General features: G+C 73.3%; 103 protein-coding genes and 1 riboswitch (2 of these 104 cut by a window edge). Of the genes, 53 read left to right on the forward strand and 50 right to left on the reverse strand.

What is annotated here, in order from left to right; genetic code table 11:
* Positions 1-1,023, forward strand: partial view of a CBM35 domain-containing protein gene (locus D1J60_RS19135; protein ID WP_125821906.1) — the 3' portion only. It extends 6 nt beyond the left edge of the window; 1,023 of the gene's 1,029 nt are visible here — the last part of the coding sequence; the start codon falls outside the window, past its left edge; the stop codon is at positions 1,021-1,023.
* Positions 1,024-1,092: 69 nt separating this feature from the next.
* On the opposite strand, the gene D1J60_RS19140 is transcribed toward D1J60_RS19135, so the two are convergent.
* The 3 genes from D1J60_RS19140 to D1J60_RS19150 form a co-directional block, all read right to left on the reverse strand.
* Complete coding sequence (locus tag D1J60_RS19140; RefSeq protein ID WP_125821907.1) at positions 1,093-2,019, reverse strand: 1-phosphofructokinase family hexose kinase; 927 nt, start codon at positions 2,017-2,019, stop codon at positions 1,093-1,095.
* Positions 2,020-2,122: 103 nt separating this feature from the next.
* Positions 2,123-3,274 carry an N-acetylglucosamine-6-phosphate deacetylase gene (gene nagA / locus D1J60_RS19145; RefSeq protein WP_125604043.1) on the reverse strand — a complete coding sequence of 384 codons (1,152 nt, stop codon included), beginning with the start codon at positions 3,272-3,274 and terminating at the stop codon, positions 2,123-2,125.
* Positions 3,274-4,206: an ROK family protein gene (locus tag D1J60_RS19150; RefSeq protein ID WP_125604046.1), complete on the reverse strand. Its 933-nt coding sequence runs from the start codon at positions 4,204-4,206 to the stop codon at positions 3,274-3,276. Before D1J60_RS19150 ends, nagA begins: the two co-directional genes overlap by 1 nt.
* A gap of 225 nt (positions 4,207-4,431) precedes the next feature.
* Between D1J60_RS19150 and D1J60_RS19155 the strand changes: the two genes are divergently transcribed.
* The 5 genes from D1J60_RS19155 (at position 4,432) to D1J60_RS19175 (ending at position 8,318) form a co-directional block, all read left to right on the forward strand.
* Positions 4,432-5,721, forward strand: a complete 1,290-nt coding sequence (locus D1J60_RS19155; RefSeq protein ID WP_125824095.1) for an extracellular solute-binding protein — start codon at positions 4,432-4,434, stop codon at positions 5,719-5,721.
* 44 nt (positions 5,722-5,765) lie between these two features.
* Complete coding sequence (locus D1J60_RS19160; RefSeq protein WP_125604044.1) at positions 5,766-6,047, forward strand: DUF3263 domain-containing protein; 282 nt, start codon at positions 5,766-5,768, stop codon at positions 6,045-6,047.
* A 56-nt stretch (positions 6,048-6,103) separates the two neighbouring features.
* Complete coding sequence (gene otsB / locus D1J60_RS19165) at positions 6,104-6,961, forward strand: trehalose-phosphatase (protein ID WP_125821908.1); 858 nt, start codon at positions 6,104-6,106, stop codon at positions 6,959-6,961.
* Between the two features lie 677 nt (positions 6,962-7,638).
* Positions 7,639-7,923, forward strand: coding sequence for a hypothetical protein (locus D1J60_RS19170; RefSeq protein ID WP_007265548.1), 285 nt, complete (start codon positions 7,639-7,641; stop codon positions 7,921-7,923).
* Positions 7,905-8,318, forward strand: coding sequence for a DNA-binding protein (locus tag D1J60_RS19175; protein WP_125821909.1), 414 nt, complete (start codon positions 7,905-7,907; stop codon positions 8,316-8,318). The genes D1J60_RS19170 and D1J60_RS19175 overlap by 19 nt, the downstream gene beginning before the upstream one ends.
* A 625-nt stretch (positions 8,319-8,943) precedes the next feature.
* Here D1J60_RS19175 and D1J60_RS19185 read toward each other — a convergent pair.
* Both D1J60_RS19185 and D1J60_RS19190 read right to left on the reverse strand, forming a co-directional pair.
* Complete coding sequence (locus tag D1J60_RS19185) at positions 8,944-10,413, reverse strand: trehalose-6-phosphate synthase (protein ID WP_125821910.1); 1,470 nt, start codon at positions 10,411-10,413, stop codon at positions 8,944-8,946.
* A gap of 111 nt (positions 10,414-10,524) precedes the next feature.
* Complete coding sequence (locus D1J60_RS19190; protein ID WP_125821911.1) at positions 10,525-11,475, reverse strand: glucosyl-3-phosphoglycerate synthase; 951 nt, start codon at positions 11,473-11,475, stop codon at positions 10,525-10,527.
* Positions 11,476-11,691: 216 nt separating this feature from the next.
* A riboswitch (SAM riboswitch) is annotated at positions 11,692-11,830 on the forward strand.
* A 17-nt stretch (positions 11,831-11,847) separates the two neighbouring features.
* Here D1J60_RS19190 and thrC point away from each other — a divergent pair.
* The 4 genes from thrC (at position 11,848) to groL (ending at position 15,972) form a co-directional block, all read left to right on the forward strand.
* Complete coding sequence (gene thrC / locus D1J60_RS19195) at positions 11,848-13,122, forward strand: threonine synthase (RefSeq protein ID WP_125603484.1); 1,275 nt, start codon at positions 11,848-11,850, stop codon at positions 13,120-13,122.
* Between the two features lie 37 nt (positions 13,123-13,159).
* Entirely contained in the window at positions 13,160-13,438 is a 279-nt protein-coding gene (locus tag D1J60_RS19200; protein ID WP_030387325.1) for a MoaD/ThiS family protein, read from the forward strand.
* 382 nt (positions 13,439-13,820) lie between these two features.
* Positions 13,821-14,027, forward strand: coding sequence for a cold-shock protein (locus tag D1J60_RS19205; protein WP_008743607.1), 207 nt, complete (start codon positions 13,821-13,823; stop codon positions 14,025-14,027).
* 325 nt (positions 14,028-14,352) lie between these two features.
* A complete protein-coding gene (gene groL / locus D1J60_RS19210; protein ID WP_125821912.1) occupies positions 14,353-15,972 on the forward strand; it encodes a chaperonin GroEL in 1,620 nt (539 codons plus the stop codon).
* Positions 15,973-16,064: 92 nt separating this feature from the next.
* On the opposite strand, the gene D1J60_RS19215 is transcribed toward groL, so the two are convergent.
* The gene (locus D1J60_RS19215) at positions 16,065-16,643 is read right to left on the reverse strand and encodes a Uma2 family endonuclease (RefSeq protein WP_125821913.1); all 579 of its coding nucleotides are present in this window, start codon (positions 16,641-16,643) and stop codon (positions 16,065-16,067) included.
* 59 nt (positions 16,644-16,702) lie between these two features.
* Positions 16,703-17,569, reverse strand: coding sequence for a hypothetical protein (locus tag D1J60_RS19220; RefSeq protein WP_125821914.1), 867 nt, complete (start codon positions 17,567-17,569; stop codon positions 16,703-16,705).
* A gap of 304 nt (positions 17,570-17,873) precedes the next feature.
* Between D1J60_RS19220 and D1J60_RS19225 the strand changes: the two genes are divergently transcribed.
* The 3 genes from D1J60_RS19225 (at position 17,874) to D1J60_RS19235 (ending at position 19,779) form a co-directional block, all read left to right on the forward strand.
* On the forward strand, positions 17,874-18,488 hold the full coding sequence (locus D1J60_RS19225; RefSeq protein WP_125821915.1) for a phosphoribosylanthranilate isomerase: 615 nt from the start codon (positions 17,874-17,876) through the stop codon (positions 18,486-18,488).
* A 133-nt stretch (positions 18,489-18,621) separates the two neighbouring features.
* Positions 18,622-19,293: a beta-glucanase gene (locus D1J60_RS19230; protein ID WP_125824096.1), complete on the forward strand. Its 672-nt coding sequence runs from the start codon at positions 18,622-18,624 to the stop codon at positions 19,291-19,293.
* Between the two features lie 264 nt (positions 19,294-19,557).
* Complete coding sequence (locus D1J60_RS19235; protein WP_125604543.1) at positions 19,558-19,779, forward strand: hypothetical protein; 222 nt, start codon at positions 19,558-19,560, stop codon at positions 19,777-19,779.
* Here the strand turns inward: D1J60_RS19235 and D1J60_RS19240 are convergent, their stop codons facing one another.
* Positions 19,780-21,255, reverse strand: coding sequence for a PTS transporter subunit EIIC (locus tag D1J60_RS19240; protein ID WP_125821916.1), 1,476 nt, complete (start codon positions 21,253-21,255; stop codon positions 19,780-19,782). It abuts the gene before it with no gap.
* A gap of 47 nt (positions 21,256-21,302) precedes the next feature.
* The gene (gene murQ / locus D1J60_RS19245) at positions 21,303-22,274 is read right to left on the reverse strand and encodes an N-acetylmuramic acid 6-phosphate etherase (RefSeq protein WP_125821917.1); all 972 of its coding nucleotides are present in this window, start codon (positions 22,272-22,274) and stop codon (positions 21,303-21,305) included.
* Between the two features lie 123 nt (positions 22,275-22,397).
* Between murQ and D1J60_RS19250 the strand changes: the two genes are divergently transcribed.
* From D1J60_RS19250 to D1J60_RS37330, 4 genes are all read left to right on the forward strand, one after another.
* Positions 22,398-22,775: a hypothetical protein gene (locus tag D1J60_RS19250; RefSeq protein WP_125604175.1), complete on the forward strand. Its 378-nt coding sequence runs from the start codon at positions 22,398-22,400 to the stop codon at positions 22,773-22,775.
* A gap of 7 nt (positions 22,776-22,782) precedes the next feature.
* Complete coding sequence (locus D1J60_RS19255) at positions 22,783-23,055, forward strand: DUF4031 domain-containing protein (RefSeq protein ID WP_125821918.1); 273 nt, start codon at positions 22,783-22,785, stop codon at positions 23,053-23,055.
* 86 nt (positions 23,056-23,141) lie between these two features.
* A complete protein-coding gene (locus D1J60_RS37325; RefSeq protein ID WP_164720923.1) occupies positions 23,142-24,302 on the forward strand; it encodes a hypothetical protein in 1,161 nt (386 codons plus the stop codon).
* Positions 24,290-25,813: a caspase family protein gene (locus D1J60_RS37330; protein WP_164720924.1), complete on the forward strand. Its 1,524-nt coding sequence runs from the start codon at positions 24,290-24,292 to the stop codon at positions 25,811-25,813. The genes D1J60_RS37325 and D1J60_RS37330 overlap by 13 nt, the downstream gene beginning before the upstream one ends.
* Here D1J60_RS37330 and D1J60_RS19270 read toward each other — a convergent pair.
* Both D1J60_RS19270 and D1J60_RS19275 read right to left on the reverse strand, forming a co-directional pair.
* Entirely contained in the window at positions 25,803-27,020 is a 1,218-nt protein-coding gene (locus D1J60_RS19270) for a Cmx/CmrA family chloramphenicol efflux MFS transporter (protein WP_125824097.1), read from the reverse strand. The two genes, D1J60_RS37330 and D1J60_RS19270, sit on opposite strands and share 11 nt — an antisense overlap.
* Positions 27,021-27,116: 96 nt before the next feature.
* Positions 27,117-27,839, reverse strand: a complete 723-nt coding sequence (locus D1J60_RS19275; RefSeq protein WP_241253319.1) for a hypothetical protein — start codon at positions 27,837-27,839, stop codon at positions 27,117-27,119.
* Between the two features lie 109 nt (positions 27,840-27,948).
* Here D1J60_RS19275 and D1J60_RS19280 point away from each other — a divergent pair, with 109 nt between their 5' ends.
* Complete coding sequence (locus D1J60_RS19280) at positions 27,949-28,641, forward strand: copper homeostasis protein CutC (RefSeq protein ID WP_125821919.1); 693 nt, start codon at positions 27,949-27,951, stop codon at positions 28,639-28,641.
* 214 nt (positions 28,642-28,855) lie between these two features.
* Here D1J60_RS19280 and D1J60_RS19285 read toward each other — a convergent pair whose 3' ends face one another.
* Positions 28,856-30,841 carry an AAA family ATPase gene (locus tag D1J60_RS19285; RefSeq protein ID WP_241253581.1) on the reverse strand — a complete coding sequence of 662 codons (1,986 nt, stop codon included), beginning with the start codon at positions 30,839-30,841 and terminating at the stop codon, positions 28,856-28,858.
* A 462-nt stretch (positions 30,842-31,303) separates the two neighbouring features.
* Between D1J60_RS19285 and D1J60_RS38100 the strand changes: the two genes are divergently transcribed.
* Positions 31,304-31,489, forward strand: coding sequence for a hypothetical protein (locus D1J60_RS38100; RefSeq protein WP_125603949.1), 186 nt, complete (start codon positions 31,304-31,306; stop codon positions 31,487-31,489).
* Positions 31,490-31,653: 164 nt separating this feature from the next.
* Positions 31,654-32,466, forward strand: coding sequence for a glycosyltransferase family 87 protein (locus tag D1J60_RS19290; RefSeq protein ID WP_241253320.1), 813 nt, complete (start codon positions 31,654-31,656; stop codon positions 32,464-32,466).
* Here D1J60_RS19290 and D1J60_RS19295 read toward each other — a convergent pair.
* Positions 32,432-34,075, reverse strand: coding sequence for a DNA repair helicase XPB (locus D1J60_RS19295; RefSeq protein ID WP_125603950.1), 1,644 nt, complete (start codon positions 34,073-34,075; stop codon positions 32,432-32,434). The two genes, D1J60_RS19290 and D1J60_RS19295, sit on opposite strands and share 35 nt — an antisense overlap.
* Before the next feature lie 240 nt (positions 34,076-34,315).
* On the opposite strand from D1J60_RS19295, the gene D1J60_RS19300 reads away from it, so the two are divergent.
* Positions 34,316-34,783, forward strand: coding sequence for an N-acetyltransferase (locus tag D1J60_RS19300; protein WP_125821922.1), 468 nt, complete (start codon positions 34,316-34,318; stop codon positions 34,781-34,783).
* Here the strand turns inward: D1J60_RS19300 and D1J60_RS19305 are convergent.
* Positions 34,768-35,466, reverse strand: coding sequence for a DUF4291 domain-containing protein (locus D1J60_RS19305; protein ID WP_125821923.1), 699 nt, complete (start codon positions 35,464-35,466; stop codon positions 34,768-34,770). The genes D1J60_RS19300 and D1J60_RS19305 overlap by 16 nt on opposite strands.
* A gap of 176 nt (positions 35,467-35,642) precedes the next feature.
* The gene (locus D1J60_RS19310; RefSeq protein ID WP_241253321.1) at positions 35,643-38,123 is read right to left on the reverse strand and encodes a helicase C-terminal domain-containing protein; all 2,481 of its coding nucleotides are present in this window, start codon (positions 38,121-38,123) and stop codon (positions 35,643-35,645) included.
* A gap of 63 nt (positions 38,124-38,186) precedes the next feature.
* Here D1J60_RS19310 and D1J60_RS19315 point away from each other — a divergent pair, with 63 nt between their 5' ends.
* Positions 38,187-39,158: a hypothetical protein gene (locus tag D1J60_RS19315; RefSeq protein WP_125821925.1), complete on the forward strand. Its 972-nt coding sequence runs from the start codon at positions 38,187-38,189 to the stop codon at positions 39,156-39,158.
* 681 nt (positions 39,159-39,839) lie between these two features.
* On the opposite strand, the gene D1J60_RS19320 is transcribed toward D1J60_RS19315, so the two are convergent.
* Genes D1J60_RS19320 through D1J60_RS19325 form a run of 3 tightly spaced genes read right to left on the reverse strand, consistent with a single transcriptional unit; the run spans position 39,840 to position 41,627 of the window.
* A complete protein-coding gene (locus D1J60_RS19320) occupies positions 39,840-40,424 on the reverse strand; it encodes a GNAT family N-acetyltransferase (protein ID WP_125821926.1) in 585 nt (194 codons plus the stop codon).
* A gap of 11 nt (positions 40,425-40,435) precedes the next feature.
* Positions 40,436-40,735 carry a hypothetical protein gene (locus D1J60_RS38105; protein WP_241253322.1) on the reverse strand — a complete coding sequence of 100 codons (300 nt, stop codon included), beginning with the start codon at positions 40,733-40,735 and terminating at the stop codon, positions 40,436-40,438.
* A 49-nt stretch (positions 40,736-40,784) separates the two neighbouring features.
* A complete protein-coding gene (locus tag D1J60_RS19325) occupies positions 40,785-41,627 on the reverse strand; it encodes a hypothetical protein (protein ID WP_241253323.1) in 843 nt (280 codons plus the stop codon).
* Positions 41,628-41,751: 124 nt separating this feature from the next.
* Here D1J60_RS19325 and D1J60_RS37335 point away from each other — a divergent pair, with 124 nt between their 5' ends.
* The 3 genes from D1J60_RS37335 to D1J60_RS19340 all read left to right on the forward strand — a co-directional run bounded on the left by D1J60_RS37335 (position 41,752) and on the right by D1J60_RS19340 (position 43,303).
* On the forward strand, positions 41,752-41,898 hold the full coding sequence (locus D1J60_RS37335) for a hypothetical protein (RefSeq protein ID WP_164720925.1): 147 nt from the start codon (positions 41,752-41,754) through the stop codon (positions 41,896-41,898).
* A complete protein-coding gene (locus tag D1J60_RS19330) occupies positions 41,891-42,145 on the forward strand; it encodes a hypothetical protein (RefSeq protein ID WP_125821927.1) in 255 nt (84 codons plus the stop codon). The genes D1J60_RS37335 and D1J60_RS19330 overlap by 8 nt, the downstream gene beginning before the upstream one ends.
* Before the next feature lie 498 nt (positions 42,146-42,643).
* Entirely contained in the window at positions 42,644-43,303 is a 660-nt protein-coding gene (locus D1J60_RS19340) for an HAD family hydrolase (RefSeq protein WP_125821928.1), read from the forward strand.
* A 28-nt stretch (positions 43,304-43,331) separates the two neighbouring features.
* On the opposite strand, the gene D1J60_RS19345 is transcribed toward D1J60_RS19340, so the two are convergent.
* Positions 43,332-43,586 (reverse strand): hypothetical protein, encoded by a 255-nt coding sequence (locus D1J60_RS19345; RefSeq protein ID WP_125821929.1) that lies wholly within the window; start codon positions 43,584-43,586, stop codon positions 43,332-43,334.
* Positions 43,587-43,764: 178 nt separating this feature from the next.
* Here D1J60_RS19345 and D1J60_RS38660 point away from each other — a divergent pair, with 178 nt between their 5' ends.
* A complete protein-coding gene (locus D1J60_RS38660) occupies positions 43,765-44,148 on the forward strand; it encodes a cold-shock protein (RefSeq protein WP_007265584.1) in 384 nt (127 codons plus the stop codon).
* Positions 44,149-44,215: 67 nt separating this feature from the next.
* On the opposite strand, the gene D1J60_RS19355 is transcribed toward D1J60_RS38660, so the two are convergent.
* From D1J60_RS19355 to D1J60_RS19370, 4 genes are all read right to left on the reverse strand, one after another.
* Positions 44,216-45,094, reverse strand: coding sequence for a 1,4-dihydroxy-6-naphthoate synthase (locus D1J60_RS19355; protein WP_125604977.1), 879 nt, complete (start codon positions 45,092-45,094; stop codon positions 44,216-44,218).
* Entirely contained in the window at positions 45,054-45,806 is a 753-nt protein-coding gene (locus tag D1J60_RS19360) for a futalosine hydrolase (protein ID WP_125821930.1), read from the reverse strand. Before D1J60_RS19360 ends, D1J60_RS19355 begins: the two co-directional genes overlap by 41 nt.
* Before the next feature lie 16 nt (positions 45,807-45,822).
* On the reverse strand, positions 45,823-46,326 hold the full coding sequence (locus D1J60_RS19365; protein WP_125604973.1) for a DUF2771 domain-containing protein: 504 nt from the start codon (positions 46,324-46,326) through the stop codon (positions 45,823-45,825).
* A gap of 239 nt (positions 46,327-46,565) precedes the next feature.
* Positions 46,566-47,945, reverse strand: coding sequence for an MFS transporter (locus tag D1J60_RS19370; RefSeq protein WP_125821931.1), 1,380 nt, complete (start codon positions 47,943-47,945; stop codon positions 46,566-46,568).
* Between the two features lie 448 nt (positions 47,946-48,393).
* Here D1J60_RS19370 and D1J60_RS19375 point away from each other — a divergent pair, with 448 nt between their 5' ends.
* Positions 48,394-49,326, forward strand: a complete 933-nt coding sequence (locus D1J60_RS19375) for a DUF3027 domain-containing protein (protein ID WP_125603080.1) — start codon at positions 48,394-48,396, stop codon at positions 49,324-49,326.
* Between the two features lie 78 nt (positions 49,327-49,404).
* On the opposite strand, the gene D1J60_RS19380 is transcribed toward D1J60_RS19375, so the two are convergent.
* The 3 genes from D1J60_RS19380 to D1J60_RS19390 form a co-directional block, all read right to left on the reverse strand.
* A complete protein-coding gene (locus D1J60_RS19380) occupies positions 49,405-50,355 on the reverse strand; it encodes an RNA polymerase sigma-70 factor (protein ID WP_125821932.1) in 951 nt (316 codons plus the stop codon).
* 20 nt (positions 50,356-50,375) lie between these two features.
* Entirely contained in the window at positions 50,376-51,563 is a 1,188-nt protein-coding gene (locus tag D1J60_RS19385; RefSeq protein ID WP_125821933.1) for an FAD-dependent oxidoreductase, read from the reverse strand.
* A gap of 239 nt (positions 51,564-51,802) precedes the next feature.
* Positions 51,803-52,825: a WD40 repeat domain-containing protein gene (locus D1J60_RS19390; protein ID WP_125821934.1), complete on the reverse strand. Its 1,023-nt coding sequence runs from the start codon at positions 52,823-52,825 to the stop codon at positions 51,803-51,805.
* Between the two features lie 76 nt (positions 52,826-52,901).
* Between D1J60_RS19390 and D1J60_RS19395 the strand changes: the two genes are divergently transcribed.
* Entirely contained in the window at positions 52,902-53,600 is a 699-nt protein-coding gene (locus D1J60_RS19395) for a GDSL-type esterase/lipase family protein (RefSeq protein WP_125821935.1), read from the forward strand.
* A 59-nt stretch (positions 53,601-53,659) separates the two neighbouring features.
* The gene (locus D1J60_RS19400) at positions 53,660-54,649 is read left to right on the forward strand and encodes an aldo/keto reductase (RefSeq protein WP_125821936.1); all 990 of its coding nucleotides are present in this window, start codon (positions 53,660-53,662) and stop codon (positions 54,647-54,649) included.
* A 270-nt stretch (positions 54,650-54,919) separates the two neighbouring features.
* Here D1J60_RS19400 and D1J60_RS19405 read toward each other — a convergent pair whose 3' ends face one another.
* The 5 genes from D1J60_RS19405 to D1J60_RS19425 form a co-directional block, all read right to left on the reverse strand.
* Positions 54,920-55,444 carry a YbaK/EbsC family protein gene (locus D1J60_RS19405; protein ID WP_125821937.1) on the reverse strand — a complete coding sequence of 175 codons (525 nt, stop codon included), beginning with the start codon at positions 55,442-55,444 and terminating at the stop codon, positions 54,920-54,922.
* Positions 55,445-55,478: 34 nt separating this feature from the next.
* Positions 55,479-56,339, reverse strand: coding sequence for a dimethylargininase (gene ddaH, locus D1J60_RS19410; RefSeq protein WP_125821938.1), 861 nt, complete (start codon positions 56,337-56,339; stop codon positions 55,479-55,481).
* A 244-nt stretch (positions 56,340-56,583) separates the two neighbouring features.
* Positions 56,584-57,138, reverse strand: coding sequence for an RNA 2',3'-cyclic phosphodiesterase (thpR, locus tag D1J60_RS19415; protein WP_125821939.1), 555 nt, complete (start codon positions 57,136-57,138; stop codon positions 56,584-56,586).
* Between the two features lie 597 nt (positions 57,139-57,735).
* A complete protein-coding gene (locus tag D1J60_RS19420) occupies positions 57,736-59,073 on the reverse strand; it encodes an MFS transporter (protein WP_125821940.1) in 1,338 nt (445 codons plus the stop codon).
* Positions 59,074-59,098: 25 nt separating this feature from the next.
* A complete protein-coding gene (locus tag D1J60_RS19425; protein WP_125603236.1) occupies positions 59,099-59,536 on the reverse strand; it encodes a MarR family transcriptional regulator in 438 nt (145 codons plus the stop codon).
* A 118-nt stretch (positions 59,537-59,654) separates the two neighbouring features.
* Between D1J60_RS19425 and D1J60_RS19430 the strand changes: the two genes are divergently transcribed.
* Positions 59,655-59,837 carry a hypothetical protein gene (locus D1J60_RS19430; RefSeq protein ID WP_007265601.1) on the forward strand — a complete coding sequence of 61 codons (183 nt, stop codon included), beginning with the start codon at positions 59,655-59,657 and terminating at the stop codon, positions 59,835-59,837.
* Here D1J60_RS19430 and D1J60_RS19435 read toward each other — a convergent pair.
* The gene (locus D1J60_RS19435; RefSeq protein WP_125821941.1) at positions 59,830-61,257 is read right to left on the reverse strand and encodes an NCS2 family permease; all 1,428 of its coding nucleotides are present in this window, start codon (positions 61,255-61,257) and stop codon (positions 59,830-59,832) included. The two genes, D1J60_RS19430 and D1J60_RS19435, sit on opposite strands and share 8 nt — an antisense overlap.
* Before the next feature lie 138 nt (positions 61,258-61,395).
* Between D1J60_RS19435 and D1J60_RS19440 the strand changes: the two genes are divergently transcribed.
* The gene (locus D1J60_RS19440; protein ID WP_125821942.1) at positions 61,396-61,683 is read left to right on the forward strand and encodes a DUF2530 domain-containing protein; all 288 of its coding nucleotides are present in this window, start codon (positions 61,396-61,398) and stop codon (positions 61,681-61,683) included.
* 100 nt (positions 61,684-61,783) lie between these two features.
* Complete coding sequence (locus D1J60_RS19445) at positions 61,784-64,240, forward strand: cation-translocating P-type ATPase (RefSeq protein ID WP_125821943.1); 2,457 nt, start codon at positions 61,784-61,786, stop codon at positions 64,238-64,240.
* Between the two features lie 3 nt (positions 64,241-64,243).
* Here D1J60_RS19445 and D1J60_RS19450 read toward each other — a convergent pair whose 3' ends face one another.
* From D1J60_RS19450 to serC, 4 genes are all read right to left on the reverse strand, one after another.
* Positions 64,244-67,321 (reverse strand): molecular chaperone Hsp90, encoded by a 3,078-nt coding sequence (locus D1J60_RS19450; protein ID WP_125824099.1) that lies wholly within the window; start codon positions 67,319-67,321, stop codon positions 64,244-64,246.
* 95 nt (positions 67,322-67,416) lie between these two features.
* Positions 67,417-68,055, reverse strand: a complete 639-nt coding sequence (locus D1J60_RS19455) for a class F sortase (protein WP_125821944.1) — start codon at positions 68,053-68,055, stop codon at positions 67,417-67,419.
* Positions 68,048-68,827: a hypothetical protein gene (locus tag D1J60_RS37715; RefSeq protein ID WP_125821945.1), complete on the reverse strand. Its 780-nt coding sequence runs from the start codon at positions 68,825-68,827 to the stop codon at positions 68,048-68,050. The genes D1J60_RS19455 and D1J60_RS37715 overlap by 8 nt, the downstream gene beginning before the upstream one ends.
* A gap of 322 nt (positions 68,828-69,149) precedes the next feature.
* The gene (serC, locus tag D1J60_RS19465; protein ID WP_125821946.1) at positions 69,150-70,268 is read right to left on the reverse strand and encodes a phosphoserine transaminase; all 1,119 of its coding nucleotides are present in this window, start codon (positions 70,266-70,268) and stop codon (positions 69,150-69,152) included.
* Here serC and D1J60_RS19470 point away from each other — a divergent pair.
* The 4 genes from D1J60_RS19470 (at position 70,240) to nadE (ending at position 76,248) form a co-directional block, all read left to right on the forward strand.
* A complete protein-coding gene (locus D1J60_RS19470) occupies positions 70,240-73,146 on the forward strand; it encodes an FAD-binding and (Fe-S)-binding domain-containing protein (RefSeq protein ID WP_125821947.1) in 2,907 nt (968 codons plus the stop codon). The genes serC and D1J60_RS19470 overlap by 29 nt on opposite strands.
* A gap of 47 nt (positions 73,147-73,193) precedes the next feature.
* Positions 73,194-74,183, forward strand: a complete 990-nt coding sequence (locus D1J60_RS19475) for an EamA family transporter (RefSeq protein ID WP_125821948.1) — start codon at positions 73,194-73,196, stop codon at positions 74,181-74,183.
* A gap of 510 nt (positions 74,184-74,693) precedes the next feature.
* Positions 74,694-75,407: a hypothetical protein gene (locus D1J60_RS19485; protein ID WP_125821949.1), complete on the forward strand. Its 714-nt coding sequence runs from the start codon at positions 74,694-74,696 to the stop codon at positions 75,405-75,407.
* 19 nt (positions 75,408-75,426) lie between these two features.
* Entirely contained in the window at positions 75,427-76,248 is an 822-nt protein-coding gene (gene nadE / locus D1J60_RS19490) for an ammonia-dependent NAD(+) synthetase (RefSeq protein WP_125821950.1), read from the forward strand.
* Between the two features lie 513 nt (positions 76,249-76,761).
* On the opposite strand, the gene D1J60_RS19495 is transcribed toward nadE, so the two are convergent.
* The gene (locus D1J60_RS19495) at positions 76,762-77,574 is read right to left on the reverse strand and encodes an alpha/beta hydrolase (protein ID WP_125821951.1); all 813 of its coding nucleotides are present in this window, start codon (positions 77,572-77,574) and stop codon (positions 76,762-76,764) included.
* Positions 77,575-77,710: 136 nt separating this feature from the next.
* Positions 77,711-79,366: an alpha/beta fold hydrolase gene (locus D1J60_RS19500; protein ID WP_125821952.1), complete on the reverse strand. Its 1,656-nt coding sequence runs from the start codon at positions 79,364-79,366 to the stop codon at positions 77,711-77,713.
* Positions 79,367-79,773: 407 nt separating this feature from the next.
* Here D1J60_RS19500 and D1J60_RS19505 point away from each other — a divergent pair, with 407 nt between their 5' ends.
* The 7 genes from D1J60_RS19505 (at position 79,774) to D1J60_RS19535 (ending at position 88,692) form a co-directional block, all read left to right on the forward strand.
* On the forward strand, positions 79,774-80,715 hold the full coding sequence (locus D1J60_RS19505; protein WP_277607501.1) for a TIGR03084 family metal-binding protein: 942 nt from the start codon (positions 79,774-79,776) through the stop codon (positions 80,713-80,715).
* Positions 80,712-82,568, forward strand: coding sequence for an acyclic terpene utilization AtuA family protein (locus tag D1J60_RS19510; RefSeq protein WP_277607502.1), 1,857 nt, complete (start codon positions 80,712-80,714; stop codon positions 82,566-82,568). Before D1J60_RS19505 ends, D1J60_RS19510 begins: the two co-directional genes overlap by 4 nt.
* Positions 82,565-84,163, forward strand: coding sequence for a carboxyl transferase domain-containing protein (locus D1J60_RS19515; RefSeq protein ID WP_125821953.1), 1,599 nt, complete (start codon positions 82,565-82,567; stop codon positions 84,161-84,163). Before D1J60_RS19510 ends, D1J60_RS19515 begins: the two co-directional genes overlap by 4 nt.
* A gap of 7 nt (positions 84,164-84,170) precedes the next feature.
* On the forward strand, positions 84,171-86,075 hold the full coding sequence (locus D1J60_RS19520) for a biotin carboxylase N-terminal domain-containing protein (protein WP_125821954.1): 1,905 nt from the start codon (positions 84,171-84,173) through the stop codon (positions 86,073-86,075).
* Positions 86,072-87,223 carry an acyl-CoA dehydrogenase gene (locus tag D1J60_RS19525; protein ID WP_125821955.1) on the forward strand — a complete coding sequence of 384 codons (1,152 nt, stop codon included), beginning with the start codon at positions 86,072-86,074 and terminating at the stop codon, positions 87,221-87,223. The genes D1J60_RS19520 and D1J60_RS19525 overlap by 4 nt, the downstream gene beginning before the upstream one ends.
* A 138-nt stretch (positions 87,224-87,361) precedes the next feature.
* Positions 87,362-88,105: an enoyl-CoA hydratase family protein gene (locus tag D1J60_RS19530; RefSeq protein WP_125821956.1), complete on the forward strand. Its 744-nt coding sequence runs from the start codon at positions 87,362-87,364 to the stop codon at positions 88,103-88,105.
* Positions 88,093-88,692, forward strand: a complete 600-nt coding sequence (locus tag D1J60_RS19535) for a TetR/AcrR family transcriptional regulator (protein ID WP_125821957.1) — start codon at positions 88,093-88,095, stop codon at positions 88,690-88,692. The genes D1J60_RS19530 and D1J60_RS19535 overlap by 13 nt, the downstream gene beginning before the upstream one ends.
* A 64-nt stretch (positions 88,693-88,756) precedes the next feature.
* Here D1J60_RS19535 and D1J60_RS19540 read toward each other — a convergent pair whose 3' ends face one another.
* Positions 88,757-89,863 (reverse strand): citrate synthase 2, encoded by a 1,107-nt coding sequence (locus tag D1J60_RS19540; protein WP_125603705.1) that lies wholly within the window; start codon positions 89,861-89,863, stop codon positions 88,757-88,759.
* A 238-nt stretch (positions 89,864-90,101) separates the two neighbouring features.
* Here D1J60_RS19540 and pdxH point away from each other — a divergent pair, with 238 nt between their 5' ends.
* A complete protein-coding gene (pdxH, locus tag D1J60_RS19545) occupies positions 90,102-90,725 on the forward strand; it encodes a pyridoxamine 5'-phosphate oxidase (protein WP_241253584.1) in 624 nt (207 codons plus the stop codon).
* 410 nt (positions 90,726-91,135) lie between these two features.
* Positions 91,136-92,446, forward strand: coding sequence for a PAS domain-containing protein (locus D1J60_RS19550; protein WP_125821958.1), 1,311 nt, complete (start codon positions 91,136-91,138; stop codon positions 92,444-92,446).
* A gap of 168 nt (positions 92,447-92,614) precedes the next feature.
* Here the strand turns inward: D1J60_RS19550 and D1J60_RS19555 are convergent, their stop codons facing one another.
* Positions 92,615-93,370, reverse strand: a complete 756-nt coding sequence (locus D1J60_RS19555; protein ID WP_125603123.1) for an SIS domain-containing protein — start codon at positions 93,368-93,370, stop codon at positions 92,615-92,617.
* A 256-nt stretch (positions 93,371-93,626) separates the two neighbouring features.
* Here D1J60_RS19555 and D1J60_RS19560 point away from each other — a divergent pair, with 256 nt between their 5' ends.
* From D1J60_RS19560 to D1J60_RS19570, 3 genes are all read left to right on the forward strand, one after another.
* Positions 93,627-94,319: a metal-dependent transcriptional regulator gene (locus D1J60_RS19560; protein WP_125603124.1), complete on the forward strand. Its 693-nt coding sequence runs from the start codon at positions 93,627-93,629 to the stop codon at positions 94,317-94,319.
* Between the two features lie 364 nt (positions 94,320-94,683).
* Positions 94,684-95,550, forward strand: a complete 867-nt coding sequence (locus tag D1J60_RS19565) for an alpha/beta hydrolase (protein ID WP_125821959.1) — start codon at positions 94,684-94,686, stop codon at positions 95,548-95,550.
* Positions 95,551-95,644: 94 nt separating this feature from the next.
* Entirely contained in the window at positions 95,645-95,893 is a 249-nt protein-coding gene (locus D1J60_RS19570; RefSeq protein WP_241253324.1) for a helix-turn-helix domain-containing protein, read from the forward strand.
* Positions 95,894-96,307: 414 nt separating this feature from the next.
* Here the strand turns inward: D1J60_RS19570 and D1J60_RS19580 are convergent, their stop codons facing one another.
* The 7 genes from D1J60_RS19580 to D1J60_RS19610 form a co-directional block, all read right to left on the reverse strand.
* Positions 96,308-96,616, reverse strand: coding sequence for a hypothetical protein (locus D1J60_RS19580; RefSeq protein WP_125821961.1), 309 nt, complete (start codon positions 96,614-96,616; stop codon positions 96,308-96,310).
* A gap of 7 nt (positions 96,617-96,623) precedes the next feature.
* Positions 96,624-101,201, reverse strand: a complete 4,578-nt coding sequence (locus D1J60_RS19585) for a putative T7SS-secreted protein (RefSeq protein ID WP_241253325.1) — start codon at positions 101,199-101,201, stop codon at positions 96,624-96,626.
* Positions 101,198-101,782, reverse strand: coding sequence for a hypothetical protein (locus tag D1J60_RS19590; protein WP_125821962.1), 585 nt, complete (start codon positions 101,780-101,782; stop codon positions 101,198-101,200). The genes D1J60_RS19585 and D1J60_RS19590 overlap by 4 nt, the downstream gene beginning before the upstream one ends.
* Entirely contained in the window at positions 101,779-102,210 is a 432-nt protein-coding gene (locus D1J60_RS19595) for an SseB family protein (RefSeq protein ID WP_241253326.1), read from the reverse strand. Before D1J60_RS19595 ends, D1J60_RS19590 begins: the two co-directional genes overlap by 4 nt.
* 217 nt (positions 102,211-102,427) lie before the next feature.
* Positions 102,428-104,044 (reverse strand): transporter, encoded by a 1,617-nt coding sequence (locus D1J60_RS19600; protein ID WP_125821963.1) that lies wholly within the window; start codon positions 104,042-104,044, stop codon positions 102,428-102,430.
* Positions 104,041-104,889 (reverse strand): ABC transporter ATP-binding protein, encoded by an 849-nt coding sequence (locus D1J60_RS19605; protein WP_125821964.1) that lies wholly within the window; start codon positions 104,887-104,889, stop codon positions 104,041-104,043. Before D1J60_RS19605 ends, D1J60_RS19600 begins: the two co-directional genes overlap by 4 nt.
* 158 nt (positions 104,890-105,047) lie before the next feature.
* The gene (locus D1J60_RS19610) at positions 105,048-105,728 is read right to left on the reverse strand and encodes a bifunctional DNA primase/polymerase (RefSeq protein WP_125603129.1); all 681 of its coding nucleotides are present in this window, start codon (positions 105,726-105,728) and stop codon (positions 105,048-105,050) included.
* A 220-nt stretch (positions 105,729-105,948) separates the two neighbouring features.
* Here D1J60_RS19610 and D1J60_RS19615 point away from each other — a divergent pair, with 220 nt between their 5' ends.
* Both D1J60_RS19615 and D1J60_RS19620 read left to right on the forward strand, forming a co-directional pair.
* Entirely contained in the window at positions 105,949-107,331 is a 1,383-nt protein-coding gene (locus D1J60_RS19615; protein ID WP_125603130.1) for a transcriptional regulator, read from the forward strand.
* A gap of 80 nt (positions 107,332-107,411) precedes the next feature.
* On the forward strand, positions 107,412-109,010 hold the full coding sequence (locus D1J60_RS19620; protein ID WP_241253327.1) for a hypothetical protein: 1,599 nt from the start codon (positions 107,412-107,414) through the stop codon (positions 109,008-109,010).
* A 21-nt stretch (positions 109,011-109,031) separates the two neighbouring features.
* On the opposite strand, the gene D1J60_RS19625 is transcribed toward D1J60_RS19620, so the two are convergent.
* Positions 109,032-110,447 (reverse strand): ABC transporter substrate-binding protein, encoded by a 1,416-nt coding sequence (locus D1J60_RS19625; protein ID WP_125821965.1) that lies wholly within the window; start codon positions 110,445-110,447, stop codon positions 109,032-109,034.
* 196 nt (positions 110,448-110,643) lie between these two features.
* Here D1J60_RS19625 and D1J60_RS19630 point away from each other — a divergent pair, with 196 nt between their 5' ends.
* Both D1J60_RS19630 and purU read left to right on the forward strand, forming a co-directional pair.
* On the forward strand, positions 110,644-111,090 hold the full coding sequence (locus D1J60_RS19630; RefSeq protein ID WP_125603043.1) for a hypothetical protein: 447 nt from the start codon (positions 110,644-110,646) through the stop codon (positions 111,088-111,090).
* 14 nt (positions 111,091-111,104) lie between these two features.
* On the forward strand, positions 111,105-111,992 hold the full coding sequence (gene purU, locus D1J60_RS19635; RefSeq protein WP_125603037.1) for a formyltetrahydrofolate deformylase: 888 nt from the start codon (positions 111,105-111,107) through the stop codon (positions 111,990-111,992).
* A gap of 24 nt (positions 111,993-112,016) precedes the next feature.
* On the opposite strand, the gene D1J60_RS19640 is transcribed toward purU, so the two are convergent.
* A complete protein-coding gene (locus tag D1J60_RS19640) occupies positions 112,017-112,985 on the reverse strand; it encodes an immunity 49 family protein (protein ID WP_125821966.1) in 969 nt (322 codons plus the stop codon).
* A gap of 107 nt (positions 112,986-113,092) precedes the next feature.
* Entirely contained in the window at positions 113,093-113,608 is a 516-nt protein-coding gene (locus D1J60_RS19645; RefSeq protein WP_125603039.1) for an EF-hand domain-containing protein, read from the reverse strand.
* A 291-nt stretch (positions 113,609-113,899) separates the two neighbouring features.
* Here D1J60_RS19645 and D1J60_RS19650 point away from each other — a divergent pair, with 291 nt between their 5' ends.
* Positions 113,900-114,214, forward strand: partial view of a sigma-70 family RNA polymerase sigma factor gene (locus D1J60_RS19650; protein WP_007265652.1) — the 5' portion only. It continues 264 nt past the right edge of the window; 315 of the gene's 579 nt are visible here — the first part of the coding sequence; it begins with the start codon at positions 113,900-113,902; the stop codon falls past the right edge of the window.

The raw sequence follows: 114,214 nt of genomic DNA on the forward strand, positions 1-114,214 counted from the left end.
ACGCCCGCGAACAACGGCCCGCACGGTGGGGCCAACCAGCCCGGGGACGATGACCCGTTCGGCTACCTCTACGCGGACGGCCAGGCCGCCGGAGCCACCCCGCCCGGTCAGGGCGGCGGATACGGCTACCCCGGCCCGACGGCCGGCGGACCGCCCGGAGCGCAGCCCGGCGTCCCCCGGACCTCGTACAACCAGGTGCGCACGGTCGGCGAGCGGACGTACGGCGGCCAGCGCGGCGCCGTTCCCCAGCAGCAGGCCCCGCAGTCCTACCAGGCCCAGTACCAGGCCCCCGAAGCCCTCCAGGCGAGCGGCTACGGCGTCCCGCAGCAGCCGTCCGCGCAGACGGCGCAGAGCCAGAGCGTGCCGCCCCGCCGCGGCGGCCGCGGCGGCGGCTCCAGCCGCCGGGGCCTGCTGATCGCGGCGGTCGCCGTGGTGGCGGCCGTCGGCATCGGCATCGGCGCGGCCGTGGTCTTCGGCAAGGACAAGGACAAGGACGGCAAGAACCAGGCGACCGGCCCGACCCAGGCGGCGCAGCCCTCGAAGAAGCCCGACAACGACACGAGCGCCTCCCCCGAGCCCTCCAAGGCCCCGCTGCCCAAGGGCGAGGCCGCCGGTGCCGGCATGGCGCTCACCGGCGGTGCGACGCTCCAGAGCAGCGTCGCCGGCTCCAAGAGCACGGGCGGCCAGTACGTCGGCAACTTCAACCAGACGGGCGCCGCCCTGACCTGGACGGCCGAGCTGCCCGAGGCCGGCGACTACACGCTGAACGTCAACTACGCGGTGCCGGGCAAGGACGCGAAGGTCACGCTGACGGTCAACGGGCAGTCGCCCACGCAGTCCCTGAACCTGGCCAACTTCTCCAAGGCCGAGGCGGGCGCCTGGGACAAGGGCTGGACCCGGACCTACGCCTTCGTCACCCTCAAGAAGGGCACGAACACGATGAAGATCTCGTGCGAGGCCGGCAACCAGTGCGACGCCATATTCGACCAGCTGCGCCTCACCTCCGGCTGGGCCAGGGGCTGACGGCCGGCGACGGACATCACGAGGGGGAGGCGCACCGGGTGCGTCTCCCCCTCCGTCGTTCCCGCGCGCCTACGGGGCCGGCACCGGCACGGCCCTGATCTGCGGGGCGATCTCCTCGTACGTGCGCGGATCGAAGTCCCCGGCCGTGGGGGCGTGCACGGTGGCCGCGGACAGGGCCACCGCACGGACCAGGCGCTCGGGCCAGTCCAGGCCCCCGGTCAGGGCGGAGAGCAGGCCCGCGACGGCGGAGTCGCCCGCACCGGTCGGGTTGCCGCGCAGCGGGCGGGGCGGGGCCGCCTCCCAGGTGCCGTCGGGGGTGGCGGCGAGCAGCCCGGCGGGGCCGAGGGAGGTCACCACCGCCTGGGCGCCCCGGCGGCGGGCGTCACGGGTCGCGGGGAACGGGTCGCGGGCGCCGGTCAGCTCCGCCAGTTCGGCCGCGTTCGGCTTGATGATGTCCGGCCGGGCGGCGACCCCGCGGCGCAGGGCCTCGCCGCTGGTGTCGAGCAGCACGGGGAGCCCGGCCGCGCGGGCCGCCCGCACGAGGACCGCGTACGCGCCGACCGGCACGCCCGGGGGCAGGCTGCCGCACAGGGCCACCGCGCGGGCGCCGGTGAGGAGTTCGGCGTACCGCTCCAGGAAGGCGGCCCATTCGGCCGCGGAGATCAGCGGGCCGGGCTCGTTGAACTGGGTGGTGTCGCCGGTGCTCTCGTCGACGACGGCCAGGGTGCGCCGGGTGGTGCCCGCGCAGGGGACGAGGGCGTCGGTCACCCCGGGTGCGCCGGCGAGGAGTTCGCGCACGGTCTGCCCGGCGGGGCCGCCCGCGAAGCCGGTCGCCGTGACCTCCTCGCCGAGCGCACCGAGCACCCGGGCCACGTTCAGGCCCTTGCCGCCGGCGCGTTCGGTGACACCGGTGACCCGGTGGGAGGTGTGCGGCAGCATGCGCGGCACCCGGTGGGTGACGTCGAGCGCGGTGTTGAGCGTCACGGTGAGGATCATGGCCAGCCCCGGTCTTGGTGTGTGCCGGGATCATGCCAAATCGAGGGCGGCCATCCCAGTCCCGTGGGCGGGCCGCCCCCTTTGCGCCGTATGAAAGGCCGGTTCAGTCCAGCGGGCTGACGATCCATTCGCCGCGCCGCATGACGCCCTTGACGTCGAACGCGGCGTCGAGGACCACCAGGTCGGCGTACTTGCCGGGCTCCAGCGAGCCGACCTCGTCGTAGAGGCCGAGCAGTTTGGCCGGGTTCGCCGAGATCGCCTGGACCACGGACTCGACGGGCAGCCGGTCCACCGTCACCGACCGCTTGAACGCGGTGTCCAGGGTCAGCGTCGAGCCGGCGATGGAACCGCCCTCGACGAGCCGGGCGACGCCGTCCTTGACCTCCACCTCCAGCGGGCCGAGGTGGTAGGTGCCGTCGCCGAAGCCGGCCGCGTCCATCGCGTCGGTGATCAGCGCGACGCGGTGCGCGCCCGCGTGGTGGAAGGCCAGCTCCAGCATCGCCGGGTGCAGGTGGGTGCCGTCGTTGATCAGCTCGACGGTGACCCGCTCGTCCTCCAGCAGCGCCGCGATCGGGCCGGGGGCGCGGTGCTCCAGGCCGGGCATGGCGTTGTAGAGGTGGGTGGCGACGGTCGCGCCGGCGTCGATGGCCTGGCGGGTCTGGTCGTACGTGGAGTCCGTGTGGCCGATCGCCGCGATGACCCCGTGCTCGGCCAGCAGCCGTACGGAGTCCAGGCCGCCGGGGAGTTCGGTGGCGAGGGTGACCATGCGGGCGGCGCCGTGCGCGGCGTCGACGAGCTTGCGGACCTCGGCCGGGTCGGGGTCGCGCAGCAGGTCGGCCTTGTGGGCGCCCTTGCGGCAGGGGTTGATGAAGGGGCCCTCGAAGTGGATGCCGGCGATCTCGCCCTGCTGGGTGAGCTCGGCGAGCAGCCCGGCGCGGCGGGCCAGTTCGTCCAGGTCGCCGGTGACGGTGGAGGCGACGAGGGTGGTGGTGCCGTGCTCGCGGTGGGTGCGTACGCCGGTGAGGACCTCCTCGGCGGTGCCGGAGGTGAAGGAGGCGCCGCCGCCGCCGTGGTTGTGCATGTCCACGAAGCCGGGGACGACCCAGTGCCCGGACAGGTCGAGGACCGCGGCGTCCTCGGGGGCGCTGCCCGCGATCCGGGCGCCCTCCACGATGACGCGGCCGCCCGCCACGATCCCGGTGGGCAGCACCACCCTCGCGCCGGAGAGAACGGTGCTCTGTGCGCTTCCGGACATCAGGCCGGTACCTCCGTGGCGAGTAGGTCCCAGGCGAGCAGCCCTGCGCCCAGGCATCCGGCGGTGTCCCCGAGGGCAGCCGGAACGATCTCGGGCAGCCGCTGGAACGTCACGCGCTCCTCGACGGCCGTCCTCAGTGGTGTGAACAAGGTTTCCCCCGCCTCGGCGAGCCCGCCACCGATGATCAGCGTGCTCGGGTCCAGCAGGGTGATCGCGGTGACCAGGCCGTCGGCGAGGGCGCCGATGGCGGCGAGCCAGACCTCGCGGGCGGCCGCGTCGCCGGACTCGACGGCTTTGGCGCAGTCGGCGGCGTCGGCGTCGGGGTCGCCGGAGGCGGTGGCCCAGGCGCGGCTGACGGCGGAGGCGGAGGCGAGGGTCTCCAGACAGCCGTGCTGGCCGCAGCCGCAGGCGGGGCCGCCGGGGCGGACCACGATGTGCCCGATCTCACCCGCGTAGCCGTGGGCGCCGGCCTCGATGCGGCCGGCGATGCCGATGGCGCCGGCGATGCCGGTGCCGAGCGGGACGAACAGGAAGCGTTCGGCGCCCACGCCCGCGCCGATGCGGCCCTCGGCGAGCCCGCCCGTGCGGACGTCGTGGCCGAGGGCGACCGGGATCCCGTCGAGGCGGGCGGTGAGCAGGTCGCGCATCGGGACGTCCCGCCAGCCGAGGTTCGCCGCGTACACGGCGGTGCCGCGCTCGGCGTCGACGATGCCGGGGACGGCGACGCCGGCGGCCGAGGCGGAGGTGCCGAAGCGTTCCCGGCCGAGGTCGAGGAGCTCGGCGGCGAAGTCCAGGATCGTCTCGACGACGGCGTCGGGGCCCCGCTCGCGGCCGGTGGCGCGGCGTGCCTCGTGCAGCAGGGTGTCGTCCGCCCCGATGAGGGCGGCCTTGATCCCGGTGCCGCCCACATCGAGGGCGATGACGTGTTTCACGGGTTTCACAGCAGACAGTCTCGCGTGCTCGGCGGGGAAAGGTCTAGTCCATTGGAGGGGATTGTTGACCGGCCATACAAATCAGGACCGCCTTACGGACACAGTCCGGAAACAGTCCGCGGCGCACCCCGTTCCGGATGTGGAGGAGCCGCCAAAGTGGTGTAGACCTTACGTCGGATCGTACGTACAACCTGGGGTGGATCAAGAACTGTGAAGGGCCGTTACCTGAGGCCGGCGACGACCGGCGCCGCACTCTGCCTGACCCTGGCCACACTGGCGGGCTGCGGAACCGTGTCCGGCCTCACCGGGGACAACGAGGTGACCCTGCGGGTCGTGGCGGCCGACTACGGGGACAATCCGCAGAACTCCTCCTCCGGCTACTGGAAGAACCTCGCCACCTCCTTCGAGAAGGACAACCCCGGCGTCCACGTCGAGGTCAGCGTCTACTCCTGGTCGGAGGTCGACGCCAAGGTCGCCGCGATGGTCAAGGCCGGCAAGGCCCCCGACATCGCCCAGATCGGCGCCTACGCCGACTACGCCGAGGCCGGCAAGCTCTACACCGCCGACGAACTGCTCTCCGTCACCACCGAGGCCGACTTCCTCGCCCCCCTCGCCGACGCGGGCAAGGTCAAGCGGGTCCAGTACGGGATGCCCTTCGTCGCCAGCACCCGGCTGCTCTTCTACAACACCAAGCTCCTCGGCGACGCCGGCATCATCCCCAAGGACGGCAGCACCCCCTGGCAGCCCAAGAGCTGGGCCGACATCGAGGCCGCCGCCAAGAAGCTCAAGGCCGCCAACGTCCCCACCCCCTTCGCACTGCCGCTCGGCCGCGAAGAGGCCCAGGCCGAGACGATGATGTGGATGCTCGCGGGCGGCGGCGGCTACACCGACAACGAGGAGGCGTACTCGATCGACTCCGCGGAGAACGTCAAGTCGCTGGAGTTCCTCCGCGACAAGATGGTCGGCCAGCAGCTCACCGGCCCCGTCGAACCGGCCAAGCTCGACCGCCAGGCCGCCTTCGACGCCTTCACGCGCGGCGAGGTCGGCATGCTCAACGGCCACCCCACCCTGCTGAAGCAGGCCGCCGGCAAGGGCGTGAAGTTCGGCATGGTCGCCATGCCCACCGTCGACGGCACCGACCACTCCACCATGGGCGTCGCCGACTGGGTCATGGCCTTCAAGAACGGCCACAAGAAGGAGTCCGGGAAGTTCCTGGACCACCTCTTCTCCGCGAAGAACGTGACCACCTTCACCAGCCAGTACGACCTCCTGCCCGTCACCACCAGCGGCTACCGGGCCATGGCCGGCAGCACCGGCGGCTCGGCCGCCCAGCTCAGGACCTTCCTCACCGCCCTGCCCAGCGCCAGGCTCTACCCCGTCGGCAAGAAGTCCTGGGCCCAGGTCAGCGAGGACGTCAAGCAGAACATCGGCAAGACCGTCGCCCCGGGCGGACAGCCCGCCAAGGTCCTGGAGGAGATCGCCGTCGCCGCGCGCAAGGCGGACGGGGAACGCTGACCCTTCCCCCGAGCGCTGTCGGTGGGCGCCGTTAATCTGGCCGTATGACGGACGGCGGGCAGGCGGGTGACACGGGCGGCGCGGCGGCGGAGGCGGCCCCCGGGCCGCTGACCGCCGCCGAGGCCGCCGTACTCGCCTACGAAGGCCGCAGCTGGCCCGGCCCCGGCGCCAAGGAACGCGCGATACGCGAGGCCCTCGGCCTCACCCCCGTCAGCTACTACCAGCTCCTCAACGCCCTCATGGACGACCCCCGCGCCCTCGCCCACGCCCCCGGCACCGTCAACCGCCTCCGCCGCATCCGCGCGGCCCAGCGGGCCAGGCGGTAGCGCGGCCCCGGGGGAACCCTGGGCGGCGGCCGCGCCACGCCGGTAGGGTCGTCCGTATGGGGAGCCAGCCGCATGATCCGCAGCCGATGCCCGTGCCTGCCACCGCAGCCGGACGCGAGGGACTCCAAGCCCTCCTCCGCACACCCCGCAGAGCCGTCATCGCCCTCGACTTCGACGGCACCCTCGCCGAGATCGTCCCCGACCCCGACCAGGCCCGCGCCCACCCGGACGCCGTACCGGCCCTCGCCGAGCTCGCCCCCCGCGTCGACGCCGTCGCCGTCGTCACGGGCCGCCCGGCCGGCGTCGCCGTACGCTACGGCGGCTTCGCCGGGATACCGGGACTGGAGCACCTCGTCGTCCTCGGCCACTACGGAGCCGAGCGCTGGGACGCCGTCACCGGCATCGTCCGCGCCCCCGCCGAACACCCCGGCGTCGCCGCGGTACGGGCCGAGCTGCCGGGCTTCCTCGACGCCATCGGCGCCTGGCGCGGGACCTGGATCGAGGAGAAGGGCCAGGCACTCGCCGTCCACACCCGCCGCGCCGAAGACCCGGCGGCGGCCTTCGACGCCCTGCGCGAACCCCTCGCGGAGCTCGCCGCTCGCCACGGCCTGATGGTCGAGCCGGGCCGCGCCGTCCTGGAACTGCGCCCGCCGGGCATGGACAAGGGCGTCGCACTGACCGAGTTCCTCACGGAACGCGGAGCCGAGGCCGTCCTCTACGCGGGCGACGACCTGGGCGACCTCGCGGCGTACTCGGCGGTCGAGAAGCGCCGCGCCGACGGCCTCCCGGGCCTCCTGGTCTGCAGCGGCTCGGCGGAAGTCCCCGAACTCGCGGCCCGAGCCGACCTGGTCCTCCCGGGCCCGGCAGCCGTATCGGCATTCCTGGCGCAACTGGCGGGAAAGCTGCGGGGCTGACGGCCCGGGCGGGCTCTTTGCCGGCTCGTGCTGGGGGCCCGCTATCTCCCCTCGAGGGGTGGGGCGGGGCGGGGGTTGCCCACCCGCCTCCCTGTCTGCGGGCCGGTGGGCCGGACGGGCGGTAGCCCCTGGGGCCGGATCAGAGCGGGTTGGGGGCTTCCCGTCAGTCCCATCGTCCTTCCGTGTCGTGCCGGCCTGTCAAGGGCGCTCCCTTCGGTCGCGTCGCTACGCGATGGCCTTCGGCCACCCTTGACCGACCGCCCCGAACCGGAAAGCCGAAAGACTGCCGGGAAACCCCCAAAGAAACGGCACGGTCCATCGTTGGAGGAGCGGCCGCCTCAGAGATGGGACGAGCGGGCCGGGCGCCGGCCCGCCGGGCATCCGGCCCCCAGATCCATGATTCCGGGCCAGGGGCGCGGCAACCCGCACGAGAGGTTGACCAGAGCCCCTGGGGAAGCCGACAGGCGCATCAGATCGCTACGCGCTCCTCACATCTCAGCGTCCGACGACCGCCTTGGGCTGATGCCCGCACGCAAGGACGAACGGAGCAGCCCGGGAATCCGACAGGCGTGACAGATCGCTACGCGCTCCTCTGACCCGGAAGAAGAACCCACCAGAGCCGGACGGGCCCCGGCGGCTACCGGAACCGATTCCTACATCTTTGATACTTTGGAAGGGTGTCTGAGACGACGTACGGAATCGGCGAGGGGCCAGCCGCCCGAGTGAGCCTCTCACTGCCCGAGGGAACGGCAGAGGCGATTCGTGCGCGCGTGGGCAAGCGCGAGTTCTCGGCTTTCGTGACGGCGGCCGTGGAGCGTGAGCTGCGCGGGCAGATCCTTGACGAGTACCTGGCCGACTACGAGCAGCGGCGCGGCCCTCTCTCGGCCGAATCCCAGCACGCGGCCCGTCAGGTCTTCGATGAGATCTTCGCGGAGGGCAAGGAATGGCCCGCCGCAAGCTGAGCCGCGAGGGCACTCTCGTTCTGGACAGCGAGGGGCTGTCCAAGTTGCTGAACGACGATGAGCCCGTGGTGTCTCTCATCGCCGAAGCACGCAGTCGTGGCATGGAAGTCGTGATCAGCGCGTTGACGATCATCGAGGCAGTACACGCAGGCACCAACAAGACTCGACTGAACTGGATCCTCTCCGGTGTCCGCGTGATCCCGGTCGGAGAAGAGGAAGCCAGGGCTGCTTCCGTCCTGCTGATGGAGGCGGGCCTTCATGGCCACAAGTACGCGCTCGATGCGGCTGTGGCGGAGGCCGCCTTGCGACAACCGCGTCCTGTCGCCCTGCTCACCTCTGATGTCGACGACATGACGAAGCTCTGCGGAGATCGCGTGCACATCATCGGTGTCTGACAGCCCGCCAGCACGGTCCTCAGCCCCAGACGGCCGATGGCCGCCGAGATCCGAGAAGCGCGTAGCGATCTGTCGCGCCTGTCGGATTCCCGGGCTGCTCTGTTCGTCCTCTCGTGCGGGTACCAGCTCATGACGGCCGCCGGACGCCGAGACATGAGGAGCGCGTAGCGATCTGACGCGCCTCCCGGCTTCCCCGGGGGCGCTGATCAACCTCTCGTGCGGGTAGCCGCGCCCCCGGCCCGGAATCGCAACTCTTGAGGGCCCGGATGCCCGGCGGGCCGGCGCCCGGCCCCTCGCCCCTCGCTGAGGGACCCGTCCCTTGCCCTTGGACCGTGCCGTTTCTTTGGGGGTTTCCCGGCAGTCTTTCGGCTTTCCGGTTCGGGGCGGTCGGTCAAGGGTGGCCGAAGGCCATCGCGTAGCGACGCGACCGAAGGGAGCGCCCTTGAGGGACCGGCCCGAACCGGAAGGACGATGGGACTGACGGGAAGCCCCCAACCCTCCCTGAGGCGGGGCGAGGGGATCCCGCTCCCCGCCTCCCCAGCCCGCACCCGGGGAGGCGGGTGGGCAGCCACCGCCCGCCCCCACCCCTCGAGGGGAGATAGCCGGCCCGCACCGCGAGCCGCCCCTACCCCCGCAGCGCCTCCAGCTGGGCCTCGAACCACGCCGCCGGGGGGAGGGCCGTGGCTGCTGCTGCCAGGCGCTTCGTGCGTTCCGCGCGTTCCGCTTCCGGCATGGTCAGGGCCTCGTGGAGGGCTTCGGCCGTCGCCGTGACGTCGTACGGGTTGACCGTCAGGGCGTCGGCGCGGAGTTCCTCGTACGCTCCCGCACCCGTGGAGAGGACCAGCGCGCAGCCCGCCTCCGAGACGACCGGGATCTCCTTCGCGACGAGGTTCATGCCGTCCCGCACCGGGTTGATCAGGGCCACGTCCGCCAGCCGGTACGCCGCCAGGGAGCGGGCGAAGTCGTCCTGGACGGAGACCAGGACCGGCTGCCAGTCCGCCGTGCCGAACTCCGCGTTGATCTCCTCGGCCAGTTCGCGCACCGACTCGGTGTAGTCCCGGTACACCTTGAGGTCCTGCCGGGACGGGTAGGCGGACGCCAGGTGGACGACGCGGCCGCGCCACTCGGGGTGCGTGGTCAGCAGCTCGCGGTAGGCGAGCAGGCCGCGCAGGATGTTCTTCGACAGTTCGGTGCGGTCGACGCGGACGATCGTCTTGCGGTCGCCGACCTCGGCCCGCAGCGCGGCGAGCTTGTCGTCGACCTCCGGCCGGTGGGCCAGCGCCCGCAGGTCGTCCCCGTCGACGCCCAGGGGGTGGGCGGCCACCGTGGTGAACCGCTTCTCCCCGTACCGGCCGTCCGCCGACATCCTGCGGTGGTGGACGCCCTCGTAGCCGTCCCTGGGCATGTACGGGGAAGCGATGCCGCGCCGGTCGTCCAGGTTGGCGCCAGTGACGAAGTTGACCGCCCACAGCCCGGTGTGGAATCCCAGCCGGTCCGCCCCCAGCATCCCCCACACCAGCTCGCTCCTGATGTCGTCGGGGAGCATGTCCAGGAACTCCCGCGACGCCCAGGGCGTGTGCGTGAAGTGCGCGATCCGCAGGTCCGGACGCAGTTCCCGCAGCTGACCCGGGACCAGGGCGAGGTGGTAGTCCTGGACGAGGACGCAGGCGCCCTCGGCGGCCTCCTCGGCCAGGGCTTCGGCGAAGGCCCGGTTGTAGGCGGTGTACGAGTCCCAGCACCGCCGGAACTCCGCGTCGAAGACGGGCTCGCGGGGGACGTCGTACAGGTGGTGGTGGGTGAACCAGAGCACGGAGTTCGCGATGCCGTTGTACGCGTCGTCGTACACCGCCGGGTCGATGTCCAGCATCCGCACGCCCGGCTCCGCGACGCCCCGGCGGACCGCCTCCCGGTCGGCGTCGGACAGGGCCGCGCAGATCCACAGGGCCTCCGGCTGGGCCGCGAGCGCGGCGGAGAGGCCGGAGACGAGGCCGCCTCCGCCGCGCCGGGCGCTGAGGGTGCCGTCGGCGTCGAGGGCGTACGAGAGCGGGCCGCGGTTGGCGGCGACGAGTACCTGGGAAGCCACGGGGGAAGCCATGTGGCGAACCTAGCCCGGGGCCCGCTCGCTCAAACGTCCGGGAAATGTCCGGTTCGTCACGTAGTGGTCAGGGGTAGGGGCCCGCGGGCCGCCCCGTCCCGCATCCCACCCTCACGCCACGCGCCGTCCCGCGTACTCCTCGACCTCCGCCATCGGCGGCCGCTCCTCCGTGTCCACGGCGTACGTGCGCGGCACGAACCCGTCCGGCCCCCGCTCGAACTGCGTCAGCTCCGGCCGTACCAGGTGCCCGCGCGAGAGCCGCAGCTGCGCGGTGCGGTAGATCGCGGCGGCCATCCGGCCCAGGGCCTGCCCGTCCTGGTGCCGGTGCAGCCGGACCCCCACGTCCACCTGGGCCAGCGCGTCCAGCCCGACCGTGTGCAGCGCGTCCACCAGCAGGCCCAGCTCCACCCCGTAGCCGACGGGGAAGGGGAGGCGTTCCAGCAGGGAGCGGCGCACGGCGTACTCGCCGCCCAGCGGCTGGACGAAGCCGGCCAGCTGGGGCCAGTGGAGGTTGAGGAGCGGGCGGGCCACCAGCTCCGTGACGCGGCCGCCCTGGCCGGGGGTGTCGCCCAGGGGCCGTTCGTACATGGCCTTGACGAACTGCACCTGCGGGTCGGTGAGCAGCGGCCCGACGATCCCGGAGACGAAGGCGGAGTCGAAGTCCCGCAGGTCGGCGTCGACGAAGCAGACGACGTCGCCGGTGGTGGCGAGCAGGGAGCGCCACAGCACCTCGCCCTTGCCGGGCAGGGCCGGGACGCGGGGCAGGATCGAGTCGCGGTGCACGACGCGGGCGCCGGCCTTGGCGGCGACCTCGGCCGTGCGGTCGGTGGAGCCGGAGTCGACGACCACCAGTTCGTCCACCAGGGGGACGGGCGGGGACTCGATCAGGTCGCGCCGGATGATCTCGACGATCTCCCCGACGGTGGCCTCCTCGTCGAGCGCGGGCAGCACCACGCTCACCGTCGTCCCGGCCGCCCGTTTCCGGTCGAGCAGCTGGTCGAGCGGTCGGTCGGCGGCGGACCAGGAGCGGTCTGCCAGCCAGCGCTCCACCTCATCCAGCACTCTCAGCACCCCTTGGGCATGTCTCGGGCTTCATTCGGTCTCTGCGTCACTCGGCCATTTGGGCCGAATTGTGATCCATCTCGCGGTTCGGACGGCTGTCTCAACCGCCCGTCCCTTCGGTTACAGTCTTGAACAACGCGAGAGACCGCCGCATGCCGGGGGTCCCGCGCACAAACGCACCGGCGCGCCGCAGAGCGCGTGTGTCCGGTGCCATACCGCTCATCCAGAGGGGCAGAGGGACACGGCCCGTTGAAGCCCCGGCAACCCTCCAGTCGGTTCTCGCCAGCGCGAGGCCCCGGCTAGGGAAGGTGCCAAATCCGTCTCATGGCGAAGTGCGCCATGGGGAAGATGAGGAGAAAGGGCCTCGCCATCATGGCTGCACAGACTGTCGCCACCTCTGTCGATCTCGGACCCGCCACCGGACTTTCCTGTCGCGAGTGCGGTACCCGCTTCGAGCTCGGCCCCATCTTCGCCTGCGTCGAGTGCTTCGGTCCCCTGGAAGTCGCCTACGAGCTGCCGCTCGGCGACCCGGAGGCCCTGCGCGCCGCGATCGAGGCCGGTCCGAACAACATCTGGCGCTACGCGCCGCTGCTGCCCGTCCCGGCGGACGTGGCCTCCAAGCCGAGCCTGAACCCCGGCTTCACCAAGCTGGTGGACGCCGAGAACCTGGCCAAGGAGCTGGGCGTCACCGGCAAGCTCTACGTCAAGGACGACTCCGGCAACCCGACGCACTCCTTCAAGGACCGTGTCGTGGCCATCGCCGTCGAGGCCGCCCGCGCCTTCGGCTTCACCACCCTGTCCTGCTCCTCCACCGGCAACCTGGCCGGCGCCGTCGGCGCCGCGGCCGCCCGGGCCGGCTTCCGGTCCTGCGTGTTCATCCCGCACGACCTGGAGCAGGGCAAGGTCGTCATGGCCGGTGTCTACGGCGGTGACCTGGTCGGCATCGAGGGCAACTACGACGACGTCAACCGCTTCTGCTCCGAGCTCATCGGCGACCCGCTGGGCGAGGGCTGGGGCTTCGTCAACGTCAACCTGCGCCCCTACTACGGCGAGGGCTCCAAGACGCTGGCGTACGAGATCTGCGAGCAGCTCGGCTGGCAGCTGCCCGACCAGCTCGTCATCCCGATCGCCTCCGGCTCCCAGCTGACGAAGATCGACAAGGGTCTCCAGGAGCTGATCAAGCTCGGCCTCGTCGAGGACAAGCCCTACAAGATCTTCGGCGCCCAGGCCGAGGGCTGCTCCCCGGTGTCCACCGCCTTCAAGGCCGGTCACGACGTGGTGCGCCCGCAGAAGCCGAACACCATCGCCAAGTCCCTCGCCATCGGCAACCCGGCGGACGGCCCGTACGTCCTGGACATCGCGCGGCGCACCGGCGGCTACGTCGAGGACGTCAACGACGAGCAGGTCGTCGAGGCCATCAAGATCCTGGCGCGTGCCGAGGGCATCTTCGCCGAGACCGCGGGCGGCGTGACCGTCGGCGTGACGAAGAAGCTGATCGAGAACGGGCAGCTCGACCCGGCGCTGACCACCGTGGTCCTGAACACCGGTGACGGCCTGAAGACCCTGGAGGCGGTGGCCGCGGACAGTGGCCAGACGGCCACCATCCGCCCGAGCCTGGACGCGTTCCGCGCCGCCGGCCTGGCCTGACCCTTCCCCCTGACACATCCGGAAAGGCGGTAGCGCCATGAGCGTCAACGTCCGCATCCCCACCATCCTGCGCACCTACACCGGCGGCGCCGCCGAGGTCCCGGCCGAGGGCGCGACCCTGGCCGAGGTCATCGAGTCCCTGGAGAAGAGCCACCCGGGCATCGCCGCGCGCGTCCTGGACGACCAGGGCAAGCTGCGCCGCTTCGTGAACGTCTACGTCAACGACGACGACGTGCGTTTCGAGGGCGGCCTGCAGGCGGCGACGCCGGACGGCGCCGGCGTCTCGATCATCCCGGCCGTCGCGGGCGGCTGCTGACGCGTTCAGATCAGAATTGCCCCCTCCGGTAAAAGCGGAGGGGGCAATTCTGCTTGATTGGGCGCGGTAGAGTTGGGGCAGTCCCCTCCGCTGTTCATGCCCGCCGCATATGAGCGGGCCGACGGATGGTTGACATTGAGTCAACATGAGCGTGCCTTTTGGGCCTTTGGTGCCGCTTGTCTGGCCCGAGTTGCCCTGGAATATGCCAGCTTTTCACCTTATTTTCAGGTTTCCGTGTGTCCAGATTTCTCGTCGGATTGACCTGTTGCTGACAGCACCGGTGCGGATACATTCAGCCGCGGTCGAGGCGTTCCGGCGCAAGTTCTGACCCGGGACCGCGAAGTGCGGTCCCGCGCAAGGGCCAGTAATAGGGGAGTTAGGCATGGCTCAGGGCACCGTCAAGTGGTTCAACGCGGAGAAGGGCTACGGCTTCATCGCGGTCGACGGTGGTGCGGATGTGTTCGTCCACTACAGCGCCATCCAGATGGACGGGTACCGCACCCTTGAAGAGGGTCAGCGGGTCGAGTTCGAGATCTCGCAGGGCCAGAAGGGTCCGCAGGCGGACATGGTCAAGCTAGCGGCCGGCTGAGCCGGAGCGAACGCGATCGGCCACCGACGCACGCACGGATGCTCGAGGGGCCCACATCCCGGACGGGGATGTGGGCCCCTCCTGCGTGTCGCCCCGTGTCACCGGCGCGCCGCCCGCGTGTTGCCTGAAGCCGCTTGCACTCGCGGGGGTCGAGTGCTAATCATTGGCGTTAGCACTCTCCAGGTGAGAGTGCTACTAAGACGAGGACCGGGCCGGTGAGGCCCGCAGGGTCCGGCGGGACGGAACCGCCGGATCCGCAGGCCGTCCGTCGCGGGCGCGGGCGCGGTCCGGAGCAATCCACCCCTGTCCGGGAGGACCACTTCACATGGCCAAGATCATTTCGTTCAACGAGGAGGCCCGGCGCGGTCTCGAGCGTGGCATGAACCAGCTCGCCGACGCCGTCAAGGTCACCCTTGGCCCCAAGGGTCGCAACGTCGTCCTTGAGAAGAAGTGGGGCGCGCCCACGATCACCAACGACGGTGTCTCCATCGCCAAGGAGATCGAGCTCGAGGACCCGTTCGAGAAGATCGGCGCCGAGCTGGTCAAGGAAGTCGCCAAGAAGACGGACGACGTCGCCGGTGACGGTACGACCACCGCGACCGTCCTCGCCCAGGCGCTCGTCCGCGAGGGCCTGCGCAACGTCGCCGCCGGCGCCAACCCGATGGCCCTCAAGCGTGGTATCGAGAAGGCCGTCGAGGCCGTCTCCGCCGCCCTGCTGGCCCAGGCCAAGGATGTCGAGACCAAGGAGCAGATCGCTTCCACGGCCTCCATCTCCGCCGCCGACACCCAGATCGGCGAGCTCATCGCCGAGGCCATGGACAAGGTCGGCAAGGAAGGCGTCATCACCGTCGAGGAGTCCCAGACCTTCGGTCTGGAGCTGGAGCTCACCGAGGGCATGCGCTTCGACAAGGGCTACATCTCGGCGTACTTCGCCACCGACATGGAGCGTATGGAGGCGTCCCTCGACGACCCGTACATCCTGATCGTCAACTCCAAGATCGGCTCGGTCAAGGACCTGCTGCCGCTCCTGGAGAAGGTCATGCAGTCCGGCAAGCCGCTGCTGATCATCGCCGAGGACGTCGAGGGCGAGGCCCTGTCGACCCTGGTCGTCAACAAGATCCGCGGCACCTTCAAGTCCGTCGCCGTCAAGGCCCCGGGCTTCGGCGACCGCCGCAAGGCCATGCTCGGCGACATCGCCATCCTCACGGGCGGCACGGTCATCTCCGAGGAGGTCGGCCTCAAGCTGGAGAACGCCGGTCTCGACCTGCTCGGCCGCGCCCGCAAGGTCGTCATCACCAAGGACGAGACCACCATCGTCGACGGTGCCGGTGACAGCGACCAGGTCCAGGGCCGCGTCAACCAGATCCGCGCCGAGATCGAGAACTCCGACTCGGACTACGACCGCGAGAAGCTCCAGGAGCGCCTCGCGAAGCTGGCCGGCGGCGTGGCCGTCATCAAGGCCGGTGCCGCGACCGAGGTCGAGCTCAAGGAGCGCAAGCACCGCATCGAGGACGCCGTCCGCAACGCGAAGGCGGCCGTCGAGGAGGGCATCGTCGCCGGCGGTGGCGTGGCCCTGCTGCAGGCCTCCTCGGTCTTCGAGAAGCTGGAGCTCACCGGTGACGAGGCGACCGGCGCCAACGCCGTGAAGCTCGCGCTGGAGGCCCCGCTGAAGCAGATCGCCGTCAACGGTGGTCTCGAGGGTGGCGTCGTCGTCGAGAAGGTGCGCAACCTGACCGTCGGCCACGGCCTGAACGCCGCGACCGGCGAGTACGTCGACATGATCGCCGAGGGCATCATCGACCCGGCGAAGGTCACGCGCTCCGCGCTGCAGAACGCCGCGTCCATCGCCGCGCTGTTCCTGACCACCGAGGCCGTCATCGCCGACAAGCCGGAGAAGGCCGCCGCCGCTCCGGGCGGCATGCCGGGCGGTGACATGGACTTCTGATCGGCCCCTGGCTGATCGGCTGTTCTCGAACGAGGGCGGCACCCCTTCCGACGGAGGGGGTGCCGCCCTCGGGCGTTTCCGGGGGCGGGGGCTCAGTGGGCGTAGTCCTTGAGCTTCCCGGTGTCGAGGGAGAACCCGACCGGCTCGGGGAAGGCGATGGTTTCGCCGTAGGAGCAGGACTCCCGTCGGCGGTAGCGTCCGTTTTCCGGCTGGCTGTAGACCGTGATGGTGTCGCTGTCGCGGTCGATCAGCAGGAACACGGGGATGTCCGCCTGCGCGTAGCCGTCACGCTTCTCCTGCCTGTCGCGCGCCTCGGTGTCGTGGTCGTGCGACGTGACCTCGACGGTCATCAGCACCCCTGCGGGATCGGACCACTCGCCGTGCCCGGCGAAGTGCCCTTGCGGTGCGAGTGCACCATCGGGCCGGGCGCGGCCGTTGCGGTACTGCTCGGTGCGGAGCCCGCGCTCGCGGTACAGGCGCAGGTCGGGGCGGTGCGCCATGCACTGGTCCGCGACCCACATGATGATCTCGTCGTGGTCGCCGTCGGGCACCGACTTGACCTCCAGCTTTCCGTTGATGAATTCGAGCGTGACCGTCTCGGGTGCGCGACGTGCCAGAGTCTCGAAGTCCTTCAGCGACATCTGGGGGTGCGCGGCGGTGCTGGGGGTCATGGGGTCGCCTCCTCGACACCATGGTGCCCGGGTTCGGCGCCGGTGGAGCGGCGGACTGGTCATCGGCGGTTCCTTTCGCGGACGCGGGCGGCGTGGGCGCGCACCTCGGCCGGGGTGAGGGTCGGGGCGAACACCGGCGGCCGGGGGGTGTCGGGGCGGCAGGCGCGGCAGCGGCCGTCGGTGAAGGCGCCCGGCGGGCCCGGGGCGCGGCATTCGGTGCACTCGGCGCGGGGCGGGGGCGAGGCTTCTTCCGCCGACGGGGCCGGTGGGGCGGCGGGGAGTTTCGACTCCAGGCGTTTGCGGAGCAGGGCCGCCGGGTGGTGGACCACGGGCGGCAGGCCGGCGGTGAGGGCGAGCCGGATCCGGTCGGGGGTGGCGCCCCGGGCCAGCCACGGGATCAGGAGCGGGGCGAGGGCCGTGCAGTCGGCCTTGGAGAGGGCCAGCGCGGGGGTGGTGCGGCCGAGGGAGGAGAGGACGCCGTACGCGTCATCCGGGACGTCCGCCCGGACCGGGGGTACCGGCGAGGGTGGTGGAGGGGCGGTCGGTGCGGGGGAATCCCTCCGGGTGAACCGGGCCCACCAGGCGCCGTCGCGGGCCGTGCGGGAGAAGTACGTACGGGTGACCCAGCGGGTGACCGCGCCGGGCAGCCGCTCCCGGAAGCGGTGCAGGTGCCCGGTGGTCACCAGCCGGTTGAGGGCGGTGCGCAGCGCGCACTGGCCCCACAGGGGCAGGACCGCCGCGAGGGTCTTCACGCTGATGTCGGCGCCGTCCGGCAGCCGGTCGAGGTACCCGGCGACGGCCGCCTCGCGGGCCGGGAGGTGCGTGAAGTCGCGGGCGGTGCGCGGCGCTTGCTCCGGTGCGGCGATTTTGCCGTAGCCGGGCTTGGCGAGGGGGTGCGGGGCAGCACTAAGCTGGACGTCATCCATAGGATCGCGCTTTCGATCTCGATGGTCAGGCCCTCGTTCGGTGTTGGCGCACCGGCGGGGGCCGATTTTCGTTTCCAGCCGCACGGTAGGGCCTGATGGCCCTACGTGGCAAGCCGGTCACGGATCGTCATCCGGCCTGGTATGGGCGGGGGTTGGGGAGGGCGGTGGGTGGTGGTGGGCTCCGCCCACCACCCATTCCACAGACAGGGCGCTCGGACTCCCGGGGCTTGAGCCCCGGGGCCGGGCGGCCGCCCGGAGCGTGGACGTATCGGCGTGGCAGAGCGGTGTTTGGTTGACTTGCGGCATGAGCGACGGGAAGAGCGTGTTCGTCAAGATCTGCGGGCTGAAGACCCCCCGCGACGTCGACGTGGCCGTGGAGGCCGGAGCCGACGCCGTCGGGTTCGTGTTCGCCCCCGGCAGCCCCCGGACCGTCGACGCCGCGCTGGCGCGGGAGCTGGCCGCGCGGGTGCCGGACGGGGTGCTGACCGTCGGGGTGTTCCGCGGGCAGCCCGTCGAGGAGGTGCGCCGGCTCGCCGACGAGAGCGGCGTGCGCGGCGTACAGCTGCACGGCGACGAACCCGCGGACCACTACGCGCATCTGCGGGCGCCGGGGCGCACGCTGCTGCGGGCCACCGCCGAGCACGTCGCGCGCTGCGGGGAGTACGGGGAGGACCTGCTCCTCATCGACGCCCCCGACCCCGGCTCCGGCAAGCCCTGGAACTGGGGATCCGCGCAGTTCACGGCGCCCGAGGGGCGCTGGCTGCTGGCGGGCGGGCTCGGCCCGGCCAACGTCCGCGAGGCCGTCGCCGCCACCGGAGCCTGGGGCGTGGACGTCTCCAGCGGGGTCGAGCGGGAGCGCGGGGTGAAGTCCCCGGAGCTCATCCGTGCCTTCATCGAGGCCGCCCGCGCGATCGTATGATTACTCTGAGTGAGAACGGGGGGTTCGGGGCGGGCCTGGCGGGCACAACCGCCGCATGGACCCGGAACCGGAAACGCACGGCTGGCTGCGGCGCCTGACCCGCCGCCTCGTCCCCGCGGGCGGCGGCGGGGGGCTGCCGCCCGTGTTCGCCCCCCGCCGCACCCCCGTCTTCACCGCCGACTTCACCTCCACCACCCAGTGGGTGGCCGGCCGCTCCTGGGCCTATCCCGGCGGCGGCCCCGTCAACCCCGGCGACAACAAACTCGACCACCTCACCGCCGACCCCGCCTACAGCCGCTCCGGCACCTTCCGCGCGACCCTGCGCCCCGACGGGAACTGGGACGCCGGGCTGCTCACCACCGAGGGCAGCGACGAGGGCTTCGAGGTCCGCACCGGCGACGTCCTGGAGGCCCGCGTCCGGCTGCCGGAGGAGATGGGCGCCTGGCCCGCCATCTGGACCTGGCGGGACGGCGGCCAGGAGATCGACGTCTTCGAGTACCACCCCGACAACCCCGACCTGCTGGAACTGTCCAACCACGTCCGCGAGGCGCACCGCTACCTGCACGACCCCACCGTCCACCCCGGTGCGTGGCTCGACCTGAGGGTGGAGTTCGGCCGCAGGTCGGTCATCTGGTGGGTGAACGGCCTGCGCGTCTACTCCGACGGCCGGGGCGTCGGCCGAGGCTGGCACGCGTACCTGATCGTCAACCTGTCCGTCTGCGCCGGCCGCTACCACCCCACCCCCCGGCCGGGTGTCACCGAGATGTCGTACGAGGTGTCGTACCTGCGCGTCCACCGGGGGTAGTGCCGCAGCCCGGTCCGACCCCGTTCTCCGTACGGGTGAACTTTCCCCCTCGGTGGTTCCCCGTGCGCCTGATCGCACGTGCGGCAACCGCCGCCCTCCTCGTCCTCGCCCCGGAAACCGCCGGCACGGCCTCCGCAACGCCACGCAGCCGGCCGTGCTCAACGCCTCGCCGGCCGGGGACAGGTCGCCGGCGGTTGAAGACCGCCTCCTTGATCGCCACTCTGTGTGCCGGACCCCCACCCCGCAGGAGAGAGGCGACCCGTCATGATGCTCACCCCGCAGGAGCGGATGCGTGCGGCCGAGGAGGCCGTACGGCAGTTGAAGGACGCCCTCCACGGGGTGGGGGTGGTCTTCCCGTCCCTGGACGTCGAGCGGGTCTCGGCCGCCGGGTCGTACGGGCTGCCGCTCGTCGACCTGGGGCGCTGCAACATCGACACCGCGCTGCGGCTGGCCGCCGTGCTGCACGGGCGGGCGGGCGTCGGCTGATCAGGCCCGCACCGGCTCCTTCGCCGCGGCGGGGCCGGCCGGGGCGGCGGTTCCCGCGTCGGTGTCCAGGTCGGCCAGCATCCGCTTCGTGAACCCGAAGAAGTACGTCGCGGCGAAGCCGGCCAGGTAGCCCACCGCGAGGCCGCCCGCGTAGACGGCGATGGTCACGCCCGTGCCCGACGTACCGTCCAGCAGCGGGAACAGCGCCCAGCCCGACGGGCCGATGGCCTTCGAGCCGAACGCCACGCCCAGCTGGTTGCACAGCCCGACGAAGGCACCGCCCGCCGCACCGCCGACGCAGGCGGTGACGAACGGGCGGCCCAGCGGCAGCGAGACCCCGTAGATCAGCGGCTCGCCCACCCCCAGGAAGCCGGCCGGGAGCGCGGACCTGATGGTGCCGCGGACGGAGCCGTTGCGCGGGAGGCGGCAGTAGACGGCGAGGGCCGCACCGACCTGGCCGGCGCCCGCCATGGCGAGGATCGGCAGCAGGACGGTGTACCCGGACTGCTCGATGAGGGTGGTGTGGATGGGGATCAGCGCCTGGTGCAGCCCCAGCATCACCAGCGGCAGGAACAGCCCGCCCAGGACCAGCCCGGCGAGGGCCCCGCCCGCGGCCAGCAGCCAGTTCGCGAAGGCGCCGATCGCGGCGGCGGCCTCACCGGCGAGGAACATCAGCCCGTAGAGGGTGACCAGCCCGGTGACGAGGACCGTGAGCGTCGGTGTGACCAGCACGTCCAGCGTCCCGGGCACCCGGCGCCGGCACCACCGCTCCACGCGCACCGCGAGCAGCGCCGCCGCCAGGGCGCCGAGGACCCCGCCCTGACCGGGGGAGAGGGGCTCGCCGAAGGCGTCGATCTTCGCCACCCCGGGGAAGACGATGACGGAGGCGACGGCCCCGCCGAGGACGGGGGTGCCACCGAACTCCTTCGCGGTGTTGAAGCCGACGAACACGGCGATCAGCGACATGAACCCGGAGGCGATGGCGGCGAGGGCCGGCACCACGGCCGGGGCCCAGCCGAGGTTGGCGAGCAGGCCGTTGAGGCCGGCGATGACCCCGCAGCCGATGAGGGCGGGGATCAGCGGGACGAACACGTCCGCGATGCGGCGCAGGAACAGCTTGAACGGGGTGGCGTTCCGCGCCTTGCGCGCCTCCTTGAGCGCGGCGCCCCGCTCGGCGAGGTCCCCGGCGGTGACGGTCCGCGGGCCGGCCGGACTCCCCTCCTCCACCAGCGCCTCGAACTCGGGCGTGACCCGGGCGACGACGCCCGGCCCCAGTACGACCTGGTAGGTGTCGTCCCCCTCGACCACACCCAGCACCCCGGGCAGCGCCCGCAGCGCGGCGTCGTCGACGAGGGACCGGTCGCGCAGCCCGATCCGCAGGCGGGTCATGCAGTGCGCGACGGAGACGATGTTGTCAGGGCCGCCGACCAGGGGGAGGATCGCGGCGGCGGTGGCGCGGTTCTTGTCAGTGGACATGTACTCGCCTTGCGTGGGGGGATGGCGAACGGGGTCCTGCCGGATCGCTACGGGGTCCGGGTCGGGGCCTGGGCCTGGGTCCCGGTCCGGGCGAGGGCTTCGCGGAGGTGGCCGCCGGATTCGGCGAGCAGGCGGGCGGCCCCGGGCCCGTCGACGCCGCCGAGCACGACCAGGACGGCGTCCTTCACCTCGCCGCCCGTCGCGGCCAGCGCCGCCTCGATCTCCGCGTCGGGCGCGCCCGTGGCCAGTGCGACGATGCGGCGGGCGCGGGCGCGCAGCTTCTCGTTCGTCGCGCGCACGTCGACCATGAGGTTCCCGTACGTCTTGCCGAGGCGGATCATCGTGACCGTCGAGATCAGGTTCAGTACGAGCTTCTGCGCCGTGCCCGCCTTGAGCCGGGTGGAGCCGGTGAGCAGCTCGGGCCCGACGACCACCTCGATGCCGTGCTCGGCGGCCGCGGCCAGGGCGGATCCGGCGTTGCAGGACAGCCCGACGGTGAGCGCGCCGCGCGTACGGGCGTACTCGACCGCGCCGACCGCGTACGGGGTGCGGCCGGAGGCGGAGACGCCGACGACGGTGTCGTCGCAGGTCAGGCCGAGGGCGGCCAGGTCGGCGGCGGCCAGCTCCCGCGAGTCCTCGGCGCCCTCGACGGCCCGCACCATCGCGCCGGGGCCGCCCGCGATCAGGCCGACGACCTGCGCCGGGTCGGTGTTGAAGGTGGGCGGGCACTCGCTGGCGTCCAGCACCCCGAGCCGGCCGGCGGTCCCGGCGCCCGCGTAGACCAGCCGGCCGCCGCGGGCCATCCGCTCGACGACCGCGTCGACGGCGGCGGCGATCGGCTCCAGCTGCGCGGCGACGGCGGCGGGGACGGTGGCGTCCTCGGCGTTCATGGTGCGCACGATCTCCAGCGTGGGGAGCCGGTCGATCTCCGCCAGCTCGGGCCGGAAGGCCTCGGTCGTCAGCGTGTCGAGCTGGGCGCGGAGGTCGGCGCGGGCGGCGGTGGTGCGGTTCTCGCTCACGGCTGGAACGTATTTCCCGGCGGGGCCGGGAGCAAGAAGGCACGCCCCGGCGGGAGAGGCGGGGGCGGGCTCCGGGACAGGGGGGCCTTCGCCTGGGGCCCGGTCCGGGTTCACAATGTCTCCATGGACCATGCCACCCCCCTGGAGCAGGCGCTGCATGTCGCCCGTGCGCTCGTTCTCGCCGATCTCGCCGCGGGTGAGGTCGCCGATGCCGACGTCGTGTCCCTCGTGGAGGACTCGGTCACGCACCGCCGGTGGTGGGTGGAGCAGTGGCCGGAGGGAGTCGACTACCTCGCCGGACTCGTCGCGCAGGACGTGAAGGACGCCCTGCTGGAGAAGTACGGGCGCTGGCCGCTGTGCCCGGTCTGCGCGCACGGGGACCCGCACGCGCTGGACGTGGAACCGGAGCTGGGGCCCGACCCGCACTGGGTCTGCTCGGAGGCCGGGGTGCGGGTGGCGGCGGTCGGCGGCCTCGGCCCCGTCTTCCACCCGGGCCGGTGAACCGCCGGTGACGCTGTACATCGACCCGCCGGTCTGGCCGGGCCACGGCCGCATGTGGTCGCACCTGGTCAGCGACGTCTCGTACGAGGAGCTGCACGCCTTCGCGGAGGCCATCGGCTGCCCGCCGCGCGCCTTCGAGCGCGACCACTACGACGTGCCCTCGCACCGCTACGCGGACGCGGTGGCGGCGGGTGCGGTGGAGATCGGCAGCAAGGAACTGGTCCGCCGCCTGACCGCCGCGGGCCTGCGACGGCCGAAACATCGCCCTCCCGTGGCCTGAATGCCCGTCATCTCTCCTGTGAGCAGGGCGATTTGCTGGACTAGGATGACCGCGGTTCGGCCACTCGCGCAGGCATGAGGGGGATCGTGCGTCGGTCAGTGCTGTTCGTACACGGGACCGGGGTCCGGGAGGTCTCGTACACCCGGAGCCTCGAAGAGATCCGCGCCGGCCTCGCCGGGATCCGCCCCGGGATCGAAATCCGCGGCTGCTTCTGGGGACGGGAACAGGGGGCGGCCATGGCCCTCGGTGGGCAGTCCGTGCCCGGTTACACGCAGACGGGCGGTGGCTCCCGCGAGAACGACGCCGAGGTCGGACTCTGGGGCATCCTCTACGACGACCCCTGGTACGAGCTGCGGCTCCTCGGCCTCCAGCACGCCCCGGCCCCCGGTTTTGGCCGAGGGCTGACGCCCGCCGAGCAGTTCTTCGACGAGGTCACCGAGTACCTCCCCTCGGCCGCCCTCACCGAGGCCTTCGACGCGCGCGGACTGGCCGAGTACTTCGCGGAGGCCCTGCGCACCGCCGCCCGGGCACCGGAGCTGCGCGACGCGGCGGCCACGGCGGACGCCGACGGGTACGAGCACCGGGCTGCCTACGCGCGTGCCGTCATCGGTCTGACCCTCGGCCTGGCCCGCGACCGGGGCGTGGAGGTCTCCGGGTCGGTCCGTGACGCGTTGCTCGCCGCACTGGGCTCGGAGCTCGCCACCGAGGGCCGGTCACTGAAGGGCAAGGCGCTGAAGGTGGCTCTCGCGGGCGCCGGCCGAGTGGCGCGCACCCGGCGCGGCGCGTGGGGCGACGGCCTGCTGCCGCTGGCGGGCGACATCCTGCGGTACCAGGCCCGGGGCCAGGGCGTACGCGACCAGATCAAGCGGACGCTGGAGAACACCCCCGGGGACGCGGTCACCGTGATCGCGCACAGCCTGGGCGGGGTCGCCTGCGTGGACCTGCTGGTGCGCGAGCGGCTGGAGCGCGTGGACCAGCTGATCACGGTCGGCTCGCAGGCGCCGTACCTGTACGAGATCGGCGCCCTCGTCTCGCTCGAACACCCCGAGCCGCTGCCGACGGGCTTCCCGGCGAAGTGGCTGAACATCTACGACGAGCGCGACTGGCTCTCGTACCCGGCGGCCGAGGTGTTCCCGGGCCGGGTGCACGACCGGAAGGTCGACAACCGCCAGCCCTGGCTCGCGGCGCACACCACCTACTGGTCGAACCCCGAGGTCTGGAAGGCCGTGGACACGTGGCTGGACTGACCGTCTCCGACCCGACGCGCGTCCACGCCGTGGTGGTCGGCATCGAGCACTACCCGCGGGCCGACAGTGGGTGGGACCTCGTGGGCGCCTGCGGTGACGCGGTGCGCTTCGCGCGCTGGCTGCGTCAGCGGGGCGTCCCCACGGCGAACATCACCCTGCTGCTGGCCGCGGCGCCCGACTCGTACGCGGCGCTCAACCGCGCGGCGGGGGACATCGGGCTGGAGCCCACGTACGTCTCCTCCCGCGACCGGATCATGGACCACTTCATGCCCCGCGGGACCGCCCCTGAGGGAGACGTCCTGTACGTCTACTGGGGCGGACACGGTGTCCTCGACCACGGCAACCGGCGGCTGCTGCTGTGCCCGGACGCGTCGGACGCGGATCAGCGCTGCATCGAGCTGACCAACCTCCAGGAGTACCTGACCGGGGCGGATGTGGCGCGCTTCGCCCAGCAGGTGTTCCTGGTGGACGCCTGCGCGAGGTTCATCGAGCACCGCCGGGCGGAGGGCACCCCGGGACCTGCGCAGGCCGCCTTCCCGGCCGGGAGAAGGGAGACGGTCTCGCAGTTCACGCTCTTCGCGGCGGCGGCCGGGCAGGTCGCGGGCCAGGGCCGGGTGGCCGCCGGGTCCGGTGACTTTTCGACGGTCGTCACGGGCTGGCTGGAGGAGCACTCCCCGGAGCTCGACCCGGATCTCCACGCGCTGGTGGAGCACGTCAAGGAGCGGTTCGCGGAGCAGGAGGGGCGGCTGCGGGGCCGGTCCCAGACCCCGGTGAGCCTGCTGGTCCAGCCGTTGGGCGGCAGCGCGGAGGTGATCACCCCGCACAGGGCAGCGGCCCCACCGAAGCCGGCCCGTGCGGGGGGCCGGGGCGCGAGCGGGCTCCGGGCCGGCGTCCTGGCCGGGGGCGGGGTGCTGGCGCTGGTGGCGATGGTCGCGATCGTGGCGATGTTCCTGTCGAAGACCGGCGGCGACGGGGATGCCGCCCGCGACGCCCCGGCGGCCGCCCCGCCCCCGGCGGCGGCGGGAGCGCCGATCGCCGGGCCTTCGCCGTCCGCGTCGGCTTCGGCCTCCGCCTCACCGTCGGCGCCGACGGGCGCGGCGCCGGCCCCGCAGAAGGCGGTGGCGCCGCTGCCGAGTGCCCCCGGGCAGTCATGCGGAGCCGAGCACTCGACCGGCGTCAGCGATGTCATGCACAGGGTCTGCTTCGTGCGAAACGGCGGGCGGATCAGCATGCGGGCCTACGTCCGGGCGACGTCCCTTCCGAAGGACGTGACGGTGAACCTCTGGCTGGTCGGGCCGAAGGGCACCTACGTACTTCCCGCCGGCGGGCCGAAGACGTGGTCCCTCAAGATCGGCGGTGAACCCCAGCTGTTCGAGGCGCCGATCGACACCGGGCTGTTGAAGTCCGGCTCCGAGTACGAAGTCCACATCGCCACCCGGGACGGGCTCGGCGTCACACAGAACGCGACGGCCGACCCGGTCCGCGGCCACTCGATGCCCTTCACCTACTGACGGCGTCGGCAGACGCCTCCCGCGTGCCCGACCCGGCGACGATCCGGGTCTCGCCCGACGGCGTGCGCCGTTCCAGGCGGAGGGCCAGGGTCGTGAGGGCGAGGGCGGTGACGGTCATGGCCGCGCCCGCCCACGCCGGGGCGGAGAAGCCGAAGCCGGCGTCGATGACCGTGCCGCCGAGCCAGGGGCCGCCGGTGTTGCCGAGGTTGAACGCGGCGGTGGTGGTGGCTCCGGCGAGGGTGGGGGCGGCGCCGGCGACGTTGAACATGCGGGCGTTCAGCGCCGGCGCGGTGAAGAACGCCGAGACGCCGAGCAGGAACGCCAGGACGATCGCGGCGGCGGCGCTGGAGGCCAGCACGGTGAGGGCCCCCAGGAACACCGTCGAGGCGGTGATGCCCCAGAGCATCACCCCGAACAGGTGCGCGTCGGCGATCCGCCCGCCGACGGTGGTGCCGATCAGCGCGCCGACGCCGAACAGGCCCAGGATCCACGGCACCCACTTCGAGTCCAGCCCGGCCACGTCCGTGAGCAGCGGCGACAGGTAGCTGAAGGCGCAGAAGACGCCGCCGGCGGCCAGGGCCGTGACGCCGATGGACAGCCACACCTGGCGGTCGCGGTAGATGCGCAGCTCGCGGCTGAGGCGGGGCTTCTCGTCGGGCAGGGGGATCTTCGGGATCAGCGCGAGGATGCCGGCCAGGGCGACGGCCGAGGCGGCACCGACCGACCAGAACGCGGAGCGCCAGCCGAACTGCTCCCCGAGGAAGGCGCCGGCCGGGACGCCGAGGACGTTGGCGATGGACAGGCCGCCGATCATGACGGCCATGGCGCGGGCCCGCTGGTCCTTGTCGACCATGGCGATGGCGACGGCCGCGCCGACGGCCCAGAACCCGGCGCAGGCGAGGGCGGACACCACGCGGGAGGCGAAGAGGAACGCGTACGAGGGGGCCAGCGCGCCCGCCACCTGGCCGAGGCCGAAGAGGCTGATGAGGGAGATGAGGGTGGTGCGGCGCGGGAGGCGCAGGGTGGCGACCGCCAGCAGGGGCGCCCCGACGACCATGCCGATCGCGAAGGCGGATATGAGCAGGCCTGCCTGGGGGATGGTGACGCCCATGTCCTCGGCGATGGGCGGGAGGAGGCCGGACAGCATGAATTCGCTGGTGCCGAGCGCGAAGACGGACAGGCCGAGGACGTAGACGGCCACGGGCATGCGGGACGGGGGGCGTGCGGAGGATGCGGAGGCTGCGGGCATGTTCTTCCCGAACCGGCTCGAAGTGGGGCGCATTCCCGGTCGCGGTCCCGTATGTCAGGTCAGGGCGGCCAGCTCGGCTTCCAGGTTGCGGCGGGCGGGGGCCTCCCAGTGGGCGGTGCCGTAGGGGGTGCCGAAGAGGCGGGGGAGGGCGAGGAGCTGCCGCAGCACGGCGGCGCGGCCGGTGCGGAAGGCCTCGTCGGGGACGAAGCCGTACTCGGCCCGGACGGCGGCGGTGTAGGTGGCGTACGCGTCCGGGGTGCCGGCGAGGACGCCGAGGTCGGCGTCGCAGAGGGCCTCGCCGTTGGTGTCGCCGGGGGCGGGGTCGTGGGTGACGGTGAGCCGGACCAGGCGTGCGGTCTCGGCGGTGCGGGCCGGGCCGACGCCCAGCTCGGGCAGGGCGCGCTCGGCGAGGGCGGCGCTGCGTTCCTCGTTCTCGGAGCGGTCGGGGCGGTAGACGGCGTCGTGGAACCAGGCGGCGAGTTCGACGGCGGTGGGGTCGGCGGCGTGGCCGGCGAGTACGTCGATCCGTGCGAGGACGTCGGCGAGGTGGGTGGTGGTGTGGTACCGGCGCTGCGGCTCGGCCCAGGCGGTGAGGAGGCGGTCGGCGTAGGGGGCGGGGTCGCGGGTGGCGCCGGCGGCGGTGGCGGTCGCGTTCCAGCGGGCGCGGAGGGCGGCGGTGTCGGGCACGGGGGCGGGCGAGGTCTCGGGCGTGGCCTTGGGCGTGGCCTTGGGCGTCGTCTCGGGCGCGGTCTCGGGCGCGGTCTCGGGCGTGTCCATGCGGACATTGTGGCGGTGACGCGATTGTGCTGGTGGAGCGCGGGGTGGGGCCCGTACCCTGGATATTGGACTAGACCTATTTTCCATATGGGCATAAGGATGGGATCACATGAGCAACCGTGCGCTCCTGGAGGTGATCGCCCTCGACGTGGAGGACGCGGTCGCCGCCCAGGCGGGTGGGGCGGACCGACTCGAACTGGTCACCGACATGGCCGCCGACGGGCTCACCCCGCCGCGCGAGACCTTCGCGGCGATCCGGGCGGCGGTCGACATCCCGCTGCGCGTGATGCTCCGCACGTCCGACGGGTTCGCGGCCGGCGACGTCTCCGAGCTGGTGGAGGCTGCGCGGGGGCTGCGGGCCGAGGGTGCGGAGGAGTTCGTCCTCGGCTTCCTGCACCCGGACGGCAGCCCCGACCTCGACGCGGTCGAAGCGGTGCTCGCGGAGCTGGACGGCTGCCGTTGGACCTTCCACCGGGCCATCGACCGCGCGGCGGACCGGGACGGCCTGCGCAAGGCCCTCGCGGAGCTGCCGGGACTGGACACGTACCTGACGGCGGGCGCGGCGACCGGGGTCGCGGACGGGCTGCCGGTGCTGCTGGCGGAGGCGGGGGCGGGCCGGCGCGGTGAGCCGGGGTACGGGCCGCGGATCCTGGTCGGCGGCGGGCTGACGCTGTCGCACCTGCCGGAGCTGCGGGAGGGGGGCGTCGACGCGTTCCACATCGGCGGCGCGGCCCGTCCCTCCGGGTGGGGGCGGCCGGTCTCCGCGGCGGCGGTCGCGCAGTGGCGAGCGGCGCTGGCGTAGCCCGCGGCCACCGTCCGGCGGGCCCCGGGCCCTGCGGGGCTGTCCCCTACCCGCCCTTCGCCCGTTCCCCGGGCTCCGCCCGGACCCGCGCCTCAAACTCCCCCAGCTACCGCTGGGAGGTGCCCCCAGGCGGGGCTGAATCAGCCCCGCCGGCGGTTGAGGCTGCGGGCGCGCAGCGCCCGTACGGGGCGGAGCCCCGGTTCTTCAGGACGCGTCAGGGGGTCAGTTCCGCCGGGAGCGGGGTTGCGTGGAGGGCCGTGAGGCCGGACACGGCTCGGGTGAGGCAGACGTACAGCCGCCGCAGCCCGGTGCGTTCGTCCGGCTCGCCGTCGACGATCGCCGCCGGCTCGTCCAGGACCACGTAGTCGTACTCCAGACCCTTGGCCAGGGACGCCGGGACCAGGGTGAGCCGGGACTCCGCCGTGGTCTCCTCGCCCGGCGCGAGGTACGCCAGACCCGCCTCCGCCAAGGCCCGCGCCAGCACCGGCACCCGCGCGTCCGCCGCGATCAGCCCGATCGACCCCTCCTGCGCGAGCGAGGCGCGGCAGGCGGCGACCACGTCCGCGGTCAGCCGCTCCGGGGCGCACGCCGTCACCGTCAGCGAGCCCGGCGCCTCACGCACCGACGACACCGCCGCCAGCCCCGGCGAGATCGCCGGCAGCAGCAGCGACGCGTACGCGATGACCTCGCGCGGCACTCGGAAGCCCGCCGTCAGCTCCTCCAGCACCGCCTCCGGCTTGCCCAGGTGCGCCAGCGCCTCGTCCCAGCTGCGCGTCGCCCACGGCGTGGTGCCCTGCGCGAGGTCGCCGAGGACCGTCGCCGAGCCCGTCGTGCAGCGGCGCCCCACCGCCCGGTACTGCATCGGGGACAGGTCCTGCGCCTCGTCGAGGACGACGTGGCCGAGCGAGTGCGTCCGCTCCACCAGGTCCGCCGCCTCGTCGATCAGCACCAGGTCCGCCGCCGACCACTTCGCCGACCGCACGCTCCGGAACGGCTTCGGCCACAGCAGCAGCTTCTGCTCGTCCTGCGTGAGGATCCCGTCCGCGTGCTCCGCCAGGAACTCCGCGTCCGACAGCAGCCGCAGCACCAGCTTCGCCGGCTCGACCGCCGGCCAGACCGCCTTGACCGCCGCCTTCACCGCCGCGTTGCGGGCCACCGCGTCCTGCACCCGGTCGTCCGGCGCCTCGCCCGCCTGCTCCATGCGCACGAGGACCGTGTGCGCGATCCGCTGCGGCAGCGCGTCGCGGGCCGCGCCGTAGCGGATGTCGCGCTCCTGGAGCTCGGTGACGATCTCCTCCAGCTCGTACGCCGGCACCCGCCACCGGCGCGAGCCGCGCACCACCATCAGCGGCTCGGTGGGCGCGGTGACGTGCGAGCGGACCGCGCGGCGCAGCACCTGCGCCATCCGGGCGTCGCCCTTGACCACGGCGGTGGCGGCGGCGTCGGTGCCGCGCACCTCCAGGCCCTCGCGGGCGACGAGGTCGTCGACGGTGGCCTGCTTGACCTCCAGCTCGCCCAGCGCCGGCAGGACCTGCTCGATGTAGTGGAGGAAGGAACGGTTCGGCCCGATGACCAGCGTCCCGGTGCGGGCGAGGCGCTCGCGGTGCGCGTACAGCAGGTACGCGACCCGGTGCAGGCCGACGGCGGTCTTCCCGGTGCCGGGTCCTCCCTGCACGCAGACCGAGCCGGACAGGCCGGAGCGGACGATCTCGTCCTGCTCGGGCTGGATCGTCGCGACGATGTCGCGCATCGGGCCGACGCGGGGCCGCTCGATCTCCTGCTGGAGCAGCTTGCTGACGGCGGCTGCGGACTCCGTCGGGTCGGAGAGGTGCTCGTCCTCGTACGCGGTCAGCTCGCCGCCGGTGTAGCCGAAGCGGCGGCGCAGCCCGACGTCCTGCGGGTCGGCCTTCGAGGCGCGGTAGAAGGGCTGGGAGACCGGTGCGCGCCAGTCGATGACCATCGGGTCGCCGTCGGCGTCGTGGACGTGGCGGCGGCCGATGTAGAACTGCTCGCCCTCGGCGCCCTCCGCCAGGTCCGCGCCGGGGGCGTGCAGGTAGTCGAGGCGGCCGAAGAAGAGCGGGGTGTGGGCGAGGTCGGCGAGCGCTTTGATCCGGTCGTCGATCTGGGCCTGGAGGACGATGGCGTTGACCCAGTTCGCGGTGACGTCGCGGATGTCGAGGGCCTCGACGTCCTCGCGCATGGCGCGCAGCGCGGAGCGCGAGGCGGCCAGGTGGGCCCGTTCGCGGCCGAGGAGGTCGGCGGAGTCGGGTGCGGAGCCGGGGGTGGTGGCGGCTGCGGCGTCGGATGCGGTGTCGGGGGCGTGCGCGGACACGGGAAGGCCTCCAGCGGTACATGCGGGTGCGTGCGGTGCGTGCGGTACGGAAAGCCCCCGGTTTCCGGCCGGAAGGCGGCTCTCCCCACGGGACGGCGGAGGAGGCGGCAAGAGCGGAGATTGTAGTCAGCGGGGCGCGGCCGCGCGAACGGATTCCCGGGCCGGAAGTCCCGAGGGGGCAGTACCCCCGGACGGGTGTCATACCGGGGAGTGTCAGACCTTCGGCAGAGCCACTAGGGGATGCCATGGGTCGCGAGGAGGACACGGACGGCCTGCGGGTTCCGTCCGGAGGGCGATGTGCGCGGAGGGGGAGAAGCGCACCATGGAGACATGAGCACCGCAACCCTTGCCCCGGTCCAGGGCGGCCTCCCGAGCGGGGCCACCGCGACCTCCGACCACCGTCCGCGCCACCGCGTCGGCGATGTCCTGCGCGCCGCGAAGGTCTTCGCCGCTGCCGCCATGAGCGTGGTCGTCCTCGGCGAGTACGCCGAGGACGCGGGCGTCATACGCCGCTGACGCCCGCGTCCTCATACGCCGCTGACGCCCGCGCGAAGAGCCTCCGCGCACGCCGCGTGCAAGGCCTTGGCCTGAACCCGGCGGTAGCCGTGCGCGGATCCACTAGGGTCACGCGCGTGACCCGCAGCCCCGCCTCCGCTTCCCCACCCCCCACACTCGCAGCTGTGCTGGTCACAGGCTCGCTGCTGGCCCTGGGCGTCCTGTGCATCGCCCTCCGCGTTCCGACGGCCGACGCCGTCCTCAGCGGCTTCTCCGCCGCCGAGTGGCACCCGCCCAGCGCCTACCCGCCGTTCGCCGCGATCCTCTTCACGCCCGCCGCCTGGCTGCCTGCGGGTGTGCTCAAGGCCGTCCTCGTCCTCGGGAACGCCGGCCTGCTCGCCCTGCTGATCGTGCTCTCCTGCCGGCTCGCGGGAGTACGGGCCCGGCGGGGTCCGGTCCTGGCGGCCACCACCGCCGGGCTGTGGCTGGAGCCGCTGTTCCAGAGCCCGCTGCCCGGCCAGATCAACCTGGCGCTCGCCTGCCTCGCCGTCTGGGACCTCGGCCGGCCGCGCGCCGCCCTCGGCAAGGGCTTCGCGCTGGGCATCGCCGCCGGGATCACCCTGACCCCGGCGCTCCTCGTCCCGTACCTGCTGCTGACCCGGCGCGTCCGGGCCGCCCTGACCGCCCTGGCCGGGCTCGCCGGCAGCGTCCTGCTCGGCCTGCTGGTGCTCCCCGAAGCCTCCGCCGACTTCTGGGCCCACCACCTCCCGGTGCCCGGCCGGGCCCTGCTGCGGGAGTGGCCGCAGCTGTGGGTGTGGGCCGTCCCGCTCCTCACCGCCCTGACGGGCGCGGCCCACCGCCGCCGCACCCGCCACCCCGTCCACCCGGACGACGTCCACCACGGACACCCGCCGGCGGCGGCCCACCGGGTCCCGGCCCCGCGCCCGCCCTCCGGGGCGCCGGTCAGTCGCTCGCCAGGAGCTCGTCCGCGTCCATGATCCGGTAGGCGTAGCCCTGTTCCGCCAGGAAGCGCTGGCGGTGCGCGGCGAAGTCCTGGTCGATCGTGTCGCGCGCCACCACCGAGTAGAAGCGGGCCTCGTGCCCGTCCGCCTTCGGGCGCAGCACCCGGCCGAGGCGCTGCGCCTCCTCCTGCCGGGAGCCGAAGGTGCCCGACACCTGGATGGCGACGGTCGCCTCCGGCAGGTCGATCGAGAAGTTCGCGACCTTCGAGACGACCAGCACGTTGATCTCGCCCTCGCGGAACGCGTTGAAGAGCTTCTCCCGCTGCGCGTTCGAGGTCTCACCCTTGATGACGGGCGCGTCCAGGTGCTCGCCGAGCTCGTCGAGCTGGTCGATGTACTGGCCGATGACCAGGGTCTGCTCACCCCGGTGCTTGCGCACCAGCGCCTCCGTCACCTTCCGCTTCGTCGCCGTCGTCGCGCAGAAGCGGTACTTCTCCTCGGTCTCGGCCGTCGCGTACGCGAGCCGCTCCGACTCGGTCAGGTTGACGCGGACCTCGACGCAGTCGGCGGGCGCGATGTAGCCCTGCGCCTCGATCTCCTTCCACGGAGCGTCGAACCGCTTCGGCCCGATGAGGGAGAACACGTCCGACTCCCGCCCGTCCTCACGGACCAGAGTGGCCGTCAGACCGAGCCGCCGCCGCGCCTGCAGGTCGGCGGTGAACTTGAACACCGGCGCCGGCAGCAGGTGCACCTCGTCGTACAGGATCAGCCCCCAGTCCCGGGAGTCGAACAGCTCCAGGTGCGGGTAGACGCCCTTCCGCTTGGTCGTCAGCACCTGGTACGTGGCGATCGTGACCGGCCGGATCTCCTTGCGCGTACCCGAGTACTCGCCGATCTCCTCCTCCGTCAGCGAGGTGCGCCTGACCAGCTCGTGCTTCCACTGCCGCGCCGAGACGGTGTTCGTGACCAGGATCAGCGTCGTCGCCTTCGCCTTGGCCATCGCACCCGCCCCGACCAGCGTCTTGCCCGCGCCGCACGGCAGCACGACCACGCCCGAACCGCCGTGCCAGAAGCCCTCGACGGCCTGCGCCTGGTACGGGCGCAGCGCCCAGCCGTTCTCCTCCAGCTCGATCGGGTGCGCCTCGCCGTCCACGTACCCGGCGAGGTCCTCGGCCGGCCAGCCCAGCTTCAGCAGCGTCTGCTTGATCTGCCCGCGCTCCGACGGGTGCACGGCCACGCTGTCGGCGTCGATCCGCGCCCCGACCAACGGGGCGATCCGCTTCGAACGCAGGATCTCCTCCAGCACCGGCCGGTCGGTGCTCGTCAGCACCAGCCCGTGCACGGGGTGCTTGGACAGGGTCAGACGGCCGTAGCGGGCCATCGTCTCGGCGACGTCGACCAGCAGCGCGTGCGGGACGGGGTAGCGGGAGTACTCGACGAGCGCGTCGACGACCTGCTCGGCGTCGTGCCCGGCGGCCCGGGCGTTCCACAGGCCGAGCGGGGTGATCCGGTAGGTGTGGATGTGCTCGGGCGCCCGCTCCAGCTCGGCGAAGGGGGCGATGGCCCGCCGTGCCGCCCCGGCGAGCTCGTGGTCGACTTCGAGGAGGAGGGTTTTGTCGCTCTGGACGATGAGTGGCCCGTTCACGCAGCACGTCCCTTTCCGGCGGTGAAGTGGTCGCCCGGACGCGGCGGCCAAACCTCCAGTCTGCCCTATCGCAGGCCGGGAGGGGTGGGGTCGGCCGTGCGGGGGCGGCGTCGCCGTCGCGGGGGCGGTGTCGAGCCGCTGCGGGGGCGGTGTCGAGCCGTCGCGGGGGCGGTGTCGAGCCGTCGCGACGCGCTGGAAAAGCCGCTGACGCCGGACGGGCGGGCGGCGTACCTTCCGGGCATGAGTGAAGATCAGCAGCCCCTCGTACCCGAGGGCTTCGACGTGCCGCGCACCCTCGCCGGTGAAGGATTCCGGCTGGAGCCCCTCGGGGCGGAGCACAACGCGCGGGACCTCGCCGCCTGGAGCGGGAGCATCGCGCACGTCCGGGCCACGCCCGGTTTCGCGGGCCGGAACTGGCCGCCGCCGGAGGGGATGTCCGCCGAGGCGAACCTCGCCGACCTGGAGCGGCACGCGCAGGACTTCGCCGAGCGGCGCGGGTTCACGTACAGCGTGCTGGAGGGTGACGCCGAGGTCATCGGCTGCCTGTACGTCTACCCGTCGAAGGAGCAGGCCGGGCGGGTGCACGTCAGCTCCTGGGTGCGCGAGGACCGGGCGCACCTCGACGCCGTCGTGTACCGGACGGTCAGCGCCTGGCTGCGCGAGGTGTGGCCCTTCGACACCGGGCTGGTCGACTACGCGCCCAGGTGAGGCAGCGGGCCCGCCGGGTAGGGGGTCTCGGCCGGGAGCAGCGCGCGGGCCGCGTCGAGGTCGCCCGCGCGGACCAGCCCGTGGATCTCCCGGGCCAGCGGGGTGACGTCGCGGATGGACACCGTCCACTCGTCGGCGTACGCCCGTGACGCCGGCCCCGACAGGCCCAGCTGCAGGGACCGGTGGGGCAGCGCGTTCAGGTGGAGGTCGCGCTCCGGGTCCCACTGCACCCGCGCCGGGGAGCCGGCCAGCGACGCCTTCCACGCCCCGCGGTCCGCGTGGACGCCGGGCACGTAGTGCGACAGGCAGGCCTGGGAGAGGGCCCGGTCGAAGCCCTCGCGGGTGATCTCGACCGCCAGGACGGTCTCCTGGTCGGGCTTCGCCGCCCAGCCGCAGCGGTACATCATCCACAGGAACGACGGCTTGATCCACGTCATCCGCTCCCGCTTCCACGCCGGCGGGAACCGCCCGTCCCGGGCCGCGGGGAGGCCGAGGTGGGGGGCGTAGGCCTGGTAGACGGTGACGGTGGTGGCGGTGTGGAGGGCGCGGATCTGGTGCCGGGGGGTCGGGGTCGGGGCTGCGGGATCGGGGTCGGCGTCGGTGTTAGGTGCGGGTGCGGGTGCGGGTGCGGGTGCCGGTCCGGGTGCGGGCGCGGCCGGGGCCGTGGGCGTTGCTTCGGGCATGCCGTCAGGGTGCCGGTTCGCCGTGGTCGGCTACCAGCGGTTTTCGGCGGGGGCCGGGTTACGACGGGGCCCGGCCGGGCGGGACGGGCCAACCCGGGGCCGCTCAGCCGGCCAGGGCGCGAAGGGGCCCGGTGCCGGGGAGGGCCGGGGCGTTCTGTCCCGGCCGGCCGGGCCGCTCAGACCTGGTCCTCCGCCAGTTCCGCCACCCCCGTGATCCGGTGCAGGGCGTACGTGCGGACCTCGTCCGCCGTGTGGTCGTACCCCGTGACGAAGCCGCCCTCCACCCGCACCGGGGCGATGACCCGCTGGCTCGCCGCCCCGTCCGCGTTCACGTACCCGATCCACACCGCCGACCCCGTCAGCGCCGCCGCCTGCACCGTCGCCAGCGTCTCCGCCGCGCTCGTACGCGGCAACTCCCCGGGAGCCCCCGACGCCGACCCGGCCGCCGGCTCCTTGCGGACCGCCGTCGCCGCCAGGTCGCCCGCACGGATCGCCCGTACCGCCGCGCCCAGCAGCGTCGCGTCCGGAACCGGCGGCCCGTCCGGCACCGGCACCGGCGCCGAACGCGCCGGGGTGCGGTGCGCGTCGGCCCGCGCCACCATCACGTCACCGGTACGGGACTCCGCCGCCGGGGCGTACCCCATCGCCCGCAGCCCGTCCAGCAGGGCCGCCGGGTCCGCCTGCGCCGCCAGCACCGTCGGCGCCAGACGCCGCAGCCCCAGGGACGCCGACCGCCGGTCGGCCAGGATCTCGCCCAGCATCGCGTCGTCGTCGCAGCGCACGTACGAGGACGCCGCCCCCACCCTCAGGTGGCCGTGCCGCCGCGCCACGTCGTCGATCAGGTACGCCAGCGGCTGCGGAACCGGCGTACGGCTGTGCTCGGCGAGGAACGCGTGCAGGTCCGACGCCGCCTGCCCCGAGTCCAGCGCCCGCCGCACCGAACCCGGAGTGAAGCGGTACACCGTCGCCCCGCCCTTTGACTCCACCTCCGCGAGCACCGCCAGCATCTCCGCCAGCGGACGCAGCAGCGGCCCCGGCGCCACCGCCGTCAGGTCCGCCTGCAACAGCACGTGGTCCACCGGTTTTGGCAGCAGCGGCGCCAGCAGCCCCGCCGGATCCCCGTGCTCCAGCAGCGCCCGGCCGAACGCGCTGAGCGCACCCCGCCCCGTCACCCCCAGCACCTCGGCCTCGTGCAGCGCCCACCGCGCGAGCCGGGCCCGCAGATCGCTCGTACCGCGCGCCGGCCGTTCCCACGCCAGCCGCTCCAGCACCGCCTCCGGATCGGGCACCCCGCCCTCCGGCAGCTCCCCGGCCAGGTCCAGGACCCTCCGCCGCACCTCCGGCGCCGCCGAACGGTCCAGGTCCGGACCCAGCGCCGACAGCGTCCGCCCCTTCGCGTCCTGCTCCCCGACCAGCCCCGGCGTACGCGTCGCCGGCAGCCACGCCGCCGCCAGCACCGCCCACCGCTCCGCCGGCGGCAGCTCCCGCCAGTCGTCGAACGCGGGCGTCGGCGCGTACCGCTCGTCGGCCTCCCCGTCACTGGCCAGCAGCCCCGCCGCGTACGCCAGCTCCACCCAGAACGCCGCCTCGGACTCCGTCGTGTCCAGCGCCGCGGCCGTCCGCTTCAGGTCCCGCACCGCCAGCCCGCCCGCGCGCAGCACCAGCGGACCCGCGTGCTCCCAGGACTTCACCAGCTCCTCGACGGTCTCCAGCGCCGCCAGCGCCTGCCCGGCCGCGTTCGCGTCCACAAGCTGTGGACGGTGCTCCCGGTACACGCCGACCACCGGTGCGAGCGGCTCCGTACGCCGGTGCGCGAGCCCGCCCCGCAGGTGCAGCGCCACCTCCCTCGGCAGGACGACCGTCCGCGGCGAAGCCGGCAGCAGCAGCCCCCGGTCGCGCAGCCAGCGCACCGGCGGCGTCGGCTCCGGCGTCACCTCCCCGTACGGCGGCCCCCACACGAGCCGCCCCAGCACCTGGTGCGCCTCCGCCGGAGCCCCGTCCAGCAGCGCCGACATCCGCTGCGGGTCGGTGAACAGCCCGGTCAGCGCCGCCACCGCCGACACCGGGTCGTGCGTCGCCGGCAGCCCGGCCGCCGCGACGATCTCCTGGATCCGGGTCGGCGACATGCCCGCCGTCGCCTCGGCGACCGTCGGCCCCAGCCCCGTCGGGGAGGGCCGCTGCGCGGACGGGGCGAGCAGCTCCCGGGCGGTGCGGACCAGCCGCAGCCGGTCGTCGTCCCCCCACACCAGGGCCTGGTCCCGCAGCGTCCCCAGGGCCCGGGGGAGCGCGTCGCGGGCCTCGGCGCCCTCGGCGTCCCCACCGCCGCTGCCGGTGAGCAGCTCCTCCAGCACCGGGTAGGGGCAGGGGTCCGGGGCCACCGCGAGGGCCTCGGCCGTCTGGAGCGCGAACCGGTCCAGCCGGTCCAGGGCCCGTACCACCGACGCCCGGGTGCCGGCCCGGGTGGCCAGCTGGGTGACGTCGCCGGGCACCGGGTTCAGCAGGTCGGGGCGGGCGTGCAGCAGGGCGGCGAGCGCCACGTCGTCGCGGGCGCGGAGCGCCTCGGCGAGGGAGCGCGGGGCGTTCGCCGCAGCGGTACTTGCCTCGGGCACGGTGGTCGCCTCCTGGTCACGCCGGCCGGACCGTCGGCCGGTCCCCATCCGGCCAACGGTATCCGCTGCGTCGTCGGCCGCTCCACGGACGCACGCGCTACCGTCGGGGGCGTGGGGATCGAGAGCGACCATCTGGTCTACGAATATCTGAGCCGCGTCGGGGACTTGGCGGCCCAGCGGCAGCTGTCGTCCGGTGACCGGATGCGGCTGGTTTCGGGGCTGCGGGACGAGATCGACCGCCGCCGCGCCAAGTACGAGCCCGACACCCCGGCGGCCGTACGCGGGATCCTGGAGCGCATCGGCACGCCGGAGGAGGTCCTCGACACGGTCGGCGCGGCCGGGCGTGGGGCGGCGGCCCCGGCGGTTCCGGCGTTTCCGGCCGTGCCGACCCAGCGCACCGCCGAGGACCTCCCGCGGGACGCCCCGCAGAACGTCCCGCAGAACGTCCCGCCGCACCTGGCCGGGCTCGACGAGCTCGGGCCCTCCGGCGGAGCCGAACCCGACTGGTGGAGCCTGTCCCCCGGCGGCTCCGGCAGGGGGCGGGGGCCGCAGGTGGAGGGCTTCGCGGGCGGCATCGAGATCCCGGACCTGTTCGGGGAGGAGGCGGAGGAGGAACGGGCGGCGAAGGAGAAGCGGGAGGCCGCCAAGGACCCCGCCGCCGGGCCGGCCGCAGCGGCGGGCGGCCTCGTACGGTTCCTGCGCGACCGGCGCGAGAAGAAGAAGGCCGCCGCTCCGGAGGGGGAACCCAGGCCCCGCCCCCACGCGTTCCTCGTACTGGCGGCGGTACTGCTCCTGGCCGGTGCCCTCACCGGGTACTGGCCGCTGCTCGGCGCCGGCGCGCTGGTTGCGTACGCCTCGCGCGTGCTCGGACCCCGCGAGCGCAAGTGGGTCCTGCTCGGCCTGCCCGTAGCGGTCTTCACCCTGGCCATGCTCTGGCTCTGGGGCCGCGCCGCGGGCAACTGGGGCACCCCCATCCCCTCCGACCGGATCGGCCCGACCTTCCAGTCCCTCTGGCCCACCCTGGCCCGCACAGCGGGCGCACTCACGGCGGCCTACCTCCTGTGGCGGGCGCGGCGGCGGTAGCCCGGAGCACGGGTACGCGCCTTGCGGCGCGGGCCCGCCATCTCCCCCTCGACCCCCTGGGGCGGGGCGGCGTTCGCCCACCCGCCCCCTTGTCTGCGGGCCGGGGGGCCGGGGAGCGGCACCCCCCTAGGCCGGATCAGAGCGGGTTGGGGGCTTCCCGTCAGTCCCATCGTCCTTCCGGTTCGGGCCGGTCCCTCAAGGGCGCTCCTTCGTCGCGTCACTTCGTGATCGCCTTCGGCGACCCTTGACCGACCGGCCCAAACCGGAAAGCCGAAAGACTGCCGGGAAACCCCCAAAGAAACGGGACGGATGATCCTTGGAGGGAGGCCTCCCTCAGCGCTGAGGCGAGGGGCCGGGCGCCGGCCCGCCGGGCATCCGGGCCCTCAAGAGTCGAGATTCGGAGCCGGTGCGCGACTACCCGCACGGGAGGTTGATCAGAGCCCCCTCCAGACCCCCCAGGCGCGACAGATCGCTACGCGCTCCTCCCGGCATAGCGTCCAGCGACCGTCTGTGGTTGATCCCCACGCCAGAGGACGACCAGAGCGGCCGGGGTGCACGGGGGCGCGTCAGATCGCTACGCGCTTCTCCGTCTCGGCGGCTGCCGCCGGTCTTGGGTTGCTGGCGGTTGAGAATGCCGTCCACCAGGTGGGCGGAAGGCGCCTGCGGCGTCGGTCACTTCGATCACCCGGGGCAGGGGGATCGTTCGGGCTGGTCGGCCCTCAGGGGGAGCAGCATCACGTCGTGCAGGGGGGCGCCGGGCCACGGTTGTGCGTCACCCACCTTGCGGTAGCCCCATGACCGGTACGCGGCCACGGCGGGTTCGCTGTCCGGACGGACGTTGAGCAGGACGCGTTCGGCGTTGCTGTTGGCGAGCAGGGTGTCGTGCAGGCGGCGGGCGATCCCCTGCCGGCGCCAGTGGGCGCGGACGGCCAGCTCCATGAGGCCGAAGGTTCTGTGGCCGTCCTCGCGGCGCATGTCCTCGGGTACCGGTTCGGTGAGCTGGTCCCACCAGCCCGTCTTCGGGCTGAGGGGGTAGCCGTAGGCCATGCCGATCGGCTCGCCGTCATGGGTGGCCAGGGCACCGACGAAGGTGCTCTTGCGGGTCTGGGACCGGAAGCGCCGGAAGGCGGCCGATACGTCCGCTTCGGTCTCTTCGTAGGGCGGTTCGGCGAAGGCTTCTGCGTAGACCGATCGGAAGGCCGCCTCGGCGTGTGCCGCAGCCTGTCCGTCGAGCGTCTCGACGGCGAACTGTGTTGACTGGCTCATCCCAGGTCCTCTCAGACGGTCTCGCGAATCCGCACAACACAGTCGCGGGCGGTCCGGCTCCCGATATCCGATGCCGAGCGCTGGAAATTCCGTACCTTGCTCAGCAGGCGTGGAGAGGAGATGTCACCCCACGCGTCCATGACACCGTCCACCACGGCGCATGCCTCCTCGATCTCTCCGGCCGCGAGCAGCGCATCGGCGAATTTGACGCGGTAGGAGGCGCTGTTGCGGGCCAGACCGCTGCTGATGCCGCCCACGGCGGCCCGCAGGAAGGGCACCGCTCGGCCCGGCTGGTTGGCTCGCATGTACATGTCTGCGGTGGCGTAGTCGACTTCGAAGGGGCCGACGAACCTGGCCCAGTCAGGTACATCCTCGTCGCGGTCCGTGCGTCCTTGGAACTGAACGGCTCGGCTCAGGGATCGGCGGGCGGCCGGCAGGTCTCCAGAGTGAATGGCCACGTTGGCACCTCGGAGTGCGATCACCAGATGAACCGTCGCACCCGCTTGTGCCCGAGTCGCAAGCCAGCAGTACGAGTGTCTCCAGAACGGAGATCTGAAGCAGGGAGTTGTCGACGAGTTGAGCAGCGGCAAGGGCTTCCATGCATGCGGTCCTGCCTTCGGCGATGCGGCCGCCGTCATAGCCGTACCACGCCCGATGACCGTGCAACTCGGCCAGCATCGTCTGAAGTTCACGGCCGACGGTCGAGGTGTACGACGCTTCGCGCAGGGCGCTGGTGATGTCCGCCTCGATGTGATCGGCCTGTGCGTTCGCCGGCACGCTGCCCTTGGCGTGGTCGGTCCGGTAGAGCCCCGCAAGCCGCTGCCGCACATGGCCGAGCTCGGCCGTACCCACGCGCATCCCGGACGCGGCGGGCATGAGAGCCGCCGCTATGAGACCGCCCGCGTCCGCGACGAAGGTTCTCCTCTTCACCCTTCCAGAGTCGCTGACCGGTTCCGCAACCGTCAGGCGATGCAGAGGTACCTCGAAACCCATCTCCGCGAGCGGGACACCGAACATCGCTTCCAATACTGTCTGTTGCCCCGGATGCGGCAGTGGTGGCGGTGTCTCGTTCTCCCATCGCCGCAGCTGGCGCACGCTCACTGCAGCCGCGATGCCGAGTCGCGCCGCCTCGGCTGAGAACGCGGCAACGAACGACGCCTGTGTATACCCCGCCGCCTGGCGTAACAGGACCAGCTCCTTCACAGCCTGCTCATCCTCCGTATGCCGACCGTCACGGATCCAGATTATGGACGGCCGCTCGGTCGCGAGGGGAAACGTCCGCCCTCCCGGCGCCCGCCTCACCCCCGCACACGCTGGACTTGGCTCCATGACCGCGCCCCATGACCAGACCGCGCAAGGCGAACCCTGGCCACGACGGGAGGCCAACACCGGCCCCAGCCAAGAGCTCCTGGACCGTGCACTCGCCGGCTGGGAGCGCTTCCTCGACACCTTCGAAGGAGCGCCCGATGAGTGAGTGCTACGAATACGTCCCCCACCGCCTCCTCCACCGACGCGTTCGAGACATCGCCTCGGGCACCGAGGGCATCCTTATGGCCGTGATCAACGAGAACGTCTCCGACACCGGCATCGAACGCTGGATGGAGCTCGCATACATCCGAGGCGCATGCGGCCGCGAATTCACCACCGCCGCCACCAACGTCGAACCCGCCCCGGACCAGCCCAAGACGGCCGCCAGCCGCCGAGACCAGAGGAGCACGTAGCGATCTGACGCGCCTGTCGGATGCCTAGGTGGATCTGTTCGGCCTCTGGGGCGGGTAGCAGCCACAGGCGGTCGTCGGACGCTGAGACGGGAGGAGCGCGTAGCGATCTGTCGCGTCTGGGGGGTCTGGAGGGGGCTCTGGTCGGGCTCTCGTGCGGGTAGTCGCGCACCCGGCCCGGAATCTGGACTCGTGAGGGCTCGGATGCCCGGCGGGCCGGCTCCTGGCCCCTCGCCCCTCGCTGAGGGACCCGTCCCTTGCCCTTGGACCGTGCCGTTTCTTTGGGGGTTTCCCGGCAGTCTTTCGGCTTTCCGGTTCGGGTCGGTCGGTCAAGGGTGGCCGAAGGTCATCGCGTAGCGACGCGACCGAAGGGAGCGCCCTTGAGGGACCGGCCCGAACCGGAAGGACGATGGGACTGACGGGAAGCCCCCAACCATCGATGAGACCGCTCCGCAGGGTGCCGCCCCCGCCACCCGCCCCCAGCCTCGGCACAATGGCGGCATGACCTCAGGCAGCCCCAACCCCGCCCCCGCCCCCATCCCCCCGCAGCTCACCGTCGGGTTCGACCTCGACATGACGCTCATCGACTCCCGGCCCGGCATCAAGGCCGCCTACGAGGCCCTGTCCGCCAGGACCGGGGCGTACATCAACGCCGACGAGGCCATCACCCGCCTCGGGCCGCCGCTGGAGGAGGAGCTCGCGTACTGGTTCCCCGAGGAGGAGATCCCGGCCATGCGGGACCTCTACCGGGAGCTCTACGTCGACCACGCCATCGAGCCGACGCCCGCGATGCCCGGCGCCCATGAGGCGGTCAAGGCCGTGCAGGCGCTCGGCGGGCGGGCCATCGTCGTGACGGCGAAGAACGAGCCCAACGCCCGGCACCACCTGGAGCACCTGGGGATAGAGCCCGACGCCGTCATCGGCTGGCTCTGGGCCGAGGCCAAGGCCGGGGCGCTGCGCGAGTACGGGGCGCAGGTCTACGTCGGCGACCACGTCGGCGACGTGCGCGGCGCCCGGACGGCCGGCGCGCTGTCGGTGGCGGTGCCGACCGGGCCGTGCGCGGAGTCGGAGCTGCGCGAGGCCGGTGCGGACGTGGTGCTGTCCGACCTCACGGAGCTGCCGCGGTGGCTCGCGGAGTACGAGCGCGCCCGCACCGCCTGAGGGCGAGGGCGAGGCCGGGCGAGGTGCGTCAGGCGGCCTGGGACGCCCGGGCCGCCTTGCGCTGTGCGGCGGCGGAGCGGAGCACGCCCGCCGCGGCGATGGCGAAGCCGACGCCCATGAGCATGCACACGGCCCACGCGTACGACGGGAACGGGTCGGTTCCCAGGAACAGCGGGGCCATCGTCGCCAGGGTCGCCAGCGCGCCGGCGATGAACACGATGCCGCCGGTCTTGATCAGGCCGTCGCCGGGCCGCGCATCGTCGGGATGAGGAGTAACAGTCACCCCACCAGGGTAGTTCCCTGGCCGAAGCGGTGGACTCGGGAAGGACCGGGGAACGTCTTGTCAGCGGTTTGGGGACCATTAGCCTGGAGGAGGCGGGTCGAAGGACCCGCTGTACTGCTATCCGGAGCCGTTCACCACGGTCACCCGGACCCGACGAGCACAAGGACAGAGGACGGACGTGCCTACCGGCAAGGTCAAGTGGTTCAACAGCGAGAAGGGCTTCGGCTTTCTCTCCCGTGACGACGGCGGCGACGTCTTCGTCCACTCGTCGGTGCTCCCGGCCGGGGTCGACGCCCTGAAGCCCGGGCAGCGGGTGGAATTCGGAGTCGTCGCGGGACAGCGCGGTGACCAGGCACTTTCCGTGACGGTGCTGGATCCGGCGCCCTCGGTCGCGGCTGCCCAGCGCCGCAAGCCCGATGAGCTCGCGTCGATCGTGCAGGACCTGACGACGCTGCTGGAGAACATCACGCCGATGCTGGAGCGCGGCCGCTACCCCGACAAGTCGCACGGCACGAAGATCGCCGGGCTGCTCCGCGCGGTGGCCGACCAGCTCGACGTCTGAGCGGGCGAGACCGGCAAGCCGGTGCCCCGCCGCTCCTTCCGAGCGGCGGGGCACCGTCGCGTTCGCGTCACGGGAAGCGCAGCGCGTCCGCCGGGACGGGCGGGACGAGGCCCTCGGCGGCGGCCCTGGTGAGCAGGCCGCGGACGGCCGCGTACCCGTCGTCGCCGAGGTCCGCGGTGAACTCGTTGACGTACAGCCCGATGTGCTGGTCGGCGACGGCCGGGTCCAGTTCCTGCGCGTGGGCGCGCACGTACGGCCGCGAGGCCTCCGGGTCGTCCCAGGCCATCCGCACCGACGTACGGGCCGACTCGGCCAGCGCGCGCAGCTTCTCCGCGCCCAGCGAGCGCTTGGCGATGATCGCGCCGAGCGGGATCGGCAGTCCGGTGGTGGACTCCCAGTGCTCGCCCATGTCGGCCAGGCGGTGCAGCCCGTACTCCTGGTACGTGAACCGGGCCTCGTGGATGACGAGTCCCGCGTCCACGCGGCCGTCGCGCACGGCCGGCATGATCTCGTGGAACGGGAGGACGACGACCTTCCCGACCCCGTCCGGCAGCACGTCCGCCGCCCACAGCCGGAACAGCAGGTAGGCGGTGGAGCGTTCGCTCGGCACGGCCACCGTGCCGGCGGACAGGTCCGTGCCGGGCTCGCGGGTGAGGACGAGGGGGCCGCAGCCGCGGCCGAGGGCGCCGCCGCAGGGCAGCAGCGCGTACTCCTCCAGCACCCAGGGCAGTACGGCGTACGACACCTTCAGCACGTCCAGCTCGCCGCGCTCGGCCATGCCGTTGGTGACGTCGATGTCGGCGAAGGTCACGTCGAGGGCGGGCGCGCCCGGGACCCGGCCGTGGGCCCAGGCGTCGAAGACGAAGGTGTCGTTCGGGCAGGGCGAGTAGGCGATGGCGAGCGGTTCAGCGGTGTTCGTGGTGTTCGCGGTGCTCGTGGCGCTCATGGCGTTCTCCCCAGTTGACGAGTACGGGTCCCAGTGCGCGGAATCCGGCGGTCAGGGCGGCGAGCGCGTCGCCGATGCGCCAGGCGGCCCGGTCGCGCGGCCCGACCGCGTTGGACACGGCGCGGACCTCCAGTACGGGCAGCCCGTGCGCGGCGGCGGCCTCCGCCACCCCGAAGCCCTCCATCGCCTCGGCCCCCGCCAGCGGGTGCCGGGCGGCGAGCTCGGTGGCGCGGGGGGCGCTGCCGGTGACGGTGGACACGGTCAGGACGGGCGCCAGGAGCGCGCCGGTGGCCTCCGCGGCGCGGGCGGCGAGCTCGGCGGGCGGAAGGTGCACGCTGCGGCCGAAGCCCAGCTCCTGCACCGGAAGGAATCCCTCGGGGGTCTCGGCCCCCAGGTCGGCGGCGACGAGCGCGTCGGCGACCACCAGCGAGCCGAGCGGGGCGGCGGGCGCGAACCCGCCGCCGATGCCGGCGGAGATCACGAGGGAGTAGTCGGCCAGCGCGAGCGCGGTGGCCGTGGCGGCCGCCGCGGCGGCCGGGCCGACACCGCCGACGAGCACGTCGGCGGCGAGGCCGGGCAGGTCCCGGCGGGTGATGAGGTAACCCCCGGGGAGCGTGCGCGGTTCGGGCGTGACCGGGTCCGGATGAGGGGTGAGACCGGCGGCCACGGAGTCGGCCTCCGCGGCCACCGCGGTCACGATCAGCGCGCGCACGCCGCTGCGCCCGCCGCTACTTCTTCAGCTTGAGCTTGAAGGTCCAGACGGAGAGGGGCTTGCCGTCCTCGCCGACCTGGACGAAGCCCAGCAGCTTCGACTGGGGTGCCTCGCCCTGGCCGCCGGTCGCGAAGACGTCGGCGCCCTGGAAGCTGCGGTAGGTGTTCGAGGAGGGCTCGGTGATCGGCTGTCCGTCGAGGACGGCCTGCCACTTCTTGCCGTCCTCGACGACCTCGGGCTCGACGCCCAGGCGCAGGGTGTCGCCGCGGCCGTACTCGACGGTCTTGGCCTTCTTGGGGTCCGTGAGGCAGTTCTGGACCTTGTCCATGGTGAGGTCCTGGCCGGTGGGGCTGCATTCGCCCTCGGACTCGGCGGACACCGACGAGCTGCCGACGGTCACCGTCGCGAGCGGGGTCGGCTTGTCGCCGCCACAGGCGGACAGGAGGAGGAGGCCGGCGGACACGGCTCCGAGGGCCGCGACGCTGCGGCGGGCCCTACCCGGGAAAAGCGGTGCGGTCATGAGCCGAAGGCTATCGGGCCGGTGGGCTGCGCCGCCGCACGGGGGTCCTCGGGCCGCGTCGACCGTTGCCGTGCCGTGCCGTGCCGTGCCGTGCCGTGCCGTGCCGTGCCGTGCCGGGCGGGGGCGGGCGGGGGCGGGGGTGTGCCGCTGCGCGGGCTGCTCCCCGCCCCGCCCTTCGCCCGTTCCCCGGGGCGGAGCCCCGGACTCCCTGGGGGCTCCGCCCCCAGACCCCCGCGCCCCTACGCCACCCGGGGCCGCGGGGACGTCGGCTGGTGGCGGGGGGACGTCAGGAGGCCGCGGAGGGCCATCGCGGTGCCGGCGGCCACCACGGCGGCGGCCACCGCCATGCCCAGGGTGCCGTTCAGCGGGAGGGCGATGCCGATCGCGCCGCCCAGGACCCAGGCCACCTGGAGCAGGGTCTCCGAGCGGGCGAAGGCCGAGGTGCGGACGGCTTCCGGGACGTCGCGCTGGATCATCGCGTCGAGCGAGAGCTTCGCCAGGGCCTGGCAGAAGCCGGCCGTGCCGGCCAGGACGGCCACGAGCAGGCCGCTGAAGAAGACGGCCGAGAGGATCGCCACGCCCAGGGTGACGGAGAGGACCGAGGCGATGATCGCCTCCGGGGCGCGGGCGCGGAGCCACGCGCCGACCGCGGTCCCGGCGGCGTTGCCGATGCCCGCCGCGACGCCGACGATGCCCAGCGACACCGCCGCGCTCTGCCCGGCGAGCGGCTGCTCGCGCAGCAGGAACGCCAGGAAGAAGATCAGGAACCCGGACAGGCAGCGCATCGCCGCGTTAGCCAGCAGCCCGCACAGGACGGGGCGGCTGACCGTGCGCAGCCCGGGGCGCTTGGAGTGGGCCTCGTGGGTGGAGAGCCGGGCGCGGCGCTCGCCCTTGGCGTCGTCGACCTTGTGCGGCAGCTGGAACGCCGCGAAGGTGCCCCACACGAAGATCGCGCAGGCCCCGTACAGCGGCCAGGGCGGTCCGATCGTGTGCAGTCCGGCGGCCACGGGTGCGGCCGCGCCGGTGGCGAGCAGGCCCGCGAGCGTGACGCGGGAGTTCGCCTTGACGAGTGAGAACTTCGGCGGGAGGAGCCGCGGGACGACGGCGCTGCGTACGACTCCGTACGCCTTGGAGGCGACCAGGACGCCCAGGGCCGCCGGGTACAGCTCCAGGCCGCCGGTGGCGACGGCGCCGGACATCATCAGCGCCAGCAGGGCCCGCGTCAGCATGGCGCACGCCATCGCCGCCCGCCTGCCGTGCGGGAGCCGGTCGAGGAGGGGGCCGATCACGGGGGCCAGCAGGGTGAAGGGCGCCATGGTGATCGCCAGGTAGAGGGCCACCCGTCCGCGTGCCTCGTCGGTGGGGACCGAGAAGAACACCGTCGAGGCGAGCGCGACGGTGATCATGACGTCTCCGGCGCCGTTGATCGCGTGCAGTTCGATCAGACGGCCCAGTCCCGACTCGCCGGCCCCGTGGGCGTGCGTGGCGCGCCGGATTCCGCGCGCCGGACCGGTGATGGGGAGGTGCAGGGCACGCCCGACCGCCCGGCCGGCCCGCTTGGCCGGTCCCGAGCCGTCTGCGGACGACCGTGCGGGAGCCACGTGGCCATAGTGCCCCACGACGCCATCCGGGACCCCTCCCGGCGCGTCAGGGGCGTGGTTCCGGGGGGCCCGGGGGCGGGCCCCGCGCGGCCTGCGTACGGGTCTCGGGCGGCTCCGAGGGGCGTTCGGGCGGCTTCCGCCGGCGTTCGCGCGGCTTCCGCCGGGGCGTTCGCGCGGCGTGCGCGCGCGTGTGTTGTCCGCGAATCGGACCTCGCATGTGGGCCGAAGGCTTCGAAGGAGGTAGCGTGCGTAGCGCGCCACCGGCGGTTGCACTTGGCCGCGCGCCTCTTCGTGATCCCGCAGAATGGATCACAGTGGGGTGCGCCCGAGGCCGATCGGGGCGCGGACGTCGACGCGGCCCTCTGGTCCGCTCCGCCCGCGCTACGTACGGACGAGACCGACGGGTCGTTGTGAACGACAGTACGGACGGCGCACTCGTGAGACGGCGTAGGAGAGAACGAGACCTGTGAGTGCTGCGACGACGCGAAGCCGTACCCCGCGTACCCCGCGTACGCCCGCCCCGGACCGCCTCTGCGCCGAGGCGGTCGAGTTCGCCCGCGCGGCGGCTGAGGAGGCCGCCCACCCCGGTGTGGTGGGCGAGCACGTCTCCGTCGTAGCGGAGGGCGACCGGGTCGTCACCCACTTCTTCGAGTGCAAGGAACCGGGCTACCGCGGCTGGCGCTGGGCCGTCACCGTGACCCGCGCCTCCCGCGCGAAGAACGTCACCCTCGACGAAACGGTGCTCCTTCCCGGCGACGACGCGCTCCTCGCCCCCGAATGGGTGCCGTGGAGCGAGCGGCTGCGCCCGGGCGACATGGGCCCGGGCGACCTGCTGCCGACGGACGCCGACGACCTGCGCCTGGAGCCGGGCTGGTCCGGGGAGGACGCGCCGCCGCCGAACTCGGTCGTCTCCAGCGAGATGGCGGAACTGGTCGAGGCCGAGGACGCCGACGTCACGGACCGCGCGGTCGTCCCGGCGCGAGGTTCGATCACCGCCGTGGCCGAGGAGCTCGGCATGCGCCGCGCCCGCGTCCTGTCGCGGTACGGGCTGCACACGGCGGCCGACCGCTGGGACGAGTCCTTCGGGGCGAAGACGCCGATGGCGCAGGCCGCGCCCGCGTCGTGCGTCTCGTGCGGCTTCCTCGTGGCGATCGGGGGATCGCTGGGGCAGGCCTTCGGGGTCTGCGCCAACGAGTTCGGTCCGGCGGACGGACGGCTCGTCTCCCTGTCGTACGGCTGCGGCGGCCACTCGGAGGCCGCCGTCATGCCGAAGCCGCCGCGGCCCGCGCCGCCGGTGCTGGACTCGATGGCGACGGACGAGTTCCCGCTGCGCCCGGCGCCCGACACCGGGTCGGTGCCGTCGGCGGACCTTCCGTCCGCCGATCTCGGGCACTCGTAGCCCGTCCGGTCCGTCCGGCCCCTCCGGGCCGTCGGCTGGTGAGGGACGGGTCGCCGGGGTGCGGCGCCCGCCCTCGGCTCACCGCAGGGTGATCGCGGTCTCGGCGGCGACGGCGCCGAGCTTCTCGGGGTTGCGGACGAAGTAGATCCCGGCGATGCGGCCGTCCTCGACGTGGAACGCCATCACGCCGTCGAGTTCGCCGTCGAGGTGGGCGAGCAGTGCAGGACTGCCGTTGACCACGGTGGGGGTGACGGAGAAGCGGCCCGCCCTCTTGCCGACGCCGCCGACGATGAAGCGGCCCACCTTGCCGGCGCCCGTGACGGGGCGCAGCGCGGCCTGCTTGATGCCGCCGCCGTCGCCGACGAGGACGACGTCGGGGGCGAGCACGTCCAGCAGCCCCTGGAGGTCTCCGCTGTCGAGCGCGCGCCGGAAGGATTCCATGACGGCCCGGGTCTGGCTCGCGGAGACGGTCTGGCGGGGGCGGCGGGCGTCCACGTGACGGCGGGCGCGGTGCGCGATCTGGCGTACGGCGGCGGGGGTCTTGTCGACGGCGGCGGCGATCTCCTCGTAGCCGACGTCGAAGGCCTCGCGCAGGACGAACACGGCGCGTTCGGTGGGGGAGAGCGTCTCCAGCACGAGCATCATCGCCATGGAGACGCTCTCGGCGAGCTCCACGTCCTGCGCCACGTCCGGTGCGGTCAGCAGCGGTTCGGGCAGCCATTCGCCGACGTAGGACTCCTTGCGGCGGCTCATCGCCCGCAGCCGGTTGAGGGACTGACGGGTCGTGATGCGGACGAGGTAGGCGCGCCGGTCCTCGACCTGGCCGAGGTCGACCTTCACCCACCGCAGCCAGGTCTCCTGGAGGACGTCCTCGGCGTCGGAGGCCGAGCCGAGCATCTCGTAGGCGACGGTGAAGAGCAGGTTGCGGTGGGCGACGAAGGCTTCGGTCGCCGCTTCGGTCGCCGTGTCGGCGGCCGTGTCGGCGGTGCGGGCGTCGTCGTGCGCGTCGTCGTGCGCGTGGTCGTTCATCTGGTCGGTCCCCCCGGGAGTCAGGCGGCCGTGGTCTGTCCCCGCACGGCCTGGAGCTTCTTCTGGCGGTTGGCTGCGCCCATGAGGTGGAGACGGTAGCCGCCGGGCTTGTGGGCCTCGTCGGCGAGGTGCTTGACGACGCCCGTGCAGACGGTCTCCTTCAGCTTGGCGCCGGGCTTGCCGTCGACGTGGAACCAGATCGCGTTGTCGGCCTTGGCGAACTGGAAGATGCCGTCGTGGCGGCCGAGGCTGATGCACTGGGCCCCGAAGGGCTGGTTGAGGGTTTCGGGGCGCTCGCCGGCGAGGCGGCTCAGGACGGTGTCGGCGGCGCGGGCGCCCATGGGCATGGCGGCCTGGCAGCTCATCCGCAGCGGCAGGCCCGACGGGGCGGCCGAGTCGCCGGCGGCGACGATGCGGTCGTCGTCGACGCTGGTGAGGGTCTCGTCGGTGAGGATGCGGCCGGCCGTGTCGGTGGCCAGGCCGCTGCGGGCGGCGAGGTCGGGGACGGCGAAGCCGGCGGTCCAGACGGTGACCCGGCTGGGCAGTTCGCGGCCGTCGGCGAGGCGTACGGCGGCGGCGCTGACGTGGGTGACGGTGCTGTCGGGGCCGTCGACGACGGTGACGCCCAGGCGGGCCAGGCGGCGGGCGACCGAGCGGCGGCCACGGGCGTGGAGGTAGGGGCCGAGGGTGCCGCCGCAGACCAGGGTGACGGGGCGGCCGGCGCCGGCGAGTTCGGCGGCGGTCTCGATGCCGGTGGGTCCGGCGCCGACCACGGTCACCGGGGCGTCGGCGGGGGCGGCGTCCAGGACCGGGCGCAGCCGCTGCGCGTCTTCGAGGGTGGCGATGGGGTGGGCGTGTTCGGCGGCTCCGGGTACGCGCAGTTCCGCGCCGGCGCTGCCGACGGCGTAGACGAGGTAGTCGTAGGCGAGGCGGTCGCCGGAGGCGAGGGCGAGGGCGCGGGCGGGGGCGTCGATGCGGTCGACGGTGTCCACGACCAGGCGTACGCCCTCCGCGAGGACGTCCTCGTACGCGACGACGGCCGCGTCGTTGCCGACGGCGAGCTGGTGCAGGCGGATGCGGTGCACGAACGACGGGCGCGGGTTGACCAGGGTGACGGTGACGTCGCCCCGCCGGGTGAGCCGGTTGGCGGCCATCACGCCCGCGTAACCGCCGCCGATCACGACCACGTCGGTGTTGTTCTCGCTCATCGTGTCCTCCTCCGTTGGGGTTCGGACACAAGACACCGGGCGCCCCGCACGTGTGACAGGGTGTGACCCAGATCACGTCGGGCGGTGTGGAACGGGCCCCTGTCGTCACCCCCGTGAACGACGGGGGCCCCTCGCCGACAGTGAGCTTAGGCGGGTGTTCCTCGAGGTCATGTGCACTGCGCGCACGGATCGTGAACGTTGCGCGCAGGAGGTTTACGACGCCCGGGGGCCCGGTCGCCCTAACCCTTGCGGCGGCGGAAGAGGCGCTTGCCCGCCAGGACCAGGGCGGTGCCCGCCGCGAGGACCAGCGCCCCCTTGGTGAAGCTGCCGGAGTCCTGCCCGGACGGCGCGCCCTGCGCCCCCGCGGAGCCCGTCGGGCCGCCGCCCGGCCGCTGCGGGGCGGGGGAGCGGGCCGGGGCGGACGCGGCCGCCGCCGGAGCCACCGGTACGGCCACCACCCTGCTGTTCGCGCCCTCCGCCCCGAACATCAGCGTCCTGCCGTCCGGCGTGTACGTCACCGACTCCGCCTGCCCCTGCCACGGCGCGTCCACCCGTTCGCCCGGGCCCTCGGGGCGGCCGTCCTTCCAGGCGTACGTACGGGCCGTGAGGTAGCCGCGCAGCGTCAGCCGCGTCCCGTCCGGCGAGAACGCCCCGTCCGTCACCCACGGCACCTCCGCGACCCGCCGGAAGACGTTGCGCCCGTCCGCCGACAGCCGTTCGGGGCCCTCGTACAGGCCGCCGCCCTGCTCGTTCTTGCTCGCGATGTACACCCGGCCCGTCACCGGATGCACCATCAGCGCCTCCGCGTTGCGCGGCCCGTCGGCGTACGTGACCGTGAACTGCTCGGCGGCGACGGTCCGGTCGCCGAGCTCCTTCGGCTCCTGGAAGCGGTAGATCCACACGTGGTCCCAGGTGCCGTCCTTGTTGTCGCCGATGTCCCCGAGGTACAGCTGCCCGTCCGGTCCGAGCGAGATCGCCTCCACGTCGCGCGGGGTCCCGATCCCGGTCAGCGTCAGCCGCGCCACCGTCCTGCCCGTCGCCGAGTCCACCGCGTACACGTACGGGCCGTCGTCGCTGTCGTTGTGCGTCCAGTACACGCCCGGGTGGATCCGGCTGGCCGCGAGCCCACTCGACTCCCTGATCCGCGGATCGGTGAGGGTGAACCCGGACGCGGCGGGGGTCTCCGCCGCGAGGGCGGCCCCCGGCAGCAGGGCGAGCACGAGGGCGGCGGGGACGGCGGTCGACCGGGGCAGCAGGCGCATCCCACAAGCCTGCCACCAGGCAGGGCGTGTCCGGCATCACAGGGGCTCCCGGCGCGTGATCCGCGATGATGACCGGATGCGTTTCATGTTCGTCGGCGACTCCATGACCATCGGACGCGCCGGCGACTACACCTGGCGCTACCGCATGTGGCAGCACCTCGGCGCCACCCTGGGCGACGGATCGTTCGAGATCGTCGGCCCGCGCACCGCCCTGTACGACGACACCGGCGCTGACGGTCCCGCCGGACAGGACTACGCCGCCCCGGACTTCCCCGCCCACGCCCGTCGGCACCTCGCCGGCTGGGGCGAGGGCTGGCAGCACATGGCCCCCCTCATCGGACCCGCCGCCGCCGGCCACCGGGCGGACGTGCTGCTCGTCTCCCTCGGCCTGATCGACCTCGGCTTCTACACCAACGCCGAGCAGACCGCCGGCAACGTCCGCGCCTTCGTCGCCGCCGCCCGCGAGGCCCGCCCGGCGATCCGGATGGTCTTCCTCCCGGTCATCCCCAACGTCCGCGCCGAGGACGAACCCCCGTTCGCGGCCGAGGTCGCCCGGTTCAACGAACTCCTCGCCAAGGCGGTCGCCGACCTGACCACCGACGCCTCGCCGATCCTGCTGGCCGCCCGGCCGGCCGCGTACGACATCCACCACGACACCTACGACGGCACGCACCCCAACGCCTCCGGCGAGCACCGCCTCGCGGCAGAGTTCGCGGCCGTCCTGCACCAGGCCTGGGGCATCGGCGGCCCCTACCGGTCCGCGCCCGCCCGGTAAGACCCCTCCCGCGAAAGGGTCTTGCCTGGAGCGCACTCCAAGCAGTTGGCTAGTGACCCATGAAGTACACGCAGCTCGGACGCACCGGCCTCAAAGTCAGCCGCCTCGTACTCGGCACGATGAACTTCGGCCCCCAGACGGGCGAGCCGGAAAGCCACGCGATCATGGACGCCGCCCTCGACGCGGGGATCAACTTCTTCGACACGGCGAACGTCTATGGGTGGGGTGAGAACAAGGGCCGCACCGAGGAGATCATCGGCACCTGGTTCGCACAGGGCGGCGGCCGCCGCGAGAAGACCGTCCTCGCCACCAAGGTCTACGGCTCCATGTACCGCGAGGGCGAGACCTGGCCCAACTACGACCGCCTCTCCGCCCTGAACATCCGCCGGGCCGTCGAGGACAGCCTGCGCCGCCTGAAGACCGACCACATCGACGTCTACCAGTTCCACCACGTCGACCGGCGGACCCCCTTCGAGGAGATCTGGCAGGCCATCGAGGTCCTGATCCAGCAGGGCAAGATCCTCTACGCGGGCTCCTCCAACTTCCCCGGCTGGAAGATCGCCCAGGCCAACGAGACGGCCGCCCGGCGCGGCATGGTCGGCCTGGTCAGCGAGCAGTGCCTCTACAACCTCTCCGAGCGGCGCGCGGAGATGGAGGTCATCCCGGCCGCCGAGGAGTACGGGCTCGGCGTCATCCCCTGGTCCCCGCTGCACGGCGGCCTGCTCGGCGGCGTCCTCAAGAAGGAGGCCACCGTCGGCCGGCGGGCCTCGGGCCGCTCGGCGGACGCCCTCGCCAACTCGAGCGTCCGGGCGCAGATCCAGACGTACGAGGACCTCCTCGACAAGCACGGCCTGGAACCCGGCGAGGCCGCCCTGGCCTGGCTGCTGACCCGCCCCGGCATCACCGGCCCGATCGTCGGCCCGCGCACCGCCGAGCAGCTGGAGAGCGCGCTGCGGGCGGTGGAGCTGGAGCTGGGCGAGGAGGTGCTGGCCGGCCTCGAGGAGATCTTCCCGGGGCCGGGACCCTCGCCGGAGGCCTTCGCCTGGTAGGCGGGGTCCGCGGACGCACACCGCCCCGCCCGCGCTTGCGGCGCGGGCGGGGCGGTACGGGTACTTACGGGTACGGGCGTACGCGGAGCGGCCGGGGTGCGGGGGCTACTGGCCCACCGCGGCCGCCACCGCCACGACGACGAACATCAGCACGAGCACACCGGCCATGACACGGTTCCTGGTCTTCGGGTCCACCCGTCGAGACTAACGCGCTCCCACCCGAGCCCCGGGCCAGGGGCCGCGAGACGTGCGTCATGGTCACGGTCACGGTCACGGTCGAAGGCGTACGGCGGCCGGCTCCGCGCTGACCGGTGCGACGCGCGGCCGCACCAGTGCCAGGTAGCCGGCCGTGCTCAGCGCCACCGAGACGTCGAGGCGGCCGGCGTTGAACCAGATCTCCTCGTGTTCCAGCAGCGCCGGGTCGACGACCACCTCCACGGCCGGGTCGAAGCTCACCGGCATGATCGACCCGCTGACGCAGCCCGTCAGCTCCTCGGCGACCTCGCGGACGGCGAAGGAGGCGTTCGTGCCGCCGTACTCGGCCCGTACCGCCTCCAGGTCCACGCGGCAGTGCCCCGGCACCACGGCGATCACGTAACGGCGCTGTTTGCGTCCCAGCGCCACTCTGATGACCAGGCACTTGGCGGCCTGTTCGAGGCTGTGGCCGCGTATCAGGCTGGCCAGGTCGGTACGCCCCTCCGGGGCGTGGCGCAGCAGCCGGTGGCCGGCTCCCGCGTCCGCCAGGAGGTCGAGCAGGCGGGCGTGGCTGTCCGCGATCGCGGTCGCAGAGGTCACAACTGTCCTTTCCGGAAACTACGTCGGTGGTGACTCAGCGGTCGCGCAGCTCCAGGGTGCAGCACTTCACGCTGCCGCCCGCCTTGAGGAGCTCGGAGAGCCCGACCCCGACGGGCTCGAAGCCGCGCGCGCTGAGCTGGGCCGTCAGGCCGGTCGCCGCCTCCGGCAGCAGCACGTGGCGGCCGTCGGAGAAGGCGTTCAGCCCGAAGACCGCGGCGTCCTCGGCGGTGGCGAGGATCGCGTGGGGGAACATCGTGCGGAGCACGGCCCGGCTGCCCTCGGAGAAGGCGGCCGGGTAGTACATGACCTCGTCGTCGGAGAGCACGGCCAGGGCCGTGTCCAGGTGGTAGTACTCCGGGTCGACGAGGGTCAGGCTCGTCACCGGCAGGCCGAAGAACTCCTGGGCCTCGGCGTGCGAGCGCGGGTCGGTGCGGAAGCCGGTGCCGGCGAGGATGCGGCGGCCGACGGTGAGGAAGTCGCCCTCGCCCTCGTTGACGTACTCGGGCCACAGCACGTCGCGGTAGCCGCGGCGCTCGAACCAGCCCAGGTACGCGGGGCCCTCGGCGGTGCGCTGCGCGTGCCGGAACCGCGCGCCGTAGACCTTGCCGTCGACGACGGTGGCGCCGTTCGCGGCGAACACCATGTCGGGCAGGCCCTCGACGGGGTCGATCTCCTCGACGAAGTGGCCGAGTTCGCGGTACAGGTCGCGCAGCCGCTCCCACTGGCGGACGGCGAGGGCGGGGTCGGTGCTGTTCTCCGGGTGCATCCAGGGGTTGATCGAGTACGTGACGTCGTAGTGCCGGGGTCGGCACATCAGCAGCCTGCGGCGGGTGGCGACGCGCGCGGGGGCCGTCGGGGCGGCCGTCGGGGTGGTGGTCGGCTCGGTGAGCGGCACGGGGACTCCTTCGAGGGTGGCCGGAGGGGCTCCGGGCCGGCCCGCGGGGTGGTGGCGGGCCGGCCGTCGGTGCGGTGGGGCTTGGATGCGGGTGCGGGCGTGCGTGCGTCAGCGGGCGGCTTGCCAGGTACTGGTCCGGAGCATGCCGGGGTCGCCTCTACTGCTTCTGTTTCACCGGAATCCGGATTCCGGGCCCCGACGTGCGGGCCACCGGGGGATGAACCGTCCCCGAACGCTCAACGCCTCAGCCGTGGAGCGGCCAGGCCTCGACGACCTCGTAGCGGGGCTGCTCGCCGGGGACGCCGGAGGAGGGGAGGTTGCTGCGGACCAGGCTGAGGGTGTCGACCTGCCAGGGCGTGCCCTCGAAGCCGGCGAGGGCGTCGAGGCAGGGCCGCAGGTCGGTGCCGGGGCGGCCGCGGGCGAGGGTGAGGTGCGGGGTGTAGCGGCGGTGGTGCTCCATGGCCACCCCGGCCCGGCGGGCGGCGGCCTCGGCCCGCTCGGCGAGCAGCCGCATCGCGTCGGTGCCGCCGGCGGCGCCGGTCCACAGGGCGCGGTCCCCGAAGTGGCCGATGCCGTGGAGGCGGAGGGGGAAGGGGGCGCTGCGGTGGGCCGCGCGGGCGAGGCGGGCGCGGAGGTCGGGGAGGAGGGGGTCGGGGACCTCGCCCATGAAGGCGAGCGTGAAGTGCCAGCCCGCTTGCGCGGTCCACCGCAGTCCGTCGGGGCGCGGCGCCGCGGCGAGGGCGTCGCGCAGCTCGGCGACCGCGCCGGTGCCGGGGAGGACGGCGGCGAAGACTCTCACGTCTCCGACGGTACCGTCCGCGCCCGGGCGGGGTCGGCGTGCCGCTGCGCGGAGCGGTCCCCGACCCGCCCTTCCTCCGTTCCCCGGGGCTGCGCCCCGGACCCCCTGGGGGCTGCGCCCCGGGCCCCCCCGGGGCTGCGCCCCGGACCCCCTGGGGGCTGCGCCCCGGGCCCCCTGGGGGCTGCGCCCCGGGCCCCCTGGGGGCTGCGCCCCGGGCCCCCTGGGGGCTGCGCCCCGGGCCCCCTGGGGGCTGCGCCCCGGGCCCCCTGGGGGCTGCGCCCCGGGCCCCCTGGGGGCTGCGCCCCGGGCCCCCTGGGGGCTGCGCCCCGGGCCCCCTGGGGGCTGCGCCCCGGACCCCCTGGGGGCTGCGCCCCGGACCCCCTGGGGGCTCCGCCCCCAGACCCCCGCGCCTCAAACGCCGGCGAGGCTGGATACGTCCAGCCCGCGCGGCGTTTGAGCGCACCGGGGCGGAGCCCCGTTCTTCCAGCCCCGCCGGCGTTTGAGGCGCGGGGTCAGGGGCGGCGCCCCTGGGAACGGGGGAAGGGCGGGTAGGGGACAGCTCCGCGCAGCGGGCCGCCGCCCCCGCCCGGCCAGGGTTTACGCGGCGGGGGCCAGTTCGCGGCGCGCCACGGCCGGGACGAAGACGACGCCGTGGCGGTTCAGGCGGAGCCGGAGGTTGCCCACGCGGGACAGGACCAGGCCGACCGCCACCGCCGCGGCGAGGGAGATCAGGCCGCCCGCGGCCATGCCGAGCCGCGCCCCGTACGTGTCCGTGATCCAGCCGACGAGCGGGGCACCGACCGGGGTGCCGCCGGTGAACACCATCATGAACAGGGCCATCACCCGCCCCCGCATCTCGGGGTCGGTGGCCATCTGGACGCTGGAGTTCGCCACGACGTTGACGGTCAGCCCGAACATCCCGATCGGCACCAGCAGCACCGCGAACAGCCAGAAGCCCGGCGCGAACGCGGTGACCAGCAGCAGGACCGAGAAGAGCGCCGCCGCCGTCACCAGCAGCCGCAGGCGGGAGTGTCCTCGGCGGGCCGCCAGCAGGGCGCCGGCCAGGGAGCCGGCCGCGATGAGCGTGTTGAACAGCCCGTAGGTGCCCGCGTCGCCGTGGAAGACGTCGTCGGTGAAGGCCGACAGCCAGATCGGGAAGTTGAACCCGAAGGTGCCGATGAAGCCCACCAGCACGATCGGCCAGACCAGCTCGGGCCGGCCCGCGACGTAGCGCAGGCCTTCGCGCAGCTGTCCCTTGGCGCGCGGCTGCGGGGTGACGGGGTGCAGTTCGCGCGTGCGCATCAGCAGGAGGCCCGCGATGGGCGCGGCGAAGGAGAGGCCGTTGAGCAGGAAGGCCCAGCCGGAGCCGACGGCGGTGATGAGCACGCCGGCGATCGCCGGGCCGACCAGCCGCGCGGACTGGAAGTTCGCGGAGTTCAGGCTGACGGCGTTGGCGAGCTGCGCGGGGCCGACCATCTCGGAGACGAACGTCTGCCGGGCCGGGTTGTCCACGACGGTGACCAGGCCGATCAGGAAGGCGGCGAGGTAGACGTGCCAGACCTGGACGTCGCCGGCCAGGGTCAGCGCGGCGAGTGCGATGCCGGTGAGGCCCATCGCGCTCTGGGTGGCGATCAGCAGCGGCCGCTTGGGCAGCCGGTCGGCGAGTACGCCTCCGTAGAGCCCGAAGAGCAGCATCGGCAGGAACTGCAGGGCGATGGTGACGCCGACGGCGGACGCGGAGCCGGTCAGGGAGAGGACCAGCCAGTCCTGCGCGATGCGCTGCATCCAGGTGCCCGTGTTCGAGACGACCTGGCCGGTGGCGAAGAGCCGGTAGTTCCGGATCTTCAGCGAGCTGAACATGGAGTTCCCGCTCGCGGTGGTGGTAGTGGTGGATGTATGGCCGGGTGCGGAGTCTGCTCCGGTTCCCGTACTCAAAAGCGTTCGCCTCCTGGCGTCGTTCCTACAGGTGGGCGAGCTTCTCCAGGACGGGTGCGGCCGCGCGGAGCTTGGCCCATTCGTCCTCGGTGAGCTCGGCCGCGAGCCCGGCCAGGAAGGCGTTGCGCTTGCGACGGCTCTCTTCGAGCATCGTCTCGGCCTCCTCGGTCTGGCGGACCACCTTCTGGCGGCGGTCCTCGGGGTGCGGCTCCAGCGTGACCAGTCCCTTGGCTTCCAGCAGCGCGACGATGCGGGTCATCGACGGGGGCTGGACGTGCTCGCGCCGGGCCAGCTCGCCGGGGGTGGCGTGGCCGCAGCGGGCGAGGGTGCCGAGCACCGACATCTCGGTCGGGCTGAGCGATTCGTCGACGCGCTGATGCTTCAGGCGCCGGCCCAGCCGCATCACGGCGGAGCGCAGATCGTTCACGGCGGCGGCGTCGTCGCCATGGGAGAGGTCATGCATGTCTTTAGAATAACTCATTACTCTGTCTAAGGAAAAACGGTTTCGATCTCACTCGTACGGGTGAGTGCGCGGCGGAAAGTGACACGCGTGAGCGCCCTCTGGCCCGACTCTTTCGGGCATGGGGACACATGTGCTGAGCATGCGCATAGACGGGGAGCTGCTGGAGCGGCTCCGGCACCATGCCGCCAAACGCGGAATGAGCGTCCAGGACTATGTGGTCCGGACGCTCATTCGCGATGACTTCGACGAGCGGTTCAAGGCCGCCGTCGACGAGACGGAGAAGTTCTACGGGCTCACGTGAGGCCGAGGGCCGGCATCGCGTAGTAGAAGACGAAGACCGCGGAGACGGCGTACATGGCGGCCGGGACCTCGCGGCCCCGGCCCGTCGCCAGCCGCAGCACGGCGAAGGTGATGAAGCCGATGCCGATGCCGTTGGTGATCGAGTAGGTGAAGGGCATCATCACCATGGCCATGAAGGCCGGGACGGCGATGGTGAAGTCGCTCCAGTCGATGTCCCGGACCGAGCCCGCCAGGATCAGGAAGCCGACCGCGACGAGCGCGGGGGTGGCGGCCTGCGAGGGGACCATCGTGGCGAGCGGGGTCAGGAAGAGCGAGACGGTGAAGAGGGCGCCGGTCACCACGTTGGCCAGGCCCGTGCGGGCGCCCTCGCCGACGCCCGCCGTGGACTCCACGAAGCAGGTGGTGGCGGAGGACGAGGTGGCGCCGCCGGAGGCGACGGCCAGGCCGTCGATGAGCAGGACCCGGTTGATCCCGGGGAAGGTGCCGTCCGACCTGGTCAGCTTGGCCTCGTCGCCGACGCCGAGGATGGTGCCCATCGCGTCGAAGAAGCAGGACAGCAGGACGGTGAAGACGAACAGGGCGCCGGTGAGGAAGCCGACCTTGCCGAAGCCGCCGAAGAGGCTGACCTGGCCGACGAGCCCGAAGTCCGGTGCGGCGACCGGGTTGCCGGGCCACTGCGGGACGGTCAGGCCCCAGGCGAGGTCCGGCAGGTCGGCGATGAGCTGCACGGCGACCGCGACGACGGTCATCACGACGATGGAGATCAGGATCGCGCCGGGCGTCTTGCGGATGAGCAGGGCGAGCGTGAGCAGCACGCCGACGACGAAGACGAGGACGGGCCAGCCGTGCAGGTGGCCGTCGCTGCCGAGCTGGAGCGGCACCGTGGTGTGGGCGGCGTCCGGGATGCGGGTGACGAAGCCGGAGTCGACCAGGCCGATCAGCATGATGAACAGGCCGATGCCGATCGCGATGCCCTTGCGCAGGCCCTGCGGGACGGCGTTCATGACGCGCTCGCGCAGGCCGGTGGCGACCAGCAGCATCACGACGAAGCCGGCGAGGACGACCATGCCCATGGCGTCGGGCCAGCTCATGCGCGGGGCCAGCTGGAGGGCCACGACGGTGTTGACGCCGAGGCCGGCGGCCAGGGCGATCGGGACGTTGCCGATGACCCCCATGAGGAGCGTGGAGAAGGCTGCCGTCAGGACGGTGGCGGTGACGAGCTGGCCGCCGTCGAGCTGGTGCCCGTACATGTCCTTCGCGCTGCCCAGGATGATCGGGTTCAGCACGATGATGTAGGCCATCGCGAAGAAGGTGGCGAAGCCGCCCCGGACCTCGCGGGCGACGGTCGAGCCGCGCTCGGAGATCTTGAAGTACCGGTCCAGGCCGGTGGTGGGGGCCGCGGCGGGTGCCGAGGTGCTCATGCGGTCCTCAAACGGGTCTATTGGGCGGTTCATACGAACGAATCCGGTCGTAGACAAACCGTTTCAGTATGAACACATGAACGAAGGGCCGTCCATCTCCGCGCGTAGACCCGAAATCGGCCACCTAGACTTGACCCCATGGCGAAGTGGACTGCGAAGCACGAGGCGCCCGAGCCCCTGGAGGGCCCGGTTGTCGCCACCATCACCGGCGGCACGATCCTCTGGTTCGCCATGTTCCTCGTCCAGCTGCCCTTCTACGGCTGGTTCGCCGACCGCGACCTGCTGTGGTGGGTGTGGACCTGCGCCGCCGGCGGCGGCCTCGGCCTGATCGGCATCTGGTACGTCCGCGGCCGCGACGCCGCCCTCAAGCGTCACGCCGCTGCCGCTGCCGCCCACGGGGAGCCGGGTCCCGCCGCACAGGACTGACCCGGGGCGGGCGACCTCGGGACGATTCGGGTCATCCTGAAGTCGGATCTTCCGACCGCTCGGCGGGTGAACCGTTCGAACCGCCCTTACCGTCGAAAACATGACGCAGCGGGCGAGGATCGACCAAGACGGGCCGGAACGGGCCGGCGGCGCCGCCATCGACGCGGGCGCCGAGCTCGACCCCGTACACCCGGTGAACCCCCCCGCCCCCCGCTTCAAGCCGGCCGGCCTCAGCACCGCCGAGGTCGCCGAACGCGTCGCGCGCGGCGACGTCAACGACGTCCCCGTCCGCTCCTCCCGCTCCACCGCCGACATCGTCCGGGCCAACGTCTTCACCCGCTTCAACGCCATCATCGGCGTCCTCTGGGTGATCATGCTGATCGTCGCGCCCATCCAGGACAGCCTCTTCGGCTTCGTGATCATCGCGAACACCGGCATCGGCATCATCCAGGAACTCCGCGCCAAGAAGACCCTCGACGGCCTCGCCGTCATCGGCGAGGCCAAACCCGGCGTCCGCCGCGACGGCACCACCGCCGAGGTCTCCACCTCCGAGATCGTCCTCGACGACGTCATCGAACTCGGACCCGGCGACAAGGTCGTCGTCGACGGCCTCGTCGGCGAGGCCGACGGACTGGAGATCGACGAGTCCCTCCTCACCGGCGAAGCCGACCCCGTCCTGAAGAAGCCCGGCGACCAGGTCATGTCCGGCTCCTTCGTCGTCGCCGGCGGCGGCGCCTTCACCGCCACCAAGGTCGGCCGCGAGGCCTACGCCGCCCAGCTCGCCGAAGAGGCCTCCCGCTTCACCCTCGTCCACTCCGAGCTGCGCTCCGGCATCTCCACCATCCTCAAGTACGTCACCTGGATGATGATCCCGACCTCCATCGGCCTGATCATCAGCCAGCTCGTCGTGAAGGAATCCAACCTCAAGGACTCCATCGCCCGCACCGTCGGCGGCATCGTCCCGATGATCCCCGAGGGACTCGTCCTCCTCACCTCCGTCGCCTTCGCCATCGGAGTCATCCGGCTCGGCCGCAAACAGTGCCTCGTCCAGGAACTCCCCGCCATCGAGGGCCTCGCCCGCGTCGACGTCGTCTGCCTCGACAAGACCGGCACCCTCACCGAAGGCGGCATGGACGTCACCGAGCTGCGCCCGCTCGGCGGAGCGGAGACCGCCTACGTCGAGAAGGTCCTCGGCGCCCTCGGCGAATCCGACCCCCGGCCCAACGCCAGCCTCCAGGCCATCATCGACGCCTACCCCGACAGCACCGAGTGGCGCTGCACCGAATCCCTGCCCTTCTCCTCCGCCCGCAAGTACAGCGGCGCCAGCTTCAGCGAGGGCGACGGCGAGAACAACACCTGGCTGCTCGGCGCCCCCGACGTGCTCCTCCCCGCCGGCGACCCCGCCCTCGACGAGATCAACGGCCTCAACGAACAAGGCCTACGGGTCCTCCTGCTGGCCCGCTCCGCCCGCGAACTCGACGACCCCGCCGTCGCCACCGGCGTACGCCCCACCGCCCTCGTCGTCCTCGAACAGCGGCTGCGCCCCGACGCCGCCGACACCCTGCGCTACTTCGACGAGCAGAACGTCAAGGCCAAGGTCATCTCCGGCGACAACGCCGTCTCCGTCGGCGCCGTCGCCGGCAAGCTCGGCCTGCCCGGCGCGCACCACACCGTCGACGCCCGCGAGCTGCCCGCCGAGCGCGCCGAGATGGCCCAGGTCCTCGACGGGAACTCCGTCTTCGGCCGCGTCACCCCCCAGCAGAAGCGGGACATGGTCGGCGCCCTCCAGTCCAACGGCCACACCGTCGCCATGACCGGCGACGGCGTCAACGACGTCCTCGCCCTCAAGGACGCCGACATCGGCGTCAGCATGGGCTCCGGCTCCGAGGCGACGAGGGCCGTCGCCCAGATCGTGCTGCTCAACAACAGCTTCGCCACCCTCCCGTCGGTGGTCGCCGAGGGCCGCCGGGTCATCGGTAACATCACCCGCGTCGCGACCCTCTTCCTCACCAAGACGGTCTACTCGGTGCTGCTGGCCGTCCTGGTGGTGTGCGCGCAGGTCGAATACCCCTTCCTGCCGCGCCACCTCACCCTGCTGTCCACCCTCACCATCGGCATCCCGGCCTTCTTCCTGGCGCTCGCCCCCAACAAGGAACGCGCCAGGCCGCACTTCGTGAAACGGGTGATGCGCTACGCGATCCCCGGCGGCACCATCGCGGCCGTCGCCACCTTCGTCACCTACCTGATCGCCCGCGCCCACTACAGCGGACCCGACTCCCTCAAGGCCGAGACCAGCGCCGCCACCCTCACCCTGTTCCTGACCTCCATGTGGGTCCTCGCGATCATCGCCCGCCCCTACACGTGGTGGCGCGTCGCCCTGGTCGGCGCGATGGGCGCCGCCTTCCTCGTCGTCCTCGTCGTGCCCTGGCTCCAGGACTTCTTCCAGCTCAAGCTGGAGGGCGTGACCATGCCGTGGATCGCGGTCGCCATCGCGGCGGCAGCCTCCGCCGCGATCGAGTTCACCTTCCGGTGGGTGGACCGCCGCTTGCCCGCCTAGCGGTCAGTCGAACCAGCGGTCCCGGGCCAGTTCCGCCGTCCGTGACGGGTCCTCCAGCAGGGCCGCCACCTCGAAGCGGCGCGGCCACTGCGACGCCGACCAGGCCAGACCCGCCGCCACGCCCTCCAGGGTCGCCGCGTGCAGCACCCCGTCCGGGGTGAGCCGCCAGTCCAGCTCCGTGCCGCCCGCCACCAGCTCCTCGTGCTCCACGTACGTCGCCGGGGTCGTCGGGCCCAGCAGGATCCGCACCGACTCCGGGACCTCGTGCTCCTCGCCCGGCGTCGTCACCTCCGCCGGGACCGTCTCCGACAGGCGGCGCACCTGGAACAGGTCCGCCAGGTCCCCCGCACGGGACGGGGAGACCGGCAGCAGGGGCAGGCCCGCCGTCAGCGGGAGCAGGTCGGGGGCGTCCGCGACGACCGCGTCGGCCGCGTCCACCACGACCACCTCGCCGTCCACCACCGCCCGCAGCTCGTCCGGCAGCGTCACCTGCTCCGGGTCCAGGTCGGCCAGCGCCCCGTACAGGCCGTGCAGCTGGTGCCCGGTGACCTCCCGGTCCGGGTCGGCGAGGCGGGACAGGAGCTCGGCCGCGCCGCCGGGCTCCTCCAGCAGGGCGCGCACGGACGTGCGTACGCCCAGGGCCCGCAGCACCTGCTCGTCCTCAAAGCCCGTCGCGTCCGCCGGGGTGTACAGGCCCGCCAGCAGCGGGTCGCCGCCCGCCGCCCGCAGACCGGCCGGGCGGCGACCGTCCAGCACCGGGTGGTCGCGCAGCCACCAGGCGGTGTACGAGCGCACCGACCGCGTGGTGCCGTCCGGCAGCAGGATCCGCACCGGCTGGGTCAGGGCGTCGCGCAGCGGCGGCTGCGCCAGCATCGCCAGCGCCTGCGGCCAGCGGTCGTCGTCGACGAGGTCCAGGTCCCGCACGGCGATCAGCTCGGTGGCCACCGGCGGCACCGGGGTGTCGGGGAACTGGTCGAGCAGGTCCTCGCACCACACGTCGACGGCGTCCAGCAGGCCGGCGTCGTCGGGCTCGGCGAAGTCACCCTCGCGGGGCTCCAGTTCGTCCGGGTCGAGGACCACGTCGGTGGCGCGGACCAGCTGGAAGGCGGTCAGCACCCCGCACGCGGCCAGCGTGTCCGCGTCCCAGCGGGCGGCGAACTCGGCGTCCAGGTACGGGACCTCGTCCTCGCGCAGCACCGACGCCAGCGGGCTCCCGGCGAGCAGCAGCTCCCCGGCCGGGGCGAGTTCCCCGTCCTCGTCGGGCAGGGCCAGCGCGCCCAGCCAGGGCTCCTCGCCCGGGGCCAGGCCGGCCGCGCGGACCAGGTTCAGGACGGTGTCGGCGAGCTCCTCCGGGTCCGGCGCGTCCTCGTCCCAGACCTCGCCGGCGTCCAGGGAGGCGGCCACGGCGGCACGGACCTGCGGGGTCGTCAGGACGGCGCGCGCGGTGGCGGGGAGCGCGCCCAGCTTCTCCAGCAGCGGGTGCGCGGCGTCCGGGTGGGCCACCTTCAGGCCGAGGCGGGCCAGATCGGCGGGGGTGTCGGGGCCGGGCAGCAGGACGTGGCGCGGGCCGATGGTGGTGCGGCCGTCGGCGAGCGGCACGGGCAGGCCCGAGAGCCGGTCGGGGTCCACCCCGGCCAGGGTGTCGTAGAGGCGGTGCCACCACTGCGGGGTGCGCTCGATGCCGGCGATCCGCTCGATGGCCTCGCCGAGCGGCAGCCGGCCCACGCCCAGGGTGCGCAGCTCGGGGCGGCGTTCCAGCCCGGCGGGCAGCAGCGTCGGGAGGACCTCCGCGAGGACGCGTACGGTGTCGGCGCCGGCGCCCTCCACGACCTCGGCCTCGAAGGGCCGCAGCGACGGGAGTTCCTCCGTGGGCGCGGCCGGGGCGAGGAACGCGGTGCGGGGCAGCCGCTGGAGGACGGCGGCGCGCAGGGCGCCGTCGAGCGGGCTCGCGCCGAGCGGGCCGGGCACGAGGTCGACCAGGGCGGTGCTCACCGGCTCCCAGGCGCCCAGGAGTTCGGCGTAGGCGTCGGCGGCGCGCTCGACGAGGAAGTCGGTCAGCGGTCCGGGCGCCGGGTGGCGGCGGGTGGTGTCCAGCGGCAGGGAGGCGATGAGCAGGGCGGGGACGCCGAGGGGCTCGTCGGTGGGGGTCGGGGCGTGCACGACGGGCGCGGTGCGGGGGCGTACGGGGGCGCCGTCGGGGTCGACGGGGGCGGCCCAGGTGACCGTCCAGTCGGGCCGCAGCCGTTCCTCGACGGGCCGGTCGGCGAGGAGGGCGGGGTCGATGGGGCCGGTGTGGCGTACGGTGCGCCAGCGGTGGGTGCCGGAGGCGGAGTCCTCGATGACGGTGTACGGGCCGTCCATGCGCCGGAACAGGACGCGGTGTCCGGAGGAGGGGGTTTCGATGACGACCTCGCGCAGCCCGGGCAGGGTCAGCAGCAGGGCGTCGTCGATGCCGGCCAGCAGGCGTTCGGCGAGGTCCTCGGCGGCGGCGTCGCGCAGCGGGAGGACGACGACGGTGTCGTAGCCCTCGGGGGCGGTGCCCTCGGCGGGCAGCGGCAGCCGCAGCAGCGGTACGTGGCCGTCGCGGCGGCGGAGTTCGTCCCCGAGGCCGGGGCTGAAGGCCGCGGCCTCGCGGGCCAGCTCGCGTGCCTCGGCGAGGGACCAGCGGACGCCGCCGTGGCGGCCGAGCACCGCCGGCTCGTCGGAGACGGCCAGCACGGCGGCGAAGCCGACGCCGAAGCGGCCCACGGAGCCCTGGTCGTTCTCCCGCTTGGCAGAGGCGCGCAGGGTGCTCAGCGACTCGACGCCCGTCGCGTCCAGCGGGGCCCCGGTGTTGGCGGCGGCCAGCACGGCGGGGCCGTCGGGTCCGGCGGGGTGCAGGGTCAGGCGCAGCCGGCCGGGGACCTTGGCGCGGGCGGCGGCGTCGGCGGCGTTCTGGGCCAGCTCGACGACGAGCCGGTCCCGGTAGCCGCCGAGCGCGAGGTCCTCCTCGGCGTTGGCGTCCTCGCGGAACCGGGCCGGGCCCGCGCCCCACGCGTCGAGCACCGCCCTCCGCAGCCGGGCGGTGCTGAAGGGGTCCATGCCGCTCCCGGCCGCCGTCACTCGCACGTTCACGCCGCATGCCTCCACGCTGTACCGCGTACTCCTCTGGAGTGCTGAAGGTATCGCGTGGTGGGCTACGCCTTGCCCGTGAGGTGGGCGAACACGACGACGTTGGAGTCCCAGTGGCGGTCGGCGGTGAGGTCGCCGCCGCAGGTGATCAGGCGGAGTTCGGCCTTGCCGTGGGTGTCGCCGTAGACCTTGCCGGTGGGGAAGGCGTCCTTCTTGAAGGTGTCGACGGAGTCGACGGTGAAGACGGCGGTGGTGCCGTCGGTGCGGTGGACCTCGATCTGCTGGCCCTTCCGCAGGGTCTTGAGGTTGTGGAAGACGGCCTCGGGGGCCTGCGGGGTGTCCATGTGCCCGACGATCGCGGCCGCGCCGGCCTCGCCGGGGGTGGGGCCCTGCTCGTACCAGGCGGCGTCGTCCGGTCTGGCGAAGTCCGGTTCCCGCATGACGCCCTGGGCGTCGAGGCCGACGGCGTCGAGCGGGGCGTCGACCCCGATGCCGGGGATCTCGATCCGGTCGGGGACGGACGGGGGCAGGACGGAGGCCGCCGTCCGGGGTGTGGGGGTTCTCGGGGTGGTCCCGTGCGCCGCGGCGCCGGCCGAGCAGCCGGTGGCCAGGGCCAGGGCCAGGGCGAGGGCCGGGGCCCCCGCCAGGGCGGCGGCGCGGCGTGCGCGGCCGCCCTGGCAGCGGGAGGGGGCGGTCTCAGGCATCGGCGGGGGCCTGGCCGGTGTTCACGGAGCCCTTGGGAGTCTTGTGCTCGGAGGGCTTCAGCGGGAGCGGCTTCACGTCCGGGTTGCCCTTGGCCTCGACGGAGAACTTGGCGGTGTCGAACTTCTCGCCGCCCGCGAAGGCGTCGACCCCGTAGTAGCCGGTCCTGACGTCCTTGGCGACGGTCGCGGTGCCGGTGAAGGTGCCGTGGCCGTCGTTCTTCAGGTCGACGCGGCCGCCGGCGAAGGCGCCGGACTTCACGTGGGCGTCCTTGGCGGTGGTCTTCACGGTGACGGTGACCTTGTCGCCGGGCCGGCCGAAGTCGGTGGAGAGGCGGAGCGTGGAGGGGGCCGGGGTGGGCGGCTTCGGGGCGTCGCCCTTCTTCACGGTGAGCCGGGTGCTCGCCTGGAGCTTGGTGCCGTCGGGGGCGCTGCCGGTGAGGGAGACGCCGTAGGAGCCGTCCTTGACGTCGGCGACCTTGGCGGTGGCGCTCCAGCCGCCGTCCTTGCCCGGGGTGAGCGGGACGCCGCCGAGGGCGGCGGAGGAGACGGCGAGGTTCTGGGAGCCGGCCGGGGCGGTCACGGTGACGCTGATGGCGTCGCCGGGCTTCACGGGCGAGGTGGGCACCTCCACGCGGGCGGAGGCGGCGGGGTGCGTGCTCGCGGTGGGGGAGGGGGCGGTGGTGGGGGTGCCGGCGGCGAAGGCGGTGGTGGCGCCGCCGAGGGCCAGGGACGTGGTGAGGGCTACGGCGGTGAGGGTGAGGGCCTTGCGCATGGGTTCCTCCTGTACGGAACGGGCTGTACGGAACGGGCCGGCCGGGGGTCGTTCCCGGCACACCGGACAAGAGGGGCATTCGGGGTGTTCGGTTTCCGGCGCGGGCCGGTGCCCGGAGGGGCGGGCCGAAGGTCCCGCGGGGTGGACGTGCAGGTGGGAGCGGGGTGATGGGCGTCCGTTTACTGGGTTTTTGCCCCGAATTTCGGGACGAAAGTCCCGGCGCGGGGGACAGCCCGGAACGCGGAAGCCCCCGGCGCCGGGACGGCGTCGGGGGCTCCACAGGTACGGGCGGTGTGACGGGCGGGGCCCGTCAGCCGTCAGGTCAGAGCTGCTCGATCACGTAGTCGATGCAGGCCGTCAGCGCCTGCACGTCCGCCGGGTCGATCGCCGGGAACATCGCGATGCGCAGCTGGTTGCGGCCCAGCTTGCGGTACGGCTCGGTGTCCACGATGCCGTTGGCGCGCAGCACCTTCGCCACCGCCGCCGCGTCGATGTCGTCCGAGAAGTCGATCGTGCCGATGACGGCGGAGCGCTTCCCGGCGTCCTGCACGAACGGGCTCGCGTACTTCGACGCCTCGGCCCAGCCGTACAGGTTCCGCGCGCTGGCCGCCGTACGGCCCGTCGTGAACTCCAGACCGCCCTGCGAGTTCATCCACTCCAGCTGCTGGTCCAGCAGGAAGAGGGTGGACAGCGCCGGGGTGTTGTACGTCTGGTTCTTCAGGGAGTTGTCGATCGCCGTCGGCAGCGAGAAGAACTCCGGGATGTGCCGCCCCGACGCGTGCACGCGCGCGGCCCGCTCCAGGGCGGCCGGGGAGAACGCCGCCAGCCACAGGCCGCCATCCGAGGCGAAGGACTTCTGCGGGGCGAAGTAGTAGACGTCCGTCTCGGTGATGTCCACCGGGAGGCCGCCCGCGCCCGACGTCGCGTCCACCAGGACGAGCGACCCGGCGTCCGCGCCCGCGACGCGCTTCACCGGCGCCGCGACACCCGTCGAGGTCTCGTTGTGCGTGTACGCGTACACGTCCACGCCCGCCTCGGCGACCGGCTCCGGGTGCGTGCCCGGCTCCGAGGAGATCACCGTCGGCTCGTCCAGCCACGGCGCGAGCTTCGCCGCCTTGGCGAACTTCGACGAGAACTCGCCGAACGTCAGGTGCTGGGACTTCCGCTCGATCAGACCGGCGGTCGCGACGTCCCAGAAGGCGGTCGAGCCGCCGTTGCCCAGGATCACCTCGTAACCCTCGGGCAGGGAGAAGAGGTCCCGGAGGCCCTGGCGCACCGAGCCGACCAGGTTCTTGACCGGGGCCTGGCGGTGGGAGGTGCCGAGCAGGGAGGTACCGGTGGCGGCGAGGGCGTCCAGCGCCTCGGTCCGCACCTTGGAGGGGCCCGCGCCGAAGCGACCGTCGGCGGGCTTGATGTCAGCGGGAATCTGGATCTCAGCCACGAGCGGAGCGTATCGGGTCCCGGACCGGGCGTCGGAGGCGCGTCCACCCGGTGAGACGCCCCGCACCGGTGGGAAGGTGGGCGCCGTGACGTCGACCGGGGAACTCCAGCGGACATTGCGGGCAGAGCTGCGCGGGGAGGTGGACTTCGGCGCCGCCGCACGGGCCCTCGCCACCATGGACGCCTCGAACTACCGACGGGTACCCGTCGGGGTCGTCGCCCCGCGCGACACCGAGGACGTGGCCGCCGCCCTGCGGATCTGCGCCGACGCCGGCGTGCCCGTCGTACCGCGCGGCGGCGCCACCTCCATCGCCGGACAGGCCACCGGCACCGGCGTCGTGCTCGACCTCACCCGGCACATGAACGCCCTCGTGTCCCTCGACCCGGCGGCCCGGACGGCCGTCGTCCAGCCCGGGCTCGTCCTCGACCGGCTGCGCGACGCGGCCCGCCCCCACGGCCTCACCTTCGGCCCCGACCCCTCCACCCACTCCCGCTGCACCCTCGGCGGGATGATCGGCAACAACGCGTGCGGCGCCCACTCCGTCGCCTGGGGCACCACCGCCGACAACGTCGAGGAGCTGACGGTGGTCCGCTACGGAGGCGCCCCCCACCGGATCGGCACGGGCTGGGCCGGCGCGCCCGCCGGACTGCGGGAACTCGTCGACACCCACCTCGCCGTGCTCCGCACCGGCCTCGCCGCCGGATCATTCTCCCGCCGCATCTCCGGCTACGGCGGCCTCCACGCCCTCCTCCCCGAACACGGAACCCGGCTCGCGAGGGCCTTCTGCGGCAGCGAAGGCACCCTCGGCGTGGTCACCGAAGCAGTGGTGCGCCTCGTCGAGCAGCCTCCCGCACCGGTCCTCGCGGTACTCGGATACCCCGACGAGAGCGCCGCCGCGGACGCCGCCGCCGGACTCCTCGGACACGGGCCGCTCACCGTCGAGGGCATGGCCGAGGACCTCGTGCGCGGCGCCCGCGGCCTCCCCCGCGGCAGGGCCTGGCTCTTCGTGGAGATGCCCGACGAGGACGCCGGACGGCGCCTGCTGCGCGACGCCGACGCGCTCGACGCGGCCCTCCTCACGGACCCGGCCGCGCAGCGCGCCCTCTGGCGGATCCGCGAGGACGCCGCCGGCACCGCCACCCGCGCCCCCTCCGGCGCGATGGCCTGGCCCGGATGGGAGGACTGCGCCGTCCCGCCCGCCCGGCTCGGCGCCTACCTGCGGGAGTTCCGGGCCCTGCTGGCACGGCACGGGCTGCACGGAACCCCGTACGGGCACTTCGGGGAGGGCTGCGTCCACGTCCGGATCGACTTCGACCTGGTCTCGGCGGCGGGCCGGGCCCGCTTCCGGGCCTTCTCGGAGGAACTGGCCGGCCTGGTCGTCGCCCACGGCGGCTCCCTGTCCGGGGAGCACGGCGACGGACAGGCCCGCGCGGAACTGCTGCCGCGCATGTACGGGCCACGGGTCATGGAGCTGTTCGGGGCGTACAAGGACGTGTGGGACCCGGCGGGCGGCATGAACCCCGGCATCCTGGTCCGCCCGGCCCGGCTGGACGACAACCTCCGGTTCGCCGTGGCGGCGAACGGTTCCGCGCTGGGGGAGGAGGTGGTGCGGTGCGTCGGCGTCGCCAAGTGCCGCGGCACCGACACCGGCGGCCCGGGCGTGATGTGCCCGTCGTACCGGGCCACCGGCGAGGAGCGGCACTCCACGCGCGGCCGGGCCCGGCTGCTGCACGAGATGCTGGCCGGGGAGGTCATCACCGGCGGCTGGCGCTCCCCGGAGGTCGCCGAGGCCCTCGACCTCTGCCTCGGCTGCAAGGGCTGCCGCGGCGACTGCCCGGTCGGCGTGGACGTCGCCGCGTACAAGGCGGAGTTCCTGCACCGCCACTGGTCCTGCCGCCTCCGGCCGCTCTCGCACTACACCCTGGGCGGCCTCCCCACCTGGCTCCGGCTGATCGCCGCACTGCGCGCGGCCGGCGCCGTCAACGCCGCCGGACGCGTCCTGCGGATCCCGGGGCTGGCCCGCGAGCGGAGCCTGCCGGCGGTGGCGGGGGTGCCGTTCACGCGGTGGTGGGGGGCGCGGCCCGGCACGGCCGCGGGCGGGGCGGGCGGTGCGGGCGGGGGCGGGGTGGACGTGGCGGGGGCCGCGGTGGACGTGACCCTGTGGCCCGACACCTTCACCGAGTACTTCACCCCCGAGGCCGGCCGGGCCGCCGTCCGGGTGCTCACGGCGGCCGGCCTCGGCGTCACCGTCCCCGCCGGGGGCCGGGTGTGCTGCGGGCTGACCTACGTCTCCACCGGCCGGCTGGACCGCGCCCGCGCGGTGCTCCGGCGCACCCTGGACACCCTCGACACGACGGGGGCGGTACGGGGACCCGTGCTGGTCCTCGAACCCAGCTGCGCGGCGGCCCTGCGCACCGACCTCCCGGCCCTCCTCCCCGACGACCCCCGCGCCCACCGCCTCGCCGCGGCCGTCCGCACCTTCGCGGAGACCCTGGAGGAGCACGCCCCCCACTGGACCCCGCCCCGCCTGGACCGGCCCGTCGCCGGGCAGACCCACTGCCACCAGCACGCCGTCCTCGGCGACGCCGCCGACCGGCGGCTGCGCGCACGCGCCGGGCTGACGGGGGAGCTCAGCGGCGGCTGCTGCGGCCTCGCGGGCAACTTCGGCTTCGAGCCGGGCCACCACGCCGTCTCGGTGGCGTGCGCCGAGGAACAGCTGCTGCCGTCGCTGCGCACGGCCGCGCCCGACGCCGCGGTGCTGGCGGACGGGTTCTCGTGCCGCACCCAGATCGCGCAGCTGGGCGGGCGGCGGGCGCGGCACCTGGCGGAGCTCCTGGCGGAGGGGCTGCTGCCGGGGGTGCCGGGGGAGGGGCTGTAAGGCAGGACACTCGCTGATGGGTCTTACGCACCCCTTAGGCTGGATTCATGCCCGCACCATCCTCTTCGTCCCCGAAGACCGCCGCCACGGCTTCCGCTCCGCCCTCCGGTCCGGTTTCCGCTTCGGTTTCCGGTCCGGTTTCCGGTCCGGTTTCCGGTCCGGTTTCCGGTCCCGCCCGGGCCTCCCGGCTCGGGCCGGTCGCGCTGGTGGTCTCGGCCGGGGTGTCGGTGCAGTTCGGGGCCGCCCTCGCGGTGATGGTCATGCCCAGGGTGGGCGCGGCGGGCGTCGTCACGCTGCGGCTCGCGGCCGCCGCGCTGGTGCTGCTCGTCCTGTGCCGGCCCAAGGTGCGCGGCTACGGGCGTTCCGACTGGGGGACGGTGATCGCCTTCGGCGTCGCCATGGCCGGCATGAACGGCCTCTTCTACCAGGCCATCGACCGCATCCCGCTCGGCCCCGCCGTCACCCTGGAGGTGCTCGGCCCGCTCGCCCTGTCCGTGATCGTCTCGCGCCGCCTGGTGAACCTGCTGTGGGCCGCCCTGGCCCTGGCCGGCGTCGCCCTGCTGGCCGGCCACGGCGGAGGAGGCCTCGGCGGCCTCGACCCGCTCGGCGCCGGCTTCGCGGTGGGCGCGGGCGCGATGTGGGCGGCGTACATCGTCTTCAGCGCCCGTACCGGCCGCCGTTTCCCGCAGGCGGACGGCTTGGCCCTGGCGATGGCAGTGGCCGCGGTCATCTCGCTCCCGCTGGGCGTGGCGGAGGCCGGCTCCGACCTCCTCACCCCGAGCACGCTGGCACTGGGCCTCGGCGTCGCGGTGCTGTCGTCGGTGCTCCCCTACACGCTGGAGCTCCTCGCCCTGCGCCGCCTCCCGGCCCCGACCTTCGCGATCCTGATGAGCCTGGAACCGGCCATCGCGGCGACCGCGGGCTTCCTGGTCCTGAGCCAGGCGATGTCACCGCTGGACGCGCTCGCGATCGCCCTGGTGATCACGGCCAGCATGGGGGCGGTCCGGTCGCAGAGGGAGCCGAGGGAAGCCGGCTGAGGGGGTCCCCCGGGGCGGTCTCAGAGCGGGTTGGGGGCTTCCCGTCAGTCCCATCGTCCTTCCGGTTCGGGCCGGTCCCTCAAGGGCGCTCCTTCGTCGCGTCACTTCGTGATCGCCTTCGGCGACCCTTGACCGACCGCCCCGAACCGGAAAGCCGAAAGACTGCCGGGAAACCCCCAAAGAAACGGGACGGATGATCCTGGAGGGAGGCCTCTCTCAGCGCTGAGGCGAGGGGCCGGGCGTCGGCCCGTCCGACATACGGCTCCCTATGTCCGTGATTCCGGACCAGGGGCGCGACCACCCGCACGAGAGGTTGATCCAGGCGACCTGGGAGTCCGGCAGGCGCAACAGATCGCTACGCGCTCCTCTCGTCCCAGCGTCAGACGACCGCCTTGGGCTGATACCCGCACCAGAGGACGATCAGATCGGCCCAGGGATCCGACAGGCGCGACAGATCGCTACGCGCTCCTCACATCTCAGCGTCCGCCGGCCGTCCCCCATCATGAGGACGTGCTGCATGTACTCGATTCCCCTGGCGGACTGACCGACAGGGCACGGCGATTCCTGTCCGCGCGGGCCCGCACCGTTCCGTTCCCGACCATCGAGAACCCGGGCGACGCGGAGGTCGCCGAGCGGCTCGCCCGCTTTCCTGGGGTGGACAAGGACGTGGTCCTTGCCGGTCTCCGCCGTGCGCAGGCCCGTTACGGCGGGCTGGTCTACCGGACTTCGGCGTGGTCGTTCGAGGAGGAGATCCGGTTCGAGCCGTGGCCCTTCTACAAGGCGAGCGCGGAACACGGTCCGCTGGGGCAGTTCATCGGTCACGGGGTGGCGCACCCGTACTCCGTGACGCTCCGAGGTGACGGCGCGGTGGTGTACCGGTTCGGCCGGGACGTGGCGGTGTTCCCGGACGTGGACGCCCTCATCGAGGCGGACGCCCTGTACTGGGAGTGCGAGAGCTGGATCCCCGTGGTCGAGCCGAAGCCCGGGCAGTCTCCGGTCGGGGTGTGGGAGGCGGCGTCCCGGCTGCCCCTGATCGGGGAGGGCCATACGGAGTGGTGGTGGGAGTCCGACGGCTTCCGGGTGCACCTGTGGCGGACGTTCGCGGAGCTCTTCGACCAGGAGCGTTTGGTGAAGTGGGGAGTCTGGGCGCGGGACGAGGCAGGGGTGCGGGCCGCCCGACGGTTCCTCGCGGGCCTTCCCGTTAGGGTGGACGGCACATCGTGAACCGGAACAAGGAGCAGACGTGAGCGGCATCGCCCTGCAGCAGGAGATCGCCCGGGAACTCCAGGTCGCCGAGACCTTCGAGGCCGAGCGGGAGATCGAGCGCCGGGTGGCCTTCCTCACCGAGCGGCTGACCTCCACGGGTCTGCGGTCCCTCGTCCTGGGCATCAGCGGCGGTGTCGACTCGACCACCTCGGGCCGGCTCTGCCAGCTCGCCGTCGAGCGGGCCCGCGAGGCGGGGCACGAGGCGCGGTTCTACGCGATGCGGCTGCCCTACGGCGTCCAGGCCGACGAGCACGACGCGCAGCTCGCGCTCTCCTTCATCCAGGCCGACCACGTCCTGACCGTGGACATCAAGCCCGCCAGTGACGCGGCGCTCGACGCCTCGGTGGCTGCCGGGGTGACCTTCCGCGACGCGGCCCACCAGGACTTCGTGCACGGCAACATCAAGGCCCGCCAGCGGATGATCGCCCAGTACGCGGTGGCCGGCGCGCACGCGGGCCTGGTGGTCGGCACCGACCACGCCGCCGAGGCCGTCTCCGGGTTCTTCACCAAGTTCGGTGACGGCGCGGCGGACCTGGTCCCGCTGACCGGCCTGACCAAGCGCCGGGTGCGCGCCATCGCCGACGCCCTGGGCGCCCCCGCCGAGCTGGTGTGGAAGACCCCGACGGCCGACCTGGAGACCCTCGACCCGGGCAAGGCCGACGAGGACGCCCTCGGCGTCACCTACGACGACATCGACGACTTCCTCGAAGGCAAGCCGGTGGACGCGCGCGCCTACGAGACGATCGTCAACCGCTACCGCCTCACGGAGCACAAGCGCCAGCTCCCCATCGCCCCCTGAACACCAGCCCAGGACGGCCGCCATCCGCCAATCCGGCAGGAGCGCGTAGCGATCTGTCGCGCCTGTCGGATGCCTAGGTGGATCTGTTCGTCCTTTGGTGCGGGTATCAGCCCGGGACGGTCGTCGGACGCTGAGATTCGAGGAGCGCGTAGCGATCTGTCGCGCTTGGGGGCTTCCCAGGTCGGTCTGATCAACCTCTCGTGCGGGTAGCCGCGCACCCGGCCCCGAATCCCGGCTCTTGAGGACCCGGATGCCCGGCGGGCCGGCGCCCGGCTCCTCGTCTGATCCCTGAGACGGCCGTCCCCCCACCATGGACCGTGCCGTTTCTTCGGGGGTTTCCCGGCAGTCTTTCGGCCTTCCGGTTCGGGTCGGTCGGTCAAGGGTCGCCGAAGGCGATCACGAAGTGACGCGACGAAGGAGCGCCCTTGAGGGACCGGCCCGAACCGGAAGGACGATGGGACTGACGGGAAGCCCCCGACCTTCTCCGAGACCGCCCCGCCGGCACCCCGCCCCTCACACCCCGTCGAGGAACCGGCCCACCTTCGCCGCGAAGGCTTCGGGCTCGGCGGTGTAGACGAAGTGGTCGGTGTCGAGTTCCGTCAGGGTGGTGCCGGGGCGGCGTTCCGTCATGGCGCGGGCCTGGTCGGCCGGGATGACGCCCCGGGTGCCGCGTACGAGCAGTGCCGGGCAGGTGGAGGCCGTCCAGTCGGCCCAGTGGTCGCCGTGGACGTGGTGTTCGGAGTCGTGCATCTCCCGGGGGTGGAAGGGCAGGCGCCAGCTGCCGTCGGCGTTCTCCCGGAGCCGGTCGGAGAAGTACGGCGCGGCCGGGCCGAGGCCCGCGACCAGCGCCTCGCGGGTCGGGGCCTCGTACGGGAGCTGCAGCAGGAACGCCAGGGGGTTGGAGCCGTCCAGCCCGAGCGCGGCCGGGCCCTCGGCGTTGACGAGGGCGCTCACGCGCTCGGGGTGGCGCGCGGTGAACTGGTAGGCGTTGATGGCGCCGAGGGAGTGGCCGAGCAGGACGACGCGCTCCAGCCCCAGGTGGTCCAGGAGGGCGCCGACGTCGGAGAGGTATCCCTCCCGCGTGTAGTCGGCGGCGCGGTCGGACTCGCCCTGGCCGCGCTGGTCCGGGGCGATCACCCGCCACTCGGGGCCGAGAGTGCGGGCGAGGCCGGCGAACGTGGCGCCCTCGGACAGGTGGCCGTGCAGGGCGACCAGTGGGCGGCCGGTGCCGCCGAAGTCGAGGTAGGACAACCGGCGGCCGTCGATGGTGAGTTCGGACCGGGTGGGGGCGGCGGGGGTGAGGGCGGTGGTGTCGTTCGCGGTCATGGTGTTCTTCCCTTCGCGGTGCGGTCGCACCTTGACGTGAAGAACCATAACCAGAATCCATACAGACGTTCAATACGTCTGTATGGAACAGTCGTATGAATTCTGGTTTCTGGATTTCTGGTCTCTGGGGCCGCCCTCAGCCCACCGGTACCTCCAGGTACGACGGCGTCGGCTCCGGTGAGGTGAACGCCAGCGTTGCGCGCGGCAGGTTGGCGTCCCCGTAGAGGGGGTCGCGGGCGGCCGCCACCAGCAGGAGCCGGTGGCCGCGCGGGACGTCGTACGCCGCGGCCTGGAGGTCGATGTCCGCGCCGATCAGGCTGTCCGGCGGGGAGTGCAGGTCGCTGAACGGTGCGTGCGTGATCAGCCGGGCCGAGCCGTCCGGGGCCAGGTCCAGGAGGTACGCGACGATGGTGGAGCCGGAGTTCGCGGCGCGGTACGTCACCCGCAGGCGGGGGACGCCCCGTACGCGGAGGGTCTCCTCGGCGGGGTCCCCGGCCCAGGCGGCGGTGACGGCCGCGGCCGCGGTGGCGCCGATCTCGCCGCCCGGGTACGGCTTCGGGAGGCCGGCCATCTCCGCGTACCCGCACCGCACCACCGCTTCGGCCGCGGCGGCCGGGGTGTCCACCCCGCACAGCACGCCCGCCGTCCAGCCGTGCTCGGGCTCCCCGCCGAGCCCCCCGAACCCGTCCGTCGGCGCCCCGCCCGTCAGGTACAGCCGGCGGACGCCGCCGCCCGGGGCGGGGAGGGCGGCGGAGGGTTCCAGGGCGCGGCTCCACATCACCTCGGAGCGCACCTCCCCCTCCTCCTCCACCCCGTTGTCGGCCCCGCACAGGTGGTGGTCGAGCCAGCGGTGCGCGTCCGTCCACACCGGGCTCGGCAGCCCCAGCAGCCCCGCGCTCTCGGGGCCGCCGTGGTCGCCGACGGACAGGTCGAGCCGCTTGGGGCCGGTGAGTTCGCCGAACAGCCCCAGCGTCTGGTTGGCGGGGAAGAGCGTCTCGTGCCAGGCGTGCGCGAGGAAGACCGCCACCTGCCTGCGGTTGAACTCCTTGACGTGCGCGGACGGAGAGCGCTGCTGCGCCCACCGCAGGGCGCCTTCGGCGTCCCGGCCTGCGAGGACGTCCTCCAGGGCGCGCTCGGTCTCCGGGCCGAGCCGGGCCCGTCCGGCCGACGCCAGCAGGGCCTGTACGGCGGCGGCGCGGCGGGTGGAGTTCTCGTACAGGACCTCGCCGAGGTCGCCCCACGCGCTGAGCGCCGCCACCGCGTCGACGCGGGGGTCGTGCGCGGCGACGAGCAGGCCGATGCCGGCGCCGTAGGAGACGCCGAGGAAGCCGATCCTGGTGACCGGGCCGGCGGCGCGTTCCAGGAGGTGGTCCAGGGCCCTTCTGCCGTCGGCGACGTCCAGCGGGCCGGCGAAGTCGGCCTGGCCGTCGGAGCGGCCGAACCCGCGGACGGTGTAGGCCAGTACGTCGTAGCCGCGGGTCGCGAGCGCGGCGGCGCGGACGGCGTACGCGGTCCAGCCCAGGGCCGTCCACGGCGAGGGCATCACGACGACCGCGCGCGGCGCGGGTCCGGTGTGCCGCCAGAGCGCGGCGTCGAGGAGGTCCCCGCAGGCGCCGGTCACCTTGCCCCGGCTGAAGGCGGCCGCGGCCCGGGCGGCCCGTACGTCCGCGGCGCGCGCGGGGGGCAGGCCGGCGGGGTCTCCGCTCTCCAGGGCGGTGGCGAAGGCGGTGAGGGCGGTGGCGTCGAGTTCGGGATAGAGGGAGTGGGGCGCGGCTGGGGCAGCGGGGTTCACGGCGGACCGTCCTCGTCGTCGAGTGGCGTGGCGGGCGCGTGGAGGGAGGCGGTGCGGGGCCGGCGGCGGGGGTCGGCGCCGGGATGTGTGCGGGGCGGTGGCCGCCCGGCGCGGCGGCGGCGCGGGCGGGGAGCACCCAGTATCGGCGCACGCGGGGCGCGTGCAGGGCGCGTTCCCGGCGTACGGCCGGAACCGCCCCTGATCGTCTCCGGGGTGTCGGGGGGCGTTGCGGGCCCGCCCTGGGCCGGGCCTTGCGTGATGGCCTGTTCGGATCAAGTGGGCTTCAGAGAAACGGAATTGGGGGAAGTGGCGGGATCCGGACGCGGCTCGAGAAAATAATGCAAGCACGCTTGATTGTTTTAGCGGAGGCTGCCAGGCTTCCCCCCACGCCGAGAGGGGAGCACGCCGTGCCCGATCCGTCCGCCGAAGACCGGTCCGCCACCGCCACCGCAGTCACCGCCACCGCAGTCACCGCGACCGCAGTCACGGCCGCCGACGTCTTCGCCGGCCTCCTCGCCGACCTCCGCGAGGAGGGGCGTGAACTCGACTCGTTCGTCGCGCAGTTGCCGGAGCCGGCCTGGGCGTGGTCGACGCCCGCGCCCGGCTGGAGCGTCGCCCACCAGATCGCCCACCTGCACTGGACCGACCGGGCCGCGCTGCTCGCCCTCACCGACGCGGAGGGCTTCGCGCGGATGGTGGAGGAGGCGTTGAAGGCCCCCGGGTCGTTCGTCGACGAAGGCGCGGAGGAGGGTGCCGCGCTGGAGCCCGCGGAACTGCTCGTCCGGTGGCGCGAGGGCCGGGCCGCGCTCGACGAGGCGCTCGCTGCGGCCTCGCCCGACGCCCGGTTCCCCTGGTACGGGCCGCCCATGAAGGCCGCGTCGATGGCGAGTGCCCGGCTCATGGAGACCTGGGCGCACGGCCAGGACGTGGCCGACGCGCTCGGCGTGCTGCGCACCCCCACGGCCCGGCTGCGGCACGTCGCGCGGATCGGGGTCCGGGCGCGCGACTACGCGTACGCGGTACGGGGACTGCCGGTGCCGGAGGGGGAGTTCCGGGTGGAGCTGACCGCTCCGGACGGGACCGGGGTGTGGGCGTACGGGCCGGCGGACGCCCCGCAGCGGATCACCGGGCCGGCGCTGGACTTCTGCTTGCTGGTCACGCAGCGCGCCCACCGCGCCGACCTCGCCCTCACCGCGACCGGGCCCGACGCCGACCGCTGGCTCGACATCGCCCAGGCCTTCGCCGGCCCGGCGGGCCAGGGCCGCGACCCGCGGGGCAGCACCCCGCATGCCGCCGACCCGCTGGCCGCCGACCCGCTGGCCGCCGACCCCCTGGGCGGCGGGCGGTGACGCGGCGGGCGCTGCGCGTCGGGAACGCGTCGGGCTTCTACGGGGACCGGTTCGACGCCGTGCGCGAGATGCTGACGGGCGGCCCGCTGGACGTGCTGACCGGCGACTACCTCGCCGAGCTCACCATGCTGATCCTGGGCCGGGACCGCCTGAAGAACCCGGACCTCGGCTACGCGAAGACCTTCCTGAAGCAGCTGGAGGAGGGCCTCGGGCTGGCGCACGACCGGGGCGTGCGGATCGTGACGAACGCCGGCGGGCTGAACCCGGCCGGGCTGGCGGCGGCGGTGCGGGCGCTGGCCGCGAAGGTGGGGGTGCCCGTCTCCGTCGCGCACGTCGAGGGCGACGACCTGATGCCGTACGGGCAGGACGCGCTCACCGCCAACGCCTACCTGGGCGGCGCCGGGATCACCGCCTGCCTGCGGGCCGGAGCGGACGTGGTGGTGACCGGCCGGGTCACGGACGCCGCGCTGGTCAGCGGGCCGGCCGCCTGGTGGTTCGACTGGGGCCCGCAGGACTACGACCGGCTGGCGGGCGCGGTGGTCGCGGGCCACGTCCTGGAGTGCGGCACGCAGGCCACCGGCGGCAACTACTCCTTCTTCACGCGGTACGACGTCTCCCGGCCGGGCTTCCCGCTGGCCGAGATAGCGGAGGACGGATCCTCGGTCATCACCAAGCACTCCGGCACCGGCGGGGCCGTGACAGTCGGCACGGTCACCGCCCAACTCCTCTACGAGACCCAGGGCGTGCGCTACCTGGGCCCCGACGTGACGGCCCGCCTGGACACGGTCCGGTTGTCCGCGGCGGACACGGACAGGGTGGCGATCTCCGGCGTCCGGGGCGAGGCCCCGCCCGGCACCCTCAAGGCGGGCGTGACCCGGATCGGCGGCTGGCGCAACGAGGTGGTCTTCGTCCTGACCGGCCTGGACGTCGAGGCGAAGGCGGCCCTGGTGCGCGCGCAACTGGCCGGGCTCCTGGCCGGGGTGTCCAGCGCCGAGTGGACGCTGGCCCGTACGGACCACGAGGACGCGGAGACGCAGGAGGCGGCGAGCGCGCTGCTGCGGCTGGTGGTCCGCGATCCGTCGCCCGACCGAGTGGGACGGCCCCTGACCTCCGCGGCCATCGAACTGGCCCTGGCCAGCTACCCGGGCTTCCACGTCACGGCCCCGCCGGCCGCCGCACAGCCGTACGGCGTCTTCACCGCGACCGCCGTGGCGACGGATGCGGTCCCCCACACGGCGGTCCTGCCGGACGGCACCCGCCTGCCGGTGCCCGCCGCGCGGAGCCAGGTCCCCGCCGCGCGGAGCCAGGTCCCCGCCGCGCGGAGCCAGGTCCCCGCCGCGCCCCTTCCCGACACCGGGGCGGGCGACCCCGGACAGCGCGAACCCGCCCCGCCCGGGGCTCCCCCCGGCCGGGGTCCGGGCCCGGCGGGGCCCCCGCCGCCGGCCACCGCGGCGCATCGGGCGGGGGCCACCCGCAGGGTGGCGCTGGGCAGGATCCTCGGGGCTCGCAGCGGCGACAAGGGCGGGGACGCCAACGTCGGGGTGTGGGCCGAGAGCGGCCCGGCCTGGGAGTGGGCTCGGGAGGCCCTCACCGTCGAAGCCTTCAAGGCGCTGCTCCCGGAGACGGCCCCCCTGGAGGTAACCCGCCACGAGCTGCCGAACCTGCGCGCCCTGAACTTCACCGTCACCGGCCTCCTCGGCGACGGCGTCGCCTCCGGGCACCGCTTCGACCCGCAGGCCAAGGCCCTCGGCGAATGGCTGCGCGCCCGCCACCTCGACGTCCCGGCCCACCTCCTCCCCCGCGGTGGCGGAGGTCCCGACAGCCCGACACCCGCTCCTGAGGGGACCCGATGACCCGCCTCGGAACCACCGTCGACCCGCACGCCGCCGAGCACGCGCGGGCCCGTACCGCCGCCCTGGAGCGGCTCGCGGAGCTCGACGCCGAACACGCCAAGGCCCTCGCCGGCGGCGGGGAGACGTACACCGCCCGGCACCGCGACCGCGGCAAGCTGCTGCCGCGCGAGCGGATCGAGCTGCTCCTCGACCCCGACACCCCGTTCCTGGAGCTGTCCCCGCTGGCCGCCTGGGGCAGCGACTATCCGGTCGGCGCCTCGATGGTCACCGGCATCGGCACCGTCGAGGGCGTCGAGTGCCTGATCACCGCCAACGACCCCACGGTCCGGGGCGGCGCCAGCAACCCGTGGACGCTGAAGAAGGCGCTGCGGGCCAACGAGATCGCCCTGCGGAACCGGCTGCCGTGCGTCAGCCTGGTCGAGTCCGGCGGCGCGGACCTGCCCTCCCAGAAGGAGATCTTCATCCCGGGCGGGGCGGTCTTCCGCGACCTGACCCGGCTCTCCGCCGCCGGCATCCCGACCGTCGCCGTCGTCTTCGGCAACTCCACCGCCGGCGGGGCGTACATCCCGGGGATGTCCGACCACACCGTCATGATCAAGGACCGTTCCAAGGTGTTCCTCGGCGGTCCGCCCCTGGTCAAGATGGCCACCGGCGAGGAGAGCGACGACGAGTCCCTCGGCGGCGCCGACATGCACGCCCGCGTCTCCGGCCTCGCCGACCACTACGCCCTCGACGAGTACGACGCCATCCGCCAGGCCCGCCGCATCGTGGCCCGGCTCAACCACCGCAAGCCGTACGCCGAGCCGCCCCGGGCCGAGGAGCCGCTGTACGACCCGGAGGAACTCCTCGGGATCGTCCCGCCCGACCTCAAGACCCCCTTCGACCCGCGCGAGGTCATCGCCCGCATCGTCGACGCCTCCGACTTCGACGAGTTCAAGCCCCTCTACGGCACCAGCCTCGTCACCGGCTGGGCCGCCCTGCACGGCTACCCGGTCGGCATCCTCGCCAACGCGCAGGGCGTGCTGTTCAGCGCCGAGTCGCAGAAGGCCGCCCAGTTCATCCAGCTCGCCAACCAGCGCGACATCCCGCTCCTCTTCCTCCACAACACGACCGGTTACATGGTGGGCAAGGAGTACGAGCAGGGCGGCATCGTCAAACACGGCTCGATGATGATCAACGCGGTGTCCAACTCCCGTGTCCCGCACCTGTCCGTCCTCATCGGCGCGAGCTACGGCGCCGGCCACTACGGCATGTGCGGACGCGCCTACGAACCCCGGTTCCTCTTCGCCTGGCCCAGTGCCAAGTCCGCCGTCATGGGCCCCCAGCAGCTCGCCGGGGTGCTGTCGATCGTCTCCCGCCAGTCCGCCGCCGCCCGGGGACTGCCCTACGACGAGGAACAGGACGCCGGGATGCGGGCCTTCGTGGAGGCCCAGATCGAGTCCGAGTCCCTGCCCCTCTTCCTCTCCGGGCGGCTGTACGACGACGGCGTCATCGACCCCCGCGACACCCGTACCGTCCTCGGCCTGTGCCTCTCGGCCGTCCACAACGCCCCCGTCGAGGGCGCCCGCGGCGGCTTCGGCGTCTTCCGGATGTGAGCCCCAGATGACCGCACCGATCACCTCCCTCCTCGTCGCCAACCGGGGCGAGATCGCCGTCCGGATCTTCCGCACGGCCCGCGAACTGGGCCTGTCCACGGTCGCCGTCCACTCCGACCCCGACGCCGACGCCCTGCACGTCCGCCACGCCGACGCGGCCGTCCGGCTGCCCGGAGCCGCGCCCGCCGACACCTACCTGCGCGGCGACCGGCTGATCGCAGCGGCCCGCGCGGCCGGTGCCGACGCCGTGCACCCCGGGTACGGCTTCCTCTCCGAGAACGCCGGCTTCGCCCGGCAGGTCCTGGACGCCGGCCTGGCCTGGGTCGGCCCGCCGCCCGAGGCCATCGAGGCCATGGCCTCCAAGACCCGGGCCAAGGAGCTCGTGCGCGCCGCCGGCGTCCCCCTCCTCGACCCCGTCGACCCGGCCGCCGCCACTGCCGCCGACCTGCCGCTCCTGCTCAAGGCCGCGGCGGGCGGCGGCGGCCGCGGGATGCGCGTCGTACGCGACCTCGACTCCCTCAAGGAGTCCCTGGAGGCGGCCCGGGCCGAGGCCCTCTCGGCCTTCGGGGACGACGAGGTCTTCGCCGAGCCGTACGTGGAACGCGGACGGCACGTCGAGGTGCAGGTCCTCGCCGACGCCCACGGCACCGTCTGGGCACTCGGCACCCGGGACTGCTCCCTCCAGCGGCGCCACCAGAAGGTCATCGAGGAGGCCCCCGCCCCCGGCCTGCCGGACACCCTGCGCGAGACCCTGCACACGGCCGCCGTCGCCGCCGCCCGCGCGGTCTCCTACCGGGGCGCGGGCACCGTCGAGTTCCTCGTCGGCGCCGACGGCCGTCCGTACTTCCTCGAGATGAACACCCGCCTCCAGGTGGAACACCCCGTCACCGAAGCGGTCTTCGGCCTCGACCTGGTCGCCCTCCAGCTGCGCCTCGCCGAGGGCCGGCCCCTGCCCCTCACCCCGCCCCCGCCCTCCGGCCACGCCGTCGAGGCCCGCCTCTACGCGGAGGACCCGGCCCACGACTGGCGCCCGCAGACCGGGGTGCTGCACACCCTCGACCTTCCCGGCCACGTCCGCGTCGACACCGGCTTCACCGCCGGGGACGCCGTCGGCGTCCACTACGACCCCATGCTCGCCAAGGTCGTCGCCCACGCCCCGACCCGCGCGGAGGCGGTCCGGATCCTCGCGGACGCCCTGTCCCGGGCCCGGATCCACGGCCTGACCACCAACCGCGACCTCCTCGTACGCTCCCTGCGCCACCCCGAGTTCACCGCCGCCCGGCTCGACACCGGCTTCTACGAACGCCACCTCGACGCCCTCGTCGAAGCCGCCCCGGACCCCGCGCTCGCCTGCCTGGCCGCGGCCCTCGCCGAAGCGGCGCCGGCCCCCGGCGCCCCCCTCGCCGCCCGCCTCGGCGGCTGGCGCAACCTCCGCTCCCAGCCCCGGACCCGCCGCTACACGGTGGCCGGCACCGAGTACGAGGCCCGCTACGACCCGGTGGAGGACCCGCAGGTCCGTGTCCTGGAGGCCACCCCCGACGCCGTCACCCTCGAAGTGGCGGGCGTCCGGCGGATGTTCCACGTGAAACGCAAATCGAACACGGTCTACGTGGACTCCGTGCTCGGCTCCCACGCCCTCGTGCCCGTACCCCGGTTCCCCGATCCCCGGGACCGCACCGAACCGGGCTCCCTGCTCGCCCCCATGCCCGGCACCGTCGTCCGCGTCGCCGAGGGCCTCGCCCCCGGCAGCACCGTCACCGCCGGGCAGCCCCTGCTGTGGCTGGAGGCCATGAAGATGGAGCACCGCATCCTCGCCCCCGCCTCCGGCACGCTCACCGCGCTCCACGCCGTCACCGGCCGCCAGGTCGAGTTCGGCGCCCTGCTCGCCGTAGTCCAGGAGGACCAGCAGTGATCGAGACCGAAGAGCACCAGGCCCTGCGCGCCGCCGTAGCCGCCCTCGGGCAGCGCTACGGCCGCGACTACCTCGCCCGCGTCGCCCGTGAGGGCCGCCACCCCGACGAGCTGTGGGCGGACGCCGCCAAGCTCGGCTACCTCGGCGTCAACCTCCCCGAGGAGTACGGCGGCGGGGGCGGTGGCATCGCCGAACTCTCCCTCGTCCTCGAAGAACTGGGCGCGGCGGGCTGTCCCCTCCTCATGATGGTGGTCTCGCCCGCCATCTGCGGCACGGTCATCGCCCGCTTCGGCACCGACGCCCAGAAGAGCGCCTGGCTCCCCGGCCTCGCGGACGGCAGCCGCACCATGGCCTTCGGGATCACCGAGCCCGACGCCGGCTCCAACTCCCACCGCATCACCACCACCGCCCGCCGCGACGGCGGCGACTGGATCCTCACCGGCCGCAAGGTCTTCATCTCCGGCGTGGACATCGCCGACGCCACCCTCGTCGTCGGCCGCACGGAGGACGCCCGTACGGGCCGCCTCAAGCCCTGCCTGTTCATCGTTCCGAGGGACGCCCCCGGCTTCTCCCGCTCGGTCATCGACATGGAACTCCAGGCGGCGGAGAAGCAGTTCGAACTGACCCTCGACGACGTACGCCTGCCGTCCTCCGCACTGGTCGGCGACGAGGACGCGGGCCTGCTCCAGCTCTTCGCCGGCCTCAACCCGGAGCGCGTCATGACGGCGGCCTTCGCCATCGGCATGGGCCGCTACGCCCTCGGCCGGGCGGTGGAGTACGCGAAGACGCGCCAGGTCTGGAAGGAGCCGATCGGCGCCCACCAGGCCGTGGCCCACCCCCTCGCGGCGGCGCACATCGAGCTGGAACTAGCTCGCCTGATGATGCGGAAGGCGGCCGGGCTCTACGACGCGGGGGACGACGCCGGGGCCGGGGAGGCGGCGAACATGGCGAAGTACGCGGCGGGGGAGGCGTGCGTCCGGGCGGTGGACCAGGCGGTGCACACCCTCGGCGGCAACGGCCTCACCCGCGAGTACGGCCTCGCCTCCCTGATCACGGCGTCCCGCGTCGCCCGCATCGCCCCGGTCAGCCGGGAGATGATCCTCAACTTCGTCTCCCACCAGACCCTGGGCCTCCCCAAGTCCTACTGACCCCCGCACGCCGCCCACCCGGCTCGCCGCCGGCCGGGAGGGCCGCGTCCGTGCTGGTGAACGCCCGGCCGGGGCAAGGGCTACCCTGCCCCCGAGGGGGGCCGGCCGGGTCCGCCCTATGACCCCTCCGGAGGAGACATGGCCCCACTCGTGCACGCCGCCCGGGCGGCGACCGGTATCACCACCCTCACCCTCGACTCCCCGGCCAACCGCAACGCGCTCTCCGCCCGGCTCGTCGCCGAGCTCCGCGAGGCCCTGGCCGGGGCGGCCGCCGACCCCGGCACCCGGGCCGTGCTCCTCACCCACACCGGCAACACCTTCTGCGCGGGCGCCGACCTGAAGTCCCCCTGCGCCCCCGAGGACTTCCTCGCCCTGCTCCGCGAGGTCACCGCCCTGCCCAAGCCGGTCGTCGCCCGCGTCACCGGGCACGTCCGCGCCGGCGGCCTCGGCCTGCTCGGCGCCTGCGACATCGCCGCCGCCGGGCCGCAGTCCTCGTACGCCTTCACCGAGACCCACCTCGGCCTCGCCCCCGCCGTCATCTCCATGACCGTGCTGCCGCGCCTCGACCCCCGCGCCGCCTCCCGCTACCTCCTGACCGCCGAGGTCTTCGACGCAGCCGAGGCCGCCCGTACGGGGCTGCTGACCCTCCACGCCGCCGACGACGTCGACGCCGCCCTCGCCCCCGTCCTCGACGGACTCCGCAAGGCGTCCCCGCAGGCCCTCGCCGAGACGAAGGCCATGGTCGCGGCCGGCGTGCGCGAGGCCCTGGAGCGCGACGGGTCCCGCCTGACGGAGCTCTCCGCGCGGCTGTTCGCCTCCGCCGAGGCCCGCGAGGGCATCACCGCCCGCTTCGAGCGCCGGGACCCGTCATGGGTACGGTGACCGGCCCCGTCCCCAAGCAGGCCCGCAGCCGCGTCACCCGGCGCCACCTGCTGGAGGCGGCCGTGTCCTGCCTCGCCGAGCACGGCTGGGCCGGTTCCACCGTCGCCGTCGTCGCCGAACGCGCCGGCGTCTCGCGCGGGGCGGCCCAGCACCACTTCCCGACCCGCGAGTCCCTCTTCACCGCCGCGGTCGAGTACGTCTCCGAGGAACGCTCCACCGCCCTGCGGGAGCTCTTCCAGACCACCCCGGCCCCGCGCCCCCGCGCCGCCGTCGTCGAGGCCCTGGTCGACCTGTACACGGGTGCCCTGTTCCGCGCCGCGCTCCAGCTGTGGGTGGCCGCGTCCAACGAGGAGCAGCTGCGCCCCCAGGTCGTCGAGCTCGAGGCCCGGGTCGGCCGGGAGACCCACCGGATCGCCGTCGAGCTGCTGGGCGCGGACGAGTCGCTGCCGGGCGTACGGGAGACCGTGCAGGGCCTGCTGGACATGGCCCGCGGCCTGGGCCTGGCCAACGTCCTGACCGACGACGCGGCCCGCCGGGCCCGCGTGGTCGCCCAGTGGTCGAAGCTGATCGACGCCGCCCTGGGGTGAACGGCCGGGAACGCGCGAGGGCGCCGCACCCCGTTCGGGATGCGGCGCCCAGGACGGCGGGACCTCAGGCGGTGGCGGCGATGTCCGCGTAGCCCTCGATGTCGCGGGGGTCCCGGCGGCCCGGGCCCACGTACCGCGCCGACGGCCGCACCAGGCGGCCCGTGCGCTTCTGCTCCAGGATGTGCGCCGACCAGCCGGCGGTGCGGGCGCAGCTGAACATGGAGGTGAACATGTGCGCCGGGACCTCCGCGAAGTCCAGCATGATCGCGGCCCAGAACTCCACGTTGGTGGCGAGGACCCGGTCGGGGCGGCGGGCGTGCAGTTCCTCCAGCGCGGCCTTCTCCAGGGCGGCGGCGACCTCGTAGCGCGGGGCGTCCAGCTCCTTGGCGGTGCGGCGCAGCACGCGGGCGCGGGGGTCCTCGGCGCGGTAGACGCGGTGGCCGAAGCCCATCAGCCGCTCGCCCTTGTCGAGGGCCTTCTTCACGTAGGCCACGGCGTCGCCGGTGCGCTCGATCTCCTCGATCATGCCCAGGACGCGGGACGGCGCGCCGCCGTGCAGCGGCCCGGACATGGCGCCCACGGCACCCGACAGGGCGGCGGCGACGTCGGCTCCCGTCGAGGCGATGACGCGGGCCGTGAAGGTGGAGGCGTTCATGCCGTGCTCGGCGGCGGAGGTCCAGTAGGCGTCGACGGCCTTGACGTGCTTGGGGTCGGGCTCGCCCCGCCAGCGGATCATGAACCGCTCGACGACGGACTCGGCCTTGTCGATCTCGCGCTGCGGCACCATGGGCAGGCCCTGGCCGCGGGCGGACTGGGCGACGTACGACAGCGCCATGACGGCGGCCCGGGCGAGGTCGTCGCGGGCGGTCCGCTCGTCGATGTCGAGGAGCGGTTTCAGACCCCACACGGGGGCGAGCATGGCCAGCGCGGACTGCACGTCGACGCGGATGTCGCCGGAGTGGACCGGGATGGGGAAGGGTTCGGCGGCGGGCAGGCCGGGGTTGAACGCACCGTCGACCAGGAGGCCCCAGACGTTCCCGAAGGAGACGTGGCCGACCAGGTCTTCGATGTCCACCCCCCGGTAGCGGAGCGATCCGCCTTCCTTGTCCGGCTCGGCGATCTCCGTCTCGAACGCGACGACCCCTTCGAGTCCGGGTACGAAATCGGACATCAGGCGGCTCCTCAGGTAGTGCGAACACGCGCGGTTCCCGGCGTGGTTCGCGGTCCGACGCGGTCATCCCCGTTGATGCCCGGCGCGGCCGAAGGTCATCCGTGCGGGAACCCTCGGACCGGCCCCAAGATTTTGTCCGTTCCGGTGGGCGTGCGGAAGCGTGACATACGGCACACCGGTGCCCGGCGTACTGCGGCAGGATGACCGTGTGACCGATCAGGACATTGACCCCGCCGTCATGCGCAAGCAGTACCGCTCCGAGATCGTCGAGGAGGCGGGCCTCGCCGACGATCCGATGGCGCAGTTCGCCCTGTGGTTCCAGCAGGCGGCCGACTCGCACCTCTTCGAACCCAACGCGATGGTCGTCTCGACCGCCACCGCCGGGGGCCGGCCCAGCTCGCGGACGGTGCTGCTGAAGCAGTTCGACTCGCGGGGCTTCGTCTTCTTCACCAACTACGGCTCCCGCAAGGTGCGGGAGATCGACGAGAACCCCTACGTCTCGCTGCTCTTCCCCTGGCACCCGATCGCCCGGCAGGTGATCGTCACGGGCCGGGCCGAGCGGATCGGCCGCGACGAGACGGCCGCCTACTTCCGGTCGCGTCCGCACGGCTCGCAGCTGGGGGCGTGGGCGAGCGCGCAGTCCGAGGTGATCGGCTCGCGGGCCGAGCTGGACCGCCGTTACGCGGAGCTGGCGGCGCGGTATCCGGAGGGGGAGCAGGTGCCGGTGCCGCCGGAGTGGGGCGGGCTGCGGGTGCTGCCCGACGCGCTGGAGTTCTGGCAGGGGCACGAGAACCGGCTGCACGACCGGCTGCGGTACGTGCTGGAGGGCGACGAGTGGCGCGTGGAGCGGCTCTGCCCGTAGCGGGGCCGTCGGCGCGCGGGGGTGACCCTGAACGCAGGCGACCCGCGGTCTCGGGTTCCTCTCCTGCAGTGAGAGGAGCCGGCCGGACGTGCCGGCGAGACCGCGGGTCGGGTGACTGCTCGGGATTGGCGCCGGGCGTTTCCGCCGGGCACCGCACTGGGTGCGTTGCTGACGACGGGCCCTTAGCCCGCAGCCACCTCACGCGTCCGGTTTCCGTACATTTCGGGAACCACCTCCCTTCTCGTGTAAAGCAGAGCCTAGGTCGGCGTTCCGGAGCCCTCAAGCGATTTAACGCGCGGGTTTCCGGGCGGACATTCCGGGAGGTTTCCGGGAAGCGGGTGTGGCCTGGGTCACGTTCCAGTTCAATGATCTGACGTGCCGCACACGCGAACACCTGCAGGGGGTGCCAGGTGAGTGCTTCCGGACGTAGTGACACCGCCGACGATCTGCTCGCAGCGCTGCTCGACGGGATGGACGCCGCCCTGTGCGCGTTCGACTCCGACGGCGTGATCACCCACTGGAACCGCGAGGCCGAGCGGATCCTCGGCTGGAGCGCCGCCGAGGCGGTGGGACGGCGCGGGTTCGCCGGCTGGGCGGTCCGGGCCGCCGACGCGGAGGACGTACAGGACCGGCTGATGTCCGCGCAGGACGCGCCGGGCCGGCAGGTGCACGAGTTCGCCCTGCTGACCAAGGACGGCGGACGGATCCTCGTACGGACCCAGTCCGCCGGGGTGCCCGGCGCCGACGGGAAACCGGCCGGGGTCTACTGCGCCTTCAGCGAGGTCCACGCCCAGATCGACCTGGAACGCTCCATCGCCCTCAGCGAGGCCCTGATGGACGACGCCTCCTGGGGGGTCGTCCTCGTCGACGTGGACCTGCGCCCGGCGGTGGTCAACGCGCACGCCGCCCGCGCCTTCGGAGCCGGGCGCAGCGCGCTGCTCGGGCGGCCGCTCGGGGACCTGCTGGAGCAGGGCGTCGAGGAACTGGAGGGCGCGCTCCAGCACGTACTGGCCGAGGGCGCGCCGCCGGCGCCGCTGGAGCTGTGGGTGTCGGTGCGGACGCCGGAGGGGGTGCGGCGGCGGTGCTGGCGGTGCGGGTTCCTGCGGCTGGGGTCGCCGCTCGCGGAGGAGCCGGTACCGCTGGGCGTGGGGTGGCTGTTCCAGGACGTCACCGAGGCCCGGCAGGCCGAGCTGGACACCGGGCAGCTGCGGTTCCGGGCCCACCAGCTGTACCGGGCGGGGCGGGCCGCCGCCGAGTGCGAGGACCCGGCGGAGGCGGCCGCCGTACGGCTGGACTTCGCGCTGGCCGGCTTCGCGGAGCACGTACTGCTCGACGTACTGGAGCCGGGCGCGGGCGGGCGCCTGGTCCGCTCGGCGGTGTCCCCGTCGGGGCTGGCGGTGCTGCTGCCCGGGCCGGGGGCGATCCCGGTGCGGTACGAGGCCGCGCACCCGGCGCTCCAGGCCCTGGACCGGATCGGCCCGGTCCGGGCCAGCGCCCCGGCCGGCGAGGCGGCGGAGGCGTGGGCCCGCTCCCGCCAGTGGCCCCCGGGCGCGACGCACGCCCTGTGCGCGGTCCTCCGCTGCCGCGGCCGCACCCTGGGCGCCCTGACCTTCCTCCGCGGCCCGTCCCGCCCGGCATTCGACCGCACGGACGCCCTGTACGCGGAGGAGGTGGCGTCCCGCGTGGCGGCGGACCTCGAGCTGGCCGCCCGTCCCGCCTGATTCGCTGCGCGAAATCCAGCCCCGCCTGGGGGCACCTCCCAGCGGTAGCTGGGGGAGTTTGAGGCGCGGGGGTCTGGGGGCGGAGCCCCCAGGGAACGGTGGAAGGGCGGGTAGGGGACGGCCCCGCGCAGCGGCCACCCCCCCGCCCCCGCCGGCCAGGGCACCGGGCTAGTGCCGGAAGAAGATCCGGTCCCGGTACTCCTGCATGACGCGCCCGTTCCACTCGTGCCCGCCGTCCACGTTCCCCGACCTCAGCAGCGGCGGCTCCACCCCCCGCGCCACCAGTTCCCCGGCGGCGGCCGCCATCACCGCCTGCATGATCGCGCTCGTCACCACCGTCGACGCGGGAGCGAACGGCGCGTCGATGCCGTCCAGCGACAGCTCGGCGTCACCGACCGCGATCTTGCTGTCGAGCACGATGTCGCAGTGGTCCTTCAGGAAGGTGCCCGAGACGTGCCGTGACTTCGTCCCCGTCGCGTACGCCACCGACGTCACGCCGATGACCTTCAGCCCGATCGCGCGCGCGTTCATCGCCATCTCGACCGGCAGGGCGTTGCGCCCGGACAGCGAGATGATGACGAGGACGTCCCCCGCCGAGGCGGGGCTGCTGTCCAGGACCGCCCCGGCGAGCCCGTCGACGCGTTCCAGCGCGCTGCCCAGCGTCGCCGGCATGACGTCGACGCCCGCCGTGCCGGGGACGGCGAGGAAGTTCATCAGCGCGAGCCCCCCGGCCCGGTAGACCACGTCCTGCGCGGGGAGCGAGGAGTGCCCGGCGCCGAAGGCGAAGAGCCGGTTCCCGGAGGCCACGGCCTCGGCGATCACGGTCCCGGCCTCGCTGATCCGCGGGCCCTCCTCGTCACGCACCCGCTCCAGCAGGCCGATGGCCGCGTCGAAGAACTGCCCGGCCAGCTTGCTCTCGCTCATACGCCGTAGGCCCTTCCAGGGTGTGGGGTGTCGGGTGTGCGGCGGATGCCGCCGCCGTGGTCCGCCGTGGTCCGCCGCTCACCGTGCGGTCTGGACCAAGCGCGTGTCAATACGGCCGTCGATCCGGCTGCGGGCGCGCTCCGGCCGGATGTCCCGTACACGCCTTGACGTTCGGGGGTGCTCGACGCGGGACGGTTGTCGGCCCGATGCGTCAGAATTGGGGACAGGGCCAGCGCACGCAATCCGAGGGGCACGAATGTCCGGACTGATCGACACCACGGAGATGTATCTCCGCACCATCCTGGAGCTGGAAGAGGAAGGTGTGGTCCCCATGCGCGCCCGGATCGCCGAGCGGCTCGACCAGAGCGGCCCGACGGTGAGCCAGACGGTGGCGCGCATGGAGCGTGACGGGCTGGTCGCGGTGGCCAGCGACCGGCACCTGGAGCTGACGGAGGAGGGCCGCAAGCTCGCGACGCGCGTGATGCGCAAGCACCGCCTCGCGGAGTGCCTCCTCGTCGACGTCATCGGCCTGGAGTGGGAGCAGGTGCACGCGGAGGCCTGCCGCTGGGAGCACGTCATGAGCGAGGCGGTGGAGCGGCGGGTGCTGGAGCTGCTGCGCCACCCGACCGAGTCCCCGTACGGGAACCCGATCCCGGGCCTGGAGGAGCTGGGGGAGAAGGCCGAGGCGGACCCGTTCCTGGAGGACGGCATGCTGAGCCTGTCCGACCTGGACCCGGGTACCGAGGGCAAGACGGTGGTCGTGCGCCGGATCGGCGAGCCGATCCAGACCGACGCCCAGCTGATGTACACGCTGCGCCGGGCGGGCGTGCAGCCCGGCTCCGTCGTGAGCGTGACCGAGTCCCCGGGCGGGGTGCTGGTCGGCAGCGGCGGCGAGGCCGCCGAGCTGGACGCGGAGATCGCCTCGCACGTGTTCGTCGCCAAGCGCTGAGGCCGAAGCGGAAGCCGAAGCCGAAGACAGAGCGGAAGCCGAAGACGGAGCGGTCAGGCTGACGTCCCGAGGGTGTTGACGGCCGGCGGCCAGGCGCCGCCGGCCGGCGGAAGCAAGGCGGTCCCGGCGCCTTCCGGCGCCGGGACCGATCCTCCCCTTGCTGACCTGGAGCCCCGAGCTCTCAAGGTCATCCCCTTCGGACCGTCTTCCCCGAGCGGCCCGCCTCCCTGCTGAAAGGATCTCCATCGGCAGCGGCGGTCAATCCTTGAGCAAGGTCACTCGAAAGAGCGGTGTTGTCGGCGAGACGCCCGTTTTCGAATGCGGGTTCGATAGTCTGGCCGGGAGCGAAGGGGGTGCATCTCCGGTGGTACAGCGCATCGATGTCACAGGTGCCGACGGCGTACGCCTGGCCGCCTGGGAGTTCCGGGACCCGCCCGCCGAGCCACGGAAACCGGCGGTCCTGTTACTCCACGGTCTGATGGGCCGCGCCCTCCACTGGGCCGGCACCGCGCGCTGGCTGGGCGAGCACCGCCGGGTCATCGCCCTCGACCAGCGCGGCCACGGCCACAGCGGCCATCCCGCCCCCGGCCCCGACCGGCCCGCGCGCCTGAGCCGCGAGGCCTTCGTCGCCGACGCCGAGGCCGTCGTCGAACAGCTCGGGCTCGGCCCCGTCATCCTCATCGGCCACTCCATGGGCGCCCTCACCGGCTGGCAGCTCGCCGCCCGGCGCCCCGATCTGGTCCAGGCCCTGGTCATCTGCGACATGCGGGCCTCCGCGCTCGGCGAGGCCTCGCAGCAGGAGTGGCAGGAGTGGTTCCGCCGCTGGCCGCTGCCCTTCCCCACGCAGGACGCCGCCCGCCGCTGGTTCGGCGAGGACGACCCCCGGGTCGAGCGCCCCGACCCCGGCCGGGGCGCCTTCTTCGCCGAGGTGATGCACCGGGCCCCGGACGGCTGGCGCCCGCTCTTCTCCCGCAGCCAGATGCTGACCGTCCGCGAGACCTGGGTCCACGACGCGCACTGGGAGGAGCTGGCCCAGGTCCGCTGCCCCACCCTCGTCGTCCGCGCCCTGGACGGCGAGCTGGGCCGCGCCGAAGCCCAGGAGATGGTCCGCGTCCTCCCGGCGGGCCAGTACGCCGAGATCCCGGACGCGGGCCACTACGTCCACTACGACCAGCCGGCCGCCCTGCGCGCCGCCCTGGAACCCTTCCTGGAAGGAGCCGCCGTGTCCTAGCCCCCGGCCGTTCACCACGGCCCCGGCCCGCGCCTGGGCCCTCCAGCAACTGGACGAGCGGTTAACCCCGGCGCGGCCGCCGGACCACGCCCGCATGAGCGTGCGCACCTTCGCCCGCCGCTTCGCGGAGGAGGTCGGCAGGCCGCCGGGCCAGTGGCCGGCCCAACGCCGCGTGGACCCCGCCCGCCGCCTCCTGGAAACCACCGCCCTCCCGGTGGACCAGGTCGCCGCCCAGGCGGGCTTCGGCACCTCGGCGCCCCTGCGCCAACACCTGCCGGCCACCCTGGGCGTCTCCCCGACGCCCTACCGCCAGTCCTTCAGGCCCGCCGCCGCGACGCCCTGACCGACAGCCCCCGTTACCGTTCGGGCCATGGACCGCCTCCTCCACCTCGGCCGCACCCTCGACGACCTCGACCCGCCCCGCTGGGGCCCGCCCGCCGCCAACGCGACGGCCCTGGTCCGCAAGGTGCACGCGCTGCGGGTAGTCGGCGCCGGGGTGTACGAAGGAGCCGATGCCGATGCCCCGATGGCCCCCCTGAGGGGGGCAGAGAGGCTCACGGCGTACAGGGGCATCCCGAAGGACAGCCAGGCCGCGTCCTTCCGGTTGACGTCCCCTGTGGTTAGCCCGAGGAGATGTCGGAGGCGAGGCCGATCCCGCCCCGCACGAACCGGTACTTGCAGGTGGCTTCCATGTGTCCCCGTGTACCGCAATCCCGGCCCTTTGAGGGCTCGGATGTAACCCACCTACCCGCCCCAGCTACAAAGGGAAATCATTCTTCCACGGGGCATCCAAGCTGTCCGGGTCTACTCCCATCCTCCTGACCACTTCCTCGACTTCCGATAGATGCCCTACGGTGCAGATGTGCTCTCGTGAGAGATCTTCTTCCGCAAAGCATTCATCGTCATCCACCAGGTTCTTGGGGATCTCGACAGTCGAGACGCGATAGGTGCCGTCGCGTGCTGGGAACACCCAGACCCATGCGTACAGCTCATCCGAGCTGGCCTTGCGCCTGGCCGAGACCGTAGCGCGCGACATAGTCAGGCGGTTGGCTACCTCGGTTCTCACGATCTTGTCACCTCGCCTCTCCCCAGAAGATTCGTATGATTGCCCCCTTGTAGGGGGAGTCTTCGTAGGTGTGTATTTGCAGATGGGGTCGGTCGCCGTCCCTGTTTCCTTCCCCGTGACCCAAGACTCGGCCGTCGTCCCCTAGCTTATCGTCCCAATGGTAGGTTCCGCTCTTGGATCCAAAATACTGACGAGTTCCCTTTCCGTCGAATCCCTCCGCATTTCGATATCCTTCGCCGTGGAATTTGCCGAGGTAGATTTCCTCCGCCTCGCTCCGGGATGCGACACTGATTTGCGTCGATCCGTCGTCGATTGCTCGCACTGCTGATGAAACGCTACCGCTGGACCAAGGAATCGGACATGGGACCAGCCCCAGCGGGTCCGACCAGGTGTGGGGGTTGGTGACGTACGTCGCCGGGTTCGGGGCTGGGGTGAGGCCCAGGGGGTCCGGGGTGAGGTAGCGGGCCGTTTCGGGGTCGTAGGTGCGGAAGTGGTTGTGGTGGAGGCCTGATTCGGGGTCGTAGTACTGGCCCGGGAAGCGGAGGGGGGTGTAGGCCGTGGCGTCGCGGTTCCAGGTTGTGGTGCCCCACAGGGTGGTGCGGGTGTGCCACGCCGTGGTGCCGTCCTCCGCCAGGAGGTGGGTGGGGGTGCCGATCAGGTCGGTGACGATCGCGAAGAAGCGGTCGTCGATCTCCGGCTGGTCGATGCGTTCCGTCTGGGTGACGGGGTGCAGGCCCTGGTGGGTCCAGGTGAGGGTGACCCCGCCGCTGGTTTCCTCGCAGAGGGTGGTGCCGTCCCAGGTGAAGAGGGTTTCCTCCGCGACCTCGCCCGTCGGGGAGAGGCGCTGCTTGGACGTGCGGCGGCCCAAGGGGTCGTAGGTGTAGCGCCAGCGGGTGCCGTCCGGGGTGGTGACCCCGGTCAGGCGGTCCTCCGCGTCCCACTCGTAGCGCCAGGTGTCCGGCTTGCGCGAGAGGCGGGTCTTCTGGCGGAGGGTGACGCGGCCCAGCGCGTCGTGTTCGTAGCGGACCGAGCCGGCGCGGGTGATGCGGGTGCCCGTGTAGGCGCGTTCGCCGTGGGCTTCCGAACCCGGGTGGCGCGTCGGCCAGGAGGCGCTGGTCTGGTTGCCGGCCTCGTCGTACGCGTAGCGCTCCGACCAGTTCGCCGCGTCCACGGCGGTGACGCGTGCCGCCGCGTCCAGGGCGAAGGTGCGCGGGCCGGTGAGGGAGTCGTCGATGCCGGTCAGGTAGCCGTCGGCGCGGTAGCCGTAGCCGCGCCGCTGGAGGGTGCGGCCGTCCTGGCCGGTGACCGATTGGGCGGTGCGGCGGCCCATCGCGTCGTACTCGTGGGTGAGGGAGAAGGACGGGCCCAGGCTCCGGGCCAGCTCATGGCCCGCCGCGTCGCGCTCGAAGGACAGGATGCGGCCCGCTGTGGTCAGGGAGCTGCGGCGGCCGGACGCGTCGTACGTCCAGTGGGACGAGGGGCCGGTGGGAGTCGTGCGGCTGGTGCGGCGGCCCAGGGTGTCGTAGCCGTACGTGAGGGTGCGGCCGTTCACCGTCTCCGAGAGGAGGCGCCCCGTGGCGGCGTCGCGGAACCAGCTGACCGTGGACTCGGGAGAGGCCGCTGCCGCGAGGGCGTCGAACGCGTCGTACGCGTAGGTGGTGACCAGGCCGGCCGCGTCCTTGCGGACCACCTGGCCCAGCGCGTTGTGTTCGAAGGAGGTGGTTTCGCCGATGGTGTTGGTGCGGGAGGCGAGGAGGCCCGATGCGTCGTACCCGTACGTGAGGGTGCGGCCGTCGAAGTCCGTTTCGCGGGACAGGCGGCCCGCGCCGTCGTAGGCGTACGTCCACGTCAGGCCCTGGGGGTTCGTGACGCGCGTGAGGCGGAGTTGCGTGTCGTGGTCGAAGGTGTAGCGGGCGCCGTCGGGGCCGGTGCGGGCGGTGAGGAGGTCGAAGTCGCCGTACTCGGAGACCGTGGCGCCGCCGATCGCGTCCGTGTGGGTCAGGCAGTTGCCCTCGCCGTCGTAGGTCCAGGATTCCGCGGTGCCGTCGGGGTTCTCCCGGCGGAGGAGGCGGCCCTCCACGCTCCAGGCCAGGCGGGTGGTGTGGCCCAGGGGGTCCGTGACCGCGGTCGGACGGCCGAAGGGGTCGCGCTCGTAGGTGGTGGTCGCGCCCAGGGGGTCCGTGGTGGCCGACACCTGGCCCGTGCGGTCGCACTGCACCGTCGTGGTGTGGCCCAGGGCGTTCGTCACCGCCGACAGGTGGCCGTGGGTGTCGTACGCGAAGCGGGTCGTGGTGCCGTCCGGGGCGGTGTACGAGGTGCGGTTGCCGACGGCGTCGTACGTGGTGAGGTGGACGCGGCCGTCCGGCTGGATGATCTTCAGCGGCTGGCCGAAGGCGTTGTACTCCGCCCGGACCGTGCGGCCGTCCGGGCGGGTCACCGTCGTCAGGCGGCCGTCCTCGTCGTACGTGAAGTGCGTCGTGTGGCCGAGGGGGTCCGTGCGGCTCAGGAGGCGGTTGTAGGCGTCGTACGTGGACCGCGTCGTCGCGCCCGTGGGGTCGGTCTCGGCGGTGACCTGCGCCCGCTCGTTGATCAGGAAACGGGTGGTGTGGCCCAGGGAGTCGGTGAGGGTGGTGAGGCCCGGCTCGTACGCGAAGCGGACGTTCAGGTGCCCGTTGGTGCCCGACTGTGCGGTGCAACGGTGCTGGTCGTCGTAGACGTAGTCGAAGTGCCGGTCGTTGGAGTCGGTCCAGGACGTCATCCGGCCGAGCTCGTCGTAGCCGAAACGGAGCGGGCGGCCACAGGAGTTGGTGACCGCCGTGAGGTGGCCGTCCGTGTACGCGTACCGCAGGATCCGCGTGCCGTCGGCGAGGGACAGGGCCGTGATCCGGCCCTCCGCCGAGGCGAGGCGGAGTTCGTATCCACCGCTGTGGACGAGAGAGGCTGGGGCGCCGGACTCGTCGTAGTCGAAGGTGATCCAGGCGCCCGACCGGTCTTCGAGCTGGAGGAGGCGGCCGTCCTCGCAGAAGTGGCGGACGTGGCCGGTCTCCGGGTCCGTGACCGTGTACCCGCCGTCCGCGTCGAGGGTCAGGGGCCAGCGCTGCCCGTGGTCGGGGAGTACGGGGATCCCCGGCTCGGGGTGCGGGTAGGCGAGCAGGCTGCCGTCCTCGCGGACGAGCACCAGCCCGTCCTCGTCGCGTTCCAGGCGCTGGTCCACGGTCGACGCCCACGACGGGCCGAACCAGCGTCCCGCCCGGTACGAGGACTCGAAGGTGCGGGTGAAGACGAGGGGGAGGGGGCCCGGGAGGACGACGTCGGTCTGCGGCAGGACCATGCGTCCCGTCGCCACGTCGACCGGGTCCTCGCGGCACACCTTCTGCTCCTGGGAGCGGGCGGAGGCCTCCGGCTGCGCCTGCTGGGCCGCGCGGGCCTCCTTGGCGGCCGCGCTCCCCGCCGCCTCCTCCGCCACCCGTGCCCCGGCGCGGGCCCCCTTGGCCGCACCGCCGAAGCCTTCCGTGCCCAGCAGCTCCGGCAGGAGCCGGCCGGTGCCCTCGGCGAAGTCGGTCCGGAAGGGTTCGACGAAGGCGTTGGCGATGCGGTCGGGGTGGGCGGGGGCCGAGACCAGACCGGCCAGTGTCATGCCGAGGTTCTGCTGGTACTCGGCGGGGTGGGTCAGGTTGTAGCTGTCGAACGGGGACACGCTGCGGGCGAAGTCGATCACCCCGGCGGTTCCCTTGACGACCCCTCCGCCGAAGTGGGAGAGCTCCACGGACGCGGCGGCGGCGTGGTCGGTGACCGCGGCCATGGCCTTCTCGCGCGGCGAGGGCTTGGCCGGGGCGTGTTCCATCGCGGCCGAGAGGGCGGACGCCGCGCCGGCGGCGGCCTCGTCGCGCTGCCGGCGGGCTTCCGTGAGGATCTCCTGGGCGGCCTTGGCCTCCGCGGCCCCGACGTTGTCCGGCCTGGTCGGCACCGGCCCCGGGTTCTTTCCCGACTTGGCGGTGGCCTGGTAGGTGTCGACGGCCTTGGCGTAGGCGCTGGCGGCGTCCTCGTGGGCCTTGAGGGCCTTCCGGTACAGCTCGACGGCCTGGGCCGCCTGCTTCTGGGCCCACTCCACCGTGTCCGCGTACCGGGTGAGCGCGTCCCCCGCCTTCTGGCAGGCCTCGGCGGCGTGCAGCCACTTGGCCGGATGTACGGCGAACGCCCCGCGGAACGCGTCGGCCGCCGCGCCCTTCCAACTGCCGGCGTCCAGCGCCTTCATGCCCTGGCCGACCTTGTCGAACGAGGCCTGGAAGTCCTTCATGTGCGAGGCCGAGGCGCGGAGGGCGGCCGGTGAGCCGTGTACGAGTTCGTCGGCCTGCTCGGTCTGGCCCAGCTGCTGTTCGGCCACGGACGCGCCGAGCCGGGAGGCGAGGCCGTCGCCGAGGTCCTCGATGTCGTCGGCCCAGCGGTCCTTGCCGGCCTTGTGGAGGATGCCGCCGATCTCGTCGGTGGCCCTGTCGACGCCTTCGCCGGCCTTCTTCTTCGCGGCGGTCCAGACGGTGCCCAGCTGCCCCAGGCCCTTGTCCGCGAGGGCTTCCCAGTCGGTCACCGCTGCTCACCGCCGTCCCGGTCGCGGCTGAGCTCGGCGAGCTTGGAGGGGTCGATCTCCCGGCGCGGGGCGATGTCCTCCCAGGCCTGTGCCCAGGCCCGGTCGGTGGCCTCCTTGGACTTGAGGGCCGACTCGGCGCTGAAGTCGGCGTCCCGGAAGCTGGTGTAGGGATTGGAAGCGAGGACCTCGCCCCAGTCCTTGCCCGTGACCTCCTGCTCGGACGCGTGCGGATCGCCGCCGAGGACGGCGTTGGCCATGACCTTGAAACCGCCCTGGATGTACTGGTCCTGCTCGTGGACCAGGCCGGCCGACAGGCCCACGCCCGCCGCGAACCCGTTCGCCTCCTGGACCAGCGCGCGCACTCCCCAGCCCCACCGCTCGCAGAACGCGTCCAGCATGGTGGTCAGGGCCTCGTGGCCGGTCTGCATGCCCGAGAGCTTCAGCTCCGTGAAGCCGCCGCCCATGCTCGCCGTTCCGACCGAGCCGAGCTCCTTCAGCTCCGACAGGGTGTCCGTGATGCCCTTGGCGATCTGTCCCAGTGCCGCCTTCGACACATCGAGTTCGCCCTGCTCGCCGCTCATGCCGTCGCCCCGCCGTCCAGCGCGGCGGAGTCGGGCACGATCCCGCGTACGGGCGGGAACACCGTGCCGTCGGGACCCGCCGGGTCCAGCGCGACCCCGCACGGGAAGTCCAGCGCCGGTATCACCTCGTCCAGCAGCCAGGCCCCGGGCACCCGCCGGAAGTCCCACGCGCGGTCCGTCTCGTCCCGGGCCTGGGCGAAGCGTGCCAGCGCCTCCTCGTCCGAGAAGGCGCAGATCCAGTCCAGGCCGCCGAGCGGGGCCGTCCACAGCCCGCCGTGCTCGTCGTGCGGAACGAGCACCACCCGGCCGCGGAACTCCGCCAGCCGGTCCCGCGCCGGCGGCCCGCCCACAGCCGTCGGCGTCTGCTCGGCGGTGGCCCTGCCGGCCGCCTCGGCGCGCAGCCGGCCCCACTCCTCGTCGAACCCCACGCGGAACTCCCCCCACCAACCCGGCAATCGAACGAACTTTTGCAGGACGCGGGGGCCTGGGCAAATGCGGTCCAGCGACGGTGCGCGGATTCGGACAGGGGCCCGGACGAGGGCCCGGACGAGGGTCCGGACGAGGGCCCGGGCAGGGGTGCGGAGTGGGGGAAGGGGGGCGACGGGGGGTGGTCCGTCGCCCCCCTTCGGGGTGTGCAGGGGTGGGTCAGCCCTTGCTGACCGCCGTCAGGATCTCCGGGAGCTTGCGGAAGACCGTCGGGGCCGCCAGGCGCAGGCCCGCCCAGGTGACCAGGAGGCCCCAGGCGGTGCCGAGCGGGAGGGCGAGCAGGCCGAGGGTGCCGGGGTCGTCCGACAGGCTGACGTACACCGTCAGGCCGATCACCGGGGAGCAGATCAGCGCGGACGACACCATGCCGCCCACGATGCCCAGCCAGGCCAGGCCGGCCTGTCCCGGGGCGACGTTCTTGAACGCGCCCTCCGTCGGGATGGAGTACGGGAAGTGCGCCGAGGCCAGCGCGCCCGTGCACAGCATCGAGCCCAGCAGGGCCAGAGCCAGGCCCAGGGCGGCCGGGAAGGCGGCCCAGTCGCCCACCAGGGCGGCGGTGGCCACCGTGACGAGGAGCGTGTACGGGACGGTGACCAGCGCCAGCGCGCCGGCACGGGCGCGGAGTTCACCGAACGCGTCGCGCGGCGAGGCGATGGTCTGGGCGACCATCCAGAAGGCGGAGGTGTCCTGCCCGAACTGGTTGTACATCTGGATGCCGAGCATCCCCGCGCCGAAGCAGGCCAGGTACACCGAGCCGGTGCCCTGGAGGGCGTTGAAGACGGGGACGATCGCGCCGACCGCCAGCGAGGACACCCAGGCCGACTTCGTCTTCGGGTCGCGGACGGCGTAGCGCAGCGTGCGCCGCATGACCGCGCCGGTGCGCCCGCCCGGCAGGAGGGACCAGAAGCCGCCGGCGCCGCCGCGGTCCTTCTCGGGCTTCGCGGCCGCGAGGGTGGAGCCGTCCGGGGTGACCATCAGGCTGGTCAGGCCGCGCTCCCAGAACCACAGGAGGCCGGCCAGGGCGGCGAGGGTGAGGGCGAGCTGCGCGGCGGCCACGCCGTACGAGCCCCGGCTCGCGGAGTCCACCATGCCGACGGCCGTCGCCGGCGGAAGCCAGCGCACGACGGCCTCGACCGGCTCCAGGGCGGTCAGGCCGCCCTGCTTGAACAGGCTCTGGCTGGCGAAGTTGACGACCTGGGCGCCGATCGCGATCAGCAGGCCGCTGAGCACCGCGAGGTCGCGTCCCTTGCGGCTGGACAGCAGCCGGACGTTCGCCGTGGCCACGGCGCGGGCCAGGGTCACGCAGCCCAGCAGCAGGAGCGGGGCGCCCACGACGGCGGCGGTGATGCCGGCCGCGCCGTGCGCCACCGCGGCCACCGAGCCGGCGGCGATGCAGAGCGTGAACAGCGGGCCGGTGCCGATGAGCGAGGAGGCCAGCAGGGCCCGTACGAGCGGACGCGGGCGCAGCGGCAGCATCACCAGCCGGCTCGGGTCGAGGGTCTCGTCGCCGGTCGGGAAGAGCAGCGGCATCACGGTCCAGCCGAGCGCGAGGATCGCGGCCAGCAGGACGACGACGGTCCCGGCGTGGACGTGGCCGTGCAGCATGGCCAGGCACAGGGTGACGAAGAGGGAGAACAGCAGCGAGATCACCAGGCTGGCGATCCACACGGCCTTGCGCTTCGAGGAACCCTTGAGGCCGTTGCGCACCAGGGAGAGCTTGAGGCGGACGAACAGCGAGGTGACGGAGGGCCCGGAGGCCGTGGCGGCGGTGCTCATCGTGCGCCGCCGAGCCAGTCGAGGGAGTCGCCGGCGGCGTGGCCGCGGGCGCCGACGAGTTCGAGGAAGGCCGCCTGGAGGGAGGGCGCGGAGCCCCGTACGTCGGCCAGCGGGCCGGCGGCGCGGATCTGGCCGCCCGCCATGACGGCCACCCAGTCGCAGAGCGATTCGACGAGCTCCATCACGTGGGAGGAGAAGACGACGGTCGCACCGGACGCGGTGTAACGTTCCAGCACCCCGCGGATGGTCTGCGCCGACACCGGGTCCACGCCCTCGAACGGCTCGTCCAGGAAGAGGACTTCGGGGTTGTGCAGCAGTGCCGCGGCGAGGCCGATCTTCTTGCGCATGCCCGTCGAGTAGTCGACGACGAGCTTGTGCTGGGAGCCGGCGAGGTCGAGCACGTCCAGCAGCTGCGTGGCCCGCTTGTCGGTCTCCTCGCCCGGCAGGCCGCGCAACCGGCCCATGTAGCCGAGGAGTTCACGGCCGGAGAGGCGCTCGAACATGCGCAGCCCCTCGGGCAGGACGCCGATGCGGCTCTTGACCTCGACCGGGTCGGCCCACACGTCGTGCCCGGCGACGACCACCCGGCCCGCGTCCGGGCGCAGCAGCCCGGTCACCATGGACAGGGTGGTCGTCTTCCCGGCGCCGTTCGGGCCGACGAGGCCGACGAAGCGGCCGGCCGGCAGCTCCAGGTCGATGCCCGCGACGGCGACCTGTTCGCCGAAGCGCTTCCACAGCCCTTCCACGCGTACGGCGGCCGCGGGCTGCGCGGATCGCGCGCCGCCACTCGTGCCCCCGCCGGTCCCGCCGTCCGTACCGCCTGCCGCATAACCCTGGTCCGGCATGCGCCTGCCTCTCGTTCTGTTCCCCGTGGTCGTACTTTCCTCACGATAGGAGGAGGGGAGAGGCGTCAGAAGTTACGAATGTCATGAGCTTGCGGACACGTATGTCAGCAGGCACAGGTCAGCAGGCGGAGGTCAGCCGGCGGCGGGGTGGAACGGGTTCACGCGGTGCGGCGGTTGCGGGCCGCGGCCGCCTCGCTGCCGCAGGCGTACGCGAGCGCGTCGATCAGCTCCTCGGTGTCCGGCAGCCACCGGTTCGCGGGGGTGGGCTTGCGGGCCCACTGGACCGGGCCCCTGCCGCCGTAGCGGGTCGGCGGCGCCGCCACGTACTGGCCCTCGCCGCGCGTGACGAGGTCGATGGCGTGCGGCAGCCAGCCCAGCTTGCGCACCAGGTCCGGTACCTTCGCGCCGGCGCCCGGCAGGACGAAGAACAGCATCCGGTGGTCGGGGGTCAGGGCGACCGGGCCCAGGGTCCGCTCGTGGCGTTCCAGCCGGGCCAGTGCGAGGAACCCGGCGGAGTCCGGTACGTCGAGCGCGTCGAAGGTGCGGCCCGTCGGCATCAGGATGGAGGCGCCGGGGTGCTTGCCCCAGATCCGGCGCACGCCCACCGCGCTGCCCGTGGCCAGCGACTGCCAGTCCTTGACCGAGGGGTGGGCGCCGGGCGCCGGGCAGTCGGCCACCCCGCAGGAGCACACCTCCCGGCCGTCGCCGGGCTCCAGCCACGTCCCGGCGAAGACGTCCCAGTGGCGTTCTTCCACGTACCGCACGGCGTGGTCCAGCAGCTGGTCGCCGCGCTGCTGGGGGATGGGGGCGGTCTCCGTGACTGTGATGGTCTCTTCCACGCCCCTCACAACTCCCGGGGGCCTGGCGGGTTACGGGCGTAAACCAGCCGGTGGGCGCTGCATCGATCCTGCATACGGGGCGCACGGGTGCATGTGCGGGGGCGCGTGGGAGGCCGGGGCGCGGCCGATGGGTAACGACACGTCGCAGAGCGGAAGATTCTCGGCACTTCAGGCGGGAAGTGATCATTCCAACGATCACCCGCGGCCTCAGGGGGTTTTCATGGCAGCCAGGCCTCTCGTAGCGCGCCAGCCGAACGAACGGCTGCAGTCGCTCATCCAGGAAGCCGGGTGCTCCAACGCCGGGCTCGCACGGCGCGTCAACATGTGCGGGGCCGAGCACGGCCTCGATCTCCGCTACGACAAGACCTCGGTCGCCCGCTGGCTGCGCGGCCAGCAGCCGCGCGGCCGGGCCCCCGGCATCATCGCCGAGGCCCTCGGCCGCAAGCTGGGCCGGACCGTCACCATCGACGAGATCGGCATGGCCAACGGGAAGAACCTCGCCTCCGGGGTCGGCCTGCAGTTCTCCCCGACCGTCATCGGCGCCATCGAGCAGGTCTGCGAGCTGTGGCGCAGCGACGTGGGGCGCCGCGACTTCCTCTCCGGGTCGAGCGTGGCGGCCTCCGCCCTGGTCGAGCCGAGCCGCGACTGGCTGATCACCGGTGCCGACCCGCAGGTGGCGCGCAACGCCGGGGCGCGGGTGGGGATGCCGGACGTGGAGGCGGTACGGGCGACCACCGAGGCGCTGACCGACCTCGACCACCGTTTCGGCAGCGGGCACGTGCGGCCGGTGGTGGTGCACTACCTCAACTCGGTGGTCTCGGGGCTGATCGCGGGCTCGTACCGGGAGCCGGTGGGGCGGGCCCTGTTCGCGGCGGTGGCCCGGCTCACCGAGCTGGCCGGCTACATGGCGGTGGACACCGGGCAGCCGGGTCTGGCCCAGCGCTACTACATCCAGGCCCTGCGGATGGCGCAGGCGGCGGGCGACCGCGCGTACGGGGGCTACGTCCTGGCGGCGTCGATGAGCCACCTCGCCGCCGAGCTGGGCAACCCGCGGGAGATCGCGCAGCTGGCGCGGGCCGCGCAGGAGGGCACGCGGGGGCAGGTCACGCCGCGGGTGGAGGCCATGTTCTACGCCGCCGAGGCGCGCGGGCACGCGCTGCTGGGCGACGCCCGGGCCGCGGCGGTGCTGTCGGGCCGGGCGGTGTCGGCGCTGGAGCGGGCGGAGCCGGAGTCCGGCGACGACCCGGTGTGGATCCGCCACTTCGACCAGGCCTACCTGGCGGACGAGCTGGCGCACTGCCACCGGGACCTGGGGCAGGCCGACGCGGCGGGCCGGCGGGCTGAGGAGGCGCTGCGCCACCTGCCCGCGACGAAGGCGCGCCGCCGGGCGATCGGGCTGCTGCTGCTGGCGGCCTCGCAGGTGCAGCGGCGGGAGGTGGAGCAGGCCTGCCAGACGGCGACGAAGGCCGCCGAACTGCTGGGCTCGCTGCGCTCGCGCCGGGGCGCGGAGTACCTGGACGACTTCCGCGCGCGGCTGGAGCCGTACCGGGAGGAACCGGCCGTCCGGGAGTTCGGGGCGAGGCTGGAGGTCCAGGCGGCCTGACGTGATCACGGCGTCACCGGGTAGCTTGATGCGACGGTTCCGTGGGTTCGGGCCGGTCGCAGAAGGCAGAAGGAGTCCCGGTGACGGAGAACGGACAAGGGGGCGTCCCCCAGCCCGGGACGCCGCATCAGGCGCAGCCGGTGCCGGCTCCCGGCTACCCGCAGCAGCCGGGGCCGCAGCCCGGCGAGGCGTGGGGCACGCCGCCCGCGTACGGGTATCCGGCCGCGCAGGACCCGCAGGCGGCGCCGGCCGCGCAGCAGTACTCCGGGCCGTACGAGTCCGCGTACGAGCCGCCGCCGCAGCCGGGGCAGCCCGCGTACGGGTACCCGCCGCCGGCCGGCCACGTCGTCGGCCCGGGTTTCGAGGGGCCGGGGGACCCGCACGGCTACGGCTACCCGCCGCTGCCGGACGCGGCGACGCAGTACATCCCGCCGGTGCCGGCGCAGCCGCACGAGCAGGCGACGCAGTACATCGCCCCGGTGCAGGCGGGTCCGGGGGCGCCGCACGAGCAGGCGACCCAGTACATCCCGCCGGTCCAGGCGGGTCCGGCGCAGCCCCACGAGCAGGCGACGCAGTACATCCCGCCGGTGCCGGCGGGTCCGGCGCAGCCGCATGAGCAGGCGACGCAGTACATCCCGCCGGTGCAGGCGGGTCCGGGGGCGCCGCACGAGCAGGCGACCCAGTACATCCCCCCGGTGCCGGCCGCCGGGCTGCACGAGCAGGCCACGCAGCACATCGCCCAGGTCCCGGCCGCCGCCGACGACGCGGCGACGCAGTACATCCCGCCCGTTCCCGCCGGAGCGGCTCCCGCGGCGGCCGCCGCCGAGGGGTTCGACGCGCTGTTCCGGGCCGACGGGGACGCCGGTGCCGCCGGGCACACCCAGCAGCTGCCGCCGGTCCGGGATCCGGGACCGCGCCGGACACCGCCGCCCGCCCCGCCCCAGCGGCACGGGCAGCCGCCGCAGCAGCAGTACGCGCCCCCGCCGCCCCCGCCGCCCGCGCCCGCGCGCCGGATCCCGCCGGCCGTGATCGCGGCGGCGGTGTTCGGGCTGGTCGTGGCCGGGCTCGGGGTGGGCGCCCTGCTCAGCGACGGCAAGGCCCAGAACACCGACCCGGGCGCGGTGGCCCCGGCCGCCAGCGGCTCCGCGAACTCGGGCGCGGCTCCGGGCGAGGGGGCGGTGGACCCGGCGCGCCCGCAGGCCGTCCAGCTCGACAAGCTGCTGGAGGACGCCAGTGACAGCCGGACCGCGGTGATCAAGGCCGTCGACGACATCAAGGACTGCCGGAACCTGACGCAGGCCGCCCAGGACCTGCGCGAGGCCGCCCGGCAGCGCGAGGGGCTGGTCACCCGGCTCCAGGAGCTCAAGATCGACCTGCTCCCGAACCACGCCCGTCTCTCGGCGAGCCTGACGAAGGCGTGGAAGGCGTCGGCGGACGCCGACAACAGCTACGCGGACTGGGCGGACGACGTCTCCCGCGACAAGGGCGGCTGCGGCAACGGCAAGGACGACAAGGACGACAAGGGCGACAAGGACGGCAAGGCCAAGGTGACGGACGACGCGCAGGACGGCAACAAGTCCAGCGCCGAGGCCACCCGGGCCAAGGAGTCGGCGGCGACCATGTGGAACACGATCGCCGCCAAGTACGGCCTCACCAAGCGGGACAAGTCCCAGCTGTGACGGACGGCCGCCCCGCCCGGGTCAGGCCGAGCGGGGGGCCTGTTCCAGGGTCGGGGTCATGTCGAGGTTCTGCTCGCCGAGCTGGGCGACCAGGCGGCCAGACTGGACGGTCTGGAAGCTGACCCGGCCGTTGACCAGGCGCGGGAACCCGGCGACGGCGCGCATGTCCTGGTAGCGCCAGCTCAGCTCGGGGGTGAGGTTGCCGGTCTGGACGCCCGGGGAATGGTTGAGGGCCCGGGTGAGCTTGCGGGCGGTGATGTCCTCGTCGCTCTTGAAGCGCTGGACGATCTGGTTGAGGACGTTGTACGCGATCCAGGTGGTCTGGGCGCCGCTGTCGTCGGGGTCCACGGTGTCGTCGCCGAAGGCCTGGTCGGCGATCACCTTGCGCATCGGCGCCCACAGCGGGTCGGTGGAGACCGGGTACCAGCTGGTGACGTAGGCGCCCTCGAAGGGGCTCTCCTTGCCGCCGGTGCGGTCCACCAGGGCCTGGCTGATGCTGCCGAGGACGGAGGAGATCTGCGTCTTGTGCTGGGTGTCGACGCGGCGGAAGGCGTCGAAGAAGATCTCGGTGCGCTCGCCGAGGACGGCCGTCACGCAGCTCTTGTCCTTGCCGGTGTCGGCGGCCGGGGCCTTCGCGGACTTGGAGTCCTTGGGGTCCTTGGGGTCCTTGGACGGGGATGCGGATCCGGCAGCGGATGCGGAGGGAGCGGGGGGCGGGGCCGTGGCCGGCGTCGTCGTGGGGGCGGCGGCCGGGGCCGACGGGGTGCCGGTCAGGGCCTCGCGGGCCTGCGGCTTGAAGTCGGCGGAGTCCTCGGCGGCACGGATGTCGTCGGCCTCGGGCATGCCGTTGGCCTTGAGCCCCGCGTTCAGCAGGACCGGCATGGTGTCGCCCGCGAGGGTGTCAGGGCGGACCAGGGAGACCTGGGAGCAGGCCTTGCCGAGCTGGTGGCCGGCCCCGGCGAGCAGCGCGGGCTGGCCGCCGTTGACCGGGAACGACAGGGTGCTCTGGAACTCCTCGGGCGAGACCCCGTAGCCGCCGATGAACGGGATGCCCTCGGCCTCCAGCGGGGCCATGAAGGCGCGGCCGTGCTGGCTGTAGGAGCCGACGACGGCGACGGCCTTCTCGGTGATGGCCTTGCGGGCGCAGTCGGCGGCGCCGGTGGCGGTGTTCTTCTCGTTGCAGGTGATGACGCGCAGTTTGCGGCCCTTTATGCCCCCGTTGGCGTTCACCCACCGTTCGTAGGCCTTGGCCATGCCCGGCATTCCTGCCATATTGGTCGCTTTTGTTCCGATGGGTGCGAAGGTCATGACCGTGAGGGAGTCCCCGGAGCCCCCCGTGCCGCCGGGGACCACCCCGCACGCCGTGGTGAGACACGCGCCCGTCGCCACGGCAATCAGCAGGCGGGACAGGGAAGTTGCGCGTCGGTGATGGGTCATGTCCACCGACCCTTCCGCCCCGCGGGTAACTCGGCGATGAGATGGACACAACAAACGGTGACGCCGAGGTGAATTGCGGGGGCGCGGTCGCACACAGGTGCTTCAAGATCGCACTACTCGGGAACGTACGATCGAAAGCGTGACATTCGCCCAAGGTTCGAAGAACTCTTCCCGCCGCGGCGGCCGCTCCTCCACCATGGGCGGCATGCCCCTCAACGACATGCCGTGGTGGCGCTGGCGCAGCAACGTGCGCTCGGCGCTGCACATGCTCTCCGACCCGCTGTTCCAGGAAGAGGTCTGGGTCGCGGGCGCAGAAGGGTACGGCGACGTCACCGACGCCGTGTACCGGCTCGTCGAGGACACCTGGCTCGACAGCTGGTCCGCCGACAAGTACGTGGGCACGATCTTCCGCGACGCGCAGGAGGCGGCCCTGGTCGACCACGTGGTGCTGCGGGTGCTGCGGATCCTGCACCAGGTCGGTCCCGACGCGCACGTCTCCGCGTACCTCGGCCACCAGGACTGGCCCGAGGCGGTCCGGGCGGCGCGCGAGGCGCACGTACGGATGTCGACGGCGGACGGGGAGGACCCGGACGACCGGCCGACCTCCGTCGACGTGCTGAAAACGCTGACCCGCGTGGTGTGAAAGGCTGTGCCGTCATGAGCGCAGACCCACAGTCCCAGGCCCAGCCCGAGGCCCAGGCCCAGTACGTCCTGACCGTCTCCTGCCCCGACAAGCAGGGCATCGTGCACGCCGTGTCGAGCTACCTCTTCATGACCGGCTGCAACATCGTGGACAGTCAGCAGTTCGGAGACCGGGAGACCGGGCTCTTCTTCATGCGGGTGCACTTCGAGGCCGAGTCCGCCGTGACGGTGGAGAAGCTGCGCGCCAGCTTCGCCGCGATCGGCGACTCCTTCCGGATGGACTGGCAGATCCACCGCTCCGACGAGCGGATGCGGATCGTACTGATGGTGTCGAAGTTCGGGCACTGCCTGAACGACCTGCTCTTCCGCTCCCGGATCGGCGCGCTGCCGGTGGAGATCGCGGCGGTGGTCTCGAACCACACCGACTTCGCCGAGCTGGTCGGCTCGTACGACATCCCCTTCGTGCACATCCCGGTCACCAAGGACACCAAGGCGGACGCCGAGGCTCGGCTCCTGGAGCTGGTGCGCGAGGAGAACGTGGAGCTGGTGGTGCTCGCCCGCTACATGCAGGTGCTGTCGGACACCCTGTGCAAGGAGCTCAGCGGGCGGATCATCAACATCCACCACTCCTTCCTGCCGAGCTTCAAGGGCGCGAAGCCGTACCACCAGGCGCACGCGCGCGGTGTGAAGCTGATCGGCGCCACCGCCCACTACGTGACGGCCGACCTCGACGAGGGCCCGATCATCGAGCAGGAGGTCGAGCGGGTCGGCCACGAGGTCACCCCGGACCAGCTGGTCGCCATCGGCCGCGACGTGGAGTGCCAGGCGCTGGCGCGGGCCGTGAAGTGGCACAGCGAGCACCGGGTCCTGCTGAACGGCTCCCGGACCGTCGTCTTCGCGTAGGGGGTCTTGGGCGGGCCGCGACGCCTACGTGGCGGCGGCCCAGCCGCCCAGGCCGTTCACCTGGGTCCGGCCGGCCAGGGTCATCGCGTCGGTGAAGCCGAGCAGCTCGGGCGGCAGGTAGCCGGAGCGGACGCCGAGCTCCCACTGGTGGGTCTGGACCGCGAGGGCGGCCAGGGTCAGCGGGCCCAGTGGCAGCAGGGTCCGGGGCGCGGGGTCGGCCTCGGCCCGCGCGCTCTCGCGGTGGGCGGTGAGCCGGTCCGCGAGGGCCGCCTCGAAGGCCGCCCGGTCGTCGTCGAGGAGGACGCGCAGCAGCCGCTGGTCGGCGGTCAGCGGGCCGGCGGCGTCCAGGGCGGCGGCCGCCGCGGCGCGCGTGGCGGCGTCCGGCTTGCACAGGGGGACGGTCGGCCAGCCGCTGGGCAGGTGGCTGGTGCTCGGGGTGAGGTAGCCGCACAGGGCGTCCATCGCGGCGAGGTCGCCGGGCTCGGAGTACGAGGTGTGGGGCGAGTGCGGCACCCCCTTGTGGAGATCGGGGGCGCAGTCGTTGCGCAGCAGCAGGCCGATGACCTTCCGCCAGTTCCACACCAGCCCGCTGACCACCGCGGTCTCGAAGGCGTGGAGCCAGGTCCGGGCGGTGGGGGCGGCGGTGACGGCGGCGGAGAAGTCGAGGTCCTCGCTGCTGAGGGTCTCGCCGATCAGCGGGAGCGGGACCTCCTGGTCGCCGTTCGGCCAGCAGCCGACGCTGAGGGCGCCCAGGGCGCACTCCGCGGCGGTGTGCAGCGCGGTGCGGGCCTCCTCGCCGAGGCGTCCGCCCTCGGTGGTGCGGGCGGCGACGTGGTCGAGGATCTCCTCGGCCAGGCTCAGCAGCCGCTCGGGGGACGGGTCGCTCTCCAGGCGGCCGTGGCGCATCAGGGTCCGCAGGACGATGTCCTGGAGGGCCCCGGCCTTCCGCTCCTCGCCCAGCGAGTGCCGTTCCACTTCCCGTACGTGCTGCATGCCGAGCCGCCTCCCGTGATCGTTCCGGCTGGTGGCGGCACGCTATCAGCGCGCTCGGACAGTGCCCGGGGGACGGCCCCGGGCGGCTGTCGGGAGGCTGCCGGACCTCAGGCGTCGGGGTCGACGCCGCAGTAGCCGGCGAAGGCGGCCAGGATCTCGTCCTCCGAGATGCGGCCGTCGCCGTCCGTGTCCAGGGCCGAGGCGACCTGGACGGCCAGGGCGGGCTCGGTGCCGAGGACGCGCAGCACGCGGGCCGTCGCCGCGGGGCTCGCGCCGGGGCCGTCCTCGTCCGCGACGGCGATCACGGCGTGCAGGAACGGCCGGGCGATCTCCGCGAACCGCTCCGGGTTGTCCCGCAGCCGCTTCGCCGCACCGGTGACGAACTCCTCGCGGGAGACGCGCTGGTTGCCGTTGACGTCGGCGATCCCGGCCATTCCCTGCCAGAACGCCTCGGCGCCGTTGAAGACGGCCTGGCCCTTCTCCGAGCGTGCGGCCGTACCGAATTCGGCCAGCACGGCCTTCGCCGCCGTGCTGAAGTCCTCCCGGTCGATATAGCCGGAGCCGTCCTGGTCGAAGGTGGCGAATCGGGCGGCGATCTTGCGCTCGTACTCTGCGCTGTCCATGTTCGGCGTTCCGCCTTCACGTGTGCGTTGGGGCTGCGGTCGTGGTGCAGATCAAGACAGGCAGGAGCGTACGGCCTTCGTGGCCTGCGCGTTAAGCGAAGCGGTCAAGGAGGTGGCCGCATCGAACCCGCGCACGGGGAGCGCGCCGGGGCGCGTACACCTGTGCCAACGCGCTGACCCGGGCGCGGTCTAGCACGGCGGTCCCGCTTGCGGGGGGAGGTTCTCGCAAAACCGGCGCGTTCCGTCCGTTGCCCACTACATTTGACGGGTCGACACACGGCTGGAGGCACGATGGCGAAGGACGTTCCACCGCGCTGGGACCGTCGCATGCAGCAGCGCCTCGCCCGCGGTGAGGCCGCGGCGCTGGGGGAGCTCTACGACCGCTTCGCCTCGCTGGTCCACAGCCTGGCCCACCGGGTCCTCGGCGACGAGAAGGCCGCGGACCGCATCACCCGCGAGGTCTTCGGCTACATCTGGGAGAACCCGGACGCCTACGACCCCAAGCAGGGCTCCATGCGCTCCTGGGTCGCCCGGATCACCCAGGGCCAGGCCGTCGCCCGCCTGCGCCAGGCCGAACTGGGCCGCGGCTCGCGCGAGGAACTGGAG

Source organism: Streptomyces sp. W1SF4 (assembly GCF_003950035.1).
In the GTDB taxonomy this organism is placed as follows: domain Bacteria; phylum Actinomycetota; class Actinomycetes; order Streptomycetales; family Streptomycetaceae; genus Streptomyces; species Streptomyces racemochromogenes.

Coding starts and splice junctions, on each gene's coding strand:
- D1J60_RS19200 (WP_030387325.1), top strand. CDS start 13,160: ATGAGCGTCAACGTCCGCATCCCCACCATCCTGCGCACCTACACCGGC.
- D1J60_RS19435 (WP_125821941.1), bottom strand. CDS start 61,257: ATGAGCACCTCGGCACCCGCCGCGGCCCCCACCACCGGCCTGGACCGG.
- D1J60_RS19285 (WP_241253581.1), bottom strand. CDS start 30,841: ATGCGCGAGGACGTCGAGGCCCTCGACATCCGCGACGTCACCGCGAAC.
- D1J60_RS19340 (WP_125821928.1), top strand. CDS start 42,644: ATGACCTCAGGCAGCCCCAACCCCGCCCCCGCCCCCATCCCCCCGCAG.
- D1J60_RS19320 (WP_125821926.1), bottom strand. CDS start 40,424: ATGAGCCAGTCAACACAGTTCGCCGTCGAGACGCTCGACGGACAGGCT.
- D1J60_RS19625 (WP_125821965.1), bottom strand. CDS start 110,447: ATGACCCATCACCGACGCGCAACTTCCCTGTCCCGCCTGCTGATTGCC.
- D1J60_RS19280 (WP_125821919.1), top strand. CDS start 27,949: ATGAGCAACCGTGCGCTCCTGGAGGTGATCGCCCTCGACGTGGAGGAC.
- D1J60_RS19430 (WP_007265601.1), top strand. CDS start 59,655: ATGGGGACACATGTGCTGAGCATGCGCATAGACGGGGAGCTGCTGGAG.
- D1J60_RS19365 (WP_125604973.1), bottom strand. CDS start 46,326: ATGACCGCACCGCTTTTCCCGGGTAGGGCCCGCCGCAGCGTCGCGGCC.
- D1J60_RS19515 (WP_125821953.1), top strand. CDS start 82,565: ATGACCCGCCTCGGAACCACCGTCGACCCGCACGCCGCCGAGCACGCG.
- D1J60_RS19630 (WP_125603043.1), top strand. CDS start 110,644: ATGGGCGGCATGCCCCTCAACGACATGCCGTGGTGGCGCTGGCGCAGC.
- D1J60_RS19615 (WP_125603130.1), top strand. CDS start 105,949: ATGGCAGCCAGGCCTCTCGTAGCGCGCCAGCCGAACGAACGGCTGCAG.
- D1J60_RS19225 (WP_125821915.1), top strand. CDS start 17,874: ATGAGCGACGGGAAGAGCGTGTTCGTCAAGATCTGCGGGCTGAAGACC.
- D1J60_RS19455 (WP_125821944.1), bottom strand. CDS start 68,055: ATGCCTGAGACCGCCCCCTCCCGCTGCCAGGGCGGCCGCGCACGCCGC.
- D1J60_RS19560 (WP_125603124.1), top strand. CDS start 93,627: ATGTCCGGACTGATCGACACCACGGAGATGTATCTCCGCACCATCCTG.
- D1J60_RS19535 (WP_125821957.1), top strand. CDS start 88,093: ATGGGTACGGTGACCGGCCCCGTCCCCAAGCAGGCCCGCAGCCGCGTC.
- D1J60_RS19530 (WP_125821956.1), top strand. CDS start 87,362: ATGGCCCCACTCGTGCACGCCGCCCGGGCGGCGACCGGTATCACCACC.
- D1J60_RS19250 (WP_125604175.1), top strand. CDS start 22,398: ATGGACCATGCCACCCCCCTGGAGCAGGCGCTGCATGTCGCCCGTGCG.
- D1J60_RS19450 (WP_125824099.1), bottom strand. CDS start 67,321: ATGGACCCCTTCAGCACCGCCCGGCTGCGGAGGGCGGTGCTCGACGCG.
- D1J60_RS19220 (WP_125821914.1), bottom strand. CDS start 17,569: ATGGATGACGTCCAGCTTAGTGCTGCCCCGCACCCCCTCGCCAAGCCC.
- D1J60_RS19440 (WP_125821942.1), top strand. CDS start 61,396: ATGGCGAAGTGGACTGCGAAGCACGAGGCGCCCGAGCCCCTGGAGGGC.
- D1J60_RS19140 (WP_125821907.1), bottom strand. CDS start 2,019: ATGATCCTCACCGTGACGCTCAACACCGCGCTCGACGTCACCCACCGG.
- D1J60_RS19520 (WP_125821954.1), top strand. CDS start 84,171: ATGACCGCACCGATCACCTCCCTCCTCGTCGCCAACCGGGGCGAGATC.
- purU (WP_125603037.1), top strand. CDS start 111,105: ATGAGCGCAGACCCACAGTCCCAGGCCCAGCCCGAGGCCCAGGCCCAG.
- D1J60_RS19425 (WP_125603236.1), bottom strand. CDS start 59,536: ATGCATGACCTCTCCCATGGCGACGACGCCGCCGCCGTGAACGATCTG.
- D1J60_RS19240 (WP_125821916.1), bottom strand. CDS start 21,255: ATGTCCACTGACAAGAACCGCGCCACCGCCGCCGCGATCCTCCCCCTG.
- D1J60_RS19300 (WP_125821922.1), top strand. CDS start 34,316: ATGAGTGAAGATCAGCAGCCCCTCGTACCCGAGGGCTTCGACGTGCCG.
- D1J60_RS19590 (WP_125821962.1), bottom strand. CDS start 101,782: ATGAGCGGCGAGCAGGGCGAACTCGATGTGTCGAAGGCGGCACTGGGA.
- pdxH (WP_241253584.1), top strand. CDS start 90,102: ATGCGCAAGCAGTACCGCTCCGAGATCGTCGAGGAGGCGGGCCTCGCC.
- nagA (WP_125604043.1), bottom strand. CDS start 3,274: ATGTCCGGAAGCGCACAGAGCACCGTTCTCTCCGGCGCGAGGGTGGTG.
- D1J60_RS19540 (WP_125603705.1), bottom strand. CDS start 89,863: ATGTCCGATTTCGTACCCGGACTCGAAGGGGTCGTCGCGTTCGAGACG.
- D1J60_RS19555 (WP_125603123.1), bottom strand. CDS start 93,370: ATGAGCGAGAGCAAGCTGGCCGGGCAGTTCTTCGACGCGGCCATCGGC.
- D1J60_RS19305 (WP_125821923.1), bottom strand. CDS start 35,466: ATGCCCGAAGCAACGCCCACGGCCCCGGCCGCGCCCGCACCCGGACCG.
- D1J60_RS19470 (WP_125821947.1), top strand. CDS start 70,240: ATGTCAGCGGGAATCTGGATCTCAGCCACGAGCGGAGCGTATCGGGTC.
- D1J60_RS19395 (WP_125821935.1), top strand. CDS start 52,902: ATGCGTTTCATGTTCGTCGGCGACTCCATGACCATCGGACGCGCCGGC.
- D1J60_RS19330 (WP_125821927.1), top strand. CDS start 41,891: ATGAGTGAGTGCTACGAATACGTCCCCCACCGCCTCCTCCACCGACGC.
- D1J60_RS19570 (WP_241253324.1), top strand. CDS start 95,645: ATGAGCGTGCGCACCTTCGCCCGCCGCTTCGCGGAGGAGGTCGGCAGG.
- D1J60_RS19600 (WP_125821963.1), bottom strand. CDS start 104,044: ATGAGCACCGCCGCCACGGCCTCCGGGCCCTCCGTCACCTCGCTGTTC.
- D1J60_RS19445 (WP_125821943.1), top strand. CDS start 61,784: ATGACGCAGCGGGCGAGGATCGACCAAGACGGGCCGGAACGGGCCGGC.
- D1J60_RS19275 (WP_241253319.1), bottom strand. CDS start 27,839: ATGGACACGCCCGAGACCGCGCCCGAGACCGCGCCCGAGACGACGCCC.
- D1J60_RS19380 (WP_125821932.1), bottom strand. CDS start 50,355: ATGAACGACCACGCGCACGACGACGCGCACGACGACGCCCGCACCGCC.
- D1J60_RS19215 (WP_125821913.1), bottom strand. CDS start 16,643: ATGACCCCCAGCACCGCCGCGCACCCCCAGATGTCGCTGAAGGACTTC.
- groL (WP_125821912.1), top strand. CDS start 14,353: ATGGCCAAGATCATTTCGTTCAACGAGGAGGCCCGGCGCGGTCTCGAG.
- D1J60_RS19355 (WP_125604977.1), bottom strand. CDS start 45,094: ATGAGCGCCACGAGCACCGCGAACACCACGAACACCGCTGAACCGCTC.
- D1J60_RS38105 (WP_241253322.1), bottom strand. CDS start 40,735: ATGTACATGCGAGCCAACCAGCCGGGCCGAGCGGTGCCCTTCCTGCGG.
- D1J60_RS19640 (WP_125821966.1), bottom strand. CDS start 112,985: ATGCAGCACGTACGGGAAGTGGAACGGCACTCGCTGGGCGAGGAGCGG.
- D1J60_RS37335 (WP_164720925.1), top strand. CDS start 41,752: ATGACCGCGCCCCATGACCAGACCGCGCAAGGCGAACCCTGGCCACGA.
- D1J60_RS19310 (WP_241253321.1), bottom strand. CDS start 38,123: ATGGGGACCGGCCGACGGTCCGGCCGGCGTGACCAGGAGGCGACCACC.
- D1J60_RS19205 (WP_008743607.1), top strand. CDS start 13,821: ATGGCTCAGGGCACCGTCAAGTGGTTCAACGCGGAGAAGGGCTACGGC.
- D1J60_RS19475 (WP_125821948.1), top strand. CDS start 73,194: ATGCCCGCACCATCCTCTTCGTCCCCGAAGACCGCCGCCACGGCTTCC.
- D1J60_RS19385 (WP_125821933.1), bottom strand. CDS start 51,563: ATGAGCGAGAACAACACCGACGTGGTCGTGATCGGCGGCGGTTACGCG.
- D1J60_RS19175 (WP_125821909.1), top strand. CDS start 7,905: ATGGCCCGCCGCAAGCTGAGCCGCGAGGGCACTCTCGTTCTGGACAGC.
- D1J60_RS19160 (WP_125604044.1), top strand. CDS start 5,766: ATGACGGACGGCGGGCAGGCGGGTGACACGGGCGGCGCGGCGGCGGAG.
- D1J60_RS19390 (WP_125821934.1), bottom strand. CDS start 52,825: ATGCGCCTGCTGCCCCGGTCGACCGCCGTCCCCGCCGCCCTCGTGCTC.
- D1J60_RS19270 (WP_125824097.1), bottom strand. CDS start 27,020: ATGCCCGTGGCCGTCTACGTCCTCGGCCTGTCCGTCTTCGCGCTCGGC.
- D1J60_RS19645 (WP_125603039.1), bottom strand. CDS start 113,608: ATGGACAGCGCAGAGTACGAGCGCAAGATCGCCGCCCGATTCGCCACC.
- D1J60_RS19400 (WP_125821936.1), top strand. CDS start 53,660: ATGAAGTACACGCAGCTCGGACGCACCGGCCTCAAAGTCAGCCGCCTC.
- D1J60_RS37715 (WP_125821945.1), bottom strand. CDS start 68,827: ATGCGCAAGGCCCTCACCCTCACCGCCGTAGCCCTCACCACGTCCCTG.
- D1J60_RS19605 (WP_125821964.1), bottom strand. CDS start 104,889: ATGCCGGACCAGGGTTATGCGGCAGGCGGTACGGACGGCGGGACCGGC.
- D1J60_RS38100 (WP_125603949.1), top strand. CDS start 31,304: ATGAGCACCGCAACCCTTGCCCCGGTCCAGGGCGGCCTCCCGAGCGGG.
- thrC (WP_125603484.1), top strand. CDS start 11,848: ATGGCTGCACAGACTGTCGCCACCTCTGTCGATCTCGGACCCGCCACC.
- D1J60_RS19185 (WP_125821910.1), bottom strand. CDS start 10,413: ATGGCTTCCCCCGTGGCTTCCCAGGTACTCGTCGCCGCCAACCGCGGC.
- D1J60_RS19235 (WP_125604543.1), top strand. CDS start 19,558: ATGATGCTCACCCCGCAGGAGCGGATGCGTGCGGCCGAGGAGGCCGTA.
- D1J60_RS19495 (WP_125821951.1), bottom strand. CDS start 77,574: ATGACCGCGAACGACACCACCGCCCTCACCCCCGCCGCCCCCACCCGG.
- otsB (WP_125821908.1), top strand. CDS start 6,104: ATGGGGAGCCAGCCGCATGATCCGCAGCCGATGCCCGTGCCTGCCACC.